Genomic DNA, 111,320 nt, shown 5'->3' on the forward strand with positions numbered 1-111,320 from the left:
AGCGTTGGGCGTGGCTGGGTCGTGAGTGGCGATTCGGGTTAGAACCCGAATCGCCACTCACGACCCACCGGGCCCACTACACGCCCGCAGGCGACGCCCCGCGCTCGACCACCAACCGGGCCGCCCCGCTCCCGTCCGCCGGAACCGCCCAGATCCCCGAGTCCAACCCGTACGCGATGGTCTGGTCATCGAGCCAGGCGGCCTGGTCGTCCACGCTCCGTGTCTCGGCCAGCAAGGTCTCCTGTCCGGAGGCCAGATCGAGGACGGCCAGCCGCCACGGCGCCGCGAGATCGGCGGAAACCCGTTTCTTGAAGGCGATCCGCTGCCCGTCCGGCGAAAGGGACGGGCATTCGACGTTCTCCCGGATCATCGTCGCGACGAGCTTCTCGTAGTCCGCCTCGACCAGGTACGTCTTCCCCTTCGTCCCCACGGTCGCGTAGAACCGCTTGCCGTCGGGGGTGAAGGTGATCCCCCAGTAGTTCACGTCGGACGAGTAGTACGGCTTGCCGTCGAGCAGGAGCCCCATCTCCTCGATGCTCTTCATCAACTTCCCGGTCCTCAGGTCGAAGATCCCGGCCCTGGTCGAAAACCCTGTCTCCGCATAGGAATCGCCGTTGACGAACAGCGTCCAGTAGGCAAGCTTCCCGTCCGGCGAGACCCGGCCGCGGCTGGGGGTGCCGGGCAGTTCGATCCGGCGGATCTCGTTGAGGTCCTTGTCCAGCACGATGACGTCGGTCATCGGCGGCAGCACCCCCGGCTGCGCGGACAGGCACAGCGCGGTCCCCGCCGAAGCGGCGAAGCGGTCACAGCTGAGCCCGGACACCTTCCGGGGTTCGCCCGGCCGGTCGACGGGGACCGTGGCGAGATGGCCGAAGTCGGGGCCTTCAGCTGTGTTGCGGAACAGCAGCTGCCCCTTGGCCTGCACCGAAACCGGCTGCCCGGTGACGACGGCGACGGAGTTCACCTCCGGCCCGCGGTCGCGGGAGTGGATCCCGTAGCCGACGGCGGCCGCGATCAGGAGGACGACCGCACCTGCCACCCCCAGGATGCGCGCCCTCATGCGTGTGTCCTCAAAGGACGGATAACGGCGGCCGCGACGACCACCACCGCCAGCGCGCCGGCGGCGACCAGAACCGCGGCGTGCAGATCCCACGTGGTCCAGGCGAGTCCGAAAAGGACGGACGCGAGCATCCGCGTCGTCGCCTGCCCGGTCTGCACCAGCGCCAGTCCGCTCGCCCGTTGATGCTCGGGAAGCAGCGGTCCGGCGGCGGCCATCAGGACCCCGTCGGTGGCGGCGTAGAAGACTCCGTGCAGCACCAGCGCCAGTACGGCGAGGATGCCGCCGTCCACCGGTCCCAGCAGCGCCAGCAGCGCGACGACCAGCGCGACGTGTCCGCCGAGGAACACCTTCCAGCGGCCGATCCGGTCCGAAAGCCTGCCGAACGGCACGGCGAGCAACAGGTACACACCCGCGGTTCCCAGTGGCAGCAAGGGAAAGAAGACCGCGCCGAGATCCCAGCGGCGCTGCAGTACGAGATAGAGGAACGAATCGCTCAGGGTGACCAGTCCCAGCAACGCCGCCCACACGCAGATCCGGCGGAACGACGCCTGCCGGATCAGGCCCGCGGTCTCCCGCAGCGAGACCTTGGGCCGTACGGCGTTCGGCTTCGGCTGGTGGTCCTTGACCAGCACCAGCAGGATGATCACGCCGATCGCGGCGATGCAGAAGCTCGTGAAGAACACCGAGTCGTAGCTGCCGAGGCTGAGCCACAGCACGGCCATGGCGACCAGCGGGCCGAGGAACGCGCCGAAGGTGTCCATCGCGCGGTGCACGCCGAACGCGCGGCCGAGATGTTCGGGTTCACTGCTCAGCGTGATCAGCGCGTCCCGCGGCGCGGTCCGGACGCCTTTGCCGGTGCGGTCGGCCGCGAGGACGGCACCGATCGCGACGGCGGACGAACCAGCCAGCATCAGGCCGATCTTGCCCAGCGCCGAAAGCCCGTAACCGAAGCAGGCGACGGCTTTGAGCCGCTGCCACCGGTCCGCGAGATGCCCGCCGACGAGCCGGACGACGGCGGTGACGCCGGAATAGAGACCGTCGAGCACGCCGAACTGCAGCGGGCTCAGGCCGAGACCGAGAACGAGGTAGAGCGGGAGGACCGCGGTCACCATCTCCGACGAGATGTCGGTGACGAGGCTGACCAGGCCGAGCGCGACGACATTCCCGGTGACGGCCCGCTTCACGCCGCTGCTTTTCGGTACGTCTACTGCCGCCCGACTAGTGGCTATGTACATGGGAGACCTCCTTCACGCGCACCGAACGACCGCAATCAGGTGCCAGGTTGCGATGGTCCGCGACGCGAACCATCGCAACCTGGTGCCGAAACGCGAGGATCAGTGGCAGGTGTAGGTGGGAGACGAGTCGATGGTCTTGCCGTCGAGACCGATCAGCTGGGTCGAGAAGGCGTTGTCCGACATGTTCAGCTTGAGCACGCCGTAGGTCGAGATCGCCTTCGCCGTGGCCGGGTGCTCGGTCTTGACCGGGTAAAGGCTCGCCCCGCCACCGCCGCCGATGATCTGCACCGGACCCGCGGGATCCTTGTCGCCGTCGGCGTTCTGCGGATAGAACCGCTCGTAGTGGTGGTCGTGCCCGTTGAGCACCAGATCGACCTTGTTCTGGACCATGGTCTCCCAGAGGGTGGCCATCTTGCTGTTGTCACCGTGGTCACCCGAGGTGTAGCGCGGGTGGTGGTAGTACGCGGCGACGCAGGGCTTGGTGTTGTTCTTCAGGTCCTGCTTGATCCAGTTCAGCTGCTCGTCGCTGATCGCGTTCGCGGCGAGGCCGGGCGAGAACTCCGTGCTGTCGATGGCGACGAAGTGCCAGTTGCCCATTTCCCAGCTGTAGTAGGTCTTCCCGTTCGGCGTCGCGATCTTGCCGAAGTACTGCTTGTAGGCGCCCAGCGGGGTGTGGTCGTAGGTCTCGTGGTTGCCGGGGACCGGGTGCATGATGTTCTTGTACTTGCCCCAGGTCTTGTCGAAGTACTTCGTGAAGTCCTCGATGTGGGCGTCGTCGTACTGGTTGTCGCCCATGGTGATGACCGCGGCCGGGTTCATCTGGCCGACCAGCGCGGCCGTCTTCGGGTGGATGCACGAAGACGACGAAGCTGTGCACTGTTCGGCGATGTCACCGGAGGCGGCGAGGACGAACGACGAACCGCCCGCCTGCGTGGTCGCCTGGATCTGGTTGCTGGCCGCCGAGGTGTTGCCGGCGGCGTCCTTCGCGCGGACGGTGTAGGTGTACGCGGTCGACGGGCTCAGTCCGCTGTCGGTGTAGGAAGCGCTTTCAGTAGTGCCGACGACCTGGCCGTTCCGCAGCACTTCGTAGCCGCTGACGCCGACGTTGTCCGTCGAACCGGTCCACGTCAGGTCCACAGTGGATGAGGTGGCCGAACCCGCCTTGAGGTTCGACGGCGCGGTGGGCGCCTGCGTGTCACCGGAGGAGTCCGACGTCCCGTATACCTGCATCTCCCACAGGGAGTAGCCGTAGCTCGTGGCGCGTTTGGTCCCGACGAGGCGGAGGTACCGGCCGCGGGCGGACAGGCCGGTGAGGTCGTCGGTCCCGCCGTTGCCGTTGGTGACGGATTTGACCGGGGTCCACGCCGAGCCGTCGTTGGAGACCTCGAGTTTGTACGCGGTGGCGTACGCCGCTTCCCAGTTCAGCTTGACCCGGTTGATGGCGGACGGACCGCCGAGGTCGATGCGGATGAACTGCGGGTCGACACCTTCGGCGCTCGCCCACCGGGTGGTGGTCTTCCCGTCGACGGCAAGCGGGCCGCCGTAGGAGGAGGACTCCACCGACGAGACGAGGACGGATTTACCTTGGGACAAAAGGACATCAGCGGCTTGGGCGTTACCGCTGAGCAGCGTCGGCAACAGAATGGCGGCCGCGCCTAGTGGTAGTAGTCGAGTTCGGGCCTTCACATCGATCTCCCCGGGAATCCGTGGCGGCGGGTTGAGAGGGACGGGTGCGCGGCGTTGTTCGTTTGGTAAGTTTCCTAACGAATGCGTACCGTAATCCGTACCACTCAGTGAGTCAAGACGTAGACTCGTCCCATGACCGGCGCCTTGATCTTCGACTTCGACGGAACGCTGGTCGACACCGAGGCCGCCGTCCTCGTGGCCTGGCAGGAGACGTTCCGCGAACGCGGCGGCGAACTCCCCCTCGACGTCTGGCACACCGTGATCGGCACGCAGAACACCGCCGTCGCGATGTTCGAACTGCTCGAGAAGAACGACGAGAACCTCGACCGGATCGCGGTCCGCACCGGCGTCCGCGCCCGGGTCACCGAACTGCTGGAATCAGTGGGGCCTCGCCCGGGCGTCCAGCAGTATCTCGACGATGCGAAGGAACAGGGCCTGCGGCTGGCCATCGCGTCCAGCTCGACCGGCGACTGGGTCACCACGCATCTGCACCGGCTCGGCCTCGCGGACGCGTTCGAGGCCGTCCTCACCGGCGACCTCCACGAGGCGAAGCCGAGCCCGGACCTCTATCTCGCCGCGCTCGCCGCGCTGAACCTGCCCGCGGCCGAGGCGATCGCGTTCGAGGATTCACCGCATGGCGTCACCGCGGCGAAGGCCGCCGGGATCGAGTGCGTGGCGGTGCCGAATCCGATCACCGCGGTGCTGAACTTCGACCACGCCGATCTCGTACTCGGCTCGCTGGCCGACAAACCGCTCGGCGAGCTGCTCAGCCGTTGAGCAGCTCGCCAAGGCGGACCAGGAACGGACGCTGGCCTTTGAGCAGTTTCTCCTCCGCCTCGGCCAGCCCGAACCAGGCGACCCTGTCGACCTCCGGGAACTCCTGCGTCCGGCCCGACCGCGGCGGCCACTCCATTTCGAAGGTGCCCGGCACCACCTGAGCCGGATCGAGGTCGCCCTCGACCGCCCAGACCGTCACGACCTTGCCGCCGGACTGCTTCACGACGCCGAGCGGGAGGTACTCCCCCTCCGGCGCGGGCAGCCCCAGTTCCTCGGTGAACTCGCGCCGCGCCGCGGCCTCCGGCGCCTCATCCGGTTCGTACTCGCCCTTGGGCACCGACCAGCCGCCCGCGTCCTTCTTCGCCCAGAACGGTCCGCCCATATGCCCGAGCAGCACCTCGGTCACCTCGCCCGACCTGCGGAAGAGCAGGATCCCGGCACTCGTCTTACCCGCCATGACGTCCAGTCTGGCCTTGCGCCGATCGGGTGATGTGACCGGCCCGCGAAAAAACTTTCCGCCTGGATGTCGATTCGCGTCGAGCCCGTCCGACGCGTTGTCAGAAGCCGCCCCACAGACACTCCCTCCCGGAAGGACCGGAACCATGACGCAGACCATCACCCCCGCCCAGACCACCACCACCGCCACCCCGCGTGCCGCCAAGGCGCAGGGCGCGATCCAGTCGGCCGTCCGGATCGTCGTCTCGTTCCTCTTCCTCTGCCACGGTTTGCAGGGATTCGGCTTCTTCGGTGGTGTCGACGGCGCCGGCGGCTCGGTGGAACTCGGCTCCTGGCCCGGCTGGTACGGCAGCGTGATCGAGGTCGTCGGCGCCGCACTGGTGCTGGTGGGCCTGTTCACCCGGCCGGTCGCGGTACTGCTCTCCGGCGTGATGGCCTACGCCTACTTCAGCGTCCACGCGCCGGAAGGCCTGCTGCCGCTGCAGAACATGGGCGAGCTGTCGACCCTCTACTGCTGGATCTTCCTGCTGATCGCCGCGATCGGCCCCGGCACCTTCGCCCTCGACACCCTGCGCCGCCGACGCTGATGGAGAATCGCGAGGCCCCTTTCCTGGAACGATTCCAGGAAAGGGGCCTTTAACGCGTTTCGGCGTTGTTAAATTCGGACATAACATCGAATTACCCCCCGAAAGAAAGTTCCCTACCGATGGGGGTATCCGGCATCCTCTATCACATCAATGGTTTAGACCACCTTGAGCCGGAAGGATGCGTCATGACCCAGACAGCCACCGCCACGACCACCGAGATCGGTCCGACCGCTCCCAAGTGGCAGGGACTGGCCCTCTCCGTCGTCCGCGTAGTGGTCGCGTTCCTGTTCCTCTGCCACGGTCTGCAGAAGCTGGGACTCTTCGACAAGCCCGCCGTGCCGTTCGCCACCTGGCCGGGCTGGTACGCCGGGGTCATCGAAACGGTCGGCTCACTGCTGATCCTCGTCGGCCTGTTCACCCGCCCGGTCGCGGTGCTGCTTTCGGGCACGATGGCGTACGCGTATTTCGTCGTGCACCAGCCCGACGCGTTGTTACCGCTGCAGAACAAGGGCGAGACGGCGGCCCTGTACTCCTGGATCTTCCTGCTGTTCGCGGTGGTCGGCCCGGGCACCTACGCGCTCGACACCCTGCTGCGCCGACGCCGGAGGTCCTGAGCCGGAGGTGTGAAGGTCGAGTTTCCTCGGCTGAGCCGAGGGAAGGGGGCCTTCACGCGCAGCCGGAATCCACGTAGGCACCCTTGGCCCTAACCTGAACCGCCACTCACGAGACCCGAGCCACCCCCGATGCCATGAAGGACGCTTTCATTGCAAATTTTGCAATGAAAGCGTCCTTCATAGCGCTTGAGAGAGGGGAACCGTCAGCGACCCTGTGGCAACCCGGCCGCCAGGTCGGACAACGCCAGCACGTGCTCCATCAGCACGGTCAACACCTGCTTCGTCGACTCGCGTTCCCGCGCGTCGCACAGCAGCAGCGGGACGTCCATGCTGACGTCGAGCGCCTGCCGGACCTCCTCGGTCCCGTAGCGGTAGGCGTTGTCGAAACAGTTCACGGCGACGACGAACGGCAGTCCGCGGCGCTCGAAGAAGTCGACGGCCGCGAAGCAGCTGTCGAGCCGCCGGGTGTCGGCCAGCACGACGGCGCCGAGCGCACCTTCGGCCAGTTCGTCCCACATGAACCAGAACCGGTCCTGTCCCGGCGTGCCGAACAGGTACAGGATCAGCTCGGGGTTGATGGTGATGCGGCCGAAGTCGAGGGCGACCGTGGTGGTCGTCTTCTTCTCGACACCGGTGAGGTCGTCGACGCCCTCGGACGCCGCGGTGATGACCTCCTCGGTGCGCAGCGGGGGAACCTCGCTGACCGAACCGACCATCGTGGTCTTACCGACCCCGAACCCGCCGGCGATGAGGACCTTGACCGCGTTCGCGGTCAAGGATCGCCGGGGCTCAGAGTTTCCGGATGCCATCAAGAACCGCCTGGAGTACGTGTTTATTGGGGGTGTCGGTGACCGGGGTCGCGGTGCGGAACAGCACGAGGTTCTGTTCGATGAGGTCGCTCAGCAGCACCTTCACCACCGGCAGCGGAAGGTCTATACGCGCGGCGACCTCCGCGACGGAGGTCGGTCTCTGGCACAGGTTGAGGATCCGCCCGTACTCCGGCTCGAAGCCCGCCACCTCGTTCGCGCTGCGCATGGCGACCACCAGGGTGATCAGGTCGAGGCCGAGCGTGTCCGAGCGGGTACGCCCGCCCGTGACGGCGTACGACCGGACCAGGGGGCCGGCCTCGTCCTCGAACCACGACTCGTGCCGCCCGCTCATGGCGAAGTGGGAGTCGCGGCGCGGGGCGCCGAAGTGAGCACCGCGCCGACCCGCTTGACCATCAGGTTCATTTCGTAGGCGACGAGACCCATGTCCGCGTCTTCCTTCGCCAGCAGCGCGAGGCAGGCTCCGCGCCCGGCGGCGGTGACGAACAGGAAGGCGTGGTCCATCTCGACCATGGTCTGGCGGACGTTGCCGCCGCCGAAGTGCCGTCCCGTTCCCCGCGCGAGGCTCTGGAACGCCGACGCGACCGCGGACAGGTGCTCGCCGTCCTGTTCCGACAGGTTCCCGGACCGTCCGATGAGCAGGCCGTCGGACGACAGGACCACCGCCCTGTCGGCACCGCTGACCCGCTTGACCAGGTCGTCCAGCAACCAGTCGAGTTCACTGACTCCCGCGTTGGCCATCTAGTCACGATCTCCGTACATGTCGAGGTCGGTGTAGTCGTCGGTGGGTTCGGTGTCCCGTGCGCGGCGCGTGCCCTGCTGGAACGCGGCGAGCCGGTTCCTCGCCAGCTCGGGGGTGTCCTCGCGGACCTCCTCGGGCTGGGCGGCGGGCCGGTCCTCCATGAGCTGGGGGACCAGGTTCGCCTGACGGCGGCGCTGCGGCAGCGGTGGCCTGCCGGGCGCCTCGGGGCCGGGCCGCCGGGTCTGCGGCGGGCGGCCGTCCTGGGGACGGGTGTCTTGAGGCCGGGTGTCGGCCGGCGGCCACGCCGGCGGCTGCACCGGCTGCGGACGACCCTCGGCACGCATGGGCTCCGGGCGGATCGGCTCTGGCCGCGGCGTCTCCGGCCGGGGCACCCGCGGCGGCCTCGGGGGCAGCGGCGGCAACGTGCCGCCGGGCTGCTCCGGGCCCTGCTGCGCTTGCGGCTGCGGCTGGGGTGCGACCGGCATCGGCACGGGCAATTCGGGCCGTTCCACGGGGAACTCGGTGCGGTGGCGGGCACGACGGCCCGGGAGCAGCGGCGCGGCTTCCGGCACCTCGGTGCTCTCGGGGTCCACCTCGTCCTCCGGCTGATCAGACGGGACCGGCGCGAGCAGGTCGGTGCGGACGAGCACGATGGCCCTGGTGCCGCCGTACGCCGACTCGCGCAGGTGCACGGAGATCCCGTGACGCGCGGCGAGGCGCGCGACCACGAACAGGCCCAGCCGTGGCTCGGCTGACAGGGCCATGATGCCGAAGTCCGGCGGATCGGCCAACATCGCGTTCAGCTCGGCGGCCTGTTCGGGCTCGATACCGAGGCCCTGGTCCTCGACCTCGATCACGACACCCTTGCCGACCACGTTGCCCCGCAGCTCGACGCGCGACTGCGGCGGCGAGAAGGCGGTCGCGTTGTCGATCAGCTCCGCGAGCAGGTGCACGAGGTCGCCGACGACCGGGCCCTGCACCGCCATCGCGGGCATCTTCGCCGTCTTCACCCTGGCGAAGTCCTCGGTCTCTGCCGAGGCACCGCGGGTCAGCTCGGCCAGCGTCACCGGCTTGCGCCACTGACGACCGGGCTGACCGCCACCGAGGATGATCAGGTTCTCCGCGTTGCGGCGGGCGCGCGTGGAGAGGTGGTCCAGCTGGAAGAGCGTCTCCAGCTGCTCCGGGTCCTCCTGTTTGCGCTCGGCCTGGTCGAGCACCTTGAGCTGGCGGTGCACGATGACCTGGCTGCGGTGCGCGATGTTGAGGAACACCGTCTTGGTGCCCTCACGGGTCCTCGCCTCTTCCACCGCGGCCGCGATGGCGGTCTGCTGCGCCTTGTTGAAGGCCTCGGCGACCTGTCCGATCTCGTCGTCGCCGTGGTCGAGGAAGTGACCCTTGTCGTCGAGGTCGACGGGTTCACCCGCCCGCACCCGGTCCACCAGTTCCGGCAGCCGGATCTCGGCGACGTCGAGGGTGTCCTCGCGCAGCCGCGCCAGCCTTCCGATGAGCCGGTTGGACAGCCGCAGGGCGATGATGAACACGCCGATCGCCACCAGCAGCGCGATGGCCGCGGCGATGGCCGAGGTGATCAGCGTCCGGTCGGCGTCGTCGACCGCCTGCGTCGTGGCCGTACCACTCTGCTCGACGAAGCCGCGCATCATCGCGTCACTGACGCCGCGCGCGGCCTGAAGCCACGTCTGCTCGGGGATGGGGAGCGTGGCCTTGCTGTTCTGCAGGAAGGTGTTCTCGACCGTGTTGACGGCCTTCCACGGATCGCTCGCGACGAGCTGGTCGAACTTCGCCTTGACGTCCGGCAGCATCCGCGAGACCGAAGACTCCAGCTGCGAGCGGTAGGAACCGACCTCGGTGACGTAGGCGCGGTAGGTCTCGTCGGTGAAGCCGCCGCCGGCGACCGCCGCGGCGGCGAGGGCGTTGGCGCGCTGCATCTGGTCGATGGCGGTGAACAGCGGCACCGCGGTGATCCGCTGGTAGGCGTTCTCGGCGTTCGGCGCGTCCTGGGCCAGCCCGGTGAGACCTTCGACGAACTGGTCGAGGATCTGGTTGTAGAAGGTGAAGGCGTCCAGCAGCGGGAGCTGACCGGAGTCGGCCGACTGCCGCATCTGCGGCATCTTCTGGAAGAGCCCGTTCACCGTGGCGATGTTGCGCTGCACGCTGTCGGGCGAGTCGCCGATGAACTTCTGAAGGTGGGCGACGACGCCTTGGGTGGCGGCGTCGGTCTTCGCGCGCTGCTCGACGAGCGTCGCGTGCTGCGACCGGTCCCCGGCGAGTTCGCGCAGCGTCAGGCGCCGCTCTTCCTGCACCTGGACGAAGAAGGGGAGAGAGGGGGCTTCCGAGTCACGGATCCGCTGCGCGTAGTCACGGCCGTTGACCGCGTCGAAGATCAGGTAGCCGCCGATCGCCAGACCGACCAGCATCAGCGCGATGCTCGGAATGAGCGCGATCGTCAGAACGCGCGAACGAATCGAAGAGCCGCGGCCTCGTGGAAGGGGAATTTGCTTCACCGTGGTCCGTTTTCCTTCCGGCAGTTTCAGGTGTCGGGTCGCCGGGGATCTCATACCCGCGGGATCCGATTGCCGGATCAACACAGCGTGGTCCGCTCCGCCCGCGAAGACGCTAGGAGACCCAAACGGGTGAGTCAAGTCCAGACGCGAAGGGTAGTCGCGTATGGCCGTGACCAGGTCACGAGAGGTCGGCGGACCTCGAAAGTCCACCACGTGGACCTGGGCCCCCCGCCAAGTGACTCACCAGTAGGTCACCTGGCGGTTTACCGCAGGCAGCGGCTTGATCGACACTCTTCAGACTCGATCACGTCACAGCTCCTGGCGCTCACTTCGCGGTGAAAAAGGCCGACGAAAACTACTCGCCGTGACGTCGCTCACGCTTTCGGACCAGCGCTCCACATACCGTTCGGTTTGCGAACGACATCGCCACGGAGGAACGCCGCCGTAACGCCGTTCGCGCCACGGAATCGAGAATTACGGACACTAATCGCCGCCGATTCGGCGAAATGATCTTCGTCGGCACGGCCGAGCTCGTCGTCGAGGAGCGCGTCGACCTTCCTGGAGGCGTCCCGGAGCATCCGGACGCCCGCCCAGCACAGGGTCGCCACCCCGCAGATCAGGATCGCGACGAGCACGGTCTCGACCGGGTACCGGGAGCCGAATTCGCTGAGCAGAAAACCGGAGGTGACGCCGGACAGGGCGACGGCGGTATAGGTGAACGACATGATCCCCTCCTTCTCCAGGCGCCGGGCCCGCGCCTCGCCGATAAGACGCGCGACGTGGGTTTCCCTTACGCCACAGGGGAAGGATCTACGTCACACTCGCGGCGAGAGCGAATATCGAGATTAACAGCGGATTCGCGAAAGATCGCGCGTTCTCCCCCGCGGGGGCGAGGCGATCACCTATTTGCCACCGATTCCCGAATCAGATTCATCGTTTCGGTGTCGGAGCTCCCGAAGCGTCGTGACGGCACGAAGTACCTCGCCGTAGGTGGTGTAGAGCGGAGCCAGCCCGAACCTCAGCACGTTGGGCGGGCGGAAGTCGCCGATCACCCCGCGTTCGATCAGGGCCGCCATCGTCTTGGCCGCGTCTTCGTCGATGACCGAGATCTGATGCCCGCGGTCTTCGTCGCGCGGGGTCGCGATCGTCGCGCCGTCGAGGAGTTCGTCCGCGCACCGGAAGAAGAACTCACCGAGCGCGAGCCCCTTCGCCCGCAGCAGCCCGCGATCCACGCCGTCCCAGACGTCGAGGGCCGCGTCCAGCGCGAGCAGCGAAAGGATGTCGGGAGTGCCCGCGCGGCCACGCGCGATGCCGGCGTTCGCCTCGTACGCGCCGCGCATCGCGAACGGGTCGCTGTCACCGGCCCAGCCCGCCAGCGGCTGTTCGAACCCGTCCAGCCATTTCGTTGCCACGTAAAGGAAAGCTGGTGCGCCGGGGCCGCCGTTGAGGAACTTGTACGTGCAGCCGACAGCGAGGTCCACGCCCGCCGCGTCCACTTCGACCGGGAGCGCGCCGACGCTGTGGCAGAGATCCCAGAGCACCAGCGCGCCCGTGCGGTGCAGTGCCCCGGTCAGCGTGGCCATGTCGTGAGCACGTCCGGTCACGTAGTCGACGTGGTTGATCAGCGCGACGGCCGTCCGTTCGCCCGCCTCGCGCGGCATGTCCTCGGCGACGACGCGGCGCACCGTGCGCCCGGTCAGCCGGGCGACCTCGTCGGCGATGTAGCCGTCGGTCGGGAACGTGTCCGCGTCGACGAGGATCTCGTCGCGGCCCGGCCTGAGGCGGGTCGCGGCGACCAGCGCCTTGAACAGGTTCACGCTGGTCGAGTCCGCCACGACGAGCTGCCCCGGCGCGGCACCCACCAGCGGCGCGATCCGCTCGCCGACCCGCACCGGCGCCTCCCACCAGCCCTCCGACCAGGACCGGATGAGCCGCCCGCCCCATTGCTCGCGGACGACCGCGGCGACCCGGTCCGCCACGTGTTTCGGCGGGGCGCCCAGCGAGTTGCCGTCGAAATAGGCGACGCCGGCGTCGAGGTCGAATTCGTTCCGCTTGTGCGCCAAGGGATCGGCCGCGTCCAGCGCCGCGGCCTCCGCTACGAGATCAGTCACGGTGGTCATCGTCGGCGAGAGTGTTCCAGAAGTCCAGCTCGTACGCCTGGAACAACCGCGCGTGGGTCCGAGCGTCCTTTTCGGACAGTTCCCCGGCGTCGAGCGCGGCCTGCACGGCCCGTACGGCAAGCTCTTCGAGCTCCGGCGACGGCGCGCCGAAGAAGTCGAAGAAGGCACACGCCTCGTCGTCGAAGCAGTAGCGCTCACGCATCGCCGCGGCGATCGCGGCGCAGTACCGGCCGAAGGCGGCGAAGTTGGCGACGATCGCCACGATGACGTCCGCCGGTTCGCCGTTGAGCGCCAGCCAGGCGACGAACGCCGGATACGCCTGGCAGCCGGCGCGCGGCTCGAAGCCGGGCGATTCCTCGGCGAGCGCCGGCAGTTTGCCGAGCGCCAGCCCCTCACCGGAGGCCAAGGCCGCGAAGAACTCCCGCGCGTTCCGCTCCCGCGCACGGGACGCGAGGTGGAGGAAACCACGCCAGTCGCTGCGGACGATCCGGTACTCCTCCGCGGCGATCGCGGCGAAGATCCCCCGTGCCGCCTCGCCCGCCTCGACCAACGGGACGAGCCGGTTCTCGTCGTCGTGGGGTGCGAGTTCCGCCTGCACCGCGTCGATCAACTCGCGTGCCGAACCGGTCATCGTCGAGGGTCCTCCCGTTCGGTACTGACGCGGTGAAAACGGAAAAGGTGGACATTTCGCGAGCCGCGACCGTGGCCGCGATTCTCTATCCAGCACTGCCGACAGCCCTTACAGTGTGCCTGATCAGGCAGCATCGAGGAGGCCAGCGTTGACCACCCAGCCGACCGTCGCCGAGCAGATCGAAGGCCAGACCATCCCCGCCCTGCTTCACCGCAACGCCCAGGAGTTCGGTGAGCTGCCGGCGGTCACGTCACTCGACAAAGCGGGCAAGCCGACCCTGACCTGGGCCGAATTCCGCACCGCCATCGCGGAGGTGTCGCGCGGGCTCGCGGGCCTCGGGCTCGGCGTCCGCGACCGGATGCTGATCATGGCGCCGAGCAGCCCCGAACACCTGATCGCCGACCTCGCCGCGGCCCATCTCGGCGCGATCCCCTGCACCGCGTACGCGACGCTCAGCCCGGAGCAGATCGGGTTCGTCGCCCGGCACAGCGCCGCCGGTGTCGTCGTCCTCGCCGGTGCCGACGAACTCGGCCGCTGGTCGCAGGTGCTCGACGAGCTGCCCGCGCTGCGGCACATCATCCTGCTCGACGCGTCCGTGATCCCCCCGGACGACAAGCGTTTCCTGTCGTTCGCCGATCTGCGCGCGGCGGGCGCGGAAGCGCACGCGGCCGACCCGCGGGCGTTCGAGACCGCGTGGTCCTCGATCACCCCGGACGACCCGCTGTCGATGATCTACACGTCGGGCACCACCGGCGACCCCAAAGGTGTCGTGCTGTCGCACCGCAACGCGATCTACCAGGCCGTCGCCGTCCAGAAGCTGCACGACTCCCCGATGCACGCCACGAACATCGCGTACCTGCCGCTCGCGCATATCGCCGAACGCGAACTGTCGATCTACATGCCGATCGTGTGGGCCGGGCACGTGCACACCGTCGGCGACCCGACCGGCGTCGTCGGCGCGCTGGGCCAAGTGCACCCGAAGAGTTTCTTCGGCGTCCCGCGAGTGTGGGAAAAGATGGTGGCAGGCCTGAAGAACCTGCTCGGCTCGCTGCCGGAAGAGAAGCGGACCGGCCTGCTCGGCGCGAACGAACTGCTGCAGCAGGGCTACAAACTGCGCAGCGACGGCAAGGAGGTCCCGCCGGAACTCGCGGAGAAGATCGCGCAGACCGACGCCGCCGCGCTCGCGCCGGTCCGGGCGATGCTGGGCCTCGACCAGATCGAGGTCGCCTCCAGCGGTGCCGCCGCGCTGCCGGTGGAGATCCTGTACTTCATCGCCGGGCTCGGCGTCGAGATCCAGGAGGTCTGGGGACTGTCCGAGACCACCGGCGCGGTCACCTCGAACACTCCGTCGGCGTTCAAGGCCGGTTCGGTCGGCCGTCCGCTGGAAGGTATCGAGGTGAAGGTCGCCGAAGACGGCGAACTCCTCGTCCGCGGCGCCATCGTGTTCCTCGGCTACCTGCAGGAAGACGGCACGATCAAGCCGGACGTCGACGCCGACGGCTGGCTCGCCACCGGCGACATCGGCACGATCGACGAACGCGGCTTCGTCACGATCACCGACCGCAAGAAGGAACTGATCATCACCTCGAGCGGCAAGAACATCGCCCCGACGAAGATCGAAGGACTGCTCAAGGAACACCCGCTGATCGGACAAGCCGTCGCGATCGGCGAGAAACGGCCGTACGTCACCGCGCTGATCGTCGTCGACGACGAGATCGCGCCGGGCTGGGCGACCGCGAACGGCATCCAGCTCACCGAAGGCGAATCGCTCGCCGACAACGCGGAGGTCCGCGCGGAGATCGAGAAGGCCGTCGAGGCGGCGAACGCGCGGCTGGCCAGGATCGAGCAGATCAAGCGGTACCACGTGATCCCCAAGGCCTGGACGCCCGAAAGCGGCGAGGTGACCCCGACCTTGAAACTGAAGCGGCGGATCATCAACGACCGCTACGCACCCACGATCGCGGACCTGTACCCGGCCTCCGCTCCGGAACCCGCTCCCGCCGCAGGTTCCTGACGCGCGCGAAGTCGTAAGACGCGTGATTGAAGGCGGATCTCGCGTGTCTGGAGCCGTAACACGCGAGTTCCGTCTCCAGACACGCGAGTTACGTCTTCAAGCACGCGAGTTACGTCTCCGAGCACGGGACGAAAGGAGTCGCGACAGGGAAGCGGCCGCTGCTAACTTGCCGCCGTGGATCTCTTCTCCCGCTCCTGGGCGGCGCTTCTCGCCGCCGTCGCCGAAACCCCCGACGAAGACTTCGCCGAACCGTCCGGCTGTGCCGGCTGGCTGGTGCAGGATCTGGTGTGTCACCTGGTGATCGACGCGCAGGACGTCCTGATCACCCTCGCCACTCCCGCCGAAACCGAACCCACGCGCGACGCGGTCACCTACTGGGAGGTCGCCGAGAAGCCGCCCACCGGCGAGGACGACCTCGATGCGCTGATCGTGCGTCTCGCCGCCGCGTACCAGGAACCCCGGCTGCTCAAGTTCCATCTCGACGACGTCGGTTCCGCCGCGGGCCGGGCCGCCGGCCTCGCCGACCCGGGGATGCGGGTCGCCACCCGCGACATCGTCCTGTCCGCGGGTGACTTCCTGTCCGCGTACGTCCTGGAGTGGACGCTGCACCACCTCGATCTGGTCGCGCATCTCCCGCACCTCGACGGCCCCGCCGCCGACAGCCTCGCCAGATCCTGGAGCAGCGCACCGGCGAGACGTTCCCGGCGTCCTTCTCCGACACGGATGCGCTGTTGGTCGGCACGGGCCGCCGTCAGCCGACGGACGCTGAGAAGGCCGAGCTCGGCGACCTGGCCGCGAAGCTGCCCTTCGTCGTCGGCTAATCCGGACGACTCGCGTGATTGAACGGACGACACGGCCGTGTCGTCCGGCTGATCACGCGTGCCGGCCGTCTGATCACGCGAGTCACGCCGTCCGGGTCGACTCCGTCCACTTCCGCAGCCGGGGAGGGACACGCTTTTCGAGGCCATAGTTCTCCAAGTGCGCGCTGAAGACCTCGTCGAAGGCGCGCTGCACGGTCTCGGTGTCCCACACCGGCCGCTCGAGGATGGGCTGCTTCAGGTACGGCTGCCCCATGACGTGCAGTTGCGGCCCGTTACAGCGGATCATCTGCCCGGTGATGCCGTCGGATCCGGCGCCGAGCAGGAAGAGCACGATCGGCGCGATCCGCGACGGCGTCCGGTCCGGCGGGCAGGCCCGCAGCGACCGTTCCGATTTCCACACCATCCGGGTGTGCGCGAGCGGGCAGACCGCGTTCACCCGGATCCCGCTCTCCTCCAGGTCCAGCGCCCAGGAGTAGGTCAGCGAAGCGACGGCACCCTTGCTGGCGGCGTACACACCCAGCTTCCGCTGCCCGAGCGAGGCGCCGGACGAGATGTTGACGATCGACCCCGGCCTGCCGCTTCCGACCATCGCCTTGATCGCGGCGAGCCCGGTGTACACGACGCCGAGGACGTTCACCTCGACCAGCTCGCGCGCCTGCTCGACGTCGTCCTCCCACGGCAGCGCCTCGTAGTTCAAGCCCGCGTTGTTGACCAGCCCGTCGATCGCGCCGAACTCGGCGAGGCACAGGTCGACGATCTCCTGCGCCTGCTTCGGATCAGCGACGCTGTGCCCGCTGGCGACCGCCCTGCCGCCGAACCGGCGGATGTTCTCCGTCGTCCGTTCGGCCAGTTCGGCGTCGATGTCGTTGACCACGACGGCGCCGCCCGCCCTCGCCACGTGTACCGCGAACGCCTCACCGAGTCCTCGCCCCGCCCCGGTCACGACGACGGCCTTGTCGTCGAGCAAACCGTTCATCGCCTTCACCCCTTTGAACCCAGCCGGCCTCCACCTCCAGACCGGTCTCTACTCAGTGTTGGCCCATTCGGCCCAGCCGGGACTCGAGCGGCGACGAACGGCGGCCCGGCTGCGCCGAGCGAGGGCACGGCGATAGCCGCGCAGATACCCGCGGGCGAGTCAGGCCGACGTCACCCACCGGTCGGACGGCGTAGCCCGATCAGCTCAACAGGCGAAGGATTCACCGGTCTTCTGTTCGTCTCCCTGTAGCCGGAGGCATACTGAACGTTGTCCGGCGGGACAACGACTGTGACTCCCTCGTCGACCACGTAACACGGCAGGCAAGAATGCGAGGGAAGCAAGTTCACCCGATCGGGGGGAGGTGGTCACGCAGTGAAGACGAACGCGGCGCCGCGGATGACCGCCGCCCTGGCGAACCGCGAGTTCCGCGCACTCTGGCTCGCCGAGGTGCAGTCCCTCATCGGGGATCAGCTCACCATCGTCGCGCTGGCGATCCTCGTCTACGACCGGACAGGTTCCGCGTTGCTCTCCGCGGTGGTCTACTCCCTGACCTTCCTGCCCGCGCTGGCCGGCGGCCTCGGCCTCTCCCAGCTGGCCGACCGCTACCCGCGGCGCACCGTCCTCGTCGTCTCGTCCCTGATCCAGGGTCTGCTGATCGCGATCATGGCGATCCCCGGCACCCCGCTCGCCCTGTTGTGCGGGCTGGTGGTGCTGGCGCGGCTCGTGAACGCGCCGGGCAACGCGGCGCAGAACGCGCTGACGCGCGAGGTGTTCACCGACGACGACCTCTATTTCAAGAGCCAGGACATCCGCGGCATCTCGACCAACACCGCCATGCTGCTCGGTCTGGCAGGCGGCGGTCTGCTGGTTTCGCAGGTCGGGGTGAGCTGGGCGCTGGCGCTGGACGCCGCGACCTTCCTGTTGAGCGCGGCCGTGGTCCGCTTCTCCGTGTCCCGGCGGGCGGCGGCGTCCGACGGCAGCGGCAGCTGGTTCGGCGCGGTCAAGCAGGTCTTCGGCAACCGTCACCTGCGGGTGCTGGTCTGGTTCTCGTGGCTGGTGGGCCTTGCCGTCATCCCCGAGGGGCTCGCGGCACCGCTCGCCGCGGAGATGGGCGTCGGGAAACAGGCCGTCGGCTGGCTGCTGGCCGCCGATCCGCTCGGTTTCGTCATCGGAGCGTTCCTGTTGTCCCGGTTCGTCTCCGCGGAACAACGGCGGAGGCTGCTCGGCGTTCTGGCGGCACTACCGATGCTCGCCCTGATCGCCTTCGCGCTCAAACCCGGGCTGATCCCCGCGTTGCTGCTGCTGGCGGCGGCGGGTGCCGCGGGGGCGTACCTGATCACGGTGAGCGCCACGTTCATCACCTGGGTCCCGAACGAACTCCGGGGCGGTGCGGGTGGGGTGTACCGCACGGGGTTGCGGGTGGCTCAAGGAATAGGGGCGGGACTCGGCGGGCTCGCCGCCGATCGGCTCGGGGCGGCGACCTCGGCCATCGCGCTGGCAGGCGTGGTCGGCCTGCTGCTGGCCGTACTGGTCGCGCTCAGCTGGGGGCACATCAACGGAACCAGCCCGGAACCGTTGCTGTCATGACGAATCCACACTGGACGACCCCTGGGGCGGCGGCTCGGCCGCCCGGCGGGTTCGTACTCGGAAATCTCGACGACGGAACACTGACACAGGACCTTGGTCTTCGGCACGGGGGCGAAAAGAAACGACTCTCGATCAGAAGTCACGGCTCGACATGGTCGGACACCTCCTGGGAACCTCGCAGCGAACTAATACCTTGTCCGGGCTCAGAAGTCACGACTGGACACTATCCGTCACCCCTTCCGCGTCGCGTCTCGAAAAACATTCAGTCACCAAGATCAGAAATCACGGGACACGATTGCCACCTCCGGTCCGTGTTCGCGGGCACCCTTGCCGCTGTCGGACAACTGATGCGATGGGATGATACCGGCCGTGGAATACGAACGGTGTATCAGTCGGTACCGGTGAGATTACTCAGCCGTGCCGTCCGCGCGGAAAAGAGGTAGCAATTGCCAGCCGAGACCGGTGACCGCCGCCAGCACGGTGACGGCACCGGCGACCTTGAGGACGCGGCGCCGCCGTCCGCGGCGCGGAGCGATGCGCCGGTGACCGAACGCGGGCGAATGAGCCCGGAAGGTGACCAGGCCGAACCGCGGGAGCGCCATCCCTACGATCCCAGGGCGTGGGCTCTCTGGCAGCGGCCGAAACGGTTCATCGCGTTCCTTTTCGCCATGGAGGCGATCGGAATCGCGATCATGGTCGTCGCGACAATGGATTCCGTGAATCCGGGAAGAACGGACTGGGTTCGTTTCGCGATTCTCGCCGTCGGCGCCACCGCGCATATTCAGCTGACCCAGCGACAAGAGGAAAGACGGCGCGATCGCAGTCGTACCGTACTCATCGACCTCACCGCGGTATGGACATTTCCGGCCGCGGTCATCCTGCCGCTTTCGCTGACGCTTTCCATCATCGCGATCGTCCGGATCCAGCATTGGTTCATCGCCCGGCGGCCCGCGCACAACTTCGTGTTCTCTTCGGTCACCCACGGCGTTTCGGTGACACTGGCGTCGCTCACCTTCGCCGCGTTCGGCCCGCACGAATGGGGACGGATTTCCGGCTGGGACACCCTCGGTGAATTCGGCGTCCTGATCGTCACCGGGATGGTCTTCGAAGCGGTGCAGATCGCCTACATCGGCGGCATCCTCACGATCGGCTCGCCGAAGCGGCCCTCGCTGTCGACCGTCCTCGGCAATACGGCCGACAACCTGCTGGAGGCCATCACGATCGGCCTCGGCGCGGTCACCGCGGTACTGCTGTTGATCATGCCACCGATGGTGATCGTGATGGCCGTGGTGACGGTGGTGTTCAATCGCCTCGCCGAGATCGACCAACTGCAAAACGACGCCAGGACGGACCCGAAAACCGGTGTTCTGAACATGCGCGGATGGTCGGAGTCGGCCGATCGGGCACTCGGAAGGACTGCCCGATCGGACGACGGCCTTGCGCTTCTGATGATTGATCTCGACCACTTCAAGTGGATTAACGACACTTATGGACACCCGGCGGGTGACGACGTCCTCCGCGATGTGGCACGGAAATTGGACGAGGTCACCAGGCCCGCCGACGTCGTCGGCCGGTTCGGCGGCGAGGAATTCCTCGTACTTTTGCCGGATATCGACGAAACGGCGGCGAAACTCGCCGCCGAGCGAGTGCGCAGTGCTATCGCGGAACTGCATATAGTGACTACCGACAAAAGAGGCAGCCGGGTGACGATCTCGGGGCGCACCACCTCGATCGGGGCGGCGCTGTTCCCTCGTCACGGTGAATCCCTGGAGGAACTCCTGCACGCCTCCGACGCCGCCGTCTACGTGGCCAAGGAGAACGGCCGGAACCAGGTGCGGTTCGCCCAGGACGTGGACCGGCCCGCTCCCCCGCCACCCACCGAGGCCTGAAGGTGGTCGTGAGTGGCGTTTCGGGTTCTAACCCGAAACGCCACTCACGACCACCTGGACCGAACGCGACCCCCCGGGCCACACCATCAGGGGAACCCCACGGAAACCCCGGGGGTTATCCGGATGTCGGCCTTGATCGGCGGATGGCACCCTGGACGCCATGCCAGCGACAGCCCAAGCCGCCGCTCCTCCTACCCGGATCCGGCGGCCCTGGTCGACTTCGGGCTGGTTGTTGCTGGTCACGGTGCTGGTGTTCGGTTTCGGCCTGATCGCGTCGCGGCCCGCCTCGCCGCCGGACCAGGGCCCACCGACAGGTGACCTCCTCGCCGCGCAGAACGCGGTCGACGCGCTGGCGCGGCCGGGTCCGGTCGAGAACGTGCTCGCCGAACTGCCCGCCGACTTCACCGCGGTCAGCGGGATCACCCCTGGCGTGATGACCGCCCGCGACGGCACCGTGCGCGCCGTTCACACCGACGGGGGCTGCTCGGCGCCGTGGGGCGACGACAACACCAAATGGGACTACGCGGTCCCCTGCAGGGCCCACGACCTCGGCTACGACATCCTCCGCTACGCCGAACGCAAGGGACATCCGCTCGGCCAGGAGGCCAGGGCCTCGCTCGACGACCGGCTCTCGGCGGACATGCACAACGCCTGCGTCCTCAACCCGATGGACTCGCGCGGCACTTGCGACGTCGTCGCCTCCCTCTATACCGCCGGTCTGGTGCTCAACTCCTGGCATCAGCGCTGGGGGCCGCCGGTCGGTGACCCGCTCGGCCCGATGATCGTCGGCGTGCTGGTGATCGGCGCGCTGCTGGTGTTCCGCCTCCGCGGCTGGGTCCGTACCCGCCGGACCGTCGTCATGCTCCCCCGCGAGCCGCGGCCGGTGGTCCCGGTCGGCCGATGGGCGTTGCTCGGGGTCGCCGGTGTCGTGCTGATGCTGCTCGGCGAATCCGCCGTCGCGCTCGCGCATTGGGCGGGGGCACCCGAACGGTCGTTGTGGCCGTTCACCTGGCTCGCCCAGCTCTGTCCGGTCATCTTCTTCGCGGTCGGCCGGATCAACGAGGCGGGCTGGCGGTCGATCCGCGCGACCGGCGGCCGCTACCCGCAGTACCTCGCCGACCGCGCGAGCCCGCTGCTGCGCCCGGCGCTGATCTTCGCCGTCGTCGCGCTGGTCGTCCCGCTCGCGCTGGAGGTGCTGGGCATCCCGACGGGGACGAACGCCACCGTCATGCGGATCGCGCTGCATCCGCTCTGGCTGCTCGGCGTCTTCCTCTTGACCGTCGTGCTCGCGCCGGCGCTGCTGACGCTGTATCGCCGGACGCGGACCGCCTCCGTAGCCGGGCTGCTGGCCTTGACCTTGGCGAGCGAGGCCGCCGCGCACTGGTCCGGCTCGGCCGTCCCGCGCTACGCGGAGACGTTGTTCCTCGCCTTGTTCGTCCAGCAGCTGGCGTTCGCCCACGCCGACGGTGTCCGCCTGCGGCGCGGCGCCCTCCTGGCGACGGCGTTCACCGGCGCAGCCGGGCTCGGCCTCGCGGTCGCCGTCCGCGGCGAAGGACCGATGCTGCTCGGCGGCCCCGGCGCCCCGGCCGCGTTGTCGGGCCCGCCGTGGGGAGTGCTCCTGCTCGGCCTGGTCCAGCTCGCGCTCCTCGGCCTGCTCTCGCGGCCGCTGGCCCGGCTCGGCGAACGTCCCACGGTCGCCGCGACCGCCCGCCTCGTCCTCCGCGCCCCGATGAGCCTCTACCTCGGCTTCCTGGCCGCGATGCTGCTGCTCGTCGCGGTCGTCTACCTGCCGGGACCGTTCGTGGACGGGCTCAGCTGGCTGGCCCGACCGCGGGTCCTGCTCGCGATGGCCCTGCTGGCCGTGCCCGCCGTGCTCGTCTTCTGGTGGTTCGAACGTCATGCGGGACCGCAGCAGCGAGCGGTCGACGAGCCGGGCCTGCGCGCGGCGGTGTTCTGCCGGGCGGCGGCGACGGTCGGGATGGCGTACGCGATGCTCGGCGTGTTCGGCTTCGCGCTGACCCGCTTCGGAGGCGCTTCCGCCGACGCCGACCTCCTCGGAATCCGGTTCGGCCCGGTCCAGAGCCTGGTCAACCTGTTGCTCGGGGTGTACCTGCTGCACACCGTGCGGAACGGCACCAGCCGGATGACCGGCACCTGGCTGGTCTGCGCGGTCGCGTGCGCGCCTCCGCTGATGAGCGCCCTCGACGGCAAGCACGTAAGCGCCGCGTCGGTCGCGCTGCCGGTCGCGACGATCGTCGTCGCGATACTCGCCGCGGCCGCCACGCTGGTGCCCGCCCGCGCCGCCCGGCGTGTCCTGCCCTGAGCCAGACAGCGCTGACCAGGCGTTCTTCGTACCATGGTGAGGAAACCGGTGGTGCATGCCACATCTTCGGGGGGATGTGTAATCCTGCGACAACCCTCAACAGGCACCATGCGTCCCTTGAGAAGACCGTCAAACCGGTAGCGAAGAGAAGGAGCAGACCGCGTGGAGTATCCGCCTCGGAATGGGTATGGGGATCGACGTCCCGCCCGGCCTAGGCAGGACGCGCCCGGACGCGTTCCTTCCCGTCCGGCACCCGCCCGCCAGGCCGCGGGCCCGCCGCCTCAGCGCCCGGAACCACGGCGCGCCCCGCGACGACGGTCGTTCCGCGGCCCCAAGATCGCGCTGGGCCTGGTATCGCTGCTGGTGATGGGCCTGACCGGCTACGCGTGGGCCGCGATGGACGGCCTGACGTTCGCGAACGTCGGCATCGGCGCCGACGGCGGCGACAAACCCGCCGACGGCGCCCGCGACATCCTGCTCGTCGGTCTCGACAGCCGCACGGACGCGCAGGGCAACCCGCTGTCGAAGGAAGTCCTGGCCCAGCTGCGTGCCGGACAGGCCGACGGCGAGCTGAACACCGACTCGCTGATCTTCGTGCACATCCCCAACGACGGTTCCAAGGCCGTCGCGATCTCGCTGCCGCGCGACTCCTACGTCGACATCCCCGGCGGCTACGGCAAGCACAAGATCAACTCGGCGTACGCCCGCGCGATGCTCGACGAGCGCAAGAAGCAGCAGGAGAACGGCGTCTCCGACCCGAAGGAACTCGACCAGAAGGCCAACGAGGCCGGGGCGAAGACCCTGATCAAGACCGTCGAGCAGCTGACCGGCTCGACCATCGACAACTACGCCGCCATCAACCTGCTGGGCTTCAGCGAGATCACGCAGGCCATCGGCGGGGTCGACGTCTGCCTCAACGACGACGTCAACGACCAGTTCTCCGGCGCGAAGTTCACCAAGGGCCCGCACACCATCTCCGGGGTGGAGGCGCTCGGCTTCGTCCGGCAGCGCCACGGGCTGCCGCGCGGCGACCTCGACCGGGTCGTCCGGCAGCAGGTGTTCATGGCCGGGATGGCGCGGAAGGTGCTCTCGGCGGGCACGCTCGCGAACCCTGGAAAGCTCAACGACCTGATCACGGCCATCAAGAAGTCGGTCGTGCTCAACCAGAACTGGGACGTCTTCGGCTTCGCACAGCAGATGAAGAGCCTGACCGGCGGTCAGCTCGAGTTCCGGACGATCCCGATCGTCAACATCGAGTACAAGACCCCGAACGACGGCGTCGCCATCCAGGTCGACCCGAAACAGGTCAAGAACTTCGTCCAGGGGCTCGCGGGCCCGCAGCCCGGCGAGCAGCAGCAGGCGCCGCCCGCCGAGTCGCCCAACAAGGCGACCACGGTCGACGTCCGCAACTCCACGAACCGGGACGGCCTGGCCTCGACGGTGCTGAAGCAGCTCGTCGACAAGGGCTTCACCGCGGGCGACACGGCCACCGCGAGCGCGCGCAAGAAGACGGTGGTCTGGGTCGCCAAGGGTCAGAAGGCGGCGGGACAGGCCGTCGCCGACGAACTCGGCGGCAACCCGACCGTCCAAGAGGACAAGAGCGTCGAAGCCGGGCACGTGATGGTCTTCCTCGGCTCGGACTTCAAGTCGCCGAGCGGCGCCGAAGGCTCCGGCTCCTCGCAGAACGCCTCCGGTTCGTCGGCCGCGGCACCCCCGCCCGAGCAGTCCGACGAGAAGCCGATCACGGCCGAAGGCGTGCCCTGCGTCAACTGACGCGCACTCCTTCTTCGCGCGGCGCTGGTGTTGCGAAAGCCACTTTCGCAACGTTGAGCGTTGCGAAAGTGGCTTTCGCAACACCAGCGGCCCCAGGCGGCGAACAGCACCGAAGAGCCTGATGGCCACCGAAACGCGCCCTTCGAGCCGGTTTCGTTCACCCATTCGGCCCAGCGAGCCAAAATCGGTATGAAAAGCACCCCCGAAACCGCGTAAGAGCGGCGGCCCTGCCGACTTTCATACACGTGAGCGCGCTCGTCCCGGGTTTTGTCACACGGGCGAGCGGTGGAGAAGGTTGGCAAGGCAGGGGACGGGGAGTGCTGATCGACGCTGAGAGCTATCAGCGGATACTCGGAGACGAGCTCCGCAAGCTCCGCCGTAAACGTGGCTGGACACGCAAGGAACTGAACCAGCATCTGCAGAGCGAGATCTCGCTCCAGACGCTGGCCACCTACGAGCTGGGCACCCGGCACTGTTCCGTGGTGCGGCTGGTCGAACTGTGCGTCGCGATGGACGAGCTGCCACAGGATCTGCTGGCCAAGGTGCACCGCCGGGTGTTCGTGGACGAACCGGGCCGCGTCCGGGTCGACCTGCGCCTGGTGATCAAGGACGACCAGGAGGAACTGTTCCCCCTGCGACGGTGGGCGGACGACCGGCTCAAACGGTCGGGTGACGCCGGAAGCGCCGAGGTCCACCTCGACTTCGCGGCGTTGGAACGGATGGCCGAGCTCTGCGGCATCCCCACCGTCGATCTCATCGGAAGGCTTCGCCGGCTCAACCCCTCATGAGCGCGGCGTTCCCCGGTCCGTGAAGGCCATGCCCCCCATCTTGGCTTTCACGGACCCTCCCCCTCTTCGCGTGAAGGCTCCCTTCCCTCGGCTCAGCCGAGGGAAGGGAGCCTTCACGCGCGTTCGCTTGGTCAGCCACAGGGTCCCGACACTGACGGGTAAGGCAAAGGTGGCGTTTCGGGTCGGGCTTCCGCGGCTCGCCAACCGTCCACAGAGGACGCGAATCACGGGAAGCGTCCCCTGCGGCGACTTTTCGGGACCGTGGAGTCAGCCGAGGAGTTCGTAGTCCTCGCGCCGCACCTTGCGGGTGTCGAGCCAGTACCGCCAGGTGAAGCCCGGCCAGATCGTGCGGTTGACACCCTTCGCGTCCAGGTACCAGCTCTTGCAGCCGCCCTGGGTCCAGATGCCCTTGGCGAGTTTGCGCTGGATCTCGCCGTTGAACCGCTCCTGCGCCTCCGGCCGCGGGTCGAGCGCCTTGCCGCGCGCGAGCCGCAGCGCCTGCGCGACGTAGGAGATCTGCGCTTCGATCATGAACACCACGGAGTTGTGGCCCAGTCCGGTGTTCGGGCCGAGCAGGAAGAACAGGTTCGGGAACCCGGAGACGGTGATGCCCTGATACGTCCGCATCCCTTCGGTCGCCCACTCCTTGCCGAGGTTGCGCCCGTCACGGCCGATGATCTCCAGGTCGTCGAAGGCGTCGGTGACGTGGAATCCGGTGCCGTAGATGATCGCGTCGACCTCGTGCTCGACGCCGGCGCCGTCGACGACGCTGTGCTCGCGGACCTCTTTCACGCCCTCGGTGACGACGTCGACGTTGTCCCGCGCGAGCGCCGGGTAGTAGTCGTTGGAGACCAGGACGCGTTTGCAGCCCATGGTGTAGTCCGGCGTCAGCTTCCGGCGCAGTTCCGGATCCTTGACGCTCTTGAAGATGTTGCGCTTCGCGATGCGCTGGCCGATCTTCATCACCCACGGCTGACCGTTGAAGCCGATCGCGCGGGCCTCGAGCCCCCAGTAGAGGACGTCGCGGAAGGCACGCTGCAGCAGCGGAACCGAGCTGAACGCCTTCCGTAGCGCTTCGGGCATTTCGCGGTCCGGTTTCGGCATGATCCACGGCGGTGTGCGCTGGAAGAGCGTCAGATCTGCGACGTCCTTCGCGATCTGCGGCACGAACTGGATCGCGCTCGCACCGGTGCCGACCACGGCGACCCGCTTGCCCTTGAGGTCGTAGTCGTGCTCCCACTGGGCGGAGTGGAACGCCCGGCCCTGGAAGCGCTCGATGCCGGGCAGCTTCGGGATCTGCGGCAGGTGCAGCGCGCCGACCCCGGCGACCAGCGCGGGCGCGACGAACTCGTCGCCCGACTTCGACGCGACGTGCCAGCGGTTCTCGTCGGCGTCCCATCGGGCGCCGGTCATCTCCTGGCCGAAGCGGATGTAGCGGTGCAGGTCGTACTTCGCGGCGACGTCGCGCATGTACTGCCAGATCTCCGGCTGCGGCGAGTACGAGCGAGACCAGCCGGGGTTCTGTTCGAACGAGAACGAGTACATATGCGAGGGGATGTCGCAGGCGCAGCCGGGGTAGGTGTTGTCCCGCCATGTGCCGCCCACGTCGTCGGCCTTCTCCAGGATGACGAAGTCCTCGCGACCCTCTTTCCGCAACTGGATGGCCATGCCCAGCCCGGAGAAGCCGGTTCCGACGATGACGACCCCGGTCTCGGTGCGGTTGCCCATGCCCCGACCTCTCGTTCGAATTACCTGTTACCAGGAGTACACCTTACTCGAAGTAGGTTACCTTCGGTAGAGTGCTGTGGTGACGACGGCGAAGCGCAAACGCATGCCACGAGCAGAGCGAATGCGGCAGATGATCGAAATCGCGGAGGAAGTCTTCGCCGAACGCGGCTACAGCGCGGCGTCGATGGACGACATCGCGGAGCGCGTCGGGGTCTCCAAGCCGATGATCTACGAGTACTTCAACTCGAAAGAGGGACTGCTGCTGGCCTGCATCCAGCAGTCGCGGACGGCGTTGCGCGAGGTCACCGAACGGGCGACCGTCGGCGCGACCTCCGCCGAAGACGCGCTGCGGCGCGGCCTGCTGGCTTTCTTCGTCTTCATCCGGGAACGACGGCAGGCCTGGTCACTGCTGCGCCACGAGATGGCGCTGATCGGGACCGGCGCCGCCGACGAGATCGAGCGGACCCGCCGCCAGCAGACCGATCTGATCGCCGCGCTGATGAGCGACTACTTCGACGCGGGCGACGACCTGCGCGCAGAGGCGTCCGCGGAGTTCGTGGTCGGCGCGTGCGAACGGCTCGCGATCTGGTGCGAGCGACACGAGGACGTCAGCCCCGAAACGGCGACCGGATACGCGATGGACGTCCTCTGGTCGGGCCTGTCCGCGAGGGCCCGCTGAAGCGACTGTGAAGATGCGCGTGCATTAGGCCATTCGGTCGTCACTCAGAGCACATTGCCGCCAGTGTCTTGTGACACAGAGTTGTCCTACTGTATCGATGACACTGTAGAAACTCTGATGGACAGTCACGGCCTCCGTCAGGAGGGGGCGCCACCACCCGAAAGTGGCGTCATGACGACGGCGTGGCGAAGTCCACTGAGTGACGCATGCTCGCGAGGAGAGGGGTGAGGCGGATGACCGAACCGATCACCGCGTCGTACGTCCAGGAGGACGACGACTGGAAGATCACGGTCAGCGGCTCCGGCAAGGAACTGACCGGTCGCGCACCGGGCATCATCGCGGCACGGGACCGGGCCGACCAGCTGGTCGAGAAACTGTCCCCGCCCGAACGGTCGACCGTGGTGCACCTGCTCAACGGCAGTGCGCTCGAGTTCACCGCCGCCTACATGACGGCGAGGCTCACGCTTCCGGAGATCGAGCCACTCGAGGTTCCTCCGCCGGCGAACGGCAAGGCCAAGGAGAAGACCGGCGGCAAGCCTCCGGTGCCCCAGGGCAAGGAGCTCCCGAAGGCCGTCGACGAGGCGAAGGCCCCGAAGAAGGCTGAGCCGGCCAAGACACCCGCCAAGGCGGCCCAGACCTCCTGAGACCTACTTCAGGAGTTTGCGGATCAGCAGCACGCCGATCAGCACAGCCCCGCCGATGAGCGGGTACTTCACCTTGGGCTCGTCCAGCTTCGCGCGCAGACCGGTCTTCGCGGAATCCACCAGCTTCGCGGGGTTCGCCTTCGTGCCCAGCTGGTCGAGTGTGGCGACCAGCGCGTTCCTGGCCTGCTCGATCTCACGCTCGATGGTCTCGGGATCGCGAGCCACGTGTCCTCCTCGCCGCGACGGACTTGCTGAACGCCCACGTTAGAGGACGCCACCCCCCACGGTGGCATCGGCCACGCCGAGAAATGCCGATCGTGTCGCACGCTACGATTTCGGGGCAGTACTGGGGCCCGTAGCCCAATTGGCAGAGGCACACGGTTTAGGTCCGTGCCAGTGAGAGTTCGAGTCTCTCCGGGCCCACCGACACCCAAGCTCGTGAGTGGCAAGGACGGCTCAACCGTCCCGACCACTCACGAGCACGTTTCGTTTCGGTGCCCCTCAGCAGGCAGTAGCGGTCACCCGGTGAGCCGTTTCGACCAGGCCTCACCGAACTGATTCGCCTCGCACAGGCGCCCGGCGGTCACCGCGCGCGGTCGTAAACGAGGGCCATCTCCCCCAGCTCCCCGACCTCTTGATACGCCAGCGTCCACTTCGACGCGGGCAGCCCGTCGACGAACAGGCGTTGCCCGCCGCCGGTGATCTCGGGGCAGATCATCAGGTACAGCCGGTCGATCAGGTCGTCGGCGAGCAGGGCCTTGATGACGCTGGCGCTGCTGTTGACCAGGATGTCGCCGTCTCCGCTCGCCTTCAGGCCGGCGACGACGTCGGCGGCTGGGGCGTTCACGACGCGGGCGCGGTCCCAGGGCGCTTCGGTCAGAGTCTTGGAGAGGACCACTTTTTCGGCGTCCGTGAGCCATTTCGCATAGGCGCGGTCGCGGGGGTCGGCGTTCTCGTCGGCGGCGATGGTCGGCCAGAAGCCGAGGAAGCCCTCGGCGTTCAGCCTGCCGAGCACCGCGGTGGTCGCCGTCTCGTGGATACGCGCGAGGTGAGCGCGGGCGACGTCGGTGGTGGCGTACGAGACGATCGCGCCCATGTCGCCGGGGCCGCCGGGGCCGCTGTAGTGGCCGTCGAGGGTGAGGCTGATGTTCGCGGTGACGCGGCGGCCGGTCGAGTTGGTCATGGCGTTCAGTCCTTTTCCTGGATGATTCGAGCCGCGAGGTTGTCGAGCACCTGGCCCCAGCCGGTTTCGATACCGGCGATGAAGGGGACGGCCTCGACGGTGGTTTCGGTGATGCGCAGGTCGAGGCGGAGCCGGGTTCCGCCCGGCGCCTCGGTGAACTTCAGGTCGTAGTGACCGGTGAAGGAGGTGTCCCCCTTGGCGTCCAGCACCGAGAGGTCGAATTCGAGGTGTTCGGGTTCGGTCGCGGCGCGGACCTCGCCCGCGGAGCGGTATCGCCCTTCCGCGTCGCGGTAGTCGAGCACGGCTCGGCCGCCCGTCCACGGCTCGATGACGCAGTCGGTGACGGTCATCGAAGGCGGCGCCCACCAGGAGGCGAGCAGGGCGGGGTCGGTCCAGTGCCGCCAGACGTAGTCACGCGGCGCGGCGAGCAGACGGTCGAACGCGAACGCCCGTCCGTCCGCCCACCGGTCCCGGCTCGCGGCCGCGGTGTCCGCGGAGATCGCGGCCTGATAGCGCGTGAGGACATCACGCTCGCCCTCGTTCGCTTCGATGCTCTCGATCAGCGCCCGCACCCGGCTTCCGAAGTCCTTCAGCGGGCCCGCTTCGACCGCGTAGACGCGACGCTGCCCGAGCGGGAAGACCGTCACGAGACCGACGCGGGTAAGGGTCTGCAGGTGCTTGGTGGTCTGCGGCTGCCGCAGGCCGGTCAGCTCGGCGAGCTCACCGACGGACCGGGGCCGCTCGGCGAGAAGCTCGACGATGCGCCACCTCGCTCCGTCTCCCAGTGCTGCTGCGATCTGCTCCATGCCGAGAAGTATTCACTTGCCAGAATATTCTTGTCAAGGAATATCTTCGCGATGGAACTCCAGCAGGCTGCGCTGCTCGGTCAGTGTGGAGACGGAGTCGAAGACCAGACCGTGTGCGGCGGCGAGCTCGCGAAGCTCGTCGAGCCGCCGCTCGCGGCCGCCGTAGAGGACGAGCATGACCAGGTTCCACTCGGTCTGCGCCCCGATTCCGCCGACCGCCTCGATGACGAGGACACGGCCTCCTGGGCGGGTCGCCTCGGCGCAGCGGGCCAGGATGCGATGGGCATGCTCGTCGTCCCAGTCATGGAGGATGTCGGACAGCAGGTACGCGTCCGCCCCGGCCGGGAGCGGGTCGAAGAAGCTGCCCGCGGTCACCTCGGCCCGGTCTTCGAGGCCCTGCTCACGTAGTTCCTTTTCGGCGACGGCCGCGGTGGGCGCGAGGTCGACGAGATGACCGCGCACCGAGGGGTTGGCCTTCAGGATCGCGGCCAGCAGGCTGCCATGACCTCCGCCGACGTCGACGATCGTGCCGAAGCGGGCCCAGTCGAAACCGGCGACGAGCCCCGGCACTTGCGTCAGGAACCGCTGCGTCATCTGCCGGTCGAACGTCTCCCGCAGATGCGGATGGTCGGCGAGATCGGCCCAGAAATCCTGGCCGTAGCGGCGGATGTAACCCGCCTGACCGGTGGCGACGCTGTGCGCGAGTTCGATGAACGCCAGTTCGCCCCGGCCGCCGGCGGCGTTCATGTCCAGGAGCCCGGCGAGACCGTTTCCCGCGTCAGCACGCAGGTTCGCCCCGTAGCCGGTGGTGCGATAGCCGGTCGATGTCCGTTCGAGGACGCCGAGAGTGGTCAGGTGGCCCAGCAGCAGATCGAGCGCGAGCGGCGCTTGGCCGAGTTCCGCCGCCAGGTCACCGGCGGTCGCGCCGTCGCCGGACAACCGGTCCGGCAACCCGAGGGTGACCGCGACCCGCAGTGCCATCGGCGTCGCCAGCCCGGCCAGCCGGAGGAGATCGTTTCTGTCGTCGTGGTTCGTCACGAAGACCCACTGTGGCAGCGCGGTCAAGCCCGTTTACGGGGTCAGCGTCCGCCCCGTGAGGCCTGCGGTCTCGACGGCCTCGACGTAGCTCCGCGCGACTTCCGCCGCCGGGGTGCCGCCGTCCGGTTCGCCGAGCGCGGCGAGCGTTTCGCTCACCCAGCCGGGGCTGACCGCGTTGACCCGCAGCCCGCGTGGCAGTTCGCGGGCCGCGGCGGCGACGAACGCTTCGAGACCGGCGTTGGTCAGGACCCCGAAAGCGCTACCGCGCAACGTCTCCGGGATCCGGCCCGCGGTCACCGTGACCGAACCGCCATCCGGCAGATACCGGACGGCGTGCCGCAGCAGGAACACCTGGCCGAGCAGTTTCCCTTGCAGGCCTTGGGTGAACTCTTCGTCGGTGCCGCCGTCGACCGGCACCAGCGAGCCACTCCCCGCACAGCACACGACGTGCTCGATACCCGGCTCGGCGGCGAAGAGCGCGTCGAGTGTGGAGGGCTGCTCGACGTCCACCTTGACTTCGCCGGAGCGGGACGCGGCGAGCACGGTGTGCCCGCGTGCGGTGAGCGCTTCGGAGACCGCGGCCCCGATCGTCCCGGTGGCACCGACCACGAGGATCTTCATCGGCGTCTTCCTTTCAGGGTCGGGTGAGAGATTCCGTTTCGTAGGCCCGGTGCAGCGTCGCGACGAACGACGGCGCTTCCGGCAACGGCGTCGCGCCGATCCGCCGCACCGCGATCCCGGGCGTCCACGAGTTCATGACCACCGCGCCGCCGAGCCCCGGCAGGCCGGCGAGCGTGACCTCCTGAACCCGTTGCGGCACACCGATCCGCTCCAGCCGCCGCTGGACGATGCCCATCGTCGTTCCCCGCAGCAGACCGGCTTCGGGCCACACCACCGTATCGCGATCCAGGAAGGCGAGGTTCCAGATCGTCGCCTCGCTCAACCGGCCCCGCCGGTCGACGAACACCGCGTCGTCGAACCCTTCGTCGACGGCCCGCCGCCGGAAGTACGTCTTCGCCATCTCGCCGGTGTGCTTGATGGCGGGGATGACGCGCTCGTGTTCGATGGCCGTCAGCTTCAGCGGACCCGCCGGGCCGGACGCCGGAGGCCGGGTGCGCACGAGGACGTCGAGTTCACCCGGCAGGTGGATCGTCACGGTCAGGGAGACGTCCACCGGGCCCGACTCGATCGCCTTGCGCAGGTACGAGCGGATCCGGTCGTCGGGCAGGGCGTCGCCGAACAGCTCCAGCGAGGCGGTCCGGAGCCGGTCCAGATGCAGGTCGAGCCCGCGGACCAGGCCGTTGCGCACCTGCATGGCCGTGAAGTGGGCGAAGCCGGCGAAAGCGAGTGGCGCCAGGTCTTCGACGGTCGCGGTCTCGCCGTTCCGCTGCACGACATAGGAACTCATGATCGCACCGTAATCCGGTTGCGGCCGCGGTGCCCCGGCGGCAGGATCCCGCGAGTGCCCGCTTCACGTTCCGAACTGCCGCGCTGGCAGTTCGATCTGACCTGGTCGTTGTTCGAGTACCACCTCGCCGCCCTCGAACCGGCGGACTTCCGTTGGGAGCCCTCGGCCCTCTGCTGGACGGTGCGCCCGGACGGCACTCCCGACTGGTCGGACACCGAACCCGACCCGATCCCGGTCCCCACGATCGCGTGGCTCACCTGGCATATCGGCTGGTGGTGGAGCGTCGCGCTGGACCACGCGAACGGTCGGACTCCGCGCGAACGCGAGGAAATCACCTGGCCCGGCGAAGAATCCGCAATCGGATGGCTGCGCGGACTTCGCGAGGAATGGCTGGCCGTCTTGGATCGCTTGACCGACGCTGACCTGGACGCGCCCTCCGCCTATCCGTGGGGCGAGGACGCCGCGCTGACCTTCGCCCACACCGTCGCCTGGGTGAACTCCGAGCTGATGAAGAACGTGTCCGAGATCGGGCAGCTCAGGTTGCTGCGGCTCAGCGCGGCGTGATGCCGGGAATGGACTTCAGCTCGCCAAGGAGCATCGAACTGACGGCGACCGGATAGTCGTCGAGCGCATACACCGTCCCGGCGAGCTCCACCCGGACCGGCGTTTTTCCCTGATGTGCCAGCAAAGCCTGCCTCAATTCGAGAACGGCGTCCTCGGTCAGCCGCTCGGCGGTCGCGTGCAGGGTCAGTGGCGGCTCTCCGTCTTCCGCCGCCGAAAGATCGAGCGGTACGAGGCCGCCGCCGAATACGGACATCTTGTCCTCCCGCCAGTTGACCCGGCCGTTGACGCGGACGGCGTTGTCCTCGGCGAGATCCGCCGTGAACAGCGCGTACGCCTTGGGAAAGAACAGCACTTCGAGCGCCGCGTCGAGATCCTCGATCGTGCAGATGGCCCACGGCTCGCCCTTCTTGTTCACCCGCCGCTCCAGCGACGTGATGAGCCCGGCGACGACCACCTCGCCTTCCCTCGGCGGATTGTCGAGGATCGCCGCGATCGGACGGGGCGCGTGCCCGCGCAGGACGCCTTCCGCCCCGTCGAGCGGATGCGCGGACACGTACAGCCCGAGCATTTCCCGTTCGTGGGCGAGCAATTCCTTACGCGGCCACTCTTCGACACCCAACTCGAGGTGCGCGAGCGGTGAGGTGCCTTCTTCGCTCTCCTCGCCCGCGCCGAAGAGGTCGAACTGGCCCATCGCCTGCTTGCGTTTCAACGGCACCACGGCGTCCACCGCGTCCTCGTGCACCCGCAGGATCGAGAGCCGCGTATGCCCGAGCGAGTCGAACGCGCCCGCCTTGGCCAAGGACTCGATGACCCGTTTGTTGCAGGCCACCAGCGCCGACTTGTCGAGGAAGTCGCCGAACGACGCGTACTTCCCCTTCTCCCGCCGTGTCGCGATGATCGATTCGACGACGTTCGCGCCGACGTTGCGCACCGCGCCCAGCCCGAACCGGATCGCGTCCCCCACCGCCGAGAACCGGAGCCCCGATTCGTTGACGTCCGGCGGCAGCACCTTGATCCCCAGCCGTCGGCATTCCGAGAGGTAGACCGCCGACTTGTCCTTGTTGTCCCCCACCGAAGTCAGCAGGCCCGCCATGTACTCGGCGGGGTAGTTCGCCTTCAGGTACGCGGTCCAATAGCCGACCAGGCCGTAGCCGGCGGCGTGGGACTTGTTGAACGCGTACCCGGCGAACGGCAGGATCGCGTCCCAGAGCGCCCGCACGGCGTCGAGGGAGAACCCGTTGGCGAGCATGCCGTCCCGGAAGCCCTCGAACTCCTTTTCCAGTACCTCTTTCTTCTTCTTGCCCATCGCCTTGCGCAGCACGTCGGCGCGGCCCATGGAATAGCCGGCGACGTCACGCGCGATCCGCATGATCTGTTCCTGGTACACGATCAGGCCGTGCGTCTCGGCAAGGATCTCGCGCAGCGGCCCGGCCAGTTCGGGATGGATCGACTCGATCGGCTGCCTGCCGTTCTTGCGGTCCGCGTAGTTGTTGTGCGTGTTCATCGCGATCGGGCCGGGCCGGTACAACGCGTTCACCGCGATGATGTCGCCGAATCCGGTCGGCCTCAGCCGGCGCAGCAGATCCCGCATCGCGCCGCCGTCGAGCTGGAAGACGCCGAGACTGTCACCTCGGGCGAGCAGTTCGTAGGTCGCCGGATCCTCGACACCGAGCGTGTCGAGGTCGATCTCCTCGCCGCGGTTGGCCTTGATGTCGTCGAGCGCGTCACCGATGACGGTGAGGTTGCGCAGGCCGAGGAAGTCCATCTTCAGCAGGCCGATGGCCTCGCACGACGGATAGTCCCAGCCGGTGATGACCGCACCGTCGTCCCGCCGCCACAACGGGATCGCGTCGAGCAGCGGTTCACTCGACATGATGACGGCGCAGGCGTGCACCCCCGCGTTGCGGATCAGTCCTTCGAGCCCGCGCGCGGTGTCGAAGATTCTGGCCGCCTCGCCGTCGCCTTCCAGCAGCGCGCGGACCTCCGCCGCTTCGGCGTAACGCTCGTGCCCGGGCTCCACGATCCCCGCGAGCGGGATGTCCTTCGCCGCGACGGGCGGCGGGAGCGCCTTGGAGATCCGATCCGCGATCGCGTAACCACTCTGTCCATAGTGGACGCGTGCGGAATCCTTGATGGCCGCCTTCGTCTTGATGGTGCCGAAGGTGATCACCTGGGCGACGTGCTCGGCGCCGTACTTGTCGGTGGCGTACCGGATCATCTCGCCGCGACGACGGTCGTCGAAGTCCATGTCGATGTCCGGCATGGAGACCCGTTCGGGATTGAGGAACCGTTCGAAGAGCAGCCCGAGGTCGATCGGGTCCAGATTGGTGATGCCGAGCGCGTACGCCACGAGCGAGCCCGCCGCCGAACCGCGGCCGGGCCCGACCCGGATGCCGACGCGGCGAGCGTGGTTCATCAGGTCCGCGGTGATCAGGAAGTACGCCGGGAACCCCTTTTCGGCGATCACTCCGATCTCGAAGTCGGCACGGGCGAGGTACGCCCCGGGGACGCCGTCCGGCAGGCGGCGGCGGAGCCCGGCCGCGACCTCCTCGCGCAGCCAGGATTCCTCGTCGTGTCCATCGGGGACCTCGAAGACCGGCATTCGGTCGACGTGCCGGTAGACGTCGTCGTAAGGCTCGATCCGTTCGGCGATGAGCAGCGTGGAATCCGCCGCGCCCGGGACTTCCGTGTCCCAGTACCGGCGCATCTCCTCCGCGGACTTGAGGTAGTAGCCGTCGCCGTCGAATTTGAACCGGCCGGGATCATCGAGGGTCTTGCCGGACTGGACGCACAGCAGCGCGGAATGCGCCCCCGCCTGATCCTGGGTGACGTAATGGGAATCGTTGGTGGCCAAGGGTTTCAGATCCAGTCGGCGGCCGATGTCGAGCAGTCCGTCCCGCACGGACCGTTCGATCGGGAGGCCGTGGTCCATCAGTTCCAGGAAGAAGCCGTCCGCGCCGAAGATGTCGCGGTAGTCCGAGGCCGCCTGAAGCGCCTCCTCCGGCTGGCCGAGCCGGAGCCTGGTCTGCACCTCGCCGGACGGGCATCCGGTGGTGGCGATGATGCCTTCGTGGTGCCGTGAGAGGAGTTCGCGATCCATCCGGGGTTTGCGGTAGTAACCCTCCAGGCTGGCCAGCGAGGACAGTTTGAACAGGTTCCGCAGCCCTGTCGCGTTCTCCGCGAGCATGGTCATATGCGTGTAGGCGCCGCCGCCGGAGACATCACCGCCGTCGCCACGCCGCCCCCAGAACACCGGTTTCTTGTGGAAGCGGGACTCGGGCGCGAGGTAGGCCTCGATACCGATCACCGGTTTGAGCCCGGCCCGGACGGACTGCCGGTAGAACTCGTCGGCGCCGTACATGTTCCCGTGGTCGGTCATGCCCACCGCGGGCATGCCGAGCCGCTGGGCCTCCTCGAACAACGGCGCGATCTTGGCCGCGCCGTCGAGCATCGAGTATTCGGTATGAACGTGCAGGTGCACGAAGGAGTCCACCGGCCACTCCCCACGGTTGTACGATCCGGTCCGACGCGGCGATTGGACCCAAGGCGCACAGGCGTTGTCCAACAAGCGACACGCGGCGATCGACAACCGGAAGTTGTAGGGGGAGACAGTGGAGCTGGACCTGGGCGCGGTGCGCGCGTTCGTCGCGGTGGCCGAGGACCGGTACTTCGGCGAGGCGGCGATCCGGCTGGAGGTGAGCCAGCAGGCGATCTCGAAGCGCGTCGCGAAGCTCGAAGCCGATCTCGGCGTACGTCTGCTGTCGCGGACACGCGGCGGCGCCGAGCCGACCGAAGACGGCGAGGAGTTCCTCAACCACGCTCGTGCGCTGATCAACCTCGCGGACCAAGCCGTCGAGCGGCTTCACGGCAGGCGCCGTCCCCTGCGCGTCGACGTCCTCGGCACTCGGCTGGCGACCATGGAGGTGATCCGGGCATTCCATGCCGACCACGACGACGAGCTGGAACTGGTCACGCCAGGGCTGGGCGCGGTGCGCCGGTCGATGCCGCCTTCGCCCGCGTCAGCTCCGCGCCGGAGCCGGGCATCGGCCGCACGCCCGCCTACCTGGAGCCGGCGAACCTGCTGGTCGGGCGACGGCATCCGCTCGCACGTCGGCGGCGGATCGCGATGGCGGAACTCGACGGCATGACGGCGTGGATGCCCTACAACGCGCGGGCCAGCGAATGGGCGGAGTTCTGGCAGGAACTGTGCCCCGAGTTCGGCATCGTGGTCGACACCGAAGGCCCGAACTTCGGGCTCGAACACCACATCGAGGTACTCGGCACATCGAAGGACCGCCTGGGTTTCGTCGGCGCGAAGATGCACGTGCCCTGGCATCCGGACGTCGTCCAGATCCCGCTCGTCGACCCGACGCCGGTGTACCCGTTCTCCCTGCTGTGGCGGCACGAGAACCGGCACCCCACGCTGCCGCTGCTGATCGAGCACGTCCGGTCCGGGTACCGGCCGTTCGACCCGGAGCGGCAATGGCTCCCGGCGTCGGATCGGGAGGCGATGAGCGCGGGTCGGTGAGGTCGGCTTTGTGGTCCGTGAAGGCCTCCTTGAGGGACTCTGGGTCCCTCAAGGAGGCCTTCACGGACCGATCACCTGGCCTGGGCCGGGACCTTCACGCGCCATCGCCGGTTCGTCTGGCCTTTCCTCGACAGTGGGGAACGTCCTTCCGTGCCAAGTGTCCTTTGTGGCCGGACAAGGCACCGTCTTGACGGGCCACGGATCGGGATCTACTCTTCTCCCTTCAGACAGGCACAGACGAAGAGCCACTGTCAGCGGTCTTCGTCGTGTCTGTTTTTTTGTGTCGGATCGCTGACAGCCAGCGCAGAAAGTTGGCGGTCCATGAGTTCATCGACGCTCAGCCCGACAGGCTCGATCTCGAACGTTTCCCAGGTAGCCGCGCTGATCAACAGTCTTTCGAAGTTGCCGCGCAAGGCGAATCTGCTGTGGTATCTCGTGCTGGGCGGCCTGTTCCTGGACGCCTACTCCAACGCCGCGCTCGGCGCGGGCCTGTCGCCGATGATCAAGGAACTCGGCCTCAGCTCCACCCAGGTCGGCGTGCTCACCGCGACCGCGCCCGCGGTCGCCATCCTGTTCAACCCGATCGGCGGCTGGCTGGCCGCGCGGATCGGACGGGTCAAACCGCTCATCGCCGCCAAGGCGATCGCGGCGATCGGCGCCGTGCTGACGGCGACGGCGGGCGGTTTCGGCGAGGTGTGGTTCGGCCGCGGTCTGGTCGGGGTCGCGTACGGCATCGACTTCGCGGTCGCGATGGCCATGCTGGCCGAGTACACCCCCGCGAAACTGCGCGGACGGCTCAACCTCTGGCAGTCCGTCTGGTACGTCGCCACCACCGTGAATCTGGGGCTGACGCTGGTGTTCTTCCACCTCGACGCCGGGGTAGGGATCTGGCGCTGGTCCGTCGGCTCGGCTGGCGTGTTCGCGATCGCACTGCTGGTGCTGCAGCTGATGTTCCTCGTCGAGAGCCCGTCGTGGCTCGCGGCCAAGGGAAAGCTCGCCGAGGCCGCGGTCAGCCTCCGCCGGATCTACGGTTTCCAGGTGACACCGGGAACCGGGAGCGGGCCGGACCCCGCCACGGAGCAGAAGATCGGGTTCCGGCACGCGGGTGTGCTGTTCCGCAAGCCGTATCTGCCGCGGACCTTCCTGTCCACGGCCATCTCGCTGACGCAGTCGATGCAGTACTTCGCCGTCGGGTGGTACCTGCCGGTGATCAGCCTGGCGATCTTCGGCCAGGCGTTCCAGACCGCGACCCTCGGTTCGATGATCTTCAACATCGCCGGGATCATCGGCGGCGCGCTCTCGGCGTACGTCGGCAGGAAGATCGGGCTTCGGACGAGTTCCGCCATCGGCTACGCGTTCGCGTTCGCCATCCTGCTGGTGATGGGGCTGGGCTTCGGGAAACTCCCGATCGCCGTCGGCTTCCTGCTCCCGTTCCTGTTCATCTTCTTCCACTCGGCCGGACCGGGCGCGAACGGCAAGTCGATCGCGGCGCTGTCCTACCGCAGCGACATCCGCACGCTCGGCACCGGGGTCACCGGGATGCTCGGCAGCTTCGGCAGTGTCATCGGGCTGTACGTGTTCCCGCAGATCAAGGAGGCGATGGGGCTGGGGCCGACGATCGCCCTGCTCGCGGTGGTGCCGTTCCTCGGCCTGGTCTCGTGTCTGATCGTCCGCTGGGACCCGACCCGCAGCGGAATCGATCCCGACGACGAGACGATCGACCTCGAACCCGGGCGTGCCTGATGCGGCGCGGGATCCTGGCGGTCGACGAGGGTTCCACCGGCACCAGGGCGGCCATCGTCGGTGAGGACGGCCGGTGCGGGCCCTCCTTCTACACCTCCATCGACGTGAGCCACCCCGAACCGGCGCAGGTCGAACAAGACGCCATGCAGCTGCTGGACCGGACCGTCGACGTCGCCCGTCAAGCGGTGGCGTGGGCCGCCGAGAACGGCGTGGAGATCGCGGGAATGTCGATCTGCACGCAGCGGGCGACGGCCGTCCTGTGGGACCGGGAGACCGGCCGCCCGATGGCCCCCGCCGTGGTGTGGCAGGACAGCCGCTACGCCGCGGAACTGGCGCAGCTCGCTCCGGAGTGGGACCGGCACCTGTGGCAGGCGACCGGCCGCCCAGTGGGGACTCGCGCCCCGTTCCTGTGGGCGGCGCGACAGCTCGAACGGCTCGACGTCCCGGCGGAGCGGGTGCTGTTCGGTTCCGTAGACACCTGGCTGGTGTGGCATCTCAGCGGTCGCGAGCGCTTCACGATCTCGGCGACCAACGCCGTCGCGTTCGGCGGCTATCGGTTGCGTGAGCACGCGTGGGACCAGGAGTGGTTGGCAGCACTCGGTTTTCCCGTCGAGCTGGCGCCGTCGCCGCGGGACGACGACGGCGATTACGGCTACACGGACCCGGATCTGCTCGGCATCCGGGTGCCGATCGCGGCGGTCATGGGCGATCAGCACGCCTCGCTGATCGCGCTGGGCGCGCTTTCGCCCGGCCAGGGCACCTGCGTCCACGGCACCGGCACCTTCGTCGGCGCGCTGGCCGGTGACGAGCCGCCCGAGGCGGTGGGCGGACTCGACGGCGTGCTGTGCCTGGTCGCCTGGCGCGGCGGCGGCCACAGCCGGTTCAGCCTCGAGGCCTACACCTCGACCACGGGTTCCGCCCTGCGCTGGCTCACCGAGGATCTCGGCCTGTTCGCCTCGGCGGCCGAAATCAGCGCGCTGGCCGCGACACAGCCGAGCGGTGAGGCGACCTGGTTCGTGCCGACGCTCGCCGGGCTGCGCACGCCGGTACTGCGGCCCGAAGCGCGTGGTCTGCTCGCCGGGCTGAACCTGGCGACCACACGGGAAGTACTGGCCCGCGCGGTGATCGACGGCATCGCCCACGCGGTGAGTGACACCGTCGACGCCTTGCGGACGACCATGGACCGGCCGATGACGCGTCTGCGGGTGGGCGGCGGTCTGGCGGCGAGCGACCCGTTGCTCCAGAGTCAGGCCGATTTCACCGGTCTCGCCATCGAGCGGGTGGCGGATTCGGCGACCGCCAGCCTGCGTGGCGCCGCCTATCTCGCCGGCACGCGGCTCGGGCTGTGGCCGTCGCTGGCCGACGCGGTGGCCCACCGCCCACCGGACCGGATCTTCGAACCCGGCCTCGCCGAAACCGACCGGCTGAAGCTGCGTGCGCGCTGGCAAGACGTGCTCGCCGTCTCGCTGTCGTGAATTCCCTGTTCTGATCGGAAAGGCTCCTCCATGTTCACACTGCCGTCCCGGCGGCCGAACGCCGCCGCCGCGGGAGCGACCCCTTCGGCACCCTTGCGGCTGGATCGTCGCACCGCGCTGACCGGACTCGAAACCGGTGAGTTCGACCTGCTCGTGATCGGAGGCGGGATCACCGGCGCCTACTGCGCGCTGGACGCCGTCTCCCGAGGCCTTTCGGTCGCGCTGGTCGAACGGGACGACTTCGCCTCGGGGACATCGTCCAAATCGTCCAAGATGGTGCACGGCGGGCTGCGCTACATCGAGCAGGGCAACCTGGACCTGGTCCGGCATTCCCTGCTGGAGCGCCAAAGGTTCCGCCGCAACGCCCCGCATCTGGTGCAGCGCCTGCCCTTCCTGTTCCCGATCCTGGCGAAGGACGGCGTTTTCGACGCCAGGATCGCCCGCGCCTTCGAGAGTCTCTTGTGGACATACGATCTCGCGGGCGGCTGGCGGATCGGCAAGCTGCACCAGCGGCTCACGGTCGACGAGGTGCTGGCGCACGCCCCCACGCTGCGCGCGGACCATCTGCGCGGCGGCCTGATGTACTACGACAGCCGCGCCGACGACGCCCGGCTGACCCTCGCGATCGTGCGCAGCGCGGCCCGGCTCGGCGCGGTCGTCGTCAACGGCGCCGAGGTGACCGGCCTCCGCGCCACCGGCGGACGCGTGACCGGCGCGACGGTCGAAGCCGACGGCGAGCGGATCGACGTCCGGGCCCGCGTGGTCGTCAACGCGACCGGGGTGTGGGCCGACAGCGTCGACGGCATGGCGTCCGCGGGACACCGGCCCCAGGTGCGCCCGGCGAAGGGCGTCCACATCGTGCTGCCGTGGTCGAAGATCCGCAACGACTGCACGGTGACGGTGCCGATCCCGGGCCGGGCGAGGCGGGCGACCTGCACCCGCTGGGGTGACGTGGTCGTCGTCGGCACCACCGACACCGACTACGACGGCCCGACCGACGACGTGCACTGCACGCGCGACGAGATGGAGTTCCTGCTCGAAGGCGCCACGATCGCCTTCGACACCAAGCTCGGCCCCGAGGACGTGCTGGGCAGTTACGCGGGTCTGCGGCCGCTCGTCGGCGGCTCCGAGGGGACCACGCTCGACATGCGGCGCGATCACCACATCACCGTCGCCTCGGGCATGGTCACCGTGACCGGCGGAAAGCTCACCACCAGCAGGCATATGGGCGAACTCGTCGTGGACAAGGCCCTCGGCCTGCTGGGACGCAAAGCCCGCTGCCGCACCAAGAACCTGCCCCTGCTCGGCGGCGCCGGCTACGACGCCGAGGCCACCGCCGCGACCGGCGGTGTCGCCGCGCACCTCGGCGGCCGCTACGGCACCGAAGCCCGTTTCGTGAGCGAACTCGTCGACGAGGACCCGGCGCTCGGCGAGCCGCTCATCCCCGGCCAGCCGCATCTCAAGGCCGAGGTCGTGTTCGCGGCCAGATCGGAAATGGCGCGTTCGGTGGACGACGTGCTGTCCCGGCGCACCCGGCTGCGCTTGTTCGCCAGGGACGCCTCCGCCGAGGCGGCTCCGCTCGTCGGCGAACTGCTCGGCGCCGAACTCGGGCTGTCGCCGGAAACCGTGGCCGCGCAAGTGGAGGACTATCGGGCGGAAGTCGCCCGGGAGAAGTCGATTCTGTTGGGAGACAACGCATGATCAGCAGCCAGACCATCGCCCATCCGTTCAACCGGGGCAAGTACGTGGTCGGCGCGCCGACACCGCCGCGCTGGGGCGACCGCACCCCGCCCGGGCAGGGGGCGGCATCGTTGCAGACGACCACCGTCGCCGTGCCCGCCGCGCTGACCGAGTCGCTGCGGGGCGTCGCGGACGCGGTGCACACCGACCACGACGAGGTCGTGCTGCGGACCCGTGACTGGTGGGCCGGTTCGATGATCGGCGAGACCGCGGGGAACCCGGCGACCCCGGACGCGGTGATCGCCGAAGTGAGCACGGTCGAGCAGGTACAGGCCGTGGTCCGGCTGTGCGGTGAGCACGGGGTGCCGCTCACGGTGTCCGCCGGGCGCAGCAACGTCACCGGTGCCGCGCTGCCGGTGTTCGGCGGGGTGGTGCTGGACGTCTGCGGGCTGAACCGGATCCTGTCCTTCGACGCGGACTCCCAGGTCGTCGACGTGCAGGCAGGCATGTTCGGCGACCTGTTCGAAACCGAACTGCAGAAGACGCACGGTGCCACCACGGGGCACTGGCCGTCCGCCTTCGCACTGTCCACTGTGGGCGGTTGGGTGGCCTGCCGCGGCGCGGGTCAGCTCTCCACCCGCTACGGGAAGATCGAGGACATGGTGGTCGGCCTCGACGTCGTGCTGGCCGACGGCACGCTCGCCCGGTTCGGCGACTACCCGCGGGCGGCCACCGGTCCTGACCTGCGTCAGTTGTTCGTCGGCTCGGAAGGCACGCTCGGCGTGATCACCTCCGTGCGGCTGCGCACCCATCCGCTGCCCGAGTACGCCAAGGCGGTCGCCTACGGTTTCGAAACCTTCGCCGAGGGGCTGGAGGCGTGCCGTCTGATCATGCAGCGCGGCGCGACCCCGGCCGCGATGCGGCTCTACGACAAGCTGGAGAGCGGAACGCATTTCGGCCTGCCGGACACCAACCTGCTGCTGATCGCCGACGAAGGCGACCCGGTGCTAGTCGACGCGATGCTGCGCGTCAGCTCCGAGGTCTGCTCCGCGACCGGGTCCGAACTGGACGGTCCGGCCCTCTTCGAACGCTGGCTGGACGAGCGGATGCTGGTCGGCAAGTCGGCCGACGGGTTCACGCCCGGCCCGGGTTTCGTCGCCGACACCCTCGAAATGGCCGGGGCGTGGTCGGCGCTGCCCACGATCTACGACGAGGTCGTGGCCGCGATCCAGGCCGTTCCGGGCACCGTGGCCGCCTCCGCGCACCAGTCGCACGCCTACACCGACGGCGCTTGCCTGTATTTCTCGCTGCGCGGCGACGTCGAGCCGGAGAAGCGGCGGCACTGGTACCGCTCGGCGTGGGACGCGGCCAACGCCGTGCTCGTACGCCACGGCGCCGCGCTGAGCCACCACCACGGTTCCGGGCTGCTTCGCGGGCCGTACCTCGCGGACACGCTCGGCACGGGCTTCGACACCTTCGTCGCCGTGAAGCGGACCCTCGATCCGCAGGGCCTGCTCAACCCGGGCAAGCTCGGGCTGCCCAGTGACTTCGGGCCGAACCCCCTTGACTCCACGAGCTGATCGACCACTGTGGACCGTATGAACGAGAGGATCACGGCGGCGTTCGCGGACGTCCCGGTCTGCGCGTCGGTGGTCGGCACCGCCAAGGTGGGCGACTTCGCGAACTCGGCGTCCCGCGTCGGCATCCTCGCGGCGGTCCCGGTCGGGCAGCTGGCCAAGATCGTGCCGGTGCTGACGGGACTGGAGAAGGTCCTCTTCGTCAACATCGACTCCTGTCCCGGCCTCGCCACCGATCGCGGCGGCGTGGACTTCCTCCAGGAGATCGGGGCGACCGGGGTGGTCAGCACCAGGGTCGCCCCGATCGAACGGGCACGCACGTTGTCGATGCTCACGATGCACAAGGTGTTCGTCACCGACCGGTCGAATCTGAACCGCAGCCTGGAAGCGGTGAAACGCAGCCGCCCCGACCTGGTGGAGCTCATGCCCGCGCCGATCATCCCCTGGATGTCGGCGCAGGCCCGCGAAGTCATGTCGCCGTTCGTGGCGGCCGGTTTCGTCACCGACCGGTCCGGGGTGGCCCATTCCCTCGCGATGGGCGCGCTGGGCGCCGCGTCGTCCGATTCGGGGCTGTGGTCGTTGACCCGGTCCCAGCTGAGCGCAGGAGAAAAATGAGCTTCGTCGTGGTGGCCCGGTACGTGACCGCGCACCGGGACCGCGTCCTCGAACTACTGGAGCCGATGGCCGCCGACTCACGGCGTGAGCCCGGCTGTCTCCGGTACACCGTCCATTCCGGAACCGAGGACGGAGTGGTGGTGATCGTCGAGGAGTACGAGTCCGAACAGGACTTCACCGGCCACTGCGAGTCGGAGCACTTCCGGCGGATCGTGCTCGGCGAGGTCGTGCCGCTGTTGTCCGAACGCCAGGTCACCACCTGCGTCCCGGCCGGGAGCGGGCGATGATGCGGGTCCGGGGCGCGGTCCTCCGCGAAGTCGGCCGCCCGCTGGAAATCGAGACGATGACGCTGGAACCGCCCGGGCCGGGTGAGCTGCTCGTCCGGGTGCGGGCCGCCGGGCTGTGCCACTCGGATCTGTCGGTGATCGACGGTTCGCGGCCCCGGCCTCTGCCGATGGTCCTGGGACACGAGGCCGCGGGCGAGGTGGTCGAAGCGGGGCAGGGCACCGGCTTCACGGCGGGTCAGCACGTCGTGCTGTCGTTCGTACCCTCCTGCGGCGATTGCCGACCCTGCCTCACCGGACGTCCCGCCCTGTGTGGTCCGGCGGCCGAGTCGAACCGGAACGGCACCCTGCTCGGCGGCGGCACCCGCTGGTCCTCCCCCGACGGCCGCCCGGGGCACCACCTGGGTGTCTCCGCGTTCGCGGAGCACATCGTCGTCTCGGCGCGTTCGGTGGTCGCCGTGGACGACGCCCTGCCGTTCGACATCGCGGCCCTGTTCGGCTGCGCGGTACTCACCGGCGCCGGCGCCGTCTTCAACGCGACCGACGTACGACCAGGAGACAGCGTCGCCGTGTTCGGTCTCGGCGGCGTCGGCCTCGCCGCACTCCTCGCCGCGAAAGCCGCCGGCGCGGCCACACTGGTAGCTGTGGACCTCGTCGCCGAAAAGCGCGAGCTGGCACTGTCCCTCGGCGCCACCCACGCACTCGAGGGCGACGTCGACGCGATCAAGGAACTCACCGGCGGCGGCGCCGACCACGCCGTCGACACCACCGGCGTGGTCGCCGCCCTGCACCAGGCCTACCGAGCGACCCGACCCGGTGGCACCACGGTCACCGTCGGCCTTCCCGACCCGTCCGCCGAACTCGCGCTGCCCGCGCAAAGCCTGGTGGCGGAGGAAAAGACGCTGCGCGGCAGCTATCTCGGCTCGTGCGTCCCCCGGCGCGACATCCCCCGCTTCATCGCCCTTTACCGGGCCGGGCTGCTGCCCGTGGAGGCGTTGCTGACGCACCGGATCGGGCTCGAGGAGATCAACACGGGCTTCGACCGGTTGCGGCGGGGCGCCGCGGTCCGGCAGGTCGTCACCTTCTCTTGATCAAGGTCCGGGATCGGCGCGCGAACCATCACTCCTTGGCGGCTCGCGCCGGGAGGGCGAGCAGCACACCTTCGAGTATTTCCCTCGCTTGCCGGGGATCGCCGCAACACTCCCGAATACCACAGCCCTCGGTGTCGACCCGAAGCCGTCGGTACGGGTCCGCGGTGAACTCTCTCCAGAGGCGGAGCGCGGTCCGGATCGCACCGGGGCCGAGATAGTTCCGGGAACGTTCGAGCCGGGAGATCTCTGCGGCGAGTGCGGGCGAAAAATCCCACGGGTCACGGAGTTCGGCCGGGCGCCGAAGTCGAAGCCCTCGCCGGACTCGTGCGGGCGCTCTACGCGGCATTGCCCTTTCGGAAGTCCATCACCCGATCATCGTGCCACACCCCGAAGTCCGTGAAGGCCTCCTTCCCTACCTTGAGAGTAGGAAAGGAGGCCTTCACCGACTTCCAGGCTCAGCCGACGATGTCGATCTCGAAGTCCACGTTCGAGCTGTACTCGAAGTCGGCCCACACCGCGCCCGGCAGGTGGTACCGCCGGTGCGAAACCGTCTTCGGGTTGAATCCGGGCGTCTGCATGGGATTCCCGCCGACACCCACCTTGTCGCTGCCCCAGGCGTAGATGTTGCCCTGCCATACGGGCGCGTCGGTGATGCCGTCCCCGTCGACACGCGGGCGGACGATGATCGCGGCCGTCTCGCTGCCGGAGAGGAGCAGCCGCACGGACGTGACGGACGGGCTGGCCGGAATGGTCCTGCGTTCCATGAGTTCTGTCGTCGCCTTCCGCTTCGGTGCGGCGCCGCCGCCGGTCAAGTGGGCGTTCGTGTAGGACTCGTTGAGGTCGACACTGCTCGCGCGGATGCCGGGCACCTGGCCGGCGTCGGAGTACTGGTGCACGTCGTAGTGGCCCGCGGCGGCATCGGGTTTGGCGCCGTAGCGCGCGATCCAGATGACCAGGTCCGGCACGCCGAACCGGTCCGGCCGCAGCATCTTCGCGAGCGAGTTGTTCATGTAGATGCCTGGCCGGAACCCGTGTCCCGCCACGCGGTTGCAGAACCTGATCGAGAAGTCGCGCTTGCGCGCGTCGGGGATGTTCGGCGTCCCCGAACCGGGTGGGTTGTCCTCGAGGTCGAGCATCGGGACGCATCCGGTCGCCCCGAGTCGCCGGACCTCCGCGATGAATACGTCAGCCTGTGCCTCCGGCGACGGACTCGCCTGAGCGAAGTGGTAGCCGCCCACCGGGATTCCCACGGATCTGGCTCCGGCCACCAAGGCATCGCCGGTGTTGCGGCCGCCGTTCGGCAATCCACCACCATCGGTGAGCTTGACGAAGACGAACGTCACGCCATGATCCTTGACGGCCTGCCAATTGGTAACGGACTGAAAGCGGCTGTAGATATCTATTCCCAGCGCCATCGTTACAGCCTGACGGGTGAACCGGTTGGACAAAAGGGCCTAGTGGGCGATACCTGGTACGTCCGATTCGCCCTTTTGGGCGGCCCCTCCTCGGCTGACTCGGCTCACCCATACCCGTACTGTGACTACATGGCGTCTCGAAGCCCCTTTCGCTGGATGACCCGGTGGGCGGACTGGTTCGAAGAACGCGGCGTCTACGTCCCCGGCGAGGAGAGCCGAGCGGTCGATCCGATGCGCGATTTCGGCTGGTTGATCGTGGCCTGGGTGTCCGGTCTGGCGATCTTCATCCTGTTCTTCGCCTTCGCCGTCTGACCGTCGGCGGTGTGCCACCGAGGTGACGACTGTCACTAGCCGTACCCTTCCGATCACGGATCGGCCACGGCTGTACACCAGGTGCGCCTCAACCCGGCCGTGCCGCTCCTCTCGGCTGCGGAAGACCGTCACTCTGGACTCTTCGGCACTAATACCTACCTCGAACGGCCCACCCGCACCTCCGACTGGAGTAACCGCACATGGCGCCCCCGCGCACCCCGAAGCTCTTGATCGCCGCCTGCTCCCTGATGCTGGCGGCCGCCTGCGGGGTTCCGGCACCGGAAAAAGGGGCCGCCGCGCTCGGCGCGGACGCCCCGAAGCAGGGAGTGGCCGCCACCCACACGGAAGGTGACCTGGCGTTCGGCGCCCCGCATCGGTTCGCCACCGGGGTCACGATCTCCGTGTCCGCGCCGAACTCGTTCCGCCCCAGCGCGTCGGCGTACCCGCAGAGCCCCCGCGCGGTGGCCTTCGGCATCGAGGTGACGAACGCGGGCGACGGCACGTACCGGCTCTCCGGCCTGTCCGTCGCGGGCGAGATCGACGGGGAAACCACGGCGGTCAAACAGGTCGTCGACCCGGTGCAGGGCTACAACGGCGTCGCGGACGCCGGCAAGGACGTGGCGCCGGGCCGGTCGGTCCGGCTGAATCTGGCGTTCGCCGTTCCGGACAAGCCGGTGAGGCTGCGCCTCCAGGTGCGGCCGAGCCCCTCGGAGCCCGTCGCCGCGAAGTACTGCGGGAAGGTCTGACGCCGCCGGTTCGCTACCGTGTGCGTCATGACCGAGCAGCGACTCTCCCCCGGCGACAAAGCGCCCGACTTCACCCTCCCCGACAGTGAGGGCAACGACGTCAAGCTCAGCGACTTCCGCGGCGAATCGGTCGTCGTGTACTTCTACCCGAGCGCCGGCACGCCGGGCTGCACGAAGCAGGCGTGCGACTTCCGGGACAGCCTCGCGCAGCTCAACGACGCCGGTTACCGGGTGCTCGGCATCTCGCCGGACAAACCCGCGAAGCTCGCGAAGTTCGTCGAGGCGGAGGGGCTGACCTTCCCGCTGCTGTCCGACACGGAGAAGACCGTCCTCAAGGCGTACAGCGCCTTCGGCGAGAAGAAGAACTACGGCAAGGTCTACGAAGGCGTCATCCGCTCGACGTTCGTCGTCGACCCCGAGGGCAAGATCGCGGTGGCGCAGTACAACGTGCGCGCGACGGGGCACGTCGCGAAGCTTCTCCGGGACCTTTCCCTGGCGTCCTGACGACGACGGGGCTGGAGGGACCCGCACTCAAACTGGGCGGCAGTATCGCCACGCACGCGGCGAAGTCGTGGCTGCAACGACGGCGAAAGAAGACCGAGCTCGAGAACCTGGCGGAGACGATCGGCCTGTATGTGGCCGAGGAGCTGAAGCCGGTTCTCGCCGCACGGTTCTCGACACTGCCCGAAAACGAGATCACCGCGGCGTTCCTCGCTGTCGAGGACACGCTCAGCAAGGTCGATCTCTCCGATGAAGCCCTCTTGACGGATGACGCCGAGCCAGAACTTCTGGCCCGGCGCGTCCGCGAACAGTTTCCCGCCCGCTCGGCCCTGCTCGCCGAGCGCGACGCTCGCCGATATTTTAGGACGCCTGTCCCAACAGTCGGACCAGCTGGACCAACTCCTCGCATCCCACGCTGAAGGCCATCTCGATTTACGCCGCCGAGGGGACGCGGTGGACGTCCGGCCGTTGGCGGATCTCGACATCAGTCTCTACGCACGACCGGAAGGCCGCATAACCGGACTCGACGAACTCGGGCCCGGCGTGAAGATCCGCTGACGGTCACGAGTGGCTTTTCGAGTTCTATTGAGGAGTAAGGCAAACGTGGCGGATGGGTTCAGCGGCGCTCATCGGTCCGTCAAGACCAGTGGAGTGGTTCGCGGTCCGGCGGTTTTCGTGCTGACCCGGGCAGATAAGTACGTGATGGCCCCCTTCCTTGCGCTAGACGCAAGGAAGGGGGCCATCACGTACTTACCGATACGGTCAAACTAGGAGCAAGCAGACATTTCCCCGCGATTCGCGTCCTCTGTGGACGGTTGGCAAGCCTCCGGAAGTCCGACCCGAAACGCCACTCACGACCACCTCAACCGGCGAGCTTCCGCAGCTCCCCCACCAACGCCCGCAACGCCTTCCCCCGATGCGACAAACCGTCCTTTTCGGACGGTTCCAGCTCCGCCGAAGTCCTCGTCTCACCCTCGGGCACGAAGATCGGGTCGTAGCCGAATCCGTTGGCGCCACGGCGTTCCCGGATCAGCGAGCCACGCCATTCCCCGCGGACCACGGTTTCGTCGCCGCCGGGGACGACGAGCGCCGCCGCGCAGACGAAAGCGGCGCCCAACCGCTCGTCGGGTGTGTCGGACAGTTGCGCCAGCACGAGGTCCAGGTTCGCCTCGTCGTCGCCGTGTTTGCCCGACCAGCGGGCCGAAAGCACACCCGGCATTCCGTTGAGCGCGTCGACGGAGATGCCGGAGTCGTCGGCGATGGCCGGGAGACCGGTCGCGGCGGCCGCGTCCTGCGCCTTCGCGAGCGCGTTGCCTTCGAAGTCCGGAGCGGTTTCGGGCGCTTCGGGGAACTCGGGGACGTCGGCGAGTCCGATGACCTCGATGCCCTCGATCCCCTCCGCCACCAGGATGCGCCGGAGTTCGCCGAGCTTCTTCGCGTTGCGGGTGGCGAGAAGCAGCTTGGTCACTTCGCGCCCTTCTTCTTGTCCGGGCGCGGCTCGGGAAGCTCGCCGGGATACGGCAACGCGAGGGCTTCGGTCTGGAGGCGGGTCAGCTCCTCGCAGCCCGCGAGCGCCATGTCCAACATCGTGTCCAAAGTGGACCGCGCGAAGGTGGCACCCTCACCGGTGCCCTGCACCTCGATCATGGTGCCCGCGTCGGTGGCGACGACGTTCATGTCGACCTCCGCGCGCGAGTCCTCTTCGTACGGCAGGTCGAGGCGCACACGGCCGTCGACGACGCCCACGCTCACCGCCGCGACCGAAGCTGAAAGCGGCTGCGGGTCGGCGAGGCGGCCCGCCGCGCCGAGCCAGGTGACGGCGTCGGCGAGCGCGACGTAGCCGCCGGTCACCGCCGCCGTGCGGGTGCCGCCGTCGGCCTGGATGACGTCACAGTCGATGACGATCGTGTTCTCCCCCAGCGCCGCCAGGTCGATGCAGGCGCGCAGGGACCGGCCGATGAGCCGGGAGATCTCGTGCGTGCGGCCGCCGACGCGGCCCTTGATGGATTCGCGATCGCTGCGGGTGTTGGTCGCCGACGGCAGCATCGCGTACTCGGCGGTGACCCAGCCGAGGCCGGAGCCTGCCCGCCAGCGCGGGACGCCTTCGGTGACGCTCGCCGCGCACAGCACCCGGGTGTCGCCGAACTCGATCATCACCGAGCCCGCGGGCCACCGCTGGAAGCCGCGGGTGATCTTGATGTCGCGAAGCTGGTCGTCGTTCCTGCCGTCTTTTCTCGCCACGGCCGCCACTCTAGAACCCCGTGTCAGAGGTCGTAGACGGCGCCCTGCTCGACCAGCTCGGCCTCGGGGAACGCGACGGCCGCCTCGGCGAGGACGGCGTCGCGGTCGGTCCAGGGCGCGACGTGGGTGAGCAGCAGCCGCCCCACTCCCGCCTTGCGGCCCAGCTCCCCCGCTTCCTTGCCGGACAGATGGACGCCTGGAGGCCGGTCGGGCGAGTCGGTCCAAGACGCTTCGGCCAGCAGGACGTCGGCGCCGCCGGCGAGGTCGGTCAGGGTGTCGCAGACGCCGGTGTCACCGGTGTAGGCGAGGGTTTTGCCGCCGTGCGAAACGCGCAGGCCGAACGCCGGGGTCGGGTGGTCGACCGGGACCGCGGTGACCTCGAACGGCCCGATCTCCATGGTGTCTTCCCGCAGGATGTCGAAGGCGAAGACGTCGGAGAGATCAGTGGTCGCCCGCTCCGCCTCGTTCGCCGCGTAGGCGTGGGCGAGCCGCTCGTGCACGTCCGAGGGCCCGTACACCGGCAGCCGTCGCGGCCTCGCCGGATACGGCAGCTCGGGATGGTAACGCCGCAGCACGGTGAGCGCGCTGACGTCGGCGCAGTGATCGGGGTGAAGGTGCGAAAGGATCAGCGCGTCCAGGTCGAACGGGTCGCGCAGGGCCTGCAACCTGGCGAGCGTCCCGTTGCCGAGTTCGAGCCCCAGGACGAACCCGTCCGCCTCGATCAGATAGCCGGACGCGGCGGCGTTGGGCCCGGGGATGCTGCCGGAGCAGCCGAGGATCGTGAGACGCACTGTGACACCTTAAGCACGGAATCGGCGTTTTATGCGCTGGTGGGAGCCAGCACACCCGGAGCGAAACCCATGAACCGCTGAGCGAGCCTCGTGAACGGCTCGGCGGATCCGGTGGCGACGAACTCGTGCCGCGGCGGGGTGTCGCGCTCGGCCAGGAGGTCGGCCTCGGTGAGGACGCGCACGAGGTCACGCGCGGTTTCCTCGGCGCTGGACACCAGCGTGACGTCCTGGCCCATGACGATCTGCAGCACCCCGGACAGCAACGGGTAGTGCGTGCAGCCCATGACCAGCGTGTCGACCTGCGCGTCCAGCAGTGGTTCCAGATAGCCCTGCGCGAGCCCCAGCACCTGGCGCCCGGTGGTGATCCCGCGTTCGACGAAGTCCACGAACCGCGGGCACGCGACACTGGTGATCTCGACGTCCTGTGCGGCGTTGAAGGCGTCGTCGTAGGCGCGGGACCGGACGGTGCCCTCGGTGCCGATCACCCCGATGCGGCCGGAGCGCGTGGCGGAAACGGCCCGCCGCGCGGCCGGGAGGACGACCTCGATCACGGGGACGTCGTAGCGCTCCCTCGCGTCGCGAAGGCAGGCGGCGGAGGCCGTGTTGCAGGCGATGACCAGGGCCTTCACCCCGCCGTCGACGATGTCGTCCAGCGCTTCCAACGCGTACTGGCGTGCCGTCGCGATGGGCAGCGGACCGTACGGGTTGCGGGCGGTGTCGCCGACGTAGCGCAGCTGCTCACCGGGCAGCTGCTCCAGGATCGCCCTGGCGACGGTGAGCCCGCCCACCCCGGAATCGAAGACGCCGATCGGGGCGTCGGCGCTCGGCTTGGTCACCCGGCGAGGCTACCGGGACCGGCCGCCTTCCTGGCTTGGGACCTGTCCATCCGCGCCATCACCCAGGCCGCGAAGACCCCGGACAGCGCGCCGAACAGGTGGCCCTGCCAGGAGACGTTCGGAGTGCCCGGAAGCAGTCCCCAGAGCATCCCGCTCCAGATGCCCAGCAGCACCACGGCCACCAGGATCTGCCCGATCGCGCGGTTGAAGATGCCGCGGACCAGCAGGAACGCGAGCCAGCCGAAAGCGACGCCCGAGGCACCGACGGTCACCGTGCCGCTCGGCGCGATCAGCCAGACGCCGACGCCGGAGAGCACCCAGATGATCGCGGTGACCAGCACCCACCGGCCGATGCCCGCGGACATCGCGAGGAAGGCGAACACCAGCACCGGGACGGTGTTGGAGAACAGATGCCCCCAGCCCGCGTGCAACAGCGGCGCCCAGATCACGCCGTCGAGATCGGAGATCTCACGGGCGACGATGCCGCCGCTCTGGTCGAGGTCGGCGGGCAGCACGACGTCGACCAGTTCGACCAGGTAGAGGAGCGCGGTGAAGGCCAGCGCGACGATCGCGGCGGCCTTCGGGTTCGGCGGCAGGACGCGTTTGGCCGGGTCCGTACCGGGCTCGCTCGCCGGGACCGGCTGGGGAGGCAAAGGGGTCACCTCCCCAGGCTACGACGGCGACCGGCGGGATCGCCTCCGTGAGAACCCTGAATTGTCGGTGGGGGCCGCTACCGTCGATCACATGGGGACTTCTTCTTCCGAGCACGTCGACGTGCCCGCCTACCTCACGCGACTCGGCCTCGAGCAGGAGCCGCCGAGCCTCGACGCGCTTTTCCGGCTCCACGCGGCGCATGTGGAGCGGGTGCCGTACGAGGATTTCGAGGTCCAGCTCGGCCGGGTGACCTCGCTGGATCCCGCGGTGTCGTTCAGCCGGATCGTCGCTGGTCGCGGCGGCTACTGCTATCACCTCAACGGCGCGTTCTCGGCGCTGCTGCGGGCGCTCGGTTACCAGGTCACCCGGCATCCGAGCGGAGCGCAGCTCCCGGGAGATCCCGCCGGGATCCATCTCAACCACCTGGCCCTGACGGTGACCGGGCTGCCGGAGACTCCCGAAGTCGGCTGGCTGGTCGACGTGGGGCTCGGGGACGGCATCCACGAGCCGCTCCCGCTGCGTGAAGGCGAGTACAAACAGGGTTCACTGGTGTTCCGCATACGGGCTTCGGACGTCACGCCCGGCGGCTGGCGCTTCGACCACGATCCGCAGGGCAGTTTCGTCGGGATGGATTTCGCGCCGGAGGCGGCCGTGATGGCGGACTTCGCCGAAAAGCACGTCGAGCTGTCCACGTCCGCGGAGTCCGGCTTCGTCCGCACGCTGGTGCTGCAGCGGCGCGACGCCGAGGGCGTGGATTCGCTGCGCGCGCTGACCTTGAGCGGTCTACCGGGTGGCAAGACGGTGCTGGAGTCACCGGCCGAGTGGTGGACGGCGATCGAGGACGTCTTCGGCGTGCCTCGCGCCGGTTTCACCGGTGAAGAACAGGACAAGCTTTGGCGGCAGGCCGTCTCCCAGCACGAGCGTCACACCGCGGGAGGGAGTGAGGCCTCGCCCAGCGCGTAATCCACGGCCGCTTCGGCGTGCAGCCTCGTGGTGGGAAAGGTGGGCACAGGGCTGTCTTCGGGACCGACGAGCAGCTCGATCTCGGTGCACCCGTAGACGACGCCTTCCGCACCCGCCTCGACGAGGCTCGCGATGACCTCGCGGTACCGCTCACGGGAGCCCTCGGTGACGACGCCGTGGACGAGTTCGTCGTAGATGACCCGGTGCACCGTCTCGCGGTCCTTCTCGTCCGGGACGAGCACGTCGAGGCCGTGCGCGGCGAGACGTTCGCGGTAGAACGGCTGGGCCATGGTGAAACCGGTGCCCAGCAGCCCGACGCTTTTGATGTCGCCTGCCTTGATCGCGGCGGCCGTGGTGTCGGCGAGGTGCAGGAGCGGGATGCCAAGGCCGTCCGTGAGCCGGTCGGCGACCTTGTGCATCGTGTTGGTGCAGAGAACGACGAAGTCCGCTCCGGCGGCTTCGAGGCCGCGGGCGGCCGTGTTCAGCTCCCGTCCGGCGTCGTCCCAGCGGCCTTCGGCCTGCATCGCTTCGATGTCGGCGAAGTCCACCGAGTACAGCACGGTGCGCGCGGAGTGGTAGCCGCCGCGCAGCTCACGGACGCGCTCGTTGACCAGCCGGTAGTACTCGGCCGACGATTCCCAGCTCATCCCGCCCAGCAGCCCGATGACCTTCATGCCCGCCATCGTGCCAGCGCCGCGCGTGCAATGAAGGGGCCTTTCATTGCAAATTTTGCTATGAAGGGCCCCTTCATTGCAGTCGCGATCGTTGCGGCCGCGCGTCAGGCCCAGAGCTGCCCGTCGAGCCTTTCTGCCGCTTCGTCGAGCGAGCCGGCGTACGCGCCCGTCGAGAGGTACTTCCACCCCGCGTCCGCGACCACGAAGGCCACGTCGGCGGGCTTCCCCGAAGCGGCGGCCTTCTCGGCGACGGCCAGCGCCGCGTGCAGCACGGCGCCGGTCGAGATCCCCGCGAAGATGCCTTCGTGCTCCAGCAGCTCGCGCGTCCGGCGAAGCGCGTCGTACGCGCCGACGGAGAACCGGCTGTTGAGCACGCTCGCGTCGTAGAGCTCCGGGACGAAGCCTTCGTCGAGGTTCCGCAGGCCGTACACCAGCTCGCCATAGCGCGGTTCGGCCGCGATGATCTGCACGTCCGGCTTCGCCTCGTGGAGGTAACGCCCGACGCCGACCAGGGTGCCGGTGGTGCCGAGGCCGCCGACGAAATGCGTCAGCGTCGGCAGGTCCTTGAGCAGTTCGGGCCCGGTGCCGCGGTAGTGCGCGTCGGCGTTGGCCGGGTTGCCGTACTGGTAGAGCATGACCCATTCCGGGTTCGCCTCGGCGAGTTCCTTCGCGCGGCGCACGGCCTCGTTGGACCCGCCGGCGGCCGGGGAGAAGACGATCCGCGCGCCGTACGCCTGCAGCAGCTGCTTGCGTTCGGTGGAGGTGTTCTCCGGCATCACGCACACCAGGCCGTAGCCCTTGAGCTTCGCGGCCATGGCGAGCGAGATCCCGGTGTTGCCGGAGGTCGGCTCGAGAATCGTGGAGCCGCGCCGGAGGATGCCTTCACGCTCGGCGGCCTCGATCATCGCCAGTGCGGGGCGATCCTTGATCGAGCCGGTCGGGTTGCGGTCCTCCAGTTTCGCCCACAACCGCACGTCGTGGGTGGGCGAAAGCCGGGGAAGACCGACCAGCGGGGTGCCGCCGAGCGTGTCGAGCAGCGACTCGTAGCGAGCCATCGATCAGCCACCGGCCACGGCGGGCAGGATGGTCAGGGTGTCGCCGTCCTTGACCTCGGCCTCGAGGCCGCCGGAGAAGCGGACGTCCTCGTCGTTGACGTAGACGTTGACGAAGCGGTGCAGCTTCTCTTCCTTGACCAGGCGGGCCTTGAGGCCGCCGTGACGGGACTCGATGTCGTCGATCACCTCGAGCACGGTCTTGCCGGTCGCCTCGACGGACTTCTCGCCGCCGGTGTGCGTACGCAGGATGGTCGGGATGGACACGGTCACGGCCATGGTTTTCTACCTCCGGTGGGTTCTCTGCTACGCAGACGTTCGGTCCGGGCCGGGTTATTCCCGGGGCCGGGTTCAGCCGATGATCTCGACGGGCTCCTCGGTGATCTCCCCGTCCACGATCCGGTACGACCGGAACTGGTGCGAATCGGGGTCCTTGGTGGAAACGAGCACGTAGTGCGCGTCGGGTTCCGAGGCGTACGAGACATCGGTGCGGGACGGGTAGGCGTCGGTCGCGGTGTGCGAGTGGTAGATGACCACCGGCACCTCGTCGTTGGCGTCCATCTCGCGGTAGAGCTTGAGCAGATCACCCGAGTCGAACTCGTAGAACGTGGGCGAGCGCGCCGCGTTCAGCATCGGGATGTACCGCTCGGGGCTGTCCGATCCCTCGGGACCGGCGATCACCCCGCACGCCTCATCGGGATGGTCACGACGGGCGTGGGCGACGATCTCGTCGACGAGTTCACGGCGGATCCGGAGCACGTCGCCCATCTTAGGTGCTGGACGGGGCGGGTCCATACTCTGAGATTGCCGCCACTCGGACCACGCTCGGTCAGGAGAAGGCTTCGGGCCAGACGTCGCGGTACGCGCGCATATCCCCGGCGGAAGTGGCGTTGAGCACGCCGTGCACCATCGCCCGCCCGAAGACCCGCGCGGCCGCCGAGCAGAGCGTGTCCAGCACCATCGCGCGCCGGGTCGCCGCGACGGGCCCGGCGCCACCGGGCAGCTCCCGGTCACCGGTCGCCAGCGCGAACACCGTGTCGCCGTCGAACATCGTGTGCGCCGGGCGGACCGCCCTGGCGAGACCGTCTTGCGCGGCCACCGCGAGCCGTCGTGCTTCAGCCTTGGACAGCGCCGCGTCGACCGCGACCACGCCGATGGTCGTGTTGAGCCCCGACGCCTTCGCCTCGACATCGCCCGGCCGGTCGGGCCAGCGGACGCCGAATTCGCCGTCGACCTCGTGATCCGCCGCGAACGCGCGGCCGGTCGAAAGGTCAACGGCCTCGCCGGCGGCGTTCACGGCGGCGACGACGCCGACGGTGAACTCCCCGACCTTCTCCGAAGCGGTCCCGATCCCACCCTTGAGTGATCCCGCCTTCGCCCCGGCGCCCGCACCGACGGTCCCTAGCCCGACCGGGCCCAAGGCAGCCGCTTCACAGGCCGCATAACCGAAAGACGCGTCCGGACGGTTTCCCCAGTCGCCTCGGGGCAGGTCGAACAGCACCGCGGCGGGCACGATCGGCACCACCTCGTGCGGTTCGGTCCCGACCGGGATGCCCAGGTTCCGCTCGGCGAGCCAGCGCATGACGCCGTCCGCCGCGGCCAGGCCGTACGCGCTCCCGCCGGACAGGCAGATCGCGTTGACGTGCTGGACCAGGTTCTCCGGCTCCAGCAGGTTGGTCTCGCGGGTGCCGGGCGCGCCGCCGCGCTGGTCGACGGCTCCGACGGCGCCACCGGGGACCAGCACGACCGTCGTCCCGGACGCCCAGCCGTCGCCGACCCGCTCGTGATGCCCGACCAGCACCCCCGGCACGTCGGTGATCATGACGTCAGCGACTGGATGAGGGTCTCCTGCACCCAGGTCAGCCAGTGGTAGACGCCCAGATGCGGCGCACGCGGATCGTCCTCGGGCAGCTCGTCGGGCATGTCATCGGTGACGTCGAGCGCGGTGCCCAGCGCGAGCCGGACGTCGTTGAGCGCGCCCAGCCAAGCGTCGGCCTGCTCGAAGGTCAGCCGCACGTTCCCGCCGTCACGCGGCAGGGTGTCCAGCACGATCTTGGCGACGCCGACCTTCTTGTCCAGCAGTTCGGGCTCGTGGATCGACCGCATCGCGGCGGCGGAGTCGATGTCCTCGCGGGTCGGGTTGTCCGGGTCGAGCTTGTGGAAGTCCGGCAGCAACCGGGAAAGCACCGGGTCGTCCGGCGATTCGGTCGGGCCCACCCGGATGCCGGTCAGCTCGGCCAGCTCGTCCTGCGGAGCCTCCTCGGCGCGCGCGGTGAGCATGTCCTCCAGCTGGCTGACCAGACCGCGCAGAACCGCGGCCTCCTGCTGCTCGAACCCCGCGACGATGGTCTCGCCCTTACGGCGCCATCCGTTCATGAAGGCTGCTCCATCGTCGCCCAGAGACCGGCGGCGTGGAGTTTCGCGACGTCGGTCTCCACCTTCTCCTTGGAACCGGAGGACACGATCGCCTTGCCCTTCTGGTGTACGTCGAGCATCAGCTTCGTCGCGTGGTCCCGGCTGTAACCGAACAGCTTCTGGAACACGTACGTCACGTACGACATGAGGTTCACCGGATCGTTCCAGACGACCGTCCGCCAGGGTTTGTCCTCAGAGACGACCTCTACTCCCTGTGGATCAACCTGCGTCTGCTCGGATGCGACAGGCGTGGACATGCACTCCATGGTGTCACGGGCCCGTTCCGGTATGGGCTGGCAGGTCCGGCCATGTGGGTGAATAGGCTGGTGCCATGGGTTTCCCCGAGGCGGCCACTGGCGCCAGCACCGCGCTGCTCACCGACCACTACGAGCTGACCATGCTGGCCAGCGCCCTGTCCGACGGGACCGCGGACCGGCCGTGCGTCTTCGAGGCCTTCGCGCGTCGTCTGCCCGACGGTCGCCGCTACGGCGTCGTCGCGGGCACCGGGCGGGTCCTCGACTCGATCGCGGACTTCCGGTTCACCGATGCCGAGCTGAGTCAACTGGAAGCGACGGCGGTCGTCGACGACGCCACACTTTCGTGGCTCGCGGACTACTCCTTCTCGGGGAACATCACCGGTTACCCCGAGGGCGAGCTCTACTTCCCCGGCTCCCCGATCCTGACCGTCACCGGCTCCTTCGGCGAGGCCGTCGTGCTGGAGACGCTGATCCTCTCGATCCTCAACCACGACAGCGCGATCGCGTCCGCGGCGGCACGGATGTCGGGCGCCGCGCACGGCAGGCCGATCATCGAGATGGGCGGGCGCCGCACCCACGAGTACGCCGCCGTCGCCGCCGCGCGGGCCGCGTACCTCGCCGGATTCGCCACGACCTCCAACCTCGAAGCGGGCCGCCGTTACGGCATCCCGACCCGGGGCACCGTCGCGCACGCGTTCATGTTGCTGCACGACAGCGAAGAGGCGGCGTTCCGCGCGCAGGTGGACAAGATGGGCGCCGACACCACCCTCCTGGTGGACACCTACGACATCACCAAGGGCATCGAAACGGCCGTCCGGGTGGCCGGGACCGAACTCGGCGCGATCCGCATCGACTCCGGCGACGTGGGCCCGCTGGCGCGCAAGGCCCGCGAGCAGCTGGACGCCCTCGGCGCCAAGGACACCCGCATCGTGGTGTCGGGTGACCTCGACGAACACGCCATCGCGGCGCTCCGCGCGGAGCCCGTCGACGCGTACGGCGTCGGGACCTCGGTCGTCACCGGTTCCGGTGCGCCGACCGCCGGGATGGTCTACAAGCTCGTGGAGGTCGACGGCAGGCCGGTCGCCAAGCGCAGCGCGCACAAGGAGTCTCGCGGCGGCAGGAAATCCGCGCTGCGACGGCACCGCGAAACCGGCACCGCCGTCGAAGAGGTGATCTGGACGGCCGCCTCGGCGGTACCAGAACGAGGACCGAACGACCACGAATTGCAGATTCCGCTGGTCCGGGACGGCCGGACGGTGGATGATCTGCCCACGCTGGACGACGCGCGCCAGCGGCTTCGGCGGGCGCTGGTGAGCCTTCCGTGGGAAGGCCTCAAGCTCTCGCACGGGGAGCCCGCCATCCCGACCGTATTCGTCTAAAGAGACTCAGGAGCAACACATGGGGACCGCCTTGATCGTGGTCGACGTGCAGAACGACTTCTGCGAAGGCGGGTCGCTCGGCCTGCCGGGTGGCGCCGCCGCCGCCGCAGCGATCTCCAAGCAGGCCGCGGAAGGCGGCTACGCGCACGTCGTCGCCACCCGCGACTACCACATCGATCCGGGCGACCACTTCAGCGAGACGCCGGACTTCAAGGACAGCTGGCCGCGTCACTGCGTCGCCGGCACCTCCGGCGCGTCGTTCCACCCCGCACTCGACGTGGTCCCGATCAGCGAGGTCTTCTCCAAGGGCGAGTACACCGCCGCGTACTCCGGTTTCGAGGGCAACGCGCGCGACGGCAAGACGCTCGACGCGTGGCTGAAGGAGCACGACGTCACGGAGGTCGACGTCGTCGGCATCGCGACCGACTTCTGTGTCCGCGCGACCGCGCTCGACGCGGCGAAGGCGGGCTTCAAGGTCCGGGTGCTGCTGGACCTCACGGTCGGCGGCTCGCAGCCGACCGTCGACGCCGCGCTCAAGGACTTCGACGAGGTGGGCGTGACCTACACCGGGAAGGCGCCGGTTCCCGCCGCATGATCCAGCACGGCCTCCAGGACACCCTGATCGAAAATCGGCTCGTCGCGATCCTGCGGGCCGCGGACGCGAGCCGGTTCGCCGACGCCGCCACGGTGCTGAACGCCGCCGGGGTGCGGGTGCTCGAAGCGGCGTTGACCACGCCAGGCGCCACCGACGCCATCAAGACCATCCGCAAGAAGCTCGGCGACGACGCGCACATCGGCGCCGGGAGCGTCCGCGAGGTGTCCGATGTGGACATCTCGGCGGACGCCGGCGCGTCCTTCCTGGTCACGCCCACGGTGAACCCGCTGGTCATCGAACGCGCGCACGAACGCGGGCTGCCGGTGATCTGCGGCGCGCTGACGCCGACCGAGATCGACCAGGCGTGGCGTCTCGGCGCGGCGGCGGTGAAGGTGTTCCCGATCGCGGCCGTCGGCGGGATCGCCTACCTGCGGGCGATCCGGGCGCCGATGCCGGACATCCCGCTGGTGCCGACCGGCGGCATCCACCTCGCCGACGTCGGGAAGTACCTCGATGCGGGTTCGATCGCCGTCGCCGCCGCGACGCCGCTTCTCGGCGACGCTCTCACCTCGAGCGGGTCGCTGACGGACCTGGCCACCCGGGCGAGTGAGTTCGTCGCCGCGGCCGCGAAGTACGTCTCACGCGCTTAGGGCCCCTCACCCGCCGCAATTCGTCACCTACTTGCGATCTCGATCCCCGCAAGTAGGTGACGAATTGCGGGCGGGGTCAGGGCTTCTTCTTGCCGTACGGGTCGCAGCGCGCCGTCCCGAGGTAGATGTCGCCCTTCGCCGGGCCGTCACCCTGCGGGAACAGCTTGATGTGCAGCATGTGCGTCACGAGGCTCCCGTCGGGCGGCGTCGGCGTGACGGTCTCGTTGACCGTCAGCGACGCCAGCGCCGTCCCGCCCTTGCCGCCGGCGATGGTCAGCCGGTAGTTCTGCGGGATGTTCTCCGGCAGCGTGAACCCGGAGACGTCGCCGAACTCGATGTAGCCGAGGCTGCCGTCCTTGGTGGTGCTGCACTTCGCCATGAACGTGCGGACCTTGATCACCGGGCCGCCGAACCGTTTGAGCAGCGTGGTCTCGAATCGCCGCCCGGCCGCCTCGGCGACGGCCACCGCACCGTTCCGGCCGCAGCGCGACTCACCGCCGCCGAACCGGGCGAAATCGCCGGTGGCACCGCCCTGTGTCGTCGCGGTCAAGGGACCGTCGACGTCGCACGGCGCCAGCTCGCCGGTGACCACGTGCTCGTCGCCGATCTCCACGTCGAGCGAACCGACCGACGCGGCCGCCGTCGCGGGCGTGGGCTCGGCCGACGCGATCGCCGGTCCTCCCGTCACCAGCGCCCCGGTCAGCATCGTCACCGACAACAGCCTCGAAACGGGTTTCTTCATGTCCGGCAGCCTCCACCAACTGCCTTTCCGATGCAGGGTCATGCCACCCGGTCGAGTGGATCGTGAGGTGCCCGACATTCGGTCCGCCGCCCGCCGTCTGGCGTTAACCTCGGTTCACATTCGTGTACTCATAGGAGGTCTGAGTGTCTTCGCTGTCCGTGGCCGGCCCCCGTCCGGTCCTCGCCGACCTCGTTCCCGGCGCCCTCGTCCGCGACACGATCCTGGTCGCCGGTGGTGCCGCCCTGACCGGCGCGGCCGCGCAGATCCTGATCCCGGTGCCCGGCTCACCGGTGCCGATGACCGGCCAGACGTTCGCCGCCCTGCTGGTCGGCGCCGCACTCGGCTGGAAGCGCGGCGCGCTGTCGATGGCGCTGTACCTGGCCGTCGGCGCGGCCGGCTTCGGCTGGTTCCAGAACGGTTCTTCGGGCCTGTTCGGCGCCAGCGCCGGCTACATCGTCGGGTTCGTCTTCGCCGGCGCCCTGGTCGGCGCGCTCGCCGGCCGCGGCGGCGACCGCACGCCGCTGCGCATGGCGGGGACGATGGTGCTGGGCAACCTCGTCATCTACTCGGTCGGTGTGCCGTGGTTGATGGCGTCGACCGGCTTCGGCCTGTCGACCGCGCTGGCGAAGGGCGTCGTGCCGTTCCTCATCGGGGACGCGCTGAAGATCGCCGTCGCCGCGGCGCTGCTTCCGGGCACCTGGGCGTTGGTCTCTCGCTTCCGCAAGGAGTCGTGACCGGTCCTTTCACGGCCCCACGAGCTGCAATGAAGGGGCCTTTCATTGCAAAATTTGCTATGAAAGGCCCCTTCATTGCACGGGGCGGACGATCTTGACGGTGCCCCCGGCTATCGTCTTGTCCCGTGCCTTCCCGTGCTGACTTCCCCGGTGTCCTCGAACTGCTGACCCACGCGGTCGAGTCCGTGGGCGGTGCCGAGCGCGAGGGCCAGGTGCAGATGGCAGACGCCGTCGGCCGGGCGATCCGCACCGGTGAGCACCTGGCCGTCCAGGCGGGCACGGGCACCGGGAAGTCGTTGGCGTACCTCGTTCCCGCGATCCGGCACGCGGTCGAGAAGGAGGCCACGGTCGTGGTCTCCACGGCCACCATCGCCCTGCAGCGCCAGCTGGTCGACCGAGACCTCCCCCGGCTGGCGAAGGCTCTGAAGAAGCCCCTCGGCCGCGAGCCCACCTTCGCGATCCTCAAGGGCCGCCGTAACTACCTCTGCCTCCACCGGCTGGACTCCGGCGCCCCGGACGAGCCGGAAGACCAGCAGTTGTTCGATCCGTTCGCCGTGTCCCGGCTCGGCAAGGAGGTCACGCGGCTGCGGGAATGGTCGTCCGACACCGAAACCGGCGACCGCGACGAGCTGGTCCCCGGCGTGACGGATCAGGCGTGGCGGCAGGTTTCCGTCACGGCCAAGGAATGCCTGGGCGCGTCGCGCTGCCCCATCGGCACGGACTGCTTCGCGGAACGGTCCCGCGCCGAGGCGGGCAAGGCCGATGTCGTGGTCACCAACCACGCACTGCTGGCGATCGACGCGCTGCAGGGCTACCAGGTGCTCCCCGAACACGACCTCGTGATCATCGACGAGGCGCACGACCTCGTGGACCGCGTGACGTCCGTGGCGACCGGCGAGCTGACCAGCGGCATGGTCTCCGCCGCCGCCCGGCGCTGCGGGAAACTGGTCGACGACGAAGTGGCCGACCAGTTGCTGGAGGCGAGCGACGGGCTGGCCCTGATCCTCGACGACCTGCCGTCGGGCCGCATGGACTCGCTGCCCCAGGCCCTCACCGGCGCGATCCCCGCGGTCCGCGACGCCGCGCACCGCTGCCTCACCGCGCTCGGCAAGGACCGGAAAGAGGACGTCGACGAGGCCACGGCCCGCAAACTGGCGCGGTCGCTGCTCGAAGAGGTCCACGACACCGCGGTCCGGCTGCTCGAGGCCTTCGACGACGACAAGGCGCATCAGCGTGACGTCGTCTGGCTGACCGGGGACCGCTTCTCCACGAACCCGCGTCCGCCCGCGCTGAAGGTCGCCCCGCTCGGTGTCGCCGGTCTGTTGCGGGAGCGTGTCTTCAACCAGCACACGACCGTCCTCACGTCGGCGACGCTGACCTTGGGCGGCACCTTCGACACCATGGCCCGCCAGTGGGGTCTCCCGCCCGGCGGCGCGAGGGTGGAGAAGGCGCCTGGCGCGGCGACGGACAAGGCCGCTCCCGCCGACAGCGACGACGCCGAGGGCCCGAAGTGGACCGGCCTCGACGTCGGCTCCCCGTTCGATCACAAACGCAACGGAATCCTCTACCTGGCCAAGCATCTTCCGCCGCCGGGACGGGACGGGTTGCAGCCCTCGACCATGGACGAGCTGGCCGAGCTGATCGAGGCCGCGGGCGGGCGCACGCTCGGCCTGTTCTCCTCGATGCGCGCGGCGAAGCAGGCCACCGAGGAGATGCGGGAGCGGCTCGACCTGCCGATCCTCTGCCAGGGCGACGATTCCACCGGTCTGCTGGTGCAGAAGTTCTCCGAGGACGCGCGCACCTGCCTGTTCGGCACGCTGTCGTTGTGGCAGGGCGTCGACGTGCCCGGTCCGTCGCTCCAGCTCGTGGTCGTCGACAGGATCCCGTTCCCCCGCCCCGACGATCCGGTCTCGTCGGCGCGGCAGCGAGCTGTGGAAGCCAGGGGCGGCAACGGTTTCCTCACCGTCGCGGCCACGCACGCCGCGCTGCTGCTCGCACAGGGCACCGGACGGCTGCACCGTTCGGTCACCGATCGCGGCGTCGTGGCGATCCTGGACTCGCGGCTGGCCACCGCCCGCTACGGCGGATTCCTGCGTGCCTCGCTGCCGCCGTTCTGGCCGACGATGGATCCGAAGGTCGCCCGCGACGCGCTGCGCCGCCTCGACGCCGCCGCCCCGGGCTGAGTGGCCTGGAACACGGCCGAGTACCGTTAACGGAACGCCGAAGACAGGGAGAACCGGTTGTCCCACGAGTCGCCCAACGCACAATCCCGGACCGTCAGCGTCGATGACACCGGAGTGCGGCGCCAGCTCGCGGACGGAAGCGAGGAAGCCGTCATGTGGTCCGAGCTGTCCGCGGTGGTGGTCAGAGTGATCCCTGAAGGCCCGTGGAAAGAAGACGTCTTCTTCATGCTCGCGGGCGCCGACGGGAAGGGCACCGCGATCCCCAGCGGCGACCCGGCCGCCGACGCCTTGATCGAGCGGCTCCAGACGCTGCCCGGCTTCGACAACGAGAAGTTCATCGAGGCCATGACCACCGACGCCGACGAGGCGTACGTGGTCTGGAGCGCCGAAGGCCACGCCGCCAAACACTGAGCCAAGCGCTATGAAAGGTCCTTTCCTTGCAAAATTTGCGAGGAAAGGACCTTTCATAGCATCCGGAGGACCTACTCGACCGGGAAGCTCTCCGTGACCGGGATGCCCTTCTTCAGGGTCCGGCTCACCGTGCACAGCCGCTCGATGGCCCGATCCACCGCCGCCGCGAGCGCCTCTCGATCCGCAGCGGGCAGCGAGGACACATCGACGTCGAAAGCCACATGGACCGCGTCGAGCTCCGAAGCGTCTTCGCGCCTGTCCGCGGTCACGCCGACCCGGAACTTCGAGTCCTCACCGATCCGGCGCGTGATGAGGTTCTCGGCGGTGACGGCCGAGCAGCCCGCCGCCGCGATCTGCAGCAGCTCGGCGGGCGAGAAGGCGCCCTCGGCGCCCTTGCGGCCGATCACGACCTCGGCACCGCGTTCGTTACGGCCGATAAAGCGATGCTCGCCGTCGCGCTGGACTTCCAAAGACACGGTTTTCCCTTTCACAGTGGCGGCAGCCGGGGAGCGATCTCGCCGGCGAGCCGTTCCGCGGCCGGGCACATCTCCTCCGGCCGCTTGACCTTGTTCGCGACGTAGATCTCCACCGTCTCGATCATGGCACGACCGTCGCCGGTGAACGTCCGGTGCGGGATCTCCGCCTGGCAAGCCTTCCACTCGGTCGAGACTTCGACGAAGGCTTCCCGCGATCCGAGAGCGACGCGCCTGCCGTCGTCTTCGAGCGGCGCCTGGTCCCGTTCGAACCGGATCGTCACCTCCGTCTCGCGGTGGTTCCAGTAGCACTCCCAGTTGCCGAACACCGGATCCGGTCTCGCCGGCCCGCCGACGATCGCCTGGGGCAGTTCACCGCCGAGCGCGCAGGCGTCGAGAGTCCCGAGCGAACCCGCGGGGAAGGGGGCCGGACGACGCTCGAGCGGTCCGCGGTTCAGCACCCCAGCCGCGTGCGCGGCGACCGGGTCGACGTAGTCGCAAAGGTGCGCGTGCCAGTTCCGGACATGGCGTGAATGCACCCAGAGCTGGTTGCCGTCCGGCAGCTCGATGGCCCGCTGGCATTTCTCCTCGGTGTCGCTCGGCCATTCACGCACACGCAGCGTCCCGGGCGCGGGCTTCTCCAGCATCGGCGACCCCGGGATGGTCAATTCGAGCCGGACGTCGACGATGTCCTCTTCGTCCGGGCTCAGCCTCAGCAGGACGCCGCAAGCGTTGAAGTTGCCGTTCGCGGTGTCGAGCCGTGGGGTCCCGAACTGTTTCAGCACGGACGGGTCCACCAGCGCGCAGGGGTCGGCCGTGCGCGGATCTCCGACCGAGTTCATCGGCGTGGGGCCTGCCGCGATCGACGCCGGTTCCCTCGTGGCGTAGAGCAGCCCTCCGAGCAGCACCAGCACCGCCGCGACGGCGCCGATCGCCATGGCCCGCCTGGTCACGCGGAACCGTCGCATCCGTGCGGGCACGCCGACATCCGCGACCTCGGACAGCAGTTCGGCGGCGCGAACGGCGTCCGGACGGCCGGCGGGTTTGCGGCGCAGCAGTTCGGTCAGCACCGGCGCCAGTGGCCCCGCCCGCCGGATCGGCTCCAGGGAGTACGACGTCGCCCGCCGGAGCTGGACGAACGGCCCCACGCTCGCGTCTCCCCACACCGAAGTGCCCTCGACGGCAGCGAACAGTGTCGCGCCGAGCGAGAACACGTCCGCCGCGGCGCCCGCCTGGCGCCCTTCGGCCATTTCGGGCGCGACGTAGCCGGGAGTGCCGACGTCGAGGCCGCCGCCGGTGCGGGTCACTTCCGCCCACTGCGCGATGCCGAGGTCGGTCAGTTTGGCGGTGCCGTCTTCGGCCAGCAGGACGTTGCCCGGTTTGAGGTCGCGGTGGACCATGCCCTTCTCGTGCATCGCCGCGAGCGCGGCGGCGAGCTGGACACCGATCTTCGCCACCTTGCCGGGTGACAGCGGCCCGTCGGTGTCGATGACGTCGGCGAGGTTGCGCGAAGGCAGGTACTCCATGACGAGCCAGCGGTCGTCGCCGTCGATCACGGCGTCGAAAACGGTGACGACGTTCGGATGATGCAGACCAGCGCCGATCCGCGCCTCGCGCCGGATCTGGCCGCTGTCCCCGGCCTGCGAACGCTTGAGGGCGACGACCCGGCCGAGGTCCAGATCGGCGGCACGCCAGACCACGCCCATACCCCCGGCGCCGATCCGCTCCTCCAAGCGATAGCGCCCGGCGATCAGCCGGTCACCCATATGGGGAGTATAGGAGGCTAGGCCCTTTGGGCTAGGACCGTGACGGTTCCGGGATCGACTTCGGTGAACCCGGCGTCCCGGACCGCGACGACGCCGTCACGGCGCCACGAGCCCTCCGGATCCTCGACCGGGCACAGCGCCTTCCAGGTCGCGACCGGCGGCGTCCGCACCGAGCACCGGAACCCGGTCTCGGCCCAGGCCGCCCGTTCGGCTTCGTCCAGCAGCGAGGCCAGGATCATCGTCGCGTGCCCGACCTGGGCGGCGCCCTTGCCGACGGTCATCGTGACCTCGGGGTTCAGCAGCAACCGCGGGAGACCGCCCGGCGCGGGCCCGGGCTCGTCGGCCGGGAGCTCGCTCCCGGAGATCTGCAACCGCGAGACCTCTTTCGGGGTGTCGACGACGCGGCCGGGCAGCAACGCTCGCGCCTCGGCGCCGTCCACCTCGATCGTGATGCCGGGCAGCTCCTGGACGGCCTGCCAATGCGCGCCGCGCGCACGCCGGGCGACCTTGCGGATCCGGCCGTCGACCCACGCCTTGAGCGGCTCGTGCCATTCGCCTTCGGGCTCGGCGCGTTCGTCGAGACAGACCGCGACCGCGGCCGCCGCGGCGGCCTCCAGCAACGCGGTCCGCGACGGCGGTTCGGCGCGTTCCATCCGCAGGATCACGGGCATGGCACGGACCTCGGCGGGATCCTCGTCGGAGGTGTCCACCGTGTCTTCGGCAGGCAGCCCCAGCCAGTACGCGTAGCGCGCGGCCAGCGGCTCCAGCACGCTCATGGCCGCGAAAGCTCGAGCCCGTCGGCCGCGTCGGCGGCCTCGATCTCGGCCCTGGTGACCCCGAGCAGGAACAGCACGGCGTCGAGATACGGATGCGAAAGCGCGGTGTCGGCGACCTCGCGCAGCGCGGGCTTCGCGTTGAAGGCGACACCCATTCCGGCGACCGACAGCATGTCGATGTCGTTCGCCCCGTCGCCGACCGCGACGCACTGCTCGAGCGAGATCTCGTACTCCTCGGCGAACCGGCGCAGCGCCGTCGCCTTGCCCGCGCGGTCGACGATCTCCCCGACCACCCGGCCGGTGAGCTTGCCGTCGACCACTTCGAGCTCGTTCGCGGCGGCGAAATCGAGGCCGAGGTCGTCCACGAGGGACTGGATGATCCTGGTGAATCCACCCGAAACGACCCCGCAGCGGAACCCCATCCGCTTCAGCGTGCGGATGGTCGTGCGCGCGCCGGGGGTGAGCTCGATGGACGCGGCGACCTCGTCGAGCACCGTCTCCGGGAGCCCTTCCAGCAGTGCGACCCGGCGCTCCAGCGACTCGCCGAAGTTCAGCTCGCCGCGCATCGCGGCTTCGGTGATCTCGCGGACCTGCGGTTCGACGCCGGCGTGCGCGCCGAGCATCTCGATGACCTCGCCCTGGATGAGCGTCGAATCGACGTCGAAGACGACCAGTCGCTTGGCGCGGCGGGCGAGCCCGGCCCGCTCGACCGAGATGTCGATCCCGGCCTCGACGGCGGCGTCCGCCAGCGCGGTGCGCAGCGCGGCGTCGGCCTCCGGCGTGTCCTGGGCGAGCGAGGTGTACAGCTCCAGCCCGGTGACCGGATAGTCGGCGACACTGCGGATCGAGTCGATGTTGACGTCCAGCGCGGCGAGGCGGCGCGCGACGTCGGAGAACGCCCGCGCGGTGACCGGGCGACCGAGCATCAGCAGGACATGCGTCGAGTCCTTCTGCCCGATGGCGAACGGGTCGGCGCCGATGGCCGCGCCGATCTTCACCTCGACCTGCATCCCGACCGACGCCATCGCCTGCTCGACGTATTCCTGCAGACCTTCGGGGTCGCGGTACACCCCGGCGAGCACGCCGAGCACCAGCTGGCCGCGGATCACGACCTGCTCGACGTCGAGCACGTCGACGTCGTGGCGCGACAGCACGGCGAACAGCACCGAGGACACACCCGGCTTGTCGGGACCGGTGGTGGTGATGAGAACTGGTGTCTGCGTCACGGGGTCAGTCTCCCTCAGCCGGAGACGAAAAAGGCGCGTGCCTTGCCCCTGTGTGAGGCAAGGCACGCGCCGATTCCGCTTATCGGGTCACTTCTCGCTGGAGTTGTCCTTGGAGTGATCACCCGGCATGGCCGCCTCGGTGAGCACCTGGGACGGCGCGCGGTGGGTGTTGACCTTCTGCTTCCCGAAGAAGCCGATCTCACCCTCCTTGTGGATGCGCTCGACCATATGCGGGTAGTGCAGCTCGAACGCCGGCCGCTCGGACCGGATCCGCGGCAGCTCGGTGAAGTTGTGCCGCGGCGGCGGGCAGGACGTCGCCCATTCGAGCGAGTTGCCGTAGCCCCACGGGTCGTCCACCGTGACGATCTCGCCGTACCGGTAGCTCTTGAAGACGTTCCAGATGAACGGCAGCGTCGAGGCACCGAGGATGTACGCGCCGATCGTCGAGATCGTGTTCAGCGTGGTGAACCCGTCCGACTGCAGGTAGTCCGCGTACCGGCGCGGCATGCCTTCGGCACCCAGCCAGTGCTGCACGAGGAACGTGGCGTGGAAGCCGATGAACGTCGTCCAGAAGTGCCACTTGCCGAGCTTCTCGTCCATCATGCGGCCGGTGATCTTCGGGAACCAGAAGTAGATCCCGGCGAACGTGGCGAACACGATCGTGCCGTAGAGCACGTAGTGGAAGTGCGCGACGACGAAGTAGCTGTCGGACACGTGGAAGTCGATCGCCGGCGCGGCCAGCATGATGCCGGTCAGACCGCCGAAGAGGAACGTGACGATGAAGCCCATCGAGAAGATCATCGGCGTCTCGAAGGACAGCTGGCCCTTCCACATCGTGCCGATCCAGTTGAAGAACTTCACGCCGGTCGGGACCGCGATCAGGAAGGTCATGAAGGAGAAGAACGGCAGCAGCACGGCGCCGGTCGCGTACATGTGGTGCGCCCACACGGCCACCGACAGCGCGGCGATCGCCAGCGTCGCCCAGACCAGGCCCTTGTAACCGAAGATCGGCTTGCGGCTGAAGACCGGGAAGATCTCCGACACGATCCCGAAGAACGGTAGGGCGACGATATAGACCTCTGGATGGCCGAAGAACCAGAACAGGTGTTGCCAGAGGATCACGCCGCCGTTCGCGGGGTCGAACACATGTGCCCCGAGATGCCGGTCCGCCAGCAGGCCCATCAGGGCCGCGGTCAGGATCGGGAACGCCAGCAGGATCAGGATGCTGGTGACCAGGATGTTCCAGGTGAAGATCGGCATCCGGTACATCGTCATACCCGGGGCGCGCAGGCAGACCACCGTGGTGATCATGTTGACGCCACCGAGGATGGTGCCGAGACCGGAGACGACCAGACCGGAGATCCACAGGTCGGCACCGACGCCGGGCGAGTGGATGGCGTCCGACAGCGGGGTGTAGGCGAACCAGCCGAAGTCGGCGGCGCCACCCGGGGTCAGGAAGCCGGACATCACGATCAGGCCGCCGAAGAGGTACAGCCAGTACGAGAACGCGTTCAGCCGCGGGAAGGCGACGTCGGGCGAACCGATCTGCAGCGGCAGGATGAAGTTCGCGAAACCGAAGAGGATCGGCGTCGCGTACAGCAGCAGCATGATCGTGCCGTGCATGGTGAACAGCTGGTTGTACTGCTCCTGCGAAAGGAACTGCTGCCCGGGACGTGCCAGCTCGGAGCGGATCAGCATCGCCATCGCGCCGCCCACCATGAAGAAGGCGAACGACGTGACCAGGTACATGATGCCGATTTGCTTGTGGTCCGTCGTGCGGAACAACCGCAGCAGGTACGAACCCTTAACCGACTCCCGCGCGGGATACGGGCGCGTGGCGATCGGCTTGGGGGCTACGGCCGTCACTCCTGCCTCCAACACTCAAACCTTGTGGTGGTCAATGTTCTGCCGTCGGCCGGGTTCGAGACCCATTCCGGCGGCTAATGGGGATCGTAGCCCTCACTACCGACAGTCGCGCGCACCGGCTGGCAAGATCGCGCCGTGACCGACGAACACACGCGTGCGGGAGTGGCCGCGGCGATCGCTGTCGGTACTCGGCACGGGCTGCCGACCGGTGCCCCCGATGTCCTGCATTTCAAGTCGAACGTGCTGGTGAGACTGGGTCCGGTGGTGGCACGGGTGCCCGGCACGACGCGCCTCGCGCGTTCCTCCCCCGAAGACTGGCTCGCGCGCGATGTCGAGCTGTCGAGGTACCTCACGGAACGTGATGTGCTCGTCGTCTCACCGACCACGGATCCCCCGGCAGGACCGCATTTCGCCGACGGCCTCCCGGTCACTCTCTGGCACTACACGCCGCACGAGCCGGGGCACACCTTGTCGCCGCGCGAGGTGGCGATCTCGCTGGCCCGGGTGCACGCCGCGCTCGCGGACTACCCCGGCGAACTGCCCGAACTCGGACCGGTCCGAGAACTCCGGACGTTGCTCGACCGGCACGGTTCCGTCATGGGTGGCGCGGCGCCCCGGTTGCGCGAAGAACTCGAACGGGTCGCGGCGGCGCTCCCGGCGGACGAGATCCGGCCGCTGCACGGGGACGCCCATCGGGGGAACGTCATCGCGACGGCGGCCGGACCGTGCTGGCTCGACTTCGAGGACACCTGGCGCGGGCCGCTCGGCTGGGACCTGGGCGTGCTCTACGCGGAGGCCGGTCCCGCAGCGCTTTCGGCGTATCCCACCGACGTGCTGCCCTCGTCGTTGGAGCCGTTCATCGCGTTGCGTCGGTTGTTCGAGGTGCCCTGGCGATTCGTGATCGCGCGGCGGTTCCCCGAGCGACTCCCCGAGGCCGAGGCCGCCCTGGAGCGCTACTTCTCCCGCAATCAGTCACCTACTTGCGAAGGGGTGCCACGCAAGTAGGTGACGAATTGCGCGGGGTCAGGAGTTTCGCCGCCACATCGACGCCGTCCGTCCGCACCTCACCGCCGATCTGCCCGGCCCGCGAGGCGACTTCGGGGCGCAGCACCTCATCCAGAGCGAGCGTCAGCGCTTCGGCGGAGGGCTCCCCCGTGATCGACGTCCCCACCCCGAGTTCCCTGACGCGCTGCGCGAAGTAGGGCTGGTCGAACATCTGGGGCACGAGCACCTGCGGCACCCCTGCCACGGTCGCCGCCGTGGTCGTACCGGCGCCACCGTGGTGCACGACCGCCGCGACCCGTGGGAAGAGCGCCTGCTGGTTGACGTCCCCGACGGCGATGCAGTCCGGCTCGTCGTCGATCGGCGCCAGCCCGGTCCAGCCGCGGAACACGATCGCCCGCCGCCCGTGCGCCCTCGCCGCCTCGATCATCGCCTTCGCGATCTCCTCCGGGGCGCGGATGCTCCCGAATCCGAAGTAGACCGGCGGCTCCCCGTCGTCGAGGAACGCCTCCAGCTCGGGGGACAACGGACTGTGGTCCGGCAGGATCCAGGCGCCGGTCTGGTGCACGTCCAATGCCGACGGTCCCCGCCACGGCGCCAGCACCGGATCGGCGGCCAGCCACGGGCTCTCGGTGAAGATGTGCCCGCGGACGTCGTCGACCGGTGGCAGGCCGAGCCGTTTCCGTTGCGCGTCGAGCACCCCGCCCCACCGCTCGTTCCATCGTTCCGCGTCGTCGGCCCACAAAGCCGGGATGGCGGCATCGGGATTCTTCGGCGCCCATCCCGGGAAAACGGGCGGACGATGGTGCAGTGAAGGCAGCGTTATCGGGCAGTAAGCGGTGAAGAAATAGGGAATCCCTTTTCGCTCGGCCACCGAATGCGCGGCGATGTTCAACGCCATTCCCGCGACGACGGCGTCGCATCCTTCGGCCGCTTCCGGCATCGTCTCGAACTGGTCGACGACCATGGCCTCGGCCATCTTCCTCCGCCCCTCCGGCGTGGCCATCGCCTTGGTCATCGCGGAATCCGGCTTCGCCGTCGACCGGAGCTCCGGCCCCAACGGCACGAAGGAGATCCCGAGACCTTCCGCCCAGTCACGGAAATCCGGCGGCGCGCAGAGCCGGACGTCCTGGCCGAGTTCCCGCAACCGCACCGCCAGTGCCACCAATGGCTGCACTTCACCCCTCGTCCCGATAGTGGACAGGAGTACACGCATGGGAATCCCCCTTCGGCAAAAATGTGAAGGGGTAATTGTGGACCGGGAATGGGGGCTTGCCGCAAGTCCCCCTGTCCGCTATACCTTTGAAGGGGCGAGGGAAATGGGCACTTTCTTCTGCGACCTCGTCATCTGTCGAGGCATCCGCGATCACGGCCGACGGCGGAAGCCGATGCGCATCAGCCGGCTGTGGGCACAGTCTTCGTGAAGCTGTGATCAGCGAGAAGGCTCGCATGCCGGCCGGTCGCGGCACCACCGGCGCCGCTACACAGGTAAGTGGTGCCCGCGGCGGGGGGGATCTCGATGGCTCGTCGGTTGTGGTCAGGCAGGTGGGACGTGTCCGGAGCACTCAGGCGGCCTCGGCCTGAAGGGCGGGGCCGAGGAGGAGTCCACCGTCGATGACGTACTCCGACCCCGTGATGAACGACGCGTCCGATGACGTGAGGAACAGGAGAAGCCGGGTGACATCGGCCGGCTCTCCCAGTCGGGGGATGGCGAACGGCTCGGGTGAGTAGAAGTCGGCGATCGCCGCGGTGGCACCGGCTGCCGGTTCGTGGATGAAGGGGGTCGAGATCACGCCGGGGTGGATGGTGTTCACCCGGATGTGATCGCGGCCGAGCTCGAGTGCCGCAGTTCGGGTGAGGCCTCGCACAGCCCACTTGCCGGCGACGTACGGCGCGTAGTGAGCCGTGCCGCCCAGGCCCATGGTCGAGGCGATGTTGACGATGACTCCCCCCGCCGCGCGGCGCAGAGCGGGGGCTGCGGCCTTGATGCCGAGGAAGGTCCCGGTGAGGTTGACGTCGAGGATGCGCGACCACGTGGCCTGGTCCGTGTTTTCGATCGTCGCAGGCGGATTCTGCACGCCCGCGTTGTTGACGAGCACGTTCAGGGCGCCGAAGGCGCGCTCGGCGGCTAGCACGGCGGCGGACCACGAGCTCTCGTCGGTGACGTCAAGACGGGAGAAGCGAGCACGGGTCCCAAGCTCGTCGGCGAGAGCGGCGCCGCGTTCGGCGTCGATGCCGCCGATCACCACGTTCGCTCCCTCCGCGTGAAAGGCGCGCACGTGGCTCGAGCCCTGGCCGCCGGTGCCACCGGTCACGAGCACGGTCTGGTTGTCGAAGCGGGGCATCGAATGTTCCTCCGGTACGTGGGTGAACGGCCGGGATCACCAGTGATGATGAGCGGCGGCCAGTGGTGAGCCAGGTGACTCACCATCCACTCCGACACTAAGTCGACGACAGAGGAGAGTCAAGCCACTCACCTCGTATGCTGGGCCCATGAGCGGGAGCGTGACGACGTATCACCAGCGGGTCGCCCAGGAGAAGCGCGCGCTGATCGTGAGGGCGGCGACCGCACTGTTTCTCGAGCTGGGCTACGACCGGACGTCGCTGGCGCGGATCGCAGAGTGCTCCGGCGTTTCGCGGGCCACGCTGTTCAAGCAGTTTCCGAGCAAAGCCGCCCTCTTCGACGCGATCGTGACCGAGTCCTGGTCGACCGCCGACGAGGAGGCCCCTCCGACGGCAGGCAACCTCGTCGACGGGCTCGGCATCATCGGTCGCCGTTACGCCGAGCTGTTGGGCCGCGCCCAGATGACGGACCTGTTCAGGATCGTCATCGCCGAGCTGCCGCGGTTCCCGGAGCTGGCCCATGCGCAGTTCTCGCACGGGAAGATGCCCTACTTCGAGTCCGTACGCGGCTACCTCCTGGCCGAGCACGAGGCGGGAACGGTGCGGGTCGAGGACGTGGAGCTCGCAGCCACCCAGTTCCTGGGCATGATCTCCAACTACGTCTTCTGGCCGGCACTCCTGGTGCCGGGCTGGGAGGTGAGCGCCGAACGCGTCACTCAGGTGGTCGACGAGGCCGTCCGCACTTTCGCCGCCCGGTACGCGACCCAAGACCCGCGGCTACCCCCTCGGCCGTGAAGAGCCGGGAACGTTCCTTACGCCGGGTACCAGCCCAAGATCGCTTCGACGACTCCGGCCGGATCCTCCAGCGGCGTCAGATGCCCGGCCTCCGGCAGCACGACCAACGTCGCGTCCGGCAGCGTTTCCACCAGCGTGTTCGCCTCCTCCAGCGGCGTCAGGCCGTCCTCTTCGCCGACCACGACCAACGCCGGCACGTCCGCCGAACGCAGCGTTTCGAGTGAATCGGGCCGCGCCGCCATCGCACGTGCCGCCCACGCCACGCCGGACGGCGGCTGCGTCGTGATCAGTTCGCGAAGGCGTCCGGCCACTTCCGGGTCGGCCTTCTCCGCGAGCAACCCGGCCGTGAGGGCTTCGGGCATCCAGCCGGCGCCTTCCGCTTCCACCCGGGCCGCGACGTCGTGCCGGGCCTGCGCGGCTTCGGGGGTGTCGGCCGTCGCCTTCGTGTCGATGAACACGAGCCCGCCCACCCGTTCCGGCGCGAGGCGCAGCACCGCCATCGTCAGGTAGCCGCCCATCGAGCAGCCGCCGAGGACGACCTTGTCGAGTTCGAGCCGGTCGAGCAGCGCCACGACGTCACGGGCGGCGTCGTCCAGATCCGGTTCCCGGTCCGTCTCCGGCAACGGGCTGCGGCCGAGGCCGCGCTGGTCGGGCGTGATCAGCCGCAGGCGTTCCGAGAGCGGCGCGCGGACCGCGTCCCACATGCGGGCGTCGACGGGGAAGGCGTGCAGCAGTACCAGCGGGAGATCCTTCATGGCGTAATTCTGTCGCACCCTGGGGCTACCGTCAGATCCGTGCTGACAGAGATCAAAACGGAGAGGCTGCTGCTGCGGCGGCTGCGCGAGGCGGATCGCGAGAACATCGTCGCGCTGCAGGCCGATCCGGAGACGAACAAGTTCAACGTCGTGCCGCACACCGTCGAGGGTGCGCGGGAGCTGTACGACGCCTGGATGAAGCAATGGGCCGAGCACGGGTTCGGCTATCTCGCGGTGTCCGCCTTGGACGATCCCGACGTGATCGTCGGCTTCGGCGGCGTCCGCCGGCACGAATGGAACGGCGAGCGCGTGCTGAACCTCGCGTACCGCTTCTGGCCGTTCGCCTGGGGCAACGGCTACGCGACGGAGATGGCGGCCGCCGTCGTCGAATGGGCCGAACGGGAGATCCCCGGCATCCCGGTGATCGCCAACATCATGGTGTCCAACGAGCCGTCGGTCCGAGTCGCCGAGCGGCTCGGCTTCAAGATCCACACGGAGGAGGAGTTCGAAGGAGCGCCCTCACTGCACATGCGGCGCTGAGTCACCAGCGTCCGGGACGGCGCCGGGACCGCGCGCTCCAGCACGCCTTGTGCCAATGACGGCGGTCGGCGACCCCGCCGGTGTCGTCGGCGGGCCAGGCGACCACGTGCGGGGTTCCCTGCCGGATCTCGTGGTCGCAGCCGGGGCAGCGGTAATCCTTGGTGGCCTGCGCGCCGGGCACGGTGCGCACCAGCCAGTCGCCGTCGGCGGCGGATTCGGAGCGCGCCCAGCCGGTCGACGCGCCGAGGTCGGGGCGTCCACCGCGTTCGGGCCGGTTACGTCGTGGCACGCCCGAAACGGTATATGGCCCAGCGCCGGGTGATCCCGCTCGCTCGGTGTTCGGTCCCGCCTGTCGAACACGTGAGTTGCGCCTCCAGACACGCGAGTTCCGCCTCCAGACACGCGAGTTCCGCCTCCAGACACGCGAGTTCCGCCTCCAGACACGTGTGATCCGCCTACCGTCACGCGTGATCCGTTGGCCGACACGCGTGATCCGTTGGCCGACACCTGTGATCCGGTGGCCATCACGTGACAGGAGGGGTGGCACGTGGTGGAACCGGGCCGCGGGTATGTGTCGGCCACCCGGTCACGCGTGTCGGCCATCCGGTCACGTGTGTCGGCCGCCGCGACTCGCGTGACGGAAGACGGAACTCGCGTGATTGGAGGCGTAACTCGCGTGACGGAAGGCGTAACACTCGGCTAGCCGCCGAAGTAAGCACCCGGCGTCACACCGACCGCCCGGCGGAAGGCGGCGACGAAAGCGCTCGGCGAGGAGTAGCCGATCCGGCGGGAGACCGCGGTCAGCGGCATACCTTCGGCCAGCAGCGGAAGGGCCGCGCGCAGCCGAGCCTGCACCCGCCACGCGCCGAACGTCGTCCGGCATTCGGTGAGGAACAGCCGCGCGAGCGTTCGTTCACTCGCGCCGGCGTCGTGGGCGAAATCCGCGAGGCCGCGGCGGTCCGCCGGATCGGCGATCACCGCCCGCGCGACGGCCAGCGCCCGCCCGTCCGACGGCATCGGCACGGTGATCGGCACGACGTCCACCGGTTCGAGCAGGTCGAAGGCGACAGCCTCGGCCCGGCTGCGCGCGTCGTCGCCGAGGCCGGCCGCGCCGAGGTGTTCCAGCAGTTCCCGCAGCAGCGGGCGGACGGCGACGAGCGTCGGTTCGCGCCAGTGCACCGGGCACCGGTCTCGAGCGGCGTAGATCCCTCGCAACACGGTCTGCGCGGTCGCGCCGGTGCGATGCACGACACCGGCCGGGATCCACAGCGCGCGCGTCGGCGGCAGCACCCAGTGCCGCTCGCCGACGTTCACGCTCAGGATCCCCCGCGCCGCCCAGGCGAGCTGGTGGCCGTCGTGCTCGTGCCACGGAAGCCACGTACCGGCGGGCAGCTCCATCTCGCCGAGCACCATCGCCGTCGGCATCGGGGGAAGGAGTCCGATTCGCGACATCACTTGGCAGCCTATCGCCTACCGGTCACGGCTAGCTTCGGGTTCATGCCGATGAACCTGGTGCACCGCAAACTCTGCAGTTCCGCGCTCTGGGCGAAAGCCGTCGCCGCCGAGATGCCGGGCAACGTCGCCGGTTTCGACCTCGGCGACTCCGTGCTGGAGATCGGCCCCGGCTTCGGCGCGACCACCCGCGCGCTCGTCCGGCTCGTCCCCCGGCTCACCGCGGTCGAGATCGACGAGGCCTCGGCGGACCTGCTCAAGCGGGAGTTCGACGGCCGGGTGCGGATCGTCCATGGCGATGGTGCGGCGATGCCCTTCGAGGACGGCGAGTTCTCGGCGGTCGTCTGCTTCACGATGCTGCATCACGTGCCGACGACGGCGTCGCAGGACGCGATCTTCACCGAGGCGTTCCGGGTGCTCCGCCCCGGCGGTGTCCTGCGCGCGATCGACAGTCTGGCGAACGTGCCGTTCCGGCTCTTCCACCTCGGCGACACGATGAACGCGCTCGACCCGGTTTCGCTCTGGCCCCGCCTCACCGCCGCCGGGTTCACCGACATCGACGTCGAGCACGTGCCGAAGCGGAGCGTGAAGTTCTCGGCCAGGAAGCCCGCCTGACGCGCAATTCGTCACCTGGTTGCGGTCGTCGCACGCGCGAGGACCGCAACCAGGTGACGAATTGCGGGGGTCAGCCGCGCGCGAGGACCAGCGGGACGAGCTGTTCGGCCGGGGTCAGCGAGCCGTGCTGGCCGACCAAAGAGGACTCGACGGCCTCGGCCAGTTCCCGCACGAGCCCGAACCGCCCCTTCGACGCCACGACCACGTCGCCGATCCGCGGCCGGACCCGGTCGGAGACCGGCCCGAACCAGCCCGCCTCGACGGCCTCGTCGCGCGGAAGGATCCACGCCCGATCGCCGATCACCTCGCGCCAGGCCGCCAGCACGTCGGCCTCGGCGCCCGGTTCGCTGTAGACGTGCCTTGCCCGGACCTCACCACCGATCGCCCGGACGCCGCCGAGCAGCGCCGGCGTCTCGTCGATGTCGACCGCTCCCTCGACGGTCACCATGCCGTGGTCGGCAACGACCGCGAGGAGCGCACCGGACGGCAGGCCATCCACAATGGACTCGACGAGCCGGTCGACATGGCGCAGCTGCATCCGCCATGGCGCCGAACCGGGGCCGTAGATGTGGCCGAGCATGTCGAGCTCGCTGTGGTAGCCCCAGCAGAACGCCTGCCGCGTTTCGAGGCAGTGCAGGATGCAGGCGGCCAGGTCGCCGAGCGCGTGGACACCGACATAACGCGCGCCGGACTGTGTCGCGCGCGTGAGTGCGGTGTCGGCGAACTTCGCCGAAGACACCACGCTGGTCGTGATCCCGGCGGCCGCCGCGCGTTCGAACGTCGTCGGCAGGGGCTGGACCTCGCGCGGCGGCAGAGCGCCGCGGAGATCGCCGCCGTCCACGTGGCTGGTCCAGCGCAACGCGTTCAGGACGCCTGTCCCCGGCACCTCGAAGCTGTACCCGACGAGGCCGTGTTCCCCCGAGGCGAGCCCCGTGCCGATCGCGCCGAGACCGGCCGCCGTCGTCGACGGGAAACCGACCCGCAGCGGTGACTTCGCCAGCTGGGTGAGCACGGGCGCGTCGGCGGCGTGCTCGGCCAGCAGTTCCCAGCCGAGACCGTCGATGAGCAGCACACAGGCGCCGGCCGCCTCTGTCAGGCTCAGCGAGTTGGCGAACCCGTCGGCGCCGAGGGCGGACAGCACGGAGGGGACGACTTGGCCGAGATGCGGCACGTGCGCCGCGACAGGCAGTTCCACCCGGCCAGCTTGCCATCCCGGAGCCGTCGAGGAGATGGGATAATGCCGGACATGCCGACTTACGCTTACCGCTGCCGCGAATGCGCGGGGACCTTCGAACTGCTGCGGCCGATGAGCGAGTCCGGTGCGGCCGCGCCGTGCCCGGAGGGTCACCAGGACACCGTCAAGCTGCTGACGACCGTCGCGCTGACCGGCTCGGCTTCCGGCCCTGCCCCCGTTCCCGCAGGTGGGGGCGGCTGCTGCGGAGGCGGCTGCTGCAGTTGACCCACCCGTTCGGGTGGCACAACGTGTGATCGCCCGATTGGCGGGTACCCCCCTCCCACCAGCCTGGAAGCTCCAGTGGTGGAAGGGAGAACGTCCAGTGGCCACATCAGCACTGGCGGCCGTCGACTTCGGTCAAGGCGTGTCGAGCGCCTGGAGTTCGGTCGCCACTTTCGTCCCGAAACTACTCGCGTTCCTGGTCATCCTGCTCATCGGCTGGCTGATCGCGAAGGCCCTCGCCAAAGCCGTGAGCATGGTGCTCGAGAAGGTCGGGTTCAACCGGCTCCTCGAACGCGGGGGCTTCAAACAGATGCTCGCGCGCAGCCAGTTCGACGCGTCGGACATCATCAGCAAGATCGTCTACTACGCGATCCTGCTGATCGCCCTGCAGTTCGCGTTCGGCGTGTTCGGCCCGAACCCGGTGAGCTCGCTGCTCAACGAGATCGTCGCCTGGCTGCCGCGCGCCATCGTCGCGATCGTCATCGTGGTGATCGCGGGCGCGATCGCCAAGGCGGTCAAGGACCTGGTCGGCAACGCCCTCGGCGGCGTTTCCTACGGCAAGGTGCTCGCCACCATCGCCTCGGTGTTCATCTGGGGCCTCGGTGCGATCGCCGCGCTGAACCAGATCGGCGTGGCCACCGCGGTCACGCTGCCGGTGCTGATCACCGTGCTCGCCACGGTCGGCGGCATCGCCGTCGTCGGTGTCGGCGGTGGTCTCATCAAACCGATGCAACAGCGCTGGGAGACCTGGCTCGGCCGGGCCGAGGCGGAGATCCCCGCCGCGAAGGCGCAGGCCGAGGCCTACCAGCGCGGTCGCGAAGACGCCGGCCGCTCCGGCGACGTGCCGGCCGAGCGCACGACGGTCGGCCAGCCGGTGTCCGCCGGGCATCACGCGGCCGACCCGAACCGGATGGGTCAGCAGCCGACACAGCACCAGCAGTTCCCGCCAAGCCAGGGCCAGGTGCCTCAGCACCAGGATCCCGGCCAGCGGCCCCCCGGTGGAAACATGCCCCCTCCGCCGGAGTACCGCTGACCTTCCACGGGAGCGGGTGGGGCAACCGGCCGCCCTACCCGTTCCCGGTCGGCCGGTCGTCGATCGTGGCCGCCAGCGAACACACGCCGACCAGCCGCGCGGTCATCCAGTCACTGGTGGTCCAAGCGGACAGATCGGCCGGAGCACGGAATGCCCACCCCTTGGTCTTCGCCTCGTCGAGCAGCCCGCGCGTGTAGCCGGCGAGGAGGACGACCCCGGCGACCGCCGCCGAGCCTTCGACCCCCGCCGCGAGGATGTCCCGCACCGCGGCGGAGTGCTGATCGAAGACGGCCGACAGCCCGGGCACGGCCGCCGCCGCGGCCAGCCCGGCGACACCGATCTGCTGGTGCAGCCGGGAAAGCGTGCTACGAGCCGAAGATTCCACCCAGGACGAGACCAGATCTTTCACCCGACCAGGTTAGCCACGCCGGACGATTTGTCGACATCCCGGTGACGACGATCGCAGAACTCAGCACGCTTTGAGTGCCTGATCCAGGTCGTGCCACAGGTCCTCGACGTCCTCCAGCCCCACCGACATGCGGATGAGCCGGTCGGTGACCCCCGCGCCGCGCCGGTCGTCCTCGGCCACGATCCGGTGACTGATCGAAGCGGGATGTTGGATGAGCGAGTCGACGCTGCCGAGGCTGACGGCCGGGGTGATCAACCGGACCGCGCCGATGAGCGCGTGCGGATCCCCGTCGACCTCGAACGCGATCAGCGGACCGCCGACGGCCGGGTAGTGCACGGCGCTCACGTTCGCGTGACCGCGAAGCCGCTCGACGAGCTCGGCGGCTGTCGCGGACGCGGCGTTCACACGCAGCGGAAGGGTCGAGAGGCCGCGAAGCAGCATGTATCCGGCCAATGGGTGCAGCACGCCTCCGGTGGCGAAGCGAATCTGCCGCAGCATCCCCGCGTCTTCGGCGCTACAAGCGACCACGCCACCCATGACGTCGCCGTGGCCGCCGAGGAACTTGGTCGCACTGTGCAGGACGAAGCGGGCGCCGTGCCGTCCCGGCCGCTGGAGCACGGGAGTCGCGAAGGTGTTGTCGACCAGCACCGGGACCTCGCCCGCGGCGCGCACGATCTCGGCGATGTCGACCTCGCGCAGGGTCGGGTTCGCGGGTGTTTCCAGCAGCACGAGGCCGGTGTCGGGCCGCAGCGCCGACGCGACGCCTTCCGGATCGGCCCAGGTCACCTCGGTGCCGAGCAGACCGGACGTGAGCATGTGGTCGGTGCAGCCGTAGACCGGCCGGACGGCGACGACATGCCGTTTGCCCTGCGCGACGGCGGCGAGCAGCGAAGCCGAAACGGCGGCCATGCCGGTGGCGAACGCGACGGCGTCGTCGAACCCTTCGAGTTCGGCGAGCGCCTTCTCGAACCGTTCGACGGTCGGGTTGCTCAGCCGCCCGTAGACCGGTAGCCCGGACAGCGAGCCCGACGCGGCGAATTCATCGATGCGGCTTGCCTCCTCGACGCTGTCCCGCGACGGGTAGGTCGTGGACAGGTCGAGCGGAGCGGCGTGGACGCCGAGGTCCGTGAGATCGTCACGGCCGGCGTGGACGGCTCGGGTACGCAGCGTTGCGGTCATACTCCAGATGGTGCGATTTTCTCCGGATCAACCGCAATATCCTCGGATATCATTCGCTGATGTCGAATTCTGTCGAACTGAGCACGGTTGATCTTCGAATTCTGCGGCTTCTCCAGAACGACGCCCGGATCTCGAACAAGGATCTGGCCGCCGAGGTCGGTATCGCGCCTTCGACCTGTCTCGACCGCGTCAACCGGCTGCGTGAGCTCGGGGTGATCACCGGCCAGCGCGCGGAGGTGGACGCCGCCAAACTCGGCCGCCCGCTCGAAGCACTCCTCTTCGTCCAGGTCCGCCCGCACCGGCGGGCGCTGGTCGACTCGTTCGTCGAGCATCTGCTGGCGCTGCCCGAGGTCCGCGCCGTCTACCACCTGACCGGCCCGGACGACTTCCTCGCGCACGTCGCCACCGCTTCGGCGACCGAGTTGCAACGGCTGGTGCTCGACGAACTGACCGCCCGCGACGAGGTCGCGAGGGTGCACACGAACCTGGTCTTCCAGCACTGGAGCGGGGGACCTTTGCTACCGCCGGTCTAGTCGATCCGGACCTTGAACGGATGCGTGACGTCGGCGGGGCAGGTGAAGACGTTCAGCGCCCCTTGACGGCTGAACGTCCAGCCCGCCGGCTCGCCTTCGTCTGCTTCGCATCCGCAGCCGACCTCATGCTCCTCCGTGGCCAGCGCGATCGTCTGACGCAATTCGGCGCCGCACTCCCGGCAGCCCAGCTCGGACCGATCGGTGGCGCCCCAGGCTGTCCAGCCGCCGATCTTCGAATAGTGGTCCAGCTCGGGCCAGCCCTCCGGCTCGTCGCCCGCGCCCTCGGGGATACCGAGCGCCGAGCGGGTCTCCGCCGGGAAGTCGCAGAGCCGGGGCAGTTCGTCGATCGAGCACGGTTCGAAAACGCAGGGTTCCGGCAGGTAGGCGGCTTTGGCGTCCTCGGGGGCGGGCGGCGGTTCCGCGACGTCCCGCACCTCGCCCGAATCACGCCAGATCAGCCGCACCGCGGGCCCCTGGTGATGCAGGCTGTCGTGTTCCATCGGGCAGAACAGCATCTGCAGGACGTCGGTGCCCTCCGGGAAGGGCAGCTCCGGGAAGTCGTCGCGGAAGAACTGCGCAGCGCCGACCATCGCCGGGACTGGCTCGTCGAGCGGATGCCCGCCCGCCCAGGCGTCGTCGGAGGCGTCCGGGTCGGGCGGCCAGGTCACCGGGCACTCCGGCCACGGTTCGTCGGACGGCCAGAGCAGCGGGCCGCCGAAGTGGCTTTCGTCCGGACCGGGCACCCCCGGCGCGGGGTGCAGCCGGATGGCCGTCCGGACCAGGTCGTTCAGGCCGGGGATGGGCATCCCGTCGTATGTGAGCTGACGCACTCACGCGAGCTTAGAGGTCCGGCAGCGGATCTTCAGGTTTTGTCCGCAGGATCTCCGCATCGGCCGCGTGCACCACCGCGACGTACTCGTCGTCGACTTCGTAGACGATGCCGTCGAATTCGAACCATGGGGTGGTCTCCGTCTCGACCGGCCCGATCCGGCGGTTGCGCAGTGTCACCGAGACGACCCGTTTCGGGGTCTTCCGGCTCAGGTGCCCCGTGGTGAGGATCGTGATCGTCTTGCGGGTCACCGCGAAGAACACGCTGGGATTGGTACTGCCGAAGATGTCGGCCGGGAACACGTAGTGGATCTCGTCGTCCGGATCGAGGAGTTCCTTGATCCGTTTCCTGACCCCCGAGGAAACCGGCATGCCACCCAAGCTACCGGGCCGAGTAGTCCTTGAACCCCTTTCCGGTCTTCCGGCCCAGCCGCCCGGCGGTCACGAGGTGCTCCAGCAGCGGCGCGGGCGCGAAGCCCTCTTCACGGAACTCGTTGAACAGGGTCCGCTGGATCGCCAGTGAAACGTCCAGCCCGACGACGTCGAGCAGTTCGAACGGCCCCATCGGCAGTCCGCAACCCACCTTCATCGCGGTGTCGATGTCGTCGGCCTCCGCGTAGTGCGCCTCGAGCATCTTCACCGCGTCGTTGAGGTACGGGAACAGCAGCGCGTTGACGATGAACCCGGCCCGGTCACCGCAGTGCACGGGGTGTTTGCCGACCGCCGCGCAGACGGCGTCGACGGTCGCGATCACGTCGGGCGCGGTGGCGATGGTCGAGACGACCTCGACGAGTTTCATCACCGGCGCCGGGTTGAAGAAGTGCACGCCGACCACGTCCGAAGGCCGCGAGGTGGCGGCCGCGCATTCGATGACCGGCAGCGAGGACGTGGTCGTCGCCAGGACCGCGCCTGGCTTCACGACGTCGTCGAGCGCGGCGAAAACGGCCTGCTTGACGGCCAGATCCTCGGCCACCGCCTCGACGACCAGGTCCACGTCGGCCAGTTCCTCGAACTCCACCGCGGGCGAGATCCGGCCGAGCGCGGCGGCGGCGTCCTCTTCGGACAGTTTGCCCTTGACGACTGCCTTGTCCAGCGACTTCTTCACCCGCGCGACGGACGCCGCGGCCTTCTCCGCGCTGCGCGCCCGCAGGATGACCTCGTAGCCGCGTTTCGCGAAGACCTCGACGATGCCGGTCGCCATGGTCCCGGTCCCGACGACACCGACCTTGCGCACCTCCCGCGCCGACGCGGTGTCCACAGTGGACTTGGTGACCGCGTCGGTCACCGTCGGCGAATCAGGCTCGTCATAGGTGTAGAAACCCTGCCCCGTCTTCCTGCCGAGCAGTCCGGCGGTGATCATCTGCTTCAGCAGCGGCGCCGGCGCGTGCAGCCGGTTGCGCGACTGGTGGTACATCGTGTCGAGGATCTCGTACGCGGTGTCCAGCCCGATGAGGTCGAGCAACGCCAAGGGCCCCATGGGATACCCACAGCCGAACCGCATCGCCGCGTCGAGATCCTCACGCGTGGCGTAGCGCTGCTCGTACATCCGCACCGCATGATTGAGATACCCGAACAGCAGGGCGTTCGCGATGAACCCGGCGCGGTCCCCGATCACCACCGGGGTCTTGCCGAGGCGTTCGGCGAACGCGACGACGTCGATGATCACGTCGGGTTCCGTGACGACCGTGCGGACGATCTCGACCAGCTTGAGAATCGGCGCCGGGTTGAAGAAGTGCATCCCGACGACCTTGCCCGGCCGCGCGGTGTGCACACCGATCTCGGTGATCGACAGCGACGAGGTGTTCGAGACGAAGATCGTGTCCGGGCCGGTGATCTTGTCCAGCTGCGCGAACACGTCGGATTTCGCTTCGAGGTTCTCCGGGATCGCCTCGATCACCAGGTCCACATCGGACAGTTCGGTCAGCGCCGTGGTGTACCGGATCCGGCCGAGCAACGCGTCACGTCCGCCGGCGTCGAGTTTGCCGCCGGACACCGCCCGTTCGGTCGAATGCTCCAGATGACCGCGGCCCCGGCTCACGCCGTCGTCGTCGATCTCCACCGCGACGACGGACACGCCGCTCCGCGCGAGCACCTCGGCGATCCCGGCACCCATGGTGCCGAGACCGATGACTCCCACACTCGAGATTTCCCGCGCCACAACCGGCCTCCGGAGGTTACTCGCTGGTAGTTTCCCCGATCGTGCCATGCCGGGGCGCGGAAAGCAGCGGCTGTCACCCTCCGAATCGAGTAAGTGTCACTCGCGGACGAGGTCCTACGGGAGACTTTCCCCTGCGTGCGACGCGAGGACGGCCTTCACGGCCGCCGATGCAATGAAAGGCTCTTTCCTTGCAAATTTTGCCAGGAAAGAGCCTTTCCTGGCGGCGGGCGGGCGAGGGATCAAGGGACCTTTGCTACCGCCTCCGGGCTACAGCCTCCGGCCGAGGCGAAGTACATGAAGGCCCCTCGATGGACCCAGAGTCCGTGAAGGCCTCCTTCACTACCTTCACGGTAGGCAAGGAGGCCTTCACGGCACGAGACCCTCAGCTCACTCGCCGAAGTTCTGATCGACGAGGTCCTTCACCTTGGTGAGCGCTTCGTCGGCCTGCGCGCCCTTCGCGCGGACCTCGATCCGGTCGCCCTGGCGTGCGCCGAGCGCCATCAGCGCGAGCACGCTGTTGGCGTCCGCGGTCTCGTCGCCGAGCCGCACGGTGACCTCCGCGTCGAGCCCCGCGATGCTCCGGACCAGGACGGCGGCGGGCCGTGCGTGCAGCCCGACCTCGTTCCGCAGCGTGAGTTCGACACTGCTCTCGCCGTCCCGCACACCTTCGTCGAACGTCAGATCCGGCGGAGCGCCCGCCGAAGCGGCGGCCGCGGCGACGGCGTCGCGATCCGCCCCGCCCTGCGCCGCGACGGCGGCGGCGATCGCGCCTTCGACCAGCGGCGCGTCCACGACGACCGCGGCCGACGGGTCGGCCAGCGATTCGACGGCCAGTTCCGCGGTCATCTGCGCGCTGCCGAGGTCGTACAGCAGGACGACGCCCGCTCCCGCGTCGGCGCGCTGCGTCGCGGCGACGACCTCGTCGTAATCCGTTCCGATCCCGCCTTCGGCCAGACCGCCCGCCGCCGCGATGGTGACGTCCGGTGCCATCTGCGCGGCGAGTTCCGCGAGCCCTTCGGCGAGTTTGGAGCTGTGGGAGACGAGCACGATTCCGACGCTCACTTGGCGGCCTCCGCGAACGCGCGCAGCAGCAACGCGGTCGAACGGGCACCGGGATCCATATGCCCCTTGGCCCGTTCGCCGAGGTACGACGCGCGGCCCTTGCGCGGTACGAGGTCCACAGTGGACTCGGCGCCCTTGTCCGCGGCGTCGGCGGCCGCGGACAGGATAGCCGCGACGCCGGAGCCGGAGGCCTCCTCGGCGGCGGAGACGGCGGGGATCAGGGCGTCGACCATGGTCGCGTCTCCCCCGACGGCCTTGCCGCGCGCCTGCACTCCTTCGAGTGCCGCGCGCAGGGCCTCCACGAGCAGCGGGCCGTCCACTTCGGCCGCGTCGCCCAGTTTGACCGACGCGCGCAGGAAAGCCGTGCCGTACAACGGGCCCGCCGCACCGCCGACCTTCGAGATCAACGTCGTGGCGGCCAGTTTCGCGACCGCGGCGGGGGTCTCGGGGGTCGCGTTGTCCAAAGCGGACACGATGGCGGTGAACCCGCGGTCCATGTTCTCACCGTGGTCGGCGTCGCCGATCGCGCGGTCGAGGTCGACCAGTTCCGCGCGATGCTCGGCGATCACCGCGGCCGCCGCCCGCAAGGCGGCGGCGAGCGTCTCGGCGGTGCAGGCCATCAGACTCCCCACCTCAGTGCCGGGGTGTTCACCGGCGCGTCCCACAACTCGGTCAGCTCGTCGTCCAATTTCAGCAACGTCAGGCTCATCCCCTGCATCTCCAGGCTGGTGATGTACGGCCCCACCAGCCGCCGTTCGACCACGATCCCACGCTCGGCCAGCAGCCGCTCGGCGATCCCGTGGGCGAGGTACAGCTCGACCAGCGGGGTCCCGCCCATCGAGTTCGAGAACAGCAGGACCTTGTCGCCCTCGCCGAAGGGCAGGTCCGTGACCACCGCGTCGACCATGCGCGCGACGAGTTCGTCGGCGGACAGGGCCGGTGTCCTCTCGATACCTGGCTCGCCGTGGATGCCGATGCCGAACTCGATCTCGTCGTCGGCGAGGTCGAAACTCGGCTCGCCCGCGTGCGGCACCGTCGGCGCGGTGAGCGCGACGCCGATCGACCGGACCTGGCCGATCACCTTGCGTGCCAAGGCCTCCACCGCGTCGAGCGTGTCACCTCGTTCGGCGGCGGCTCCGGTGATCTTCTCCAGCAGCACCGTGCCGCCGACGCCGCGACGACCGGCGGTGTAGGTGGAGTCCTTGACCGCGACGTCGTCGTCGATGACCACGCTGCGCACGTCCAGCCCCTCGGCGGCGGCGAGTTCCGCGGCGGTCTCGAAGTTGAGCACGTCGCCGGTGTAGTTCTTCACGATCAGCAGCGCGCCCGCGTCCCCGGTGGTGGCCTTGACCGCGGCTTCCACGGCGTCCGGCGTCGGCGAGGTGAACACCGCGCCGGGTACGGCGGCGGAAAGCATGCCCTCTCCGACGAAGCCACCGTGCAGCGGTTCGTGCCCGGAGCCGCCGCCGGAGATCACCGCGACCTTCCCGGCCAGTGGCGCGTCCACGCGCACCACGATCGCCGGGTCGTCCTCCACGCGCAGGACGTCCGCGTGCGCCGCGGCGAGCCCGCGCAAGGATTCCGCGACCACCGTCTTCGGGTCGTTGATGATCTTCTTCAAAGCGGCCTCCGACACGTCGGTGGGTGGGGTGTCCCCTTCCTACCTCGCCCGGCCGGATGCCGCCAGCGTCAGGGCTTCGGCAGCTTGGAGATCACCGATTTGGCGATCTTCACTGCCTTCCCGCAGGACGCCGCTTCGTCCTTCTTCTCGTCGTAGTTCTTGTAGATCACGCTGACGATCTCGGCCTCGTCGTCGGCCCACGGCTTGTGCTGCCATTCGACCTTGCACTCGGCGTCGCTGCCGCTGCCGCCCTTTTGGTACGCGGTGACGCCGTCGATCTCGACCTTCGTGCTGCCCTCGCGCTGCTCCGGCGGCAGGCCGGGGCGGAAGCCGATGGAGATCCGCGGGTTGGAGCCCGGGGTCCAGTCGCACGAGTGGAAGGTGGTCAGCGTGGTGGCACCGTGCGGCACCACCTCACCGAGGACGGCGGGGTCGGCCGCGGTGCACGGGTCGACAGCGGTCAGCGTGCCCGCGCTGGAGGGGTACTTCGCCGGCGAGGCGTGCAGGCTCTTCACGGCCTTGGCCGCGACCGCGCGACCGGTCGCACAGGGGTCACCGCCGTCGTAAGTGACCGAGAAGCTCACCCCGCGTTCAGGCTTGCGCAGCGTCATGATGCCGACGTCGCAGCTCTTGCCGTCCTTGCTCTTCCGCTCGATCTGCGGAAGCCCTTCGACCGCGGAGACAGTGACGCCGCTGGTCGAGACGTACGTCGACGCGCCGATGTCCACACCGATCGTGAGTTGCTTGCCGCCGGCGTCGACGACCTTCGTCCGGCAGCTGCCGAACGAGATGGTGGAGGGCCGCGGATCCTCCGGGGTGCCGAGGCTGCTCAACGCCTCCTTGCCCACCAGTGGGCAAGGATCGATCGTGCGCATCACCACGGGGGTGACCGCCGGGTCGTTGATGTCACCGTCGGGCACCGAACCGGAACCTGAGCCTGCTTCGGCGGCGACGGTGGTACGGGCGAAGTTGGACTTGCCGAGGTTCTGACCGCAGGCCGACAGCGCGCCGAGTGCGGCGACCAGGGCCAGCACGGACGCGATCCGGCGACGTCGAGCGTTGAGCGACACGTCGTGCACGGTAGCCGGACCGCCTCGCGCCTGTCCGGACAACCCGGCTATTCGCCGCCCTCGCCGTCTGCGCTGGGCGGCACCACGATGGGCCGCAGCTTCGCCCACAGCATGAACAACGCCGCGAACACCAGCATGCCGATGCCCGCCCACAGGTTGATGTTGACGTCGGCGGCCTTGACCAGCTCCTCGTCGGTGGTGAACCAGAGGCCCATGATCGTGAGCACCAGGCCATAGCCGCCGATGAGCAGGGCGATGATCAGCCGGATGTCGAAGACGCCGGCCTTCTTGGGAGCTTGGGACGCAGCCATCTCCGGCCTCCTAGAAGATGATGTTGAGCACGATGGTCAGGATCAGCACGATGCCCGCGAGCAGGCCCGGCTTGCGGTACCAGCCCGCGTCGTCGCCGGTTTCGTCGTGCTTCAGCGACTCCTTCGGGGTGAGGGAGTACACGAGGCCGACCAGCTGGGACTCCGGCTTCGGCGCGGTGGCGAGCGAAACCGCGACGCTGACCACGATGTCGACGACGAACGCCGTACCGGCGGCCACGAAGCTGACGCCCTGCCCGGTGAGCCCGAGAACCCCGGCCTGCGACAGCAGCCACACGGTGATCGCGGACGCGGTACCGGACACGAGCCCGACCCAGCCCGCCGTCGCCGTCATCCGCTTCCAGAACATGCCGAGGATGAAGGTGGCGAACAGCGGCGCGTTGAAGAAGGAGAACAGGTCCTGCAGATAGGTCAGGATGTTCCCGGAATTCGACGCGATGAACGCGGTGCCGATCGCCAGCACCGTGCCCGCCGCGGTGACCAGGCGGCCGAGACGGAGGTAGTAGCCGTCGGACTCGTTCTTCTTCACGTACGACTGCCAGATGTCATAGGTGAAGACGGTGTTGAACGAACTCAGGTTCGCCGCCATACCGGCCATGAAGGACGCGAGGAGACCGGCGATCGCGACGCCGAGCATGCCGTTGGGCAGCAGGTCGCGCATCAGCAGCAGGATCGCGTTGTTCGCGGTGACCCCGCTGGGCGCTTCGCCGCCATCGAGCAGGATCTGCTTGTCCTGGACGTACTCGGACACGGTGACCGCGGCGATCATGCCGGGGATGATCACGATGAACGGGATGAACATCTTCGGGAACGCGCCGATGATCGGCGTCCGCCGCGCGGCCGACATGCTCTTGGAGGCCATGGCGCGCTGGACCTCGACGAAGTTCGTGGTCCAGTAACCGAAGGACAGCACGAAACCGAGGCCGAAGACGAGGCCGAGGATGGAGAGGAAGCTGTTGCCGAAGCCGGTGAGGTTGTCACCCGGCCAGGAGGACAGCTGCGCATCTCCGCCGGGGCCGGCGGAGACCTTGTCGACCAGTCCCTGCCAGCCGCCGACCTTCACCAGGCCGACGATGGTCAGCGGCAGCAGCGCCGCGACGATCACGAAGAACTGCAGGACCTCGTTGTAGATCGCGGCGGAGAGGCCGCCGAGCGCGGTGTAGGAGAGCACGACCGCGGCCGCGACGATGATCGACACCCACAACGGCCAGCCGAGCAGGAGGTTCACCACGCTGGCGAGCAGGAACAGGTTCGCGCCGGCGATGAGGATCTGCGCGCTCGCGAAGCTGATGCCGTTGACCAGGTGGGCGGGTTTGCCGAACCGGCGGAGCATGAACTCCGGGACACTGCGGACCTTCGAGCCGTAGTAGAACGGCATCATCACGATGCCGAGGAACAGCATCGCCGGGATCGCGCCGATCCAGAAGTAGTGGAAGGTCGGCAGGCCGTAGAGCACGCCGTTGGCCGACATGCCCATGATCTCGACGGCGCCGAGGTTCGCCGAGATGAAGGCGAGACCGGTGACCCAGGCGGGCAGCGAGCGGCCGGAGAGGAAGAAGTCGAGGCTGCTCGAGACCGACCTTCGCGCCATGTACCCGATGCCGAGCACCAGTGCGAAATAGAAGGCGAGCAGGACGTAGTCGATCGGACTTGCGTCGAGCCGCAGGTTCGCATCGGCCAGCACGTGCAACCGACCCACCTCCATTAGTGAATACGTTCACGAGAAACGCCGGTATCGCGTCAATCGCGGACCATACTGCATGGATTCAGGAACGGCAGTGCGGGTGGGCGAGGTCGGCCCGGATGTGTACGAAAGGGCAGTTTTTGACAATTCTTGTCCGGTTCGGCGGACACCGCTTGGGCGAATCGATGGATCCTCCATTGGTCCGTTCGCCCTCGGGCTTCTCGCCCGCTCGAAGCCTGGGCACGGTTGTCGTTCATCCGGCAGAACTGCCGTGTTCGCTCCCGGCTCGGTCCCCTTCACTACCGGGGTGCATTGGGAGTGGATCGAACGGTTTTCCTGGATCGCGGGCATCCTCAGCGCGCTGGTCGCGGTTTTCACGGCTTGGGCGGCGTACCGCGCGGCCAAGGGGACGGCACGCGATCTCGCCTTGCTCGTCTCGGCGGCCACTGACGACCCCGGGCTGCTGGAGAAGGTGGAGGCGGCAGCTCGGAAGCGGGCCGAGACCGTGCGACGGCGAGTGCGCGCGGTCCTGGCCGCGGCGGTGAACGCGGTCGTGTTCATCGCCATCGGCGGCGCGTTCAGCCTCCTGTTCTCGGCCATATCGGACCACGTGGACACCGAAGTCGTCGGCGGCGACGCTCCCCTGACGCAGCGGGAATGCGCCAACGCGAACGAGGCGACGGTATGCGCCCCCGTCCACCGGTACGCCTTGTTCCGGGGTCAGAAGGTGGAGACCCTGTTCGCGGGTGTCCACCGGACGGCGCGACGAGGTGTGGGGGTCCTTTCCGTCGAACTGCCCGGCTGCGCGGCGGAAGTGCGATGGCACGTTTCGGTCGGCGGCGTGGTGGCCGCCGAGGCCGTGTCCCGCGACAGCCTGGTGCGGGTCGAGTTCCCGGTGTCCGGCGACCAGGGATACACGTTCACCGCGGAACGCCCGGCCGACTCCGGCTGCCCCCGGACCGAACTGCGGGTAAGGACCGGGATCACCTTCGACCGTCGGTAACGGAGAAAAGGGCCGCTCCGGCTCTCGCCCGGAACGACCCTTTCCCGTGACCGGTGGGGGTTTACCGGTCCGTGGGCAGGCCGACTTCGCCGTCCTCCTCGATCAGCCGGGCGAGGACGTCGTCCGGCATGTACGTGCGGTGCGGGTAGCCCGACCCCCACGAGTTCAGGAACGGCACGGCGCCGAGTTCGTCGGCACGCGGGTTGCCCAGCACCTCGTGCACCTCCTCGACCGTCTTCGCCCAGCGGTAGGCGTGGAGGCCGTTCTTGGCATCGGGCGTGTAGGCGGCCCGCTTGACGTGATCGTCGTCGGCGTAGGTCTCCGACCACGGGACGTGCCCCAGTTCGAGCAGCACCTCGGCCGCCGCGCGGACGGACGTGCCGTTGTTGTCGCCGGGGTTGGTCTCGCCCCATTCGTCACGCAGCTTCGACTGGTCCCACAGCCACCGCGCGGCGTAAAGGTCTCCGTTGAACAGGGTCATGCACCGCGACCAGCCGAAGCCGACGCAAGCGCCTTCCTTGCCCTGGTCGTAGAAGGCGTATTGGGTGTCTCCGTCGGTCGATTCACCGGGTTCGAGGCAGACGCAGTGCCCGCCGCGGATCCTGGTGAGCGTTTTGGCGCCGCCCTTCGCGACGAAGAACTCGCCGGACTTCTCGTCCTTTTCCGGGACGTCGAATTCCTTGTACCAGTTGACGCCGATGACGACCGGAGACCGGGTTGGCCGATCTTCCGTGGCGAGCGCGGTCAACGGATAGCGCTCGATGTGACGCCAGTCGTCCGGGACGAACCGGCCGAGGCGGCCGTCCGCCGGGTCACTGCCGATCGGGCGATAACGCATGGGATCCTCCTATCCCTCATCCCACCGGAATACCGCCGGCGAGTTCACTGCGGCACTATCTTTTCCAGAAACCGCCGCGCGGCCTCCCGCCCGCTTTCGAAGAGGCGCTTCTTCTCCTCTTCGCCGAGCCCGAAGTCGACGGCGGAAATCCCGGTCGTGTCGACGTAGACCGTCCTCCGGTTCACACCTTCCTCGTGCAACCGGTAACGATTCCAGTCCGACAGCAGGGTTTCGAGCGAACCGATGGCGATCCGCAACGCACTCTTCACCGGCTTGTCCCTGCCGCCCACGGGTTCCCCGGAAAGCTTCACGCCCCAGGTCGGCCACCGCGGCTTCTTCGTGTCGGTCCGGTCGAAGACGGTGATGGGGAAGTTCGACAGCAGGCCGCCGTCGACCCAGGTGACCGTGCCCTCGGGGCGGACGTCGAACTGCACCGGCCGGAAGTAGAGCGGGATCGACATCGACGCGCGGACGGCGTCGACGATCTTCTCCGCGCCGGGGTCGCGGCCGTACTGGGAATAATCCCAAGGCAACCGGACGAGGACACGGCGGGTCAGGTCGCTGACGTGGACGACCAGGGAATACCGTTGGTACGGAAGCAAAGTACCTTCGGGATCCTCGATGGCGAGATCGGCGAAAGTGCGCACACCGACCTCTTCCAGCAACGGCGTGAGCCATTCGACGAGATAGTCACCGGAATGCATCCCGTCGTGCAGGAGCAGATCGACGCCGTCGCCGATCGGGCCGGTGACCTTGTCGAGCAGGGACTGGTCCTGGAACCGGCGGCAGTCCATGTCGTTCATCACCGCTTCCAGACCGCCGAGATCCTTCCCCGCCTTCTGATAGGCGGCGACCAGCGTCGCGACGATCGCCCCGGCGCTCGTCCCGGCGATCCGCGGGAACGAATAGCCGGCTTCGTGCAACTCCAGCACCGCACCCAGCAGCCCGATGCCTTTGACGCCGCCGCCTTCGAGTACGAGATCGACGTTTTTCCGAGAATCACTCATGGCCCATCACCCCTGCGACCGCGACCACCGGATGTCGGCGGTACCCCTCGCGGAAATCGAGTGTGGCACAGCGTGAGACGGAGGAATCCGCCGTTCACCCGAATGGCACGGAAACAGCTGGTTCTTTTGCGAGAGAACCCGAGTTCGTTAATTTCCCGCTTCCCTTAAGGACATTCTGTGGCGCGGGAAATAATGCAGATACAAAACCGAGGACTCGATTCGGTATCGGCTGTTCAGCGTCGCGGGCCGGTGCGCCGATGGCGGTTTCGCGTGCCTGGATGGACGACACACGTGATGGGGTGGACGACACGCGTGGTCAGGCGGACGAGGCCCCACGCGTGTCGTCCACTCAGTCACGCGTGTCGTCCGCCGGATCACGCGAACCCGGTGCCTGAAGGGGTGCTCAGAAGAGGCGGAACTCGTCCGACTCGATGCCGCGCAAAGCGTCGTAGTCCAGCGTGAGGCACCGGATACCCCGGTCCTCGGCCAGCACCCGTGCCTGCGGCTTGATGATCTGCGCCGCGAAGACGCCCTGCACCGGCGCCAGCAGCGGGTCGCGGTTGAGCAGTTCGAGGTACCGCGTCAGCTGCTCGACGCCGTCGATCTCACCGCGCCGCTTGATCTCGACGGCGACGCTGGCACCGTCGCCGTCGCGGGCCATGATGTCGACCGGGCCGATCGCGGTCGGGAATTCCCGCCGCACCAGGGTGTAGCCGTCGCCGAGGGTCTTGATGTGCTCGGCGAGCAGTTCCTGCAGGTGCGCCTCGACGCCGTCCTTCTGCAGTCCCGGTTCCGCGCCGAGTTCCTGGGCGTGGTCGTGGAAGATCTCGTCGATGGTGATGACGAGCTTCTCCCCCTGCTTGTTCTCGACGATCCACAGCTTGCCGTCCTCGATCAGCCAGCATGGCGGGCTCATCCAGTTCAGCGGCTTGTAGGCGCGGTCGTCCGAGTGCACGGACACCGAGCCGTCGGCCTTCACGAGCAGCAGCCGGGTGGCCATCGGCAGATGGGCGGTCAGACGGCCAGCGTAGTCGACCTGGCAGCGAGCGATCACAAGGCGCACCACGCGAGGGTAGGACAAGCATGGCGATACTGTGCGCATGGACCCCGTTCAGCGTGTCAGCTCGCGTGAGGTGTATCGGAACAACTGGATGATCGTGCGCGAGGACGCCGTCCGGCGGCTCGATGGTTCCGAGGGGATCTACGCCGTCGTCGACAAACCCACCTGCGCCGTGGTGATCCCGTTCGACGGCGCCAGGTTTCACCTGGTCGAGCAGTTCCGCTATCCGGTCGGGATGCGGCGCTGGGAGTTCCCGATGGGCACCGCGCCCGAACTTGCCGACGTCCCGCCGCTCGACCTCGCCGCCCGCGAACTGCGGGAGGAGACCGGGCTGATCGCGGGTTCGATGACCGACCTCGGCACCACCGACGTCGCGCCCGGATCTTCGAGCCAGCGCGGGCGCGTGTTCCTCGCCACCGATCTCACACAGGGTGAAACACAGCGCGAGGTCGAGGAGCAGGACATGCGGACAGCGTGGTTCGAACGCGGGGAGTTCGAGAAGATGATCGCTTCGGGTGACATAACCGACGCCCAGACGCTGGCCGCCTACACGCTTCTGCTCATGCACGAACGAGTGTCATGAAACCCAGCCCGCGGGCGTGCAATGAAGGACGCTTTCATTGCAAATTTTGCTATGAAAGCGTCCTTCATTGCACGGGGGGCACTCAGTCGGGCCACACCGGGGAGCGCTTCTCCAGGAAGGCCGCCATTCCCTCACGCGCCCCCGGCAGCTGCGACGCCGAGGCCATCACCTCCAGCGCCAGCGCGTAGGCGTCGGCCTCGGGCCGGTCCAGCTGCGCGTAGAGAGTCTGCTTGCCCATCGCCTTGCTCGCCCGGCTTCCCCGCGTCGCGCGCCCGAGCAGTGAGGCGACGGCTTCGTCGAGCGAGTCGTCCGGGACCACGCGGTTCACCAGACCCCAGTCCAGTGCGGTCGCGGCGTCGACGACGTCGCCGGTGAGCGCCAGTTCCATCAGCCGTTTCCGTCCGATAGCGCGGGCCACCGGCACCGCGGGGGTGTGGCAGAACCAGCCGCCCTTGCCACCCGGGAGGGCGAATCCGGCGGATTCGGCGGCGACGGCGAGGTCGCACGAGGCCACCAGCTGGCAGCCCGCCGCGGTCGCCAGCCCGTGCACCCGCGCGACGACGACCTGCGGCACCGACTGCATCGTGCCCATCAGGTCCGTGCACAGGCGCAGCAGTTCGCGCACGCCCATCAGGTCGCGCGCGGCGACGTCGCCGAAGTCGTGTCCCGCCGAGAACACCGGCCCGGCGCCCGCCAGGACGATTCCGGTGGCGTCGGTCCGCCCGGCCTCGCGGAACGCCGCGAGCAGCTCGGCGAGGTGGTCCGCCGACAGTGAGTTGCGCCGCGCGGCGCGGTTCATGGTGATCGTGACGGTGTCACCGTCCCGCTTCACGAGGATGTGCTCGTACTCGGCCATGCTTCGACGGTAACCGACCGGAACGTCCGGCGATACGAATCGGGGCCGACACCGACGTCGGCCCGCAGCCGTCGTCGCAGGTTGGCGGCGGTGCCGAGGCCGGAACGCCGCGCGACCCGCTCGACCGGGAGCTCGGTGGTCTCCAGCAGCCGCCGCGCGAGCCGCACCCGCTGCGCGCGCAGCCACCGCCCCGGCGTCACCCCGGTGGCCGCCGCGAACTCGCGGTGGAAGGTCCGCTCGCTCAGCCCGGCGTGACCGACGAGGTCGTCGACACCGATGTCGTCGGCGATCCGCGCCAGCGCCCAGTCCATTGTGGACGAAACACTCGGCCGCGACGGCTTGGGCGGCAAGGGGCTGTCGACATACTGCCGCTGGCCGCCTTCCCGCGCGGGCGGCATCACGAGGCGGCGGGCGAGGGCGGCGGCGATCTCGGCGCCGTGATCGCGGCGCACCAGGTGCAGGCAAAGGTCCAGCCCGCCGACCACACCGGCGGACGTCAGCACGTCACCCTCGTCGGTGAACAGGACGTCCCGCTGGACGACGGCGTCGGGAGCGGCGGCTTCGAGGTCGTCCAGCAGCCGCCAGTGCGTGGTGACGGACCGGCCGTCGAGCAACCCGGCCGCGGCGAGGGTGAAGGCCCCGGAACACAGCGACGCCACGGTGATCCCCGCTCGGCGGGCCTTGCGCAGCGCGGCGACGGCCGCCGCGGGCACCTCGGCGTGCGGATCGACCCGGCCGGGTACGAGGACGAGATCGCAGCCCGCCAGTCCGCTCAGCCCATGGGTGGCCTCGACCTGGCCGAACGGGTGAGTGGCGATCCGGCCGCGGCCGGACGCGCAGAGCCGGACTTCGAAGGGGCCGATGCCGCTGTCGGTCCGGTCCACGCCCCAGACCTCGCCGATCACGCCCAGATCGAAGGACCGGCTGCCCGGCAGGAGGAGCACACCCACGGTTCTCATGGCAGAAAAGTACCGCATCGCGCTTCTTCTGCCACTCCCCTCCGGCGACGGAACGCGTGAAACTCGAAGCCATGACCACTGAGAACAAGGCCCTGCTCGTGATCGACGTCCAGCGCGGCTTCGACAAGCCCGTCTGGGGCCCGCGCAACAACCCCGGCGCGGAGGCCAACATCAAGGCGCTCGTCGACGCCTACCAGGAGCGCGGGCTGCCGATCGTGCTGGTGCACCACGATTCCGTGAAGCCCGGCTCGTCGCTGCAGCCCGGCCAGGAGGGCAACCACTTCAAGCCCGAACTCGACGGTGTGCGCGCGGATCTGGTGTTCGGCAAGAAGGTCAACTCGGCTTTCCACGGCGACATCGATCTCGACGGCTGGCTGAAAACGCGCGGGATCACCTCGTTCGTGCTCGCCGGTATCCAGACGAACTTCTGCTGCGAGACCACCGCGCGCGTCGGCGGGAACCTCGGCTACGACGTGACTTTCGCACTCGACGCGACCTTCACCTTCGACCTCGCCGGGCCGGACGGCAGCGTCCTGACCGCCGACGAGCTGTCCAAGGCGACCGCGACGAACCTGCACGGCGGCGGGTTCGCCACGGTCACCTCGACGAAGGAGATCCTGGCGAGCCTTTGAGGCGTGATGGGCTCGCCCGCCGACGTTGCGAAAGCCACTTTCGCAACCTGCAACGTTGCGAAAGTGGCTTTCGCAACCTGCCACCACCGAGGCGCGGCGCGAGTCTCAGGCCCGGTCGATGACCGCCTTGAGGAACCGCCGCGTCCGGTCGTGGTCCGGATCGTTGAACAGCTTGTCCGGTGTGGCGTCCTCCAGCACCTGCCCCTGGTCGAACATCATCACCCGATCCGAGACGTCCCGCGCGAACTGCATTTCGTGCGTGACACAGAGGATCGTGATGTCGGTGGACGCCGCGATCTCGCGCAGCACGCGCAGGACGTCGGCGACCAGTTCCGGGTCGAGTGCCGAGGTCACCTCGTCCAGCAGCAGCACGTCCGGCCGCATCGCGAGTGCGCGGGCGATCGCGACACGCTGCTGCTGGCCACCGGAAAGCCGGCTGGGGTGCTCGTCCTTCTTGTCCGTGAGCCCCACCATTTCCAGCAGTTCGACGGCACGCGCCTCGGCCTCGTCCCGCGCGACGCCGAGCGAGTGGATCGGCGCTTCGGTGATGTTGCGCAGCACGTTCATGTTGGGGAACAGATTGAACTGCTGGAACACCATGCCGATCCGCTTGCGCGCCTCCCGCAGGTACTTCTCGTCCGCGGGCACCAGTTTCTCGCCGCGCTTCATGTGACTCAGGTAGTCGCCGCAGATCTCGATGGTGCCGCCGTCGACCTTCTCCAGAGTCATCAGCAGCCGCAGGATCGTCGTCTTGCCGGACCCGCTCGGCCCGATCAGCGAAACGAATTCCCCTGGCGCGACAGTGAAATCGAGGTCCCGCAGCACGACGTGCTCGCCGTAGGACTTGACCACCTGCGAGAACCGGATCATCGGGGAATCAACTGTGGGCGGCACGTCGCTCCAACCTTCTCACCAGAATCGAAGCCGGCAGGCTCACCAGCAGGAACAGCACCCCGGCCAGGGTGTACGGCTCGACGACGCGGAACGTTTCGGCGCCGACCTCTTTCGCCCGGTTGAGCACGTCGAGGACACCGATCCCCAGCAGCAGCGGGGTTTCCTTGAACATCGAGATCGTGTAGTTGCCCAAAGCGGGCAACACCCGAGGGACCGCTTGCGGCAGGACGACCGCCGCCCACACCCGTTGGCGTGGCAGGTTCAGCGCGGTCGCGGCCTCCCACTGTCCTCTCGGGACGGCCTCGATCCCGGCCCGGTACACCTCGGCCGCGTACGTCGCGTAATGCACGCCGAGCGCCACGACACCGGTGACGAACGCCGACATCGTGAAACCCGTCAGCGGCGGCACCAGGTAGTAGATCGCGAACACCTGGATCAGCAACGGGGTACTGCGGACGAACTCGATGAACAGCGTGACCGCCTGCGACAGCACGGGAATCCCCGTGCGGCGGATCAGCGCGAACACCAGCCCGAGCGCGTAGGCGACGGCCGAGGCGAGCAAGGTGATCTCGACCGTGACGAGAAGACCCTCCAGCAGCAGAGGAATCGAATCGAAGGCCGCTTCCCAGCTCCAGTCCATCAGATACCCCCCGCCGCGGCTGTCATCTTCGACGGTGCCCTGCCGAGGCGCCGCGCCGCGACCCGCTCCAGTGCCCGCATCCCGCTGGTGATCAGCAGGGCGATGAGCAGGTAGAGCACGAGTTCGGTGCCGTAGATCCAGCCGATCTCGGAGCCGAACACCGGCCGCAGCAGTTCACCTTGCCGTGCCATCTCCGGAACGGCGATGAACGAGAGCAGCGCCGTACTCTTCAGCAACTGGATGAACAGGTTGTTGAACGGCGGCAGCATTTCCGCGAACGCCTGCGGCAGGATCACGCGCCGCATCCGCTGGGCGGGTGTCAGGTTGAGCGCGATGGCTCCTTCGAACTGTGCCCGCGGGACCGAATTCACCGCACCGCGCACGATCTCGGCGCCGTACGCGCCGTGATTCAGCCCGAGCACGAGGATCCCGGCGAACATCGGGACCAGTTGAAAGCCCACCAGCACGGGCAGGACGAAATACAGCCAGAACAGCTGGACGACCTCCGAGGTACCGCGGAAGATCTCCACGTACACCCGGGAAATCCCCCGCACGAGCCGGGACGGCGATCTCAGCGCGAGCCCGGCGACCAAGGACAGCACCACGGTGAGCGCGATCCCGCCGAACGCGGCGGTGACGGTCGCGGTCAGTCCACTGAGGACGGTCGTGATGATATGCGACACCGACGACGACATGACGTCAGCCCCGTTACACCGCGCAGAGTTTCTCGGTGGTGACGTCGGGCTTCGGCAGGTTGGCCGCCGTGAACCCGAACGGTGTCACGATCTTGGTCCATTCGCCGCTGTCCTGCAGCTTCTTGAGTTCGGCGTTGAAGGCCTCACGCAAGGGGTTGTCGTCCTTGCGGAAGACGAAGGCGCCGGCGGAAACGACCGGCTTGCCGTCCTTGATCGGATCGAAGCCGGGCGTGACTTCGGCTGCCGCGCCAGGGCTCTTGCTCAGCACGTCCTTGAGGGAGATGTCGGTGAGAGCGGCGCAGTAGACCCGGCCGTCGGTGACCGCGCGGAGCATGTTGTCCTGCGAATCGAGGGTGACGATCTGGTCCTCGGCGACACCGGAGTCGGTGGCGTACCCCTTCTCCACGGCCGCCGAGAGCACGGCGACCTTGACCTTCTTGGCCGCGATGTCCTCGAACTTCAGCACCTGCTGCGGATTTCCCTTGGGTACCAGCAAAGCGGTCAGCGCCGAGTAGTCGGGGATCGAGAAGGCCGCCGCGTCGCACCGCTCCTTCTTGATGTTCATCCCGGCCGCGACGATGTCGTACTTCCTGGCGTTGAGCCCGGGGATCAGCTGGTCGAACGAGACCGCTTCGGCTTCCACGTTGTCGATGCCCATGGCCTTGAAGACGGCTCGGGCGACTTCGGGGGCTTCCCCGGTGACCTTGCCACCCTGGTCCGTGAAACCGTAGGGCGCTTCGTTCGCGATTCCGATCTTGATCTTCTTGGAGCTTTTCGCCGCCTCCAACGCGTTCCCGGAGGTCGTTGTCGTGCACGCGGACAACAGCACCGGACCGCCGATCGTCACCGCGCCCAGAACAGCCGACCGCCGGAAGAATTCTCGCCTCGACCACTCGCCGCGCGCCATCGCCGCACCCCTTTTCGATTAATCGGTTCAATCGAAACGTAGGTGGGTACCTTTGTCCCGGCAATGTGAGCGGCTCACCCACCAGTGGCCGTTACGGTACCGAGATTAACGGTGACGTTAAGTGCTCAGACCGTGGCGCTCCCGCACCAATCCGACAATTCCGTCCATGATGTCGGTGAGTTCGTAGTCCTTCGGCGTGAACACCCTCGCGATCCCTCGCTCCAGCAAGAGCTTCTCGTCGTCGGGCGGGATGATCCCGCCGACGATGACCGGGACGTCACCCGCGCCGGCGGCCCGCAAGCCGTCCACGACCTGCGGCACGACCTCGAGATGCGAACCCGAGAGCACCGAAAGCCCGACCACGTGCACGCCCTCCTGGACGGCGGCCGCGACGATCTGCTCCGGCGTGAGCCGGATGCCCTGGTACACCACCTCGAACCCGACGTCACGCGCCCGGACGGCCACCTGCTCGGCGCCGTTCGAATGCCCGTCGAGGCCGGGTTTGCCGACCAGGATCCGCAGCCGCTCGCCGATCTCGGTGTTCGTCGCCTTGACCCTGTCGCGGACGCGGCGGAGTTCCGCGTTGCCCTCGCCCGCGGCCGCCGACGCGGAAACCCCGGTGGGAGCACGGTATTCGCCGAACACCTCGCGCAGCGCACCCGACCATTCACCGGTGGTGACACCGGCGCGGGCACACTCGATCGTCACCTCGAACAGGTTCTCCGACGTTTTCGCGATCGCCTTCAGCTTCGCCAGCGCCGACTCGGCGGCCGCGCTGTCGCGGTGCGTCCGCCATTCGTCGATCGCCGTGACGGCCTGCTTCTCGACGGCGGGGTCGATCGTTTCGATCGCCTTGGCGCCCTCCGCTTGCAGCGGGGAGGGCTCCGTGGTCTCGAACTTGTTGACCCCGACCAGGATCCGCTCGCCGTTCTCCATTCCGCGCCGGTACTCCGCGAGCGAGGCGACGAGTTGCGACTTCATGTAGCCGCTCTCGACGGCCGCGACCGCGCCACCGAGATCCTGCACTCGCGCGATCTCCTCGCGCGCGCCCGCCATGATCTCGTCGACCTTGGCCTGGATGACGTGCGAGCCGTCGAAGATGTCCTCGTACTCCAGCAGGTCGGTCTCGAACGCGAGCACCTGCTGCATCCGCAGCGCCCACTGCTGATCCCACGGCCGGGGCAGACCGAGCGCCTCGTTCCACGCGGGCAGCTGGATCGCACGGGCCCTGGCGCCACGGGAAAGCGAGACCGCGAGCATCTCCAGCACGATGCGCTGGACGTTGTTCTCCGGCTGCGCCTCGGTCAGTCCCAGCGAGTTGACCTGCACGCCGTAACGCAGCCGCCGCGCCTTGGGATCCGTGACGCCGTAACGATCCCGGGTGATCTCGTCCCACAGCGCGGTGAACGCGCGCATCTTCGACATCTCTTCGACGAACCGCACACCGGCGTTGACGAAGAACGAGATCCGCGCGACCACCTTGGCCATGTCGGCCTGCTCGACCTGCCCGGAATCCCGGACCGCGTCGAGGACGGCGATCGCCGTGCACAACGCGTACGCGACCTCCTGCGTCGGCGTCGCGCCGGCTTCCTGCAGGTGATAGCTGCAGATGTTGATCGGATTCCACTTCGGCACGTGGTGCACGGTCCACGCGATCATGTCGGTGATCAGGCGAAGACTCGGACCCGGCGGGAAGATGTAGGTGCCGCGGGAGAGGTATTCCTTGATGATGTCGTTCTGCGTCGTGCCGGTGAGCTTGGCCAGCACTTCGTCGACGTCACGTCCCTCGGCTTCGGCCTGCTCGCGCGCCACGGAGACGTAGAGCGCCAGCAGCCACATGGCGGGCGCGTTGATCGTCATCGACGTGTTGGCCTCGGCGAGCGGGATGCCGTCGAACAGGCGCCGCATGTCGCCGATATGCGAGACCGGGACGCCGACCTTGCCGACCTCGCCCTTGGACAGCTGGTGGTCCGGGTCGTAGCCGGTCTGCGTCGGCAGATCGAAGGCGACCGAGAGACCGGTCTGCCCCTTCGCCAGGTTGCGGCGATACAGCTCGTTGGACGCGGCCGCGGACGAGTGGCCCGCGTAGGTCCGCATCACCCAGGGGCGGTCCCGTTCACGGTCCGTGGGATAGGGCACGGTGCACCTCCGGCGCTGGACGACCGCCCGAGCATACCGGCCGGTAACATCGGCCGCGTAGTTGAATCGAACACAGTCGGGTCATTCTCCGGCGACAGGTTCGTGGCGCTGCCGTGCCTCGTCCACGGCTTTCGCGAGCTTTTCCCGCACCTTCGCCACATCGCTGACACCCACAAGGATGACCGGCGCCTCGCGATCCTTCCCGGTGCCCGCACCGAAGTTCGCCGACGCCCACGCCAGCACGCCGAGCCTGCCGAAGGTGATCGTCCCGGTCTTGCCGGGCCCCGGCGTGACCACGGGATCGGCCAGCCCGGCCAGCTCCTGGGACCTTTCCTTGCGACGGACCAGCGAACTGGTCTCGATGACCCGGCCGTCCGTCACGGCGTAGGTCGTCGAAGCGAGCCTGAGGTAGCGGATCAGCGGCCTGCCGGCGAAATGGAACACCCCCGCGACGGTGAGCACGGCCCACGCGGCCACGTGGAACGCCGTGTCGTGGTTTCCGGCGAAGAACAGCGTGACGCCGCCGAGCCAGAGCAGGCCGACGGGGACGTTGAAGTAGTCGCCGGGATTGAAGAGGGGCCTGCGCACCGGCTGTCCGGCCCAGACGACCCGTTCGCCTGGAAGGAGGTCGATCTGCCCCTCATGCATGCCACGGCACCCTACCCGTCCGCGAGGCGGGCGAGGAGTGTCCGTTCGTCGGTTGCTAACCGGCCGGACGGACCTGGTGAGCCGTCACGATCAGGTCGCGGACGTGGTACCCGTCCGCGATCCTCACCAGCCTCGGAGCTGCGGTTCCGGCGTCACGGTTCGTCCTGCCACCGAGGAAACCCGTGGACAGGCCGTCGTCGAAGGTGATGGTGCCGGTTCCACCCGGATGCTCCACCAGCCGTGGTGCCCCCAGATCACTCAGATACCGCGACGTGACTTCACCACCCCTGCGCCGGACGACGACACGTCGATCGGTCACGACGAACGAACTCGTCCGCGTTTCGAGGTAGCGCTTGATGCCCTTGCCGATCCAGAGCAGCAAGATCACCGACGGCACCACGTAGACGATCCGCGACACGGGCCCCCGCGTCGCGGGATAGAGCAGGAACCCGATGAACAACAACCCCGGCACGCCTGTCAGGTCACTCGTCTCGACGAGCGGAACGCGCCGCGGCGCGCCTTCCCAAAGCAGGCGCTCACCGGACAGCAACGCCCCATCCCCCAGCTGCATGGACGGACGATAAGCCCGCTTCCTCCCGCTGACCAGGGCTTTGCCGGAATCGTGACCGGGGACTGTGACCGAAATCCGGGAGACGGCGCCCGCGGGCGCCGTCTAGCGTGAGTGACCGTGACCTGGAGTTCGTACAGCAGCTATCTGCTCATCGTCGTCCTGATCGTCCTCGCGCCGGGGCCGGACACGATGATCATGCTCAAGAACTCGCTGTCCGGCGGCACCCGCGGCGGCTTCCTCGCCACGGCGGGGATCTTCGTGGCCAACACCGTCCAGGGCACCGCGGCCGCGCTCGGCCTCGGTGTCGTCATCGCGCAGTCGCAGCCGGTGTTCGTGACGCTCAAGTGGGTCGGCGCCGCATACCTCGTCTTCCTCGGTTTCCAGGCGCTGCGCGGCGCGTGGCGCGGCGACTACTCCGGCGTCGCGGCGGTGAAGCAGCAGGGAGCGAGCGGATTCCGCCGCTTCCGCGAAGGCTTCCTCTCCAACATCACCAACCCCAAGGTGCTCGTGCTGTACCTGTCGGTGCTGCCGCAGTTCCTCGACCCCGCGACGACGTCGGCGTGGCACGCGCTGCTGCTCGCCTACACCGTCGCGGTGCTGGGCGCGATCTGGCTGATGACGCTGCTGTTCTTCGTGCACCGCGTGCGCACCTGGCTGGAACGCCGCAAGGTCCGCCGCGCACTCGACGGTGTCACCGGGACCGCGCTGGTCGGTTTCGGCGCGGCATTGGTGCTCGAGTCATGACCTGGGGTGTCTACGGCGGTTTCGCGCTGATGATGCTGGCGCTGGCGCTCGTCCCCGGTCCGGACAACATGGTGGTGCTGAAGAACGCGCTCTCCGGCGGTATCCGCGGCGGGGGCTGGGCCTGTTTCGGGGTCGGCGTCGCGAATCTCGCGCAGGCCACCGCCGCCGCGCTCGGTCTCGGCGCGGTCATCATGAACTCGCGGCCGGTGTTCGAAGCCGTGAAGTGGGCCGGTGCGGCTTACCTCTGCTACCTGGGGATCCGGGCGTTGATCGGCGCCTACCGCGGCGATTACGGGCAGCTCGCCGAGACCGCAGCCGCCCGGCGGAGCGGATTCCGTCGCTGGCGGGAGGGCTTCCTCTCCAACGTCACCAATCCGAAGGTCCTCGTGCTGTACCTGTCGGTGCTGCCGCAGTTCCTGATCCCGGGTGTCACCGGCACCGGCGACGCCTTGCTGCTGGCTTACACGATCGCGGCGGCGGGCACCATCGCCCAGCTTCTGCTGCTGTTCTTCGTGCACCGCGTGCGCACCTGGCTGGAACGCCGCAAGGTCCGCCGCGCACTCGACGGTGTCACCGGGACCGCGCTGGTCGGTTTCGGCGCCGCTCTCGTACTCGAGTAACCCCTTCGGCCGTTCACGCGATACTCCGTATGTCGCAATGGCGCGACCTCAGGGAGGCTTCGATGAACAAGAAGACCTACGGCGTTCTCGCCGGAGCCGCCTTCTCCCTCGTTCTCCTCGGTGCGGGCCCCGCCGACGCCGGCGAGCGCGGCAACGGCGGCGCTCCTCCCGGGCACACCAAACCGCAGCCACCGTCCAAAGCGGACTTCTCCGGGCACGGTGCCAACAAGCACGGCCCCTACGACTCCACCCGCGACGGTTCGCCGTCCGCCAACGGGAACGGCGGTGGGAAAGCCGCCGGGAAACCCTGTGCCGGTTGTGTCGGCAAGGCCGACGACAAGAACCCGCCCGGACAGCTGCCCGGCGGTTCCGACGCCAACGCGGGCTACGAATGCGACCGCAACCACGGCGTCGGACGCGGCAATCCCGCGCATACGGCCTGCACCCCGGCCCAGCCTCCGGGAGAGAAGCCGCCCGTCGTGACTCCCCCACTCGGGGGGCCACCTGCCCAGGTCGCACCGGCCGCGGTCGTCCCTGTGGCGGCCCAGGCCGCCGCCGTCGTGCCTCGTTCCGACACCGTGGGCGCGAGCCCCGCTTCGCTGGCCAAGACCGGTTTCGATCTCGAACCCGCACTGCTGGCCGGGCTGGGCCTGCTGACCGCGGGCGGTGCCGTGGTCCTCGCCGGAACCCGGCGGCGCAGGGACACGTGACTACTTTCGGCGGATGACTTCACGGCGTCCACCACGTTGAATTCCGTCTTCAGAAGCACTCAGCCGAGGAGGCCGTTCGTGAGGTTCACCCCCGCCGCCACCGTCGCGACGCTGGCCGCCGCCCTCTTGCTGGGCGGCGCCACCGCCGCGCCCGCGATCAACTCCTACAACGCCACCCCGGCACCCGAGCGCACCGAGGTCGGCGCCCTGGTCGCCACCTGGGACAACGACGGCGCCCCCGCCACGCCCGACCGGGTCGACTGGGTGTGCTCCGGCACCATGGTGGACGCCGACACGTTCCTCACCGCCGCGCACTGCACCACCGACTGGCCCGCCAACGTGCGGTTCTTCGTCTCACTCGATCAGGATGTGCAAGCGGGTCTCGACGCGGCAGCGAAGAAGTACCCCGGCGACCCGGCCGCGGTCGCCAAGGCCGTCGCCGTGGAGGGGGTCGCGCACAACGAGCCCGGCTACCCCGGCAACTCGGCCGACTCGCACGACATCGCCGTCGTCCAGTTGCCCGCGAAGCAGGTCGCCGCGCGTTGGGCCTTCAAGCCCGCCAAGCTGCCCAGCGCCGGACAGCTCGACGCGCTCGGCCCGCAGGCGCTGAACTCGACGCCGTTCGTGGTCGCCGGCTACGGCACGCAAGAAGCCGTGAACGGGCCGGGCGGGCACACGCATCCGGGTGGCGGGGTGCGAATGAAGGCACCGGTCACCTTCAACGCACTGAACAGCACGTGGGTGCGGCTCGCGATGACGGCGCCCCAGGGCAACGGCGGCGCCTGCTACGGCGACTCCGGCGGCCCGAACTTCGCCACCATCGGCGGCGAGCGCGTCCTGGTGTCGACCACCATCACCGGCGACGGGCCTTGTTACGCCACCAACGTCACCTACCGGCTGGACTCGCCGACGTCGCGTGACTTCCTCGCGCCGTTCGTCGCCCTGCCCTGATCGCGAGTGAAGGCCCCCTTGCCTCGGCTGAGCCGAGGGAAGGGGGCCTTCACGCGCGTTTGCTCAAGCCCGGTCGGGCTCTCCCGCCACGCGCTCGATCCGGGCGCCGAGGCGGTTCAGGTTCTCCACGAAATGCGGGTAACCGCGGTCGATGTGGAAGACGTCCCAGACCTCGGTGACGCCGTCCGCGCACAGCCCGGCCAGCACCAGCCCGGCACCGGCGCGGATGTCCGCGGCCCACACCGGAGCGCTCGAAAGCCTCTCCACACCACGGACGACGGCGTGGTGCCCGTCGGTGCGCGCGTCGCCGGAAAGCCGCATCATCTCTTCGATGAACCGGAACCGGGCCTCGTAGATGTTCTCCGTGATCATCGACGTGCCTTCGGAGACCGCCGACAACGCCACCGCGAACGGCTGCAGGTCGGTCGCGAAACCGGGGTACGGCAGCGTCACCCAGTCGACGGCCTTCGGGCGCTCGTTCTGGACGATGCGGAAACCCTTGCCCTCGAACGTCTCGACCTCGGCGCCCGCCAGGCGGAGCTTGTCGAGGACCAGGTCGAGGTAGTGCGGGTTGACGCCGCGGACGGTCAGGTCGCCCCTGGTCATCGCGGCGGCGAACGCCCAGGTCGCGCCGACGATCCGGTCGCCGATCACGCGGTGTTCGGTGGGGTGCAGCTTTTCGACGCCCTCGACGGTGAGCGTCGAGGTGCCCGCGCCTTCGACCTTCGCGCCCATCTCGATCAGCATCGTGCAGATGTCGACGATCTCGGGCTCGCGCGCGGCGTTGTCGATGACCGTGGTGCCCTCGGCGAGCACGGCGGCCATCAGGATGTTCTCGGTGGCGCCGACGCTCGGGAAGTCCAGCCAGATCTGCGCGCCGCGCAGCCCGTCGGCCTTCGCCACGACGCAGCCGTGCTCGATGGTGCTGGTGGCGCCCAGTTTGCGCAGGCCGTTCTGGTGCATGTCCAGCGGACGGGAACCGATCGCGTCTCCGCCCGGCAGCGCCACGACGGCCTGCTTGAGCCGTCCGACCAGGGGACCAAGGACGCAGACCGACGCGCGCAGCTTGCCCATCGCGGCCGAATCGGCCCGGTGCGACAGCTCGGCGGGGGTGGTGATCTTGGCCGTGTCGCCGTCGATGACGACGTCGCAGCCGACACTGCGCAGGACGTCGCCCATCAGGGGGACGTCCAGGATCTGGGGGCAGTTCGTGATGGTCGTCGTGCCCTCGGCCAATAGGGCCGCGGCCATCAGTTTCAGGACGCTGTTCTTGGCCCCGACCACGTCGACCTCGCCGACCAGCCGTGCTCCGCCGTGCACGTCGAAGTGCTCGCTCATGGGCGCCAATCATGCCCTCTCGCCCGGATTTGCCTTACGCCGGGCCGGTAGAGTCGGCTTCATGGTCGTTCGCATCAACCGCGTGTACACGAAGGTCGGCGACAACGGCACCACGGCACTCGGCGACGGCTCTCGCGTGCCGAAGACCTCGCCACGGCTGGGTGCGTACGCCGACGTCGACGAAGCCAACTCCGTCATCGGGCTCGCGCTCGCGATGGGCGGCCTCTCCGACGAAATCACGCAGGTGCTGCGTGCGGTGCAGAACGATCTCTTCGATGTCGGCGCGGATCTGTGCGCGCCGATCGTGGAGAACCCGCCGTACGAGCCGCTGCGCATCACCGAGCGGTACATCGAACGGCTCGAAGGCTGGTGCGACGAATTCAACGAGCGCGTGCCGAAGCTGACTTCGTTCATCCTGCCGGGTGGCACCCCGGGCGCGGCGTTCCTGCATCAGGCCCGCACGGTCGCACGACGGGCGGAGCGCTCCGGCTGGGCACTGTTCGAGGCCGAGCAGGCCACGACGAATCAGCTG

117 protein-coding genes, 1 tRNA gene and 1 pseudogene (1 of these 119 running past the window's edge) are annotated in these 111,320 nt (G+C 68.7%); 49 read left to right on the forward strand and 70 right to left on the reverse strand.

Annotation, left to right across the window (positions count from 1 at the left end; genetic code table 11):
- Positions 1-76: 76 nt before the first annotated feature.
- The 3 genes from DL991_RS15520 to DL991_RS15530 all read right to left on the reverse strand — a co-directional run bounded on the left by DL991_RS15520 (position 77) and on the right by DL991_RS15530 (position 3,981).
- Positions 77-1,060: a PD40 domain-containing protein gene (locus tag DL991_RS15520; protein WP_125785027.1), complete on the reverse strand. Its 984-nt coding sequence runs from the start codon at positions 1,058-1,060 to the stop codon at positions 77-79.
- The gene (locus tag DL991_RS15525) at positions 1,057-2,295 is read right to left on the reverse strand and encodes an MFS transporter (protein WP_125785028.1); all 1,239 of its coding nucleotides are present in this window, start codon (positions 2,293-2,295) and stop codon (positions 1,057-1,059) included. Before DL991_RS15525 ends, DL991_RS15520 begins: the two co-directional genes overlap by 4 nt.
- Before the next feature lie 99 nt (positions 2,296-2,394).
- A complete protein-coding gene (locus DL991_RS15530) occupies positions 2,395-3,981 on the reverse strand; it encodes a discoidin domain-containing protein (protein ID WP_233598860.1) in 1,587 nt (528 codons plus the stop codon).
- Positions 3,982-4,113: 132 nt separating this feature from the next.
- Here DL991_RS15530 and DL991_RS15535 point away from each other — a divergent pair, with 132 nt between their 5' ends.
- A complete protein-coding gene (locus DL991_RS15535) occupies positions 4,114-4,758 on the forward strand; it encodes an HAD family phosphatase (RefSeq protein WP_125785029.1) in 645 nt (214 codons plus the stop codon).
- Here the strand turns inward: DL991_RS15535 and DL991_RS15540 are convergent.
- Positions 4,748-5,215 (reverse strand): NUDIX domain-containing protein, encoded by a 468-nt coding sequence (locus tag DL991_RS15540; RefSeq protein ID WP_125785030.1) that lies wholly within the window; start codon positions 5,213-5,215, stop codon positions 4,748-4,750. The two genes, DL991_RS15535 and DL991_RS15540, sit on opposite strands and share 11 nt — an antisense overlap.
- Positions 5,216-5,360: 145 nt before the next feature.
- Between DL991_RS15540 and DL991_RS15545 the strand changes: the two genes are divergently transcribed.
- Positions 5,361-5,801 (forward strand): DoxX family protein, encoded by a 441-nt coding sequence (locus tag DL991_RS15545; RefSeq protein ID WP_125785031.1) that lies wholly within the window; start codon positions 5,361-5,363, stop codon positions 5,799-5,801.
- A 185-nt stretch (positions 5,802-5,986) separates the two neighbouring features.
- Entirely contained in the window at positions 5,987-6,415 is a 429-nt protein-coding gene (locus DL991_RS15550) for a DoxX family protein (protein ID WP_125785032.1), read from the forward strand.
- 203 nt (positions 6,416-6,618) lie between these two features.
- Here the strand turns inward: DL991_RS15550 and DL991_RS15555 are convergent, their stop codons facing one another.
- The 7 genes from DL991_RS15555 to DL991_RS15585 all read right to left on the reverse strand — a co-directional run bounded on the left by DL991_RS15555 (position 6,619) and on the right by DL991_RS15585 (position 13,257).
- Positions 6,619-7,224, reverse strand: a complete 606-nt coding sequence (locus tag DL991_RS15555; RefSeq protein ID WP_125785033.1) for an ATP/GTP-binding protein — start codon at positions 7,222-7,224, stop codon at positions 6,619-6,621.
- Positions 7,205-7,576: a DUF742 domain-containing protein gene (locus DL991_RS15560; protein WP_125785034.1), complete on the reverse strand. Its 372-nt coding sequence runs from the start codon at positions 7,574-7,576 to the stop codon at positions 7,205-7,207. Before DL991_RS15560 ends, DL991_RS15555 begins: the two co-directional genes overlap by 20 nt.
- A complete protein-coding gene (locus DL991_RS15565; protein ID WP_037341577.1) occupies positions 7,573-7,983 on the reverse strand; it encodes a roadblock/LC7 domain-containing protein in 411 nt (136 codons plus the stop codon). Before DL991_RS15565 ends, DL991_RS15560 begins: the two co-directional genes overlap by 4 nt.
- Positions 7,984-10,506, reverse strand: coding sequence for a nitrate- and nitrite sensing domain-containing protein (locus DL991_RS15570; protein ID WP_125785035.1), 2,523 nt, complete (start codon positions 10,504-10,506; stop codon positions 7,984-7,986). It abuts the gene before it with no gap.
- Positions 10,507-10,880: 374 nt separating this feature from the next.
- Complete coding sequence (locus DL991_RS15575) at positions 10,881-11,231, reverse strand: hypothetical protein (RefSeq protein WP_125785036.1); 351 nt, start codon at positions 11,229-11,231, stop codon at positions 10,881-10,883.
- Between the two features lie 177 nt (positions 11,232-11,408).
- Positions 11,409-12,626, reverse strand: a complete 1,218-nt coding sequence (locus tag DL991_RS15580; protein WP_125785037.1) for a kynureninase — start codon at positions 12,624-12,626, stop codon at positions 11,409-11,411.
- Entirely contained in the window at positions 12,610-13,257 is a 648-nt protein-coding gene (locus tag DL991_RS15585; protein WP_125785038.1) for a transcriptional regulator, read from the reverse strand. The genes DL991_RS15580 and DL991_RS15585 overlap by 17 nt, the downstream gene beginning before the upstream one ends.
- A gap of 148 nt (positions 13,258-13,405) precedes the next feature.
- Between DL991_RS15585 and DL991_RS15590 the strand changes: the two genes are divergently transcribed.
- Both DL991_RS15590 and DL991_RS15595 read left to right on the forward strand, forming a co-directional pair.
- Positions 13,406-15,271: a long-chain fatty acid--CoA ligase gene (locus DL991_RS15590; RefSeq protein ID WP_125785039.1), complete on the forward strand. Its 1,866-nt coding sequence runs from the start codon at positions 13,406-13,408 to the stop codon at positions 15,269-15,271.
- Positions 15,272-15,445: 174 nt separating this feature from the next.
- A pseudogene (locus DL991_RS15595) lies at positions 15,446-16,092 on the forward strand (maleylpyruvate isomerase N-terminal domain-containing protein).
- Between the two features lie 82 nt (positions 16,093-16,174).
- Here DL991_RS15595 and DL991_RS15600 read toward each other — a convergent pair.
- Positions 16,175-17,068, reverse strand: coding sequence for an SDR family NAD(P)-dependent oxidoreductase (locus tag DL991_RS15600; protein ID WP_125785041.1), 894 nt, complete (start codon positions 17,066-17,068; stop codon positions 16,175-16,177).
- Positions 17,069-17,440: 372 nt separating this feature from the next.
- Between DL991_RS15600 and DL991_RS15605 the strand changes: the two genes are divergently transcribed.
- Positions 17,441-18,655 (forward strand): MFS transporter, encoded by a 1,215-nt coding sequence (locus DL991_RS15605; RefSeq protein WP_125785042.1) that lies wholly within the window; start codon positions 17,441-17,443, stop codon positions 18,653-18,655.
- A 407-nt stretch (positions 18,656-19,062) separates the two neighbouring features.
- Here the strand turns inward: DL991_RS15605 and DL991_RS43315 are convergent, their stop codons facing one another.
- Positions 19,063-19,257 (reverse strand): hypothetical protein, encoded by a 195-nt coding sequence (locus tag DL991_RS43315; RefSeq protein WP_233598875.1) that lies wholly within the window; start codon positions 19,255-19,257, stop codon positions 19,063-19,065.
- Between the two features lie 66 nt (positions 19,258-19,323).
- Between DL991_RS43315 and DL991_RS15615 the strand changes: the two genes are divergently transcribed.
- From DL991_RS15615 to DL991_RS15630, 4 genes are all read left to right on the forward strand, one after another.
- Positions 19,324-20,544 carry a GGDEF domain-containing protein gene (locus DL991_RS15615; protein WP_370306377.1) on the forward strand — a complete coding sequence of 407 codons (1,221 nt, stop codon included), beginning with the start codon at positions 19,324-19,326 and terminating at the stop codon, positions 20,542-20,544.
- Positions 20,545-20,704: 160 nt separating this feature from the next.
- Positions 20,705-22,867, forward strand: a complete 2,163-nt coding sequence (locus DL991_RS15620) for a phospholipase A2 (RefSeq protein WP_125785045.1) — start codon at positions 20,705-20,707, stop codon at positions 22,865-22,867.
- A gap of 366 nt (positions 22,868-23,233) precedes the next feature.
- On the forward strand, positions 23,234-24,640 hold the full coding sequence (locus DL991_RS15625; RefSeq protein ID WP_199753970.1) for an LCP family protein: 1,407 nt from the start codon (positions 23,234-23,236) through the stop codon (positions 24,638-24,640).
- A gap of 317 nt (positions 24,641-24,957) precedes the next feature.
- Positions 24,958-25,428, forward strand: a complete 471-nt coding sequence (locus DL991_RS15630; protein ID WP_125785047.1) for a helix-turn-helix transcriptional regulator — start codon at positions 24,958-24,960, stop codon at positions 25,426-25,428.
- 267 nt (positions 25,429-25,695) lie between these two features.
- Here DL991_RS15630 and DL991_RS15635 read toward each other — a convergent pair whose 3' ends face one another.
- Positions 25,696-27,156, reverse strand: a complete 1,461-nt coding sequence (locus tag DL991_RS15635) for an NAD(P)/FAD-dependent oxidoreductase (RefSeq protein ID WP_125785048.1) — start codon at positions 27,154-27,156, stop codon at positions 25,696-25,698.
- A gap of 121 nt (positions 27,157-27,277) precedes the next feature.
- Here DL991_RS15635 and DL991_RS15640 point away from each other — a divergent pair, with 121 nt between their 5' ends.
- Positions 27,278-27,835 carry a TetR/AcrR family transcriptional regulator gene (locus DL991_RS15640; RefSeq protein WP_199746431.1) on the forward strand — a complete coding sequence of 186 codons (558 nt, stop codon included), beginning with the start codon at positions 27,278-27,280 and terminating at the stop codon, positions 27,833-27,835.
- Positions 27,836-28,068: 233 nt separating this feature from the next.
- Positions 28,069-28,479: a hypothetical protein gene (locus DL991_RS15645; RefSeq protein WP_199746373.1), complete on the forward strand. Its 411-nt coding sequence runs from the start codon at positions 28,069-28,071 to the stop codon at positions 28,477-28,479.
- Positions 28,480-28,482: 3 nt separating this feature from the next.
- Here the strand turns inward: DL991_RS15645 and DL991_RS15650 are convergent, their stop codons facing one another.
- Entirely contained in the window at positions 28,483-28,704 is a 222-nt protein-coding gene (locus DL991_RS15650; protein WP_005165704.1) for a DUF3618 domain-containing protein, read from the reverse strand.
- A gap of 124 nt (positions 28,705-28,828) precedes the next feature.
- On the opposite strand from DL991_RS15650, the gene DL991_RS15655 reads away from it, so the two are divergent.
- Positions 28,829-28,902: transfer RNA gene (locus DL991_RS15655), tRNA-Leu, on the forward strand.
- Positions 28,903-29,062: 160 nt separating this feature from the next.
- On the opposite strand, the gene DL991_RS15660 is transcribed toward DL991_RS15655, so the two are convergent.
- From DL991_RS15660 to DL991_RS15680, 5 genes are read right to left on the reverse strand one after another with little or no spacing between them, the layout of a single operon-like run.
- A complete protein-coding gene (locus DL991_RS15660) occupies positions 29,063-29,662 on the reverse strand; it encodes a dihydrofolate reductase family protein (RefSeq protein WP_125785051.1) in 600 nt (199 codons plus the stop codon).
- 5 nt (positions 29,663-29,667) lie between these two features.
- On the reverse strand, positions 29,668-30,468 hold the full coding sequence (locus tag DL991_RS15665) for a metalloregulator ArsR/SmtB family transcription factor (RefSeq protein ID WP_125785052.1): 801 nt from the start codon (positions 30,466-30,468) through the stop codon (positions 29,668-29,670).
- A 33-nt stretch (positions 30,469-30,501) separates the two neighbouring features.
- A complete protein-coding gene (locus tag DL991_RS15670) occupies positions 30,502-31,506 on the reverse strand; it encodes a methyltransferase (RefSeq protein WP_125785053.1) in 1,005 nt (334 codons plus the stop codon).
- Between the two features lie 33 nt (positions 31,507-31,539).
- Positions 31,540-32,127 (reverse strand): short chain dehydrogenase, encoded by a 588-nt coding sequence (locus DL991_RS15675; protein ID WP_125785054.1) that lies wholly within the window; start codon positions 32,125-32,127, stop codon positions 31,540-31,542.
- 13 nt (positions 32,128-32,140) lie between these two features.
- Positions 32,141-32,914, reverse strand: a complete 774-nt coding sequence (locus tag DL991_RS15680; RefSeq protein ID WP_125785055.1) for an aminotransferase class IV family protein — start codon at positions 32,912-32,914, stop codon at positions 32,141-32,143.
- 54 nt (positions 32,915-32,968) lie between these two features.
- Here DL991_RS15680 and DL991_RS15685 point away from each other — a divergent pair, with 54 nt between their 5' ends.
- On the forward strand, positions 32,969-33,478 hold the full coding sequence (locus DL991_RS15685) for a DinB family protein (RefSeq protein ID WP_125785056.1): 510 nt from the start codon (positions 32,969-32,971) through the stop codon (positions 33,476-33,478).
- Here DL991_RS15685 and dnaE read toward each other — a convergent pair.
- Complete coding sequence (dnaE, locus tag DL991_RS15690; protein ID WP_125785057.1) at positions 33,465-36,971, reverse strand: DNA polymerase III subunit alpha; 3,507 nt, start codon at positions 36,969-36,971, stop codon at positions 33,465-33,467. The two genes, DL991_RS15685 and dnaE, sit on opposite strands and share 14 nt — an antisense overlap.
- A gap of 118 nt (positions 36,972-37,089) precedes the next feature.
- Here dnaE and DL991_RS43320 point away from each other — a divergent pair, with 118 nt between their 5' ends.
- The 9 genes from DL991_RS43320 (at position 37,090) to DL991_RS15730 (ending at position 46,471) form a co-directional block, all read left to right on the forward strand.
- A complete protein-coding gene (locus DL991_RS43320; RefSeq protein WP_233598861.1) occupies positions 37,090-37,626 on the forward strand; it encodes a LysR family transcriptional regulator in 537 nt (178 codons plus the stop codon).
- Complete coding sequence (locus tag DL991_RS43325) at positions 37,521-38,006, forward strand: hypothetical protein (RefSeq protein WP_370306493.1); 486 nt, start codon at positions 37,521-37,523, stop codon at positions 38,004-38,006. The genes DL991_RS43320 and DL991_RS43325 overlap by 106 nt, the downstream gene beginning before the upstream one ends.
- A gap of 321 nt (positions 38,007-38,327) precedes the next feature.
- Entirely contained in the window at positions 38,328-39,749 is a 1,422-nt protein-coding gene (locus tag DL991_RS15700; protein ID WP_125785058.1) for an MFS transporter, read from the forward strand.
- Positions 39,749-41,224 carry an FGGY family carbohydrate kinase gene (locus tag DL991_RS15705; RefSeq protein WP_125785059.1) on the forward strand — a complete coding sequence of 492 codons (1,476 nt, stop codon included), beginning with the start codon at positions 39,749-39,751 and terminating at the stop codon, positions 41,222-41,224. Before DL991_RS15700 ends, DL991_RS15705 begins: the two co-directional genes overlap by 1 nt.
- Before the next feature lie 30 nt (positions 41,225-41,254).
- The gene (locus DL991_RS15710; protein ID WP_125785060.1) at positions 41,255-42,925 is read left to right on the forward strand and encodes a glycerol-3-phosphate dehydrogenase/oxidase; all 1,671 of its coding nucleotides are present in this window, start codon (positions 41,255-41,257) and stop codon (positions 42,923-42,925) included.
- Positions 42,922-44,484 (forward strand): FAD-binding oxidoreductase, encoded by a 1,563-nt coding sequence (locus DL991_RS15715; RefSeq protein WP_125785061.1) that lies wholly within the window; start codon positions 42,922-42,924, stop codon positions 44,482-44,484. Before DL991_RS15710 ends, DL991_RS15715 begins: the two co-directional genes overlap by 4 nt.
- A gap of 18 nt (positions 44,485-44,502) precedes the next feature.
- A complete protein-coding gene (locus tag DL991_RS15720) occupies positions 44,503-45,096 on the forward strand; it encodes a glycerol-3-phosphate responsive antiterminator (RefSeq protein ID WP_125785062.1) in 594 nt (197 codons plus the stop codon).
- Positions 45,093-45,383 (forward strand): putative quinol monooxygenase, encoded by a 291-nt coding sequence (locus DL991_RS15725; protein ID WP_125785063.1) that lies wholly within the window; start codon positions 45,093-45,095, stop codon positions 45,381-45,383. Before DL991_RS15720 ends, DL991_RS15725 begins: the two co-directional genes overlap by 4 nt.
- A complete protein-coding gene (locus tag DL991_RS15730; RefSeq protein WP_233598863.1) occupies positions 45,380-46,471 on the forward strand; it encodes a zinc-binding dehydrogenase in 1,092 nt (363 codons plus the stop codon). Before DL991_RS15725 ends, DL991_RS15730 begins: the two co-directional genes overlap by 4 nt.
- A gap of 455 nt (positions 46,472-46,926) precedes the next feature.
- On the opposite strand, the gene DL991_RS15740 is transcribed toward DL991_RS15730, so the two are convergent.
- Positions 46,927-47,886 (reverse strand): glycoside hydrolase family 25 protein, encoded by a 960-nt coding sequence (locus DL991_RS15740; protein WP_255433270.1) that lies wholly within the window; start codon positions 47,884-47,886, stop codon positions 46,927-46,929.
- Between the two features lie 129 nt (positions 47,887-48,015).
- Here DL991_RS15740 and DL991_RS15745 point away from each other — a divergent pair, with 129 nt between their 5' ends.
- The 4 genes from DL991_RS15745 (at position 48,016) to DL991_RS15760 (ending at position 49,864) form a co-directional block, all read left to right on the forward strand.
- Entirely contained in the window at positions 48,016-48,198 is a 183-nt protein-coding gene (locus DL991_RS15745) for a hypothetical protein (RefSeq protein ID WP_026466904.1), read from the forward strand.
- A 200-nt stretch (positions 48,199-48,398) separates the two neighbouring features.
- The gene (locus DL991_RS15750; protein ID WP_125785065.1) at positions 48,399-48,944 is read left to right on the forward strand and encodes a hypothetical protein; all 546 of its coding nucleotides are present in this window, start codon (positions 48,399-48,401) and stop codon (positions 48,942-48,944) included.
- A gap of 27 nt (positions 48,945-48,971) precedes the next feature.
- Positions 48,972-49,448, forward strand: a complete 477-nt coding sequence (gene bcp, locus DL991_RS15755) for a thioredoxin-dependent thiol peroxidase (RefSeq protein WP_125785066.1) — start codon at positions 48,972-48,974, stop codon at positions 49,446-49,448.
- A 131-nt stretch (positions 49,449-49,579) separates the two neighbouring features.
- Entirely contained in the window at positions 49,580-49,864 is a 285-nt protein-coding gene (locus DL991_RS15760; protein ID WP_125785067.1) for a hypothetical protein, read from the forward strand.
- A gap of 443 nt (positions 49,865-50,307) precedes the next feature.
- On the opposite strand, the gene rdgB is transcribed toward DL991_RS15760, so the two are convergent.
- The 5 genes from rdgB to DL991_RS15785 are packed head-to-tail and all read right to left on the reverse strand — an operon-like array spanning position 50,308 to position 53,966.
- Positions 50,308-50,913 (reverse strand): RdgB/HAM1 family non-canonical purine NTP pyrophosphatase, encoded by a 606-nt coding sequence (gene rdgB / locus DL991_RS15765; RefSeq protein ID WP_125785068.1) that lies wholly within the window; start codon positions 50,911-50,913, stop codon positions 50,308-50,310.
- The gene (gene rph / locus DL991_RS15770; RefSeq protein ID WP_125785069.1) at positions 50,910-51,686 is read right to left on the reverse strand and encodes a ribonuclease PH; all 777 of its coding nucleotides are present in this window, start codon (positions 51,684-51,686) and stop codon (positions 50,910-50,912) included. Before rph ends, rdgB begins: the two co-directional genes overlap by 4 nt.
- A gap of 23 nt (positions 51,687-51,709) precedes the next feature.
- Entirely contained in the window at positions 51,710-52,477 is a 768-nt protein-coding gene (locus DL991_RS15775) for an MBL fold metallo-hydrolase (RefSeq protein ID WP_125785070.1), read from the reverse strand.
- 29 nt (positions 52,478-52,506) lie between these two features.
- Complete coding sequence (murI, locus tag DL991_RS15780; RefSeq protein WP_125785071.1) at positions 52,507-53,313, reverse strand: glutamate racemase; 807 nt, start codon at positions 53,311-53,313, stop codon at positions 52,507-52,509.
- Positions 53,310-53,966 carry a rhomboid family intramembrane serine protease gene (locus tag DL991_RS15785; protein ID WP_125785222.1) on the reverse strand — a complete coding sequence of 219 codons (657 nt, stop codon included), beginning with the start codon at positions 53,964-53,966 and terminating at the stop codon, positions 53,310-53,312. Before DL991_RS15785 ends, murI begins: the two co-directional genes overlap by 4 nt.
- Positions 53,967-54,057: 91 nt before the next feature.
- On the opposite strand from DL991_RS15785, the gene DL991_RS15790 reads away from it, so the two are divergent.
- Positions 54,058-54,930, forward strand: a complete 873-nt coding sequence (locus DL991_RS15790; protein WP_125785072.1) for an arylamine N-acetyltransferase — start codon at positions 54,058-54,060, stop codon at positions 54,928-54,930.
- Here DL991_RS15790 and DL991_RS15795 read toward each other — a convergent pair.
- From DL991_RS15795 to clpS, 7 genes are all read right to left on the reverse strand, one after another.
- Positions 54,891-55,604, reverse strand: a complete 714-nt coding sequence (locus DL991_RS15795) for an aspartate/glutamate racemase family protein (RefSeq protein ID WP_125785073.1) — start codon at positions 55,602-55,604, stop codon at positions 54,891-54,893. The genes DL991_RS15790 and DL991_RS15795 overlap by 40 nt on opposite strands.
- A gap of 104 nt (positions 55,605-55,708) precedes the next feature.
- The gene (locus tag DL991_RS15800) at positions 55,709-56,659 is read right to left on the reverse strand and encodes a PLP-dependent cysteine synthase family protein (RefSeq protein WP_125785074.1); all 951 of its coding nucleotides are present in this window, start codon (positions 56,657-56,659) and stop codon (positions 55,709-55,711) included.
- Positions 56,660-56,662: 3 nt separating this feature from the next.
- On the reverse strand, positions 56,663-56,935 hold the full coding sequence (locus DL991_RS15805) for a MoaD/ThiS family protein (RefSeq protein WP_005165659.1): 273 nt from the start codon (positions 56,933-56,935) through the stop codon (positions 56,663-56,665).
- A gap of 72 nt (positions 56,936-57,007) precedes the next feature.
- Positions 57,008-57,424 carry a Mov34/MPN/PAD-1 family protein gene (locus DL991_RS15810; protein ID WP_016336788.1) on the reverse strand — a complete coding sequence of 139 codons (417 nt, stop codon included), beginning with the start codon at positions 57,422-57,424 and terminating at the stop codon, positions 57,008-57,010.
- 61 nt (positions 57,425-57,485) lie between these two features.
- The gene (locus DL991_RS15815) at positions 57,486-58,478 is read right to left on the reverse strand and encodes a P1 family peptidase (RefSeq protein WP_125785075.1); all 993 of its coding nucleotides are present in this window, start codon (positions 58,476-58,478) and stop codon (positions 57,486-57,488) included.
- The gene (locus DL991_RS15820) at positions 58,475-59,032 is read right to left on the reverse strand and encodes a DUF2017 domain-containing protein (protein ID WP_125785076.1); all 558 of its coding nucleotides are present in this window, start codon (positions 59,030-59,032) and stop codon (positions 58,475-58,477) included. Before DL991_RS15820 ends, DL991_RS15815 begins: the two co-directional genes overlap by 4 nt.
- Complete coding sequence (gene clpS / locus DL991_RS15825) at positions 59,029-59,328, reverse strand: ATP-dependent Clp protease adapter ClpS (protein WP_005165655.1); 300 nt, start codon at positions 59,326-59,328, stop codon at positions 59,029-59,031. Before clpS ends, DL991_RS15820 begins: the two co-directional genes overlap by 4 nt.
- A 74-nt stretch (positions 59,329-59,402) precedes the next feature.
- Here clpS and DL991_RS15830 point away from each other — a divergent pair, with 74 nt between their 5' ends.
- From DL991_RS15830 to DL991_RS15840, 3 genes are read left to right on the forward strand one after another with little or no spacing between them, the layout of a single operon-like run.
- Positions 59,403-60,707, forward strand: a complete 1,305-nt coding sequence (locus DL991_RS15830) for a nicotinate phosphoribosyltransferase (RefSeq protein ID WP_125785077.1) — start codon at positions 59,403-59,405, stop codon at positions 60,705-60,707.
- A gap of 19 nt (positions 60,708-60,726) precedes the next feature.
- Positions 60,727-61,302 (forward strand): isochorismatase family protein, encoded by a 576-nt coding sequence (locus DL991_RS15835; RefSeq protein WP_125785078.1) that lies wholly within the window; start codon positions 60,727-60,729, stop codon positions 61,300-61,302.
- On the forward strand, positions 61,299-61,952 hold the full coding sequence (locus DL991_RS15840) for a bifunctional 4-hydroxy-2-oxoglutarate aldolase/2-dehydro-3-deoxy-phosphogluconate aldolase (RefSeq protein ID WP_125785079.1): 654 nt from the start codon (positions 61,299-61,301) through the stop codon (positions 61,950-61,952). Before DL991_RS15835 ends, DL991_RS15840 begins: the two co-directional genes overlap by 4 nt.
- A gap of 76 nt (positions 61,953-62,028) precedes the next feature.
- On the opposite strand, the gene DL991_RS15845 is transcribed toward DL991_RS15840, so the two are convergent.
- A complete protein-coding gene (locus DL991_RS15845; protein ID WP_125785080.1) occupies positions 62,029-62,694 on the reverse strand; it encodes a choice-of-anchor P family protein in 666 nt (221 codons plus the stop codon).
- 143 nt (positions 62,695-62,837) lie between these two features.
- On the opposite strand from DL991_RS15845, the gene DL991_RS15850 reads away from it, so the two are divergent.
- The 3 genes from DL991_RS15850 (at position 62,838) to DL991_RS15860 (ending at position 66,022) form a co-directional block, all read left to right on the forward strand.
- Positions 62,838-63,428 carry a biotin transporter BioY gene (locus DL991_RS15850; RefSeq protein ID WP_125785081.1) on the forward strand — a complete coding sequence of 197 codons (591 nt, stop codon included), beginning with the start codon at positions 62,838-62,840 and terminating at the stop codon, positions 63,426-63,428.
- Positions 63,429-63,553: 125 nt separating this feature from the next.
- Positions 63,554-65,611, forward strand: a complete 2,058-nt coding sequence (locus DL991_RS15855) for an ATP-dependent DNA helicase (RefSeq protein ID WP_125785082.1) — start codon at positions 63,554-63,556, stop codon at positions 65,609-65,611.
- Between the two features lie 57 nt (positions 65,612-65,668).
- On the forward strand, positions 65,669-66,022 hold the full coding sequence (locus tag DL991_RS15860) for a hypothetical protein (protein ID WP_125785083.1): 354 nt from the start codon (positions 65,669-65,671) through the stop codon (positions 66,020-66,022).
- Between the two features lie 71 nt (positions 66,023-66,093).
- Here DL991_RS15860 and DL991_RS15865 read toward each other — a convergent pair whose 3' ends face one another.
- From DL991_RS15865 to ctaD, 5 genes are all read right to left on the reverse strand, one after another.
- Positions 66,094-66,498, reverse strand: coding sequence for an OsmC family protein (locus tag DL991_RS15865; protein WP_038509009.1), 405 nt, complete (start codon positions 66,496-66,498; stop codon positions 66,094-66,096).
- A gap of 11 nt (positions 66,499-66,509) precedes the next feature.
- Entirely contained in the window at positions 66,510-68,261 is a 1,752-nt protein-coding gene (locus DL991_RS15870) for a serine/threonine-protein kinase (protein WP_125785084.1), read from the reverse strand.
- Positions 68,262-68,278: 17 nt separating this feature from the next.
- Positions 68,279-69,037 carry a peptidyl-tRNA hydrolase gene (locus DL991_RS15875; RefSeq protein ID WP_125785085.1) on the reverse strand — a complete coding sequence of 253 codons (759 nt, stop codon included), beginning with the start codon at positions 69,035-69,037 and terminating at the stop codon, positions 68,279-68,281.
- Positions 69,034-70,263, reverse strand: a complete 1,230-nt coding sequence (gene serB / locus DL991_RS15880) for a phosphoserine phosphatase SerB (RefSeq protein ID WP_125785086.1) — start codon at positions 70,261-70,263, stop codon at positions 69,034-69,036. The genes DL991_RS15875 and serB overlap by 4 nt, the downstream gene beginning before the upstream one ends.
- An 87-nt stretch (positions 70,264-70,350) precedes the next feature.
- Positions 70,351-72,129, reverse strand: a complete 1,779-nt coding sequence (gene ctaD, locus DL991_RS15885) for a cytochrome c oxidase subunit I (RefSeq protein WP_034308844.1) — start codon at positions 72,127-72,129, stop codon at positions 70,351-70,353.
- A gap of 135 nt (positions 72,130-72,264) precedes the next feature.
- Between ctaD and DL991_RS15890 the strand changes: the two genes are divergently transcribed.
- The gene (locus DL991_RS15890) at positions 72,265-73,134 is read left to right on the forward strand and encodes a phosphotransferase (RefSeq protein ID WP_125785087.1); all 870 of its coding nucleotides are present in this window, start codon (positions 72,265-72,267) and stop codon (positions 73,132-73,134) included.
- Here DL991_RS15890 and DL991_RS15895 read toward each other — a convergent pair.
- Together DL991_RS15895 and DL991_RS15905 are read right to left on the reverse strand one after the other, a co-directional pair.
- The gene (locus tag DL991_RS15895) at positions 73,106-74,347 is read right to left on the reverse strand and encodes a glycosyltransferase (protein WP_125785088.1); all 1,242 of its coding nucleotides are present in this window, start codon (positions 74,345-74,347) and stop codon (positions 73,106-73,108) included. The genes DL991_RS15890 and DL991_RS15895 overlap by 29 nt on opposite strands.
- Before the next feature lie 349 nt (positions 74,348-74,696).
- Positions 74,697-75,476, reverse strand: a complete 780-nt coding sequence (locus DL991_RS15905; protein WP_125785089.1) for an SDR family oxidoreductase — start codon at positions 75,474-75,476, stop codon at positions 74,697-74,699.
- A gap of 148 nt (positions 75,477-75,624) precedes the next feature.
- Here DL991_RS15905 and DL991_RS15910 point away from each other — a divergent pair, with 148 nt between their 5' ends.
- Positions 75,625-76,269: a TetR/AcrR family transcriptional regulator gene (locus tag DL991_RS15910; RefSeq protein WP_125785090.1), complete on the forward strand. Its 645-nt coding sequence runs from the start codon at positions 75,625-75,627 to the stop codon at positions 76,267-76,269.
- Between the two features lie 17 nt (positions 76,270-76,286).
- Here DL991_RS15910 and DL991_RS15915 read toward each other — a convergent pair whose 3' ends face one another.
- Complete coding sequence (locus DL991_RS15915; RefSeq protein ID WP_125785091.1) at positions 76,287-77,024, reverse strand: alpha/beta fold hydrolase; 738 nt, start codon at positions 77,022-77,024, stop codon at positions 76,287-76,289.
- Between the two features lie 39 nt (positions 77,025-77,063).
- Here DL991_RS15915 and DL991_RS15920 point away from each other — a divergent pair, with 39 nt between their 5' ends.
- On the forward strand, positions 77,064-77,564 hold the full coding sequence (locus DL991_RS15920; protein ID WP_125785092.1) for a GNAT family N-acetyltransferase: 501 nt from the start codon (positions 77,064-77,066) through the stop codon (positions 77,562-77,564).
- 1 nt (position 77,565) lies between these two features.
- On the opposite strand, the gene DL991_RS15925 is transcribed toward DL991_RS15920, so the two are convergent.
- Positions 77,566-77,853 (reverse strand): hypothetical protein, encoded by a 288-nt coding sequence (locus tag DL991_RS15925; protein WP_125785093.1) that lies wholly within the window; start codon positions 77,851-77,853, stop codon positions 77,566-77,568.
- A gap of 410 nt (positions 77,854-78,263) precedes the next feature.
- Positions 78,264-79,016 (reverse strand): helix-turn-helix domain-containing protein, encoded by a 753-nt coding sequence (locus DL991_RS15930; protein WP_199753966.1) that lies wholly within the window; start codon positions 79,014-79,016, stop codon positions 78,264-78,266.
- A 51-nt stretch (positions 79,017-79,067) separates the two neighbouring features.
- On the opposite strand from DL991_RS15930, the gene DL991_RS15935 reads away from it, so the two are divergent.
- Positions 79,068-79,631, forward strand: coding sequence for a class I SAM-dependent methyltransferase (locus DL991_RS15935; RefSeq protein WP_125785224.1), 564 nt, complete (start codon positions 79,068-79,070; stop codon positions 79,629-79,631).
- A 70-nt stretch (positions 79,632-79,701) separates the two neighbouring features.
- Here DL991_RS15935 and DL991_RS15940 read toward each other — a convergent pair whose 3' ends face one another.
- On the reverse strand, positions 79,702-80,826 hold the full coding sequence (locus DL991_RS15940; RefSeq protein ID WP_125785094.1) for an alkaline phosphatase family protein: 1,125 nt from the start codon (positions 80,824-80,826) through the stop codon (positions 79,702-79,704).
- 51 nt (positions 80,827-80,877) lie between these two features.
- Here DL991_RS15940 and DL991_RS15945 point away from each other — a divergent pair, with 51 nt between their 5' ends.
- Positions 80,878-81,090 (forward strand): FmdB family zinc ribbon protein, encoded by a 213-nt coding sequence (locus DL991_RS15945; RefSeq protein ID WP_125785095.1) that lies wholly within the window; start codon positions 80,878-80,880, stop codon positions 81,088-81,090.
- Positions 81,091-81,187: 97 nt separating this feature from the next.
- On the forward strand, positions 81,188-82,120 hold the full coding sequence (locus DL991_RS15950) for a hypothetical protein (protein ID WP_125785096.1): 933 nt from the start codon (positions 81,188-81,190) through the stop codon (positions 82,118-82,120).
- Positions 82,121-82,154: 34 nt separating this feature from the next.
- Here the strand turns inward: DL991_RS15950 and DL991_RS15955 are convergent, their stop codons facing one another.
- Both DL991_RS15955 and DL991_RS15960 read right to left on the reverse strand, forming a co-directional pair.
- Positions 82,155-82,529 carry a DUF6401 family natural product biosynthesis protein gene (locus DL991_RS15955; protein ID WP_125785097.1) on the reverse strand — a complete coding sequence of 125 codons (375 nt, stop codon included), beginning with the start codon at positions 82,527-82,529 and terminating at the stop codon, positions 82,155-82,157.
- A 60-nt stretch (positions 82,530-82,589) separates the two neighbouring features.
- A complete protein-coding gene (locus tag DL991_RS15960; protein WP_125785098.1) occupies positions 82,590-83,708 on the reverse strand; it encodes a PLP-dependent aspartate aminotransferase family protein in 1,119 nt (372 codons plus the stop codon).
- A 59-nt stretch (positions 83,709-83,767) separates the two neighbouring features.
- On the opposite strand from DL991_RS15960, the gene DL991_RS15965 reads away from it, so the two are divergent.
- Entirely contained in the window at positions 83,768-84,241 is a 474-nt protein-coding gene (locus DL991_RS15965) for an Lrp/AsnC family transcriptional regulator (RefSeq protein WP_125785099.1), read from the forward strand.
- Here the strand turns inward: DL991_RS15965 and DL991_RS15970 are convergent.
- From DL991_RS15970 to DL991_RS16010, 9 genes are all read right to left on the reverse strand, one after another.
- Entirely contained in the window at positions 84,238-85,071 is an 834-nt protein-coding gene (locus DL991_RS15970) for a hypothetical protein (protein WP_125785100.1), read from the reverse strand. The genes DL991_RS15965 and DL991_RS15970 overlap by 4 nt on opposite strands.
- Before the next feature lie 10 nt (positions 85,072-85,081).
- Positions 85,082-85,441 carry a hypothetical protein gene (locus DL991_RS15975; RefSeq protein ID WP_125785101.1) on the reverse strand — a complete coding sequence of 120 codons (360 nt, stop codon included), beginning with the start codon at positions 85,439-85,441 and terminating at the stop codon, positions 85,082-85,084.
- A gap of 10 nt (positions 85,442-85,451) precedes the next feature.
- Positions 85,452-87,227: a 3-hydroxyacyl-CoA dehydrogenase family protein gene (locus tag DL991_RS15980; RefSeq protein ID WP_125785102.1), complete on the reverse strand. Its 1,776-nt coding sequence runs from the start codon at positions 87,225-87,227 to the stop codon at positions 85,452-85,454.
- Between the two features lie 387 nt (positions 87,228-87,614).
- The gene (dhaM, locus tag DL991_RS15985; protein ID WP_125785103.1) at positions 87,615-88,289 is read right to left on the reverse strand and encodes a dihydroxyacetone kinase phosphoryl donor subunit DhaM; all 675 of its coding nucleotides are present in this window, start codon (positions 88,287-88,289) and stop codon (positions 87,615-87,617) included.
- Positions 88,286-88,909 (reverse strand): dihydroxyacetone kinase subunit DhaL, encoded by a 624-nt coding sequence (gene dhaL / locus DL991_RS15990; RefSeq protein WP_125785104.1) that lies wholly within the window; start codon positions 88,907-88,909, stop codon positions 88,286-88,288. The genes dhaM and dhaL overlap by 4 nt, the downstream gene beginning before the upstream one ends.
- Positions 88,909-89,910, reverse strand: coding sequence for a dihydroxyacetone kinase subunit DhaK (gene dhaK / locus DL991_RS15995; protein WP_125785105.1), 1,002 nt, complete (start codon positions 89,908-89,910; stop codon positions 88,909-88,911). The genes dhaL and dhaK overlap by 1 nt, the downstream gene beginning before the upstream one ends.
- A 68-nt stretch (positions 89,911-89,978) precedes the next feature.
- The gene (locus DL991_RS16000; protein ID WP_233598865.1) at positions 89,979-90,980 is read right to left on the reverse strand and encodes a DUF3558 domain-containing protein; all 1,002 of its coding nucleotides are present in this window, start codon (positions 90,978-90,980) and stop codon (positions 89,979-89,981) included.
- Positions 90,981-91,027: 47 nt separating this feature from the next.
- Positions 91,028-91,291 (reverse strand): hypothetical protein, encoded by a 264-nt coding sequence (locus DL991_RS16005; protein ID WP_125785107.1) that lies wholly within the window; start codon positions 91,289-91,291, stop codon positions 91,028-91,030.
- Between the two features lie 10 nt (positions 91,292-91,301).
- Complete coding sequence (locus DL991_RS16010) at positions 91,302-92,999, reverse strand: sodium:solute symporter family protein (protein WP_125785225.1); 1,698 nt, start codon at positions 92,997-92,999, stop codon at positions 91,302-91,304.
- A gap of 301 nt (positions 93,000-93,300) precedes the next feature.
- Here DL991_RS16010 and DL991_RS16015 point away from each other — a divergent pair, with 301 nt between their 5' ends.
- A complete protein-coding gene (locus DL991_RS16015) occupies positions 93,301-93,996 on the forward strand; it encodes a hypothetical protein (protein ID WP_125785108.1) in 696 nt (231 codons plus the stop codon).
- 61 nt (positions 93,997-94,057) lie between these two features.
- Here the strand turns inward: DL991_RS16015 and DL991_RS16020 are convergent, their stop codons facing one another.
- The 3 genes from DL991_RS16020 to nucS form a co-directional block, all read right to left on the reverse strand.
- A complete protein-coding gene (locus DL991_RS16020; protein ID WP_125785109.1) occupies positions 94,058-94,834 on the reverse strand; it encodes a hypothetical protein in 777 nt (258 codons plus the stop codon).
- 44 nt (positions 94,835-94,878) lie between these two features.
- Positions 94,879-95,841, reverse strand: a complete 963-nt coding sequence (locus DL991_RS16025; protein ID WP_125785110.1) for a patatin-like phospholipase family protein — start codon at positions 95,839-95,841, stop codon at positions 94,879-94,881.
- 403 nt (positions 95,842-96,244) lie between these two features.
- The gene (nucS, locus tag DL991_RS16030; protein WP_199746492.1) at positions 96,245-96,904 is read right to left on the reverse strand and encodes an endonuclease NucS; all 660 of its coding nucleotides are present in this window, start codon (positions 96,902-96,904) and stop codon (positions 96,245-96,247) included.
- A 37-nt stretch (positions 96,905-96,941) separates the two neighbouring features.
- On the opposite strand from nucS, the gene DL991_RS16035 reads away from it, so the two are divergent.
- Positions 96,942-97,484, forward strand: coding sequence for an NUDIX hydrolase (locus DL991_RS16035; RefSeq protein ID WP_125785111.1), 543 nt, complete (start codon positions 96,942-96,944; stop codon positions 97,482-97,484).
- Positions 97,485-97,566: 82 nt separating this feature from the next.
- Here the strand turns inward: DL991_RS16035 and DL991_RS16040 are convergent, their stop codons facing one another.
- Together DL991_RS16040 and DL991_RS16045 are read right to left on the reverse strand one after the other, a co-directional pair.
- Positions 97,567-98,340, reverse strand: coding sequence for an enoyl-CoA hydratase-related protein (locus DL991_RS16040; RefSeq protein WP_125785112.1), 774 nt, complete (start codon positions 98,338-98,340; stop codon positions 97,567-97,569).
- Positions 98,313-99,299, reverse strand: a complete 987-nt coding sequence (locus DL991_RS16045) for a GlxA family transcriptional regulator (protein WP_125785113.1) — start codon at positions 99,297-99,299, stop codon at positions 98,313-98,315. Before DL991_RS16045 ends, DL991_RS16040 begins: the two co-directional genes overlap by 28 nt.
- A gap of 71 nt (positions 99,300-99,370) precedes the next feature.
- Here DL991_RS16045 and DL991_RS16050 point away from each other — a divergent pair, with 71 nt between their 5' ends.
- Entirely contained in the window at positions 99,371-99,931 is a 561-nt protein-coding gene (locus DL991_RS16050; RefSeq protein ID WP_125785114.1) for a cysteine hydrolase family protein, read from the forward strand.
- Positions 99,932-100,036: 105 nt separating this feature from the next.
- Here DL991_RS16050 and ehuA read toward each other — a convergent pair whose 3' ends face one another.
- The 7 genes from ehuA to DL991_RS16085 all read right to left on the reverse strand — a co-directional run bounded on the left by ehuA (position 100,037) and on the right by DL991_RS16085 (position 106,425).
- The gene (ehuA, locus tag DL991_RS16055) at positions 100,037-100,801 is read right to left on the reverse strand and encodes an ectoine/hydroxyectoine ABC transporter ATP-binding protein EhuA (RefSeq protein ID WP_125785227.1); all 765 of its coding nucleotides are present in this window, start codon (positions 100,799-100,801) and stop codon (positions 100,037-100,039) included.
- 7 nt (positions 100,802-100,808) lie between these two features.
- On the reverse strand, positions 100,809-101,465 hold the full coding sequence (gene ehuD, locus DL991_RS16060) for an ectoine/hydroxyectoine ABC transporter permease subunit EhuD (RefSeq protein WP_125785115.1): 657 nt from the start codon (positions 101,463-101,465) through the stop codon (positions 100,809-100,811).
- A complete protein-coding gene (gene ehuC / locus DL991_RS16065; RefSeq protein WP_125785116.1) occupies positions 101,465-102,160 on the reverse strand; it encodes an ectoine/hydroxyectoine ABC transporter permease subunit EhuC in 696 nt (231 codons plus the stop codon). Before ehuC ends, ehuD begins: the two co-directional genes overlap by 1 nt.
- A 13-nt stretch (positions 102,161-102,173) precedes the next feature.
- Complete coding sequence (gene ehuB, locus DL991_RS16070) at positions 102,174-103,067, reverse strand: ectoine/hydroxyectoine ABC transporter substrate-binding protein EhuB (RefSeq protein WP_125785117.1); 894 nt, start codon at positions 103,065-103,067, stop codon at positions 102,174-102,176.
- Positions 103,068-103,184: 117 nt separating this feature from the next.
- On the reverse strand, positions 103,185-105,206 hold the full coding sequence (locus tag DL991_RS16075) for a protein meaA (protein WP_125785118.1): 2,022 nt from the start codon (positions 105,204-105,206) through the stop codon (positions 103,185-103,187).
- Positions 105,207-105,287: 81 nt separating this feature from the next.
- Entirely contained in the window at positions 105,288-105,854 is a 567-nt protein-coding gene (locus DL991_RS16080) for a hypothetical protein (protein WP_125785119.1), read from the reverse strand.
- 55 nt (positions 105,855-105,909) lie between these two features.
- Positions 105,910-106,425 (reverse strand): hypothetical protein, encoded by a 516-nt coding sequence (locus tag DL991_RS16085; RefSeq protein ID WP_125785120.1) that lies wholly within the window; start codon positions 106,423-106,425, stop codon positions 105,910-105,912.
- A gap of 117 nt (positions 106,426-106,542) precedes the next feature.
- Here DL991_RS16085 and DL991_RS16090 point away from each other — a divergent pair, with 117 nt between their 5' ends.
- From DL991_RS16090 to DL991_RS16105, 4 genes are all read left to right on the forward strand, one after another.
- Positions 106,543-107,169 carry a LysE family translocator gene (locus tag DL991_RS16090; RefSeq protein ID WP_125785121.1) on the forward strand — a complete coding sequence of 209 codons (627 nt, stop codon included), beginning with the start codon at positions 106,543-106,545 and terminating at the stop codon, positions 107,167-107,169.
- Positions 107,166-107,789 (forward strand): LysE family translocator, encoded by a 624-nt coding sequence (locus DL991_RS16095; RefSeq protein ID WP_125785122.1) that lies wholly within the window; start codon positions 107,166-107,168, stop codon positions 107,787-107,789. Before DL991_RS16090 ends, DL991_RS16095 begins: the two co-directional genes overlap by 4 nt.
- Before the next feature lie 62 nt (positions 107,790-107,851).
- A complete protein-coding gene (locus DL991_RS16100) occupies positions 107,852-108,499 on the forward strand; it encodes a hypothetical protein (RefSeq protein WP_233598866.1) in 648 nt (215 codons plus the stop codon).
- Positions 108,500-108,577: 78 nt separating this feature from the next.
- Positions 108,578-109,450 (forward strand): trypsin-like serine protease, encoded by an 873-nt coding sequence (locus DL991_RS16105; protein WP_125785124.1) that lies wholly within the window; start codon positions 108,578-108,580, stop codon positions 109,448-109,450.
- 63 nt (positions 109,451-109,513) lie between these two features.
- On the opposite strand, the gene murA is transcribed toward DL991_RS16105, so the two are convergent.
- Positions 109,514-110,788: a UDP-N-acetylglucosamine 1-carboxyvinyltransferase gene (gene murA, locus DL991_RS16110; RefSeq protein WP_125785125.1), complete on the reverse strand. Its 1,275-nt coding sequence runs from the start codon at positions 110,786-110,788 to the stop codon at positions 109,514-109,516.
- 61 nt (positions 110,789-110,849) lie between these two features.
- Here murA and DL991_RS16115 point away from each other — a divergent pair, with 61 nt between their 5' ends.
- On the forward strand, positions 110,850-111,320 hold the 5' portion of the coding sequence (locus DL991_RS16115; protein ID WP_125785126.1) for a cob(I)yrinic acid a,c-diamide adenosyltransferase. Its footprint extends 102 nt past the window's final position; 471 of the gene's 573 nt are visible here — the first part of the coding sequence; its start codon is at positions 110,850-110,852; its stop codon lies beyond the right edge, outside the window.

This window comes from Amycolatopsis sp. WAC 01375 (assembly GCF_003947325.1).
Classification (GTDB): domain Bacteria; phylum Actinomycetota; class Actinomycetes; order Mycobacteriales; family Pseudonocardiaceae; genus Amycolatopsis.

Coding starts and splice junctions, on each gene's coding strand:
- DL991_RS15520 (WP_125785027.1), bottom strand. CDS start 1,060: ATGAGGGCGCGCATCCTGGGGGTGGCAGGTGCGGTCGTCCTCCTGATC.
- DL991_RS15525 (WP_125785028.1), bottom strand. CDS start 2,295: ATGTACATAGCCACTAGTCGGGCGGCAGTAGACGTACCGAAAAGCAGC.
- DL991_RS15535 (WP_125785029.1), top strand. CDS start 4,114: ATGACCGGCGCCTTGATCTTCGACTTCGACGGAACGCTGGTCGACACC.
- DL991_RS15540 (WP_125785030.1), bottom strand. CDS start 5,215: ATGGCGGGTAAGACGAGTGCCGGGATCCTGCTCTTCCGCAGGTCGGGC.
- DL991_RS15545 (WP_125785031.1), top strand. CDS start 5,361: ATGACGCAGACCATCACCCCCGCCCAGACCACCACCACCGCCACCCCG.
- DL991_RS15550 (WP_125785032.1), top strand. CDS start 5,987: ATGACCCAGACAGCCACCGCCACGACCACCGAGATCGGTCCGACCGCT.
- DL991_RS15555 (WP_125785033.1), bottom strand. CDS start 7,224: ATGGCATCCGGAAACTCTGAGCCCCGGCGATCCTTGACCGCGAACGCG.
- DL991_RS15560 (WP_125785034.1), bottom strand. CDS start 7,576: ATGAGCGGGCGGCACGAGTCGTGGTTCGAGGACGAGGCCGGCCCCCTG.
- DL991_RS15565 (WP_037341577.1), bottom strand. CDS start 7,983: ATGGCCAACGCGGGAGTCAGTGAACTCGACTGGTTGCTGGACGACCTG.
- DL991_RS15575 (WP_125785036.1), bottom strand. CDS start 11,231: ATGTCGTTCACCTATACCGCCGTCGCCCTGTCCGGCGTCACCTCCGGT.
- DL991_RS15580 (WP_125785037.1), bottom strand. CDS start 12,626: ATGACCACCGTGACTGATCTCGTAGCGGAGGCCGCGGCGCTGGACGCG.
- DL991_RS15585 (WP_125785038.1), bottom strand. CDS start 13,257: ATGACCGGTTCGGCACGCGAGTTGATCGACGCGGTGCAGGCGGAACTC.
- DL991_RS15600 (WP_125785041.1), bottom strand. CDS start 17,068: ATGAACGGTTTGCTCGACGACAAGGCCGTCGTCGTGACCGGGGCGGGG.
- DL991_RS43315 (WP_233598875.1), bottom strand. CDS start 19,257: ATGGCGCTCCCGCGGTTCGGCCTGGTCACCTTCCGGGCTCATTCGCCC.
- DL991_RS15615 (WP_370306377.1), top strand. CDS start 19,324: ATGGAGGCGATCGGAATCGCGATCATGGTCGTCGCGACAATGGATTCC.
- DL991_RS15620 (WP_125785045.1), top strand. CDS start 20,705: ATGCCAGCGACAGCCCAAGCCGCCGCTCCTCCTACCCGGATCCGGCGG.
- DL991_RS15625 (WP_199753970.1), top strand. CDS start 23,234: ATGGGCCTGACCGGCTACGCGTGGGCCGCGATGGACGGCCTGACGTTC.
- DL991_RS15635 (WP_125785048.1), bottom strand. CDS start 27,156: ATGGGCAACCGCACCGAGACCGGGGTCGTCATCGTCGGAACCGGCTTC.
- DL991_RS15640 (WP_199746431.1), top strand. CDS start 27,278: ATGCGGCAGATGATCGAAATCGCGGAGGAAGTCTTCGCCGAACGCGGC.
- DL991_RS15645 (WP_199746373.1), top strand. CDS start 28,069: ATGACCGAACCGATCACCGCGTCGTACGTCCAGGAGGACGACGACTGG.
- DL991_RS15660 (WP_125785051.1), bottom strand. CDS start 29,662: ATGACCAACTCGACCGGCCGCCGCGTCACCGCGAACATCAGCCTCACC.
- DL991_RS15665 (WP_125785052.1), bottom strand. CDS start 30,468: ATGGAGCAGATCGCAGCAGCACTGGGAGACGGAGCGAGGTGGCGCATC.
- DL991_RS15675 (WP_125785054.1), bottom strand. CDS start 32,127: ATGAAGATCCTCGTGGTCGGTGCCACCGGGACGATCGGGGCCGCGGTC.
- DL991_RS15680 (WP_125785055.1), bottom strand. CDS start 32,914: ATGAGTTCCTATGTCGTGCAGCGGAACGGCGAGACCGCGACCGTCGAA.
- DL991_RS15700 (WP_125785058.1), top strand. CDS start 38,328: ATGAGTTCATCGACGCTCAGCCCGACAGGCTCGATCTCGAACGTTTCC.
- DL991_RS15705 (WP_125785059.1), top strand. CDS start 39,749: ATGCGGCGCGGGATCCTGGCGGTCGACGAGGGTTCCACCGGCACCAGG.
- DL991_RS15710 (WP_125785060.1), top strand. CDS start 41,255: ATGTTCACACTGCCGTCCCGGCGGCCGAACGCCGCCGCCGCGGGAGCG.
- DL991_RS15715 (WP_125785061.1), top strand. CDS start 42,922: ATGATCAGCAGCCAGACCATCGCCCATCCGTTCAACCGGGGCAAGTAC.
- DL991_RS15720 (WP_125785062.1), top strand. CDS start 44,503: ATGAACGAGAGGATCACGGCGGCGTTCGCGGACGTCCCGGTCTGCGCG.
- DL991_RS15725 (WP_125785063.1), top strand. CDS start 45,093: ATGAGCTTCGTCGTGGTGGCCCGGTACGTGACCGCGCACCGGGACCGC.
- DL991_RS15730 (WP_233598863.1), top strand. CDS start 45,380: ATGATGCGGGTCCGGGGCGCGGTCCTCCGCGAAGTCGGCCGCCCGCTG.
- DL991_RS15740 (WP_255433270.1), bottom strand. CDS start 47,886: ATGGCGCTGGGAATAGATATCTACAGCCGCTTTCAGTCCGTTACCAAT.
- DL991_RS15745 (WP_026466904.1), top strand. CDS start 48,016: ATGGCGTCTCGAAGCCCCTTTCGCTGGATGACCCGGTGGGCGGACTGG.
- DL991_RS15750 (WP_125785065.1), top strand. CDS start 48,399: ATGGCGCCCCCGCGCACCCCGAAGCTCTTGATCGCCGCCTGCTCCCTG.
- bcp (WP_125785066.1), top strand. CDS start 48,972: ATGACCGAGCAGCGACTCTCCCCCGGCGACAAAGCGCCCGACTTCACC.
- DL991_RS15790 (WP_125785072.1), top strand. CDS start 54,058: ATGGGGACTTCTTCTTCCGAGCACGTCGACGTGCCCGCCTACCTCACG.
- DL991_RS15795 (WP_125785073.1), bottom strand. CDS start 55,604: ATGAAGGTCATCGGGCTGCTGGGCGGGATGAGCTGGGAATCGTCGGCC.
- DL991_RS15800 (WP_125785074.1), bottom strand. CDS start 56,659: ATGGCTCGCTACGAGTCGCTGCTCGACACGCTCGGCGGCACCCCGCTG.
- DL991_RS15805 (WP_005165659.1), bottom strand. CDS start 56,935: ATGGCCGTGACCGTGTCCATCCCGACCATCCTGCGTACGCACACCGGC.
- DL991_RS15810 (WP_016336788.1), bottom strand. CDS start 57,424: ATGGGCGACGTGCTCCGGATCCGCCGTGAACTCGTCGACGAGATCGTC.
- DL991_RS15815 (WP_125785075.1), bottom strand. CDS start 58,478: ATGATCACCGACGTGCCGGGGGTGCTGGTCGGGCATCACGAGCGGGTC.
- DL991_RS15820 (WP_125785076.1), bottom strand. CDS start 59,032: ATGAACGGATGGCGCCGTAAGGGCGAGACCATCGTCGCGGGGTTCGAG.
- clpS (WP_005165655.1), bottom strand. CDS start 59,328: ATGTCCACGCCTGTCGCATCCGAGCAGACGCAGGTTGATCCACAGGGA.
- DL991_RS15830 (WP_125785077.1), top strand. CDS start 59,403: ATGGGTTTCCCCGAGGCGGCCACTGGCGCCAGCACCGCGCTGCTCACC.
- DL991_RS15835 (WP_125785078.1), top strand. CDS start 60,727: ATGGGGACCGCCTTGATCGTGGTCGACGTGCAGAACGACTTCTGCGAA.
- DL991_RS15840 (WP_125785079.1), top strand. CDS start 61,299: ATGATCCAGCACGGCCTCCAGGACACCCTGATCGAAAATCGGCTCGTC.
- DL991_RS15845 (WP_125785080.1), bottom strand. CDS start 62,694: ATGAAGAAACCCGTTTCGAGGCTGTTGTCGGTGACGATGCTGACCGGG.
- DL991_RS15870 (WP_125785084.1), bottom strand. CDS start 68,261: ATGGGTGACCGGCTGATCGCCGGGCGCTATCGCTTGGAGGAGCGGATC.
- DL991_RS15875 (WP_125785085.1), bottom strand. CDS start 69,037: ATGAGCGTGCTGGAGCCGCTGGCCGCGCGCTACGCGTACTGGCTGGGG.
- DL991_RS15895 (WP_125785088.1), bottom strand. CDS start 74,347: ATGCGTGTACTCCTGTCCACTATCGGGACGAGGGGTGAAGTGCAGCCA.
- DL991_RS15905 (WP_125785089.1), bottom strand. CDS start 75,476: ATGCCCCGCTTCGACAACCAGACCGTGCTCGTGACCGGTGGCACCGGC.
- DL991_RS15910 (WP_125785090.1), top strand. CDS start 75,625: ATGAGCGGGAGCGTGACGACGTATCACCAGCGGGTCGCCCAGGAGAAG.
- DL991_RS15915 (WP_125785091.1), bottom strand. CDS start 77,024: ATGAAGGATCTCCCGCTGGTACTGCTGCACGCCTTCCCCGTCGACGCC.
- DL991_RS15930 (WP_199753966.1), bottom strand. CDS start 79,016: ATGTCGCGAATCGGACTCCTTCCCCCGATGCCGACGGCGATGGTGCTC.
- DL991_RS15935 (WP_125785224.1), top strand. CDS start 79,068: ATGAACCTGGTGCACCGCAAACTCTGCAGTTCCGCGCTCTGGGCGAAA.
- DL991_RS15945 (WP_125785095.1), top strand. CDS start 80,878: ATGCCGACTTACGCTTACCGCTGCCGCGAATGCGCGGGGACCTTCGAA.
- DL991_RS15960 (WP_125785098.1), bottom strand. CDS start 83,708: ATGACCGCAACGCTGCGTACCCGAGCCGTCCACGCCGGCCGTGACGAT.
- DL991_RS15965 (WP_125785099.1), top strand. CDS start 83,768: ATGTCGAATTCTGTCGAACTGAGCACGGTTGATCTTCGAATTCTGCGG.
- DL991_RS15975 (WP_125785101.1), bottom strand. CDS start 85,441: ATGCCGGTTTCCTCGGGGGTCAGGAAACGGATCAAGGAACTCCTCGAT.
- dhaL (WP_125785104.1), bottom strand. CDS start 88,909: ATGGCCTGCACCGCCGAGACGCTCGCCGCCGCCTTGCGGGCGGCGGCC.
- DL991_RS16005 (WP_125785107.1), bottom strand. CDS start 91,291: ATGGCTGCGTCCCAAGCTCCCAAGAAGGCCGGCGTCTTCGACATCCGG.
- DL991_RS16020 (WP_125785109.1), bottom strand. CDS start 94,834: ATGCGTTATCGCCCGATCGGCAGTGACCCGGCGGACGGCCGCCTCGGC.
- DL991_RS16025 (WP_125785110.1), bottom strand. CDS start 95,841: ATGAGTGATTCTCGGAAAAACGTCGATCTCGTACTCGAAGGCGGCGGC.
- DL991_RS16035 (WP_125785111.1), top strand. CDS start 96,942: ATGGACCCCGTTCAGCGTGTCAGCTCGCGTGAGGTGTATCGGAACAAC.
- DL991_RS16040 (WP_125785112.1), bottom strand. CDS start 98,340: ATGGCCGAGTACGAGCACATCCTCGTGAAGCGGGACGGTGACACCGTC.
- DL991_RS16045 (WP_125785113.1), bottom strand. CDS start 99,299: ATGAGAACCGTGGGTGTGCTCCTCCTGCCGGGCAGCCGGTCCTTCGAT.
- DL991_RS16050 (WP_125785114.1), top strand. CDS start 99,371: ATGACCACTGAGAACAAGGCCCTGCTCGTGATCGACGTCCAGCGCGGC.
- ehuA (WP_125785227.1), bottom strand. CDS start 100,801: ATGATCCGGTTCTCGCAGGTGGTCAAGTCCTACGGCGAGCACGTCGTG.
- ehuD (WP_125785115.1), bottom strand. CDS start 101,465: ATGGACTGGAGCTGGGAAGCGGCCTTCGATTCGATTCCTCTGCTGCTG.
- ehuC (WP_125785116.1), bottom strand. CDS start 102,160: ATGTCGTCGTCGGTGTCGCATATCATCACGACCGTCCTCAGTGGACTG.
- ehuB (WP_125785117.1), bottom strand. CDS start 103,067: ATGGCGCGCGGCGAGTGGTCGAGGCGAGAATTCTTCCGGCGGTCGGCT.
- DL991_RS16080 (WP_125785119.1), bottom strand. CDS start 105,854: ATGCATGAGGGGCAGATCGACCTCCTTCCAGGCGAACGGGTCGTCTGG.
- DL991_RS16085 (WP_125785120.1), bottom strand. CDS start 106,425: ATGCAGCTGGGGGATGGGGCGTTGCTGTCCGGTGAGCGCCTGCTTTGG.
- DL991_RS16095 (WP_125785122.1), top strand. CDS start 107,166: ATGACCTGGGGTGTCTACGGCGGTTTCGCGCTGATGATGCTGGCGCTG.
- DL991_RS16100 (WP_233598866.1), top strand. CDS start 107,852: ATGAACAAGAAGACCTACGGCGTTCTCGCCGGAGCCGCCTTCTCCCTC.
- murA (WP_125785125.1), bottom strand. CDS start 110,788: ATGAGCGAGCACTTCGACGTGCACGGCGGAGCACGGCTGGTCGGCGAG.